Annotated in this window: 89 protein-coding genes, 1 tRNA gene and 2 pseudogenes (2 of these 92 only partly in view); 41 read left to right on the top strand and 51 right to left on the bottom strand. The window is 69.2% G+C overall.

Annotation, left to right across the window (positions count from 1 at the left end):
• Window positions 1-1666, top strand: partial view of a CRTAC1 family protein gene (locus VT85_RS20035; protein WP_068419406.1) — the 3' portion only. It extends 386 nt beyond the left edge of the window; 1666 of the gene's 2052 nt are visible here — the last part of the coding sequence; its start codon lies beyond the left edge, outside the window; it ends in the stop codon at window positions 1664-1666.
• A 91-nt stretch (window positions 1667-1757) separates the two neighbouring features.
• Here the strand turns inward: VT85_RS20035 and argJ are convergent, their stop codons facing one another.
• Window positions 1758-2948, bottom strand: a complete 1191-nt coding sequence (gene argJ, locus VT85_RS20030) for a bifunctional glutamate N-acetyltransferase/amino-acid acetyltransferase ArgJ (RefSeq protein ID WP_068419404.1) — start codon at window positions 2946-2948, stop codon at window positions 1758-1760.
• A gap of 408 nt (window positions 2949-3356) precedes the next feature.
• Between argJ and VT85_RS20025 the strand changes: the two genes are divergently transcribed.
• Window positions 3357-5645, top strand: a complete 2289-nt coding sequence (locus tag VT85_RS20025) for a hypothetical protein (RefSeq protein ID WP_197490896.1) — start codon at window positions 3357-3359, stop codon at window positions 5643-5645.
• 236 nt (window positions 5646-5881) lie between these two features.
• On the opposite strand, the gene VT85_RS20020 is transcribed toward VT85_RS20025, so the two are convergent.
• The 6 genes from VT85_RS20020 to argB form a co-directional block, all read right to left on the bottom strand.
• Window positions 5882-6550 carry a non-canonical purine NTP pyrophosphatase gene (locus tag VT85_RS20020; RefSeq protein ID WP_068419402.1) on the bottom strand — a complete coding sequence of 223 codons (669 nt, stop codon included), beginning with the start codon at window positions 6548-6550 and terminating at the stop codon, window positions 5882-5884.
• Between the two features lie 156 nt (window positions 6551-6706).
• Window positions 6707-7783, bottom strand: a complete 1077-nt coding sequence (locus VT85_RS20015) for a hypothetical protein (protein WP_082858755.1) — start codon at window positions 7781-7783, stop codon at window positions 6707-6709.
• A 217-nt stretch (window positions 7784-8000) separates the two neighbouring features.
• Window positions 8001-8705 (bottom strand): ribonuclease PH, encoded by a 705-nt coding sequence (rph, locus tag VT85_RS20010; protein ID WP_068419398.1) that lies wholly within the window; start codon window positions 8703-8705, stop codon window positions 8001-8003.
• Window positions 8706-8719: 14 nt separating this feature from the next.
• Complete coding sequence (gene argF, locus VT85_RS20005) at window positions 8720-9709, bottom strand: ornithine carbamoyltransferase (protein WP_068419396.1); 990 nt, start codon at window positions 9707-9709, stop codon at window positions 8720-8722.
• Between the two features lie 47 nt (window positions 9710-9756).
• Window positions 9757-10971, bottom strand: coding sequence for an aspartate aminotransferase family protein (locus VT85_RS20000; RefSeq protein ID WP_231871418.1), 1215 nt, complete (start codon window positions 10969-10971; stop codon window positions 9757-9759).
• A 121-nt stretch (window positions 10972-11092) separates the two neighbouring features.
• Entirely contained in the window at window positions 11093-12085 is a 993-nt protein-coding gene (argB, locus tag VT85_RS19995; RefSeq protein WP_068419390.1) for an acetylglutamate kinase, read from the bottom strand.
• A gap of 243 nt (window positions 12086-12328) precedes the next feature.
• Between argB and VT85_RS19990 the strand changes: the two genes are divergently transcribed.
• The gene (locus VT85_RS19990) at window positions 12329-13618 is read left to right on the top strand and encodes a citrate synthase (protein ID WP_068419388.1); all 1290 of its coding nucleotides are present in this window, start codon (window positions 12329-12331) and stop codon (window positions 13616-13618) included.
• Between the two features lie 290 nt (window positions 13619-13908).
• Window positions 13909-14361 carry a large conductance mechanosensitive channel protein MscL gene (gene mscL, locus VT85_RS19985; RefSeq protein ID WP_068419386.1) on the top strand — a complete coding sequence of 151 codons (453 nt, stop codon included), beginning with the start codon at window positions 13909-13911 and terminating at the stop codon, window positions 14359-14361.
• Here the strand turns inward: mscL and VT85_RS19980 are convergent.
• The gene (locus VT85_RS19980; RefSeq protein WP_197490895.1) at window positions 14321-15250 is read right to left on the bottom strand and encodes an FAD:protein FMN transferase; all 930 of its coding nucleotides are present in this window, start codon (window positions 15248-15250) and stop codon (window positions 14321-14323) included. The two genes, mscL and VT85_RS19980, sit on opposite strands and share 41 nt — an antisense overlap.
• A 188-nt stretch (window positions 15251-15438) precedes the next feature.
• On the opposite strand from VT85_RS19980, the gene VT85_RS19975 reads away from it, so the two are divergent.
• The 5 genes from VT85_RS19975 to VT85_RS19955 all read left to right on the top strand — a co-directional run bounded on the left by VT85_RS19975 (window position 15439) and on the right by VT85_RS19955 (window position 21809).
• Window positions 15439-16491 (top strand): formylglycine-generating enzyme family protein, encoded by a 1053-nt coding sequence (locus VT85_RS19975; RefSeq protein WP_068419382.1) that lies wholly within the window; start codon window positions 15439-15441, stop codon window positions 16489-16491.
• Window positions 16492-16638: 147 nt separating this feature from the next.
• Window positions 16639-17904 (top strand): Gfo/Idh/MocA family protein, encoded by a 1266-nt coding sequence (locus tag VT85_RS19970; protein ID WP_068419380.1) that lies wholly within the window; start codon window positions 16639-16641, stop codon window positions 17902-17904.
• 172 nt (window positions 17905-18076) lie between these two features.
• Window positions 18077-18967 (top strand): ThuA domain-containing protein, encoded by an 891-nt coding sequence (locus tag VT85_RS19965; protein ID WP_068419378.1) that lies wholly within the window; start codon window positions 18077-18079, stop codon window positions 18965-18967.
• A 168-nt stretch (window positions 18968-19135) separates the two neighbouring features.
• A complete protein-coding gene (locus tag VT85_RS19960; RefSeq protein ID WP_231871416.1) occupies window positions 19136-21184 on the top strand; it encodes a M13 family metallopeptidase in 2049 nt (682 codons plus the stop codon).
• A gap of 85 nt (window positions 21185-21269) precedes the next feature.
• Window positions 21270-21809 (top strand): hypothetical protein, encoded by a 540-nt coding sequence (locus VT85_RS19955; protein WP_068419376.1) that lies wholly within the window; start codon window positions 21270-21272, stop codon window positions 21807-21809.
• Between the two features lie 13 nt (window positions 21810-21822).
• Here VT85_RS19955 and VT85_RS19950 read toward each other — a convergent pair whose 3' ends face one another.
• From VT85_RS19950 to VT85_RS19935, 4 genes are all read right to left on the bottom strand, one after another.
• Window positions 21823-22761, bottom strand: coding sequence for an HlyD family secretion protein (locus VT85_RS19950; RefSeq protein WP_068419373.1), 939 nt, complete (start codon window positions 22759-22761; stop codon window positions 21823-21825).
• A 215-nt stretch (window positions 22762-22976) separates the two neighbouring features.
• Window positions 22977-23735 (bottom strand): ABC transporter ATP-binding protein, encoded by a 759-nt coding sequence (locus tag VT85_RS19945; RefSeq protein ID WP_068419371.1) that lies wholly within the window; start codon window positions 23733-23735, stop codon window positions 22977-22979.
• A gap of 4 nt (window positions 23736-23739) precedes the next feature.
• Window positions 23740-25173: an ABC transporter permease gene (locus VT85_RS28670; protein ID WP_068419369.1), complete on the bottom strand. Its 1434-nt coding sequence runs from the start codon at window positions 25171-25173 to the stop codon at window positions 23740-23742.
• A gap of 10 nt (window positions 25174-25183) precedes the next feature.
• Window positions 25184-25831, bottom strand: coding sequence for a CerR family C-terminal domain-containing protein (locus VT85_RS19935; protein WP_068419367.1), 648 nt, complete (start codon window positions 25829-25831; stop codon window positions 25184-25186).
• A gap of 178 nt (window positions 25832-26009) precedes the next feature.
• Here VT85_RS19935 and holA point away from each other — a divergent pair, with 178 nt between their 5' ends.
• Window positions 26010-27014: a DNA polymerase III subunit delta gene (holA, locus tag VT85_RS19930; RefSeq protein WP_068419366.1), complete on the top strand. Its 1005-nt coding sequence runs from the start codon at window positions 26010-26012 to the stop codon at window positions 27012-27014.
• 257 nt (window positions 27015-27271) lie between these two features.
• Window positions 27272-27520: a BON domain-containing protein gene (locus VT85_RS19925; protein WP_068419364.1), complete on the top strand. Its 249-nt coding sequence runs from the start codon at window positions 27272-27274 to the stop codon at window positions 27518-27520.
• 324 nt (window positions 27521-27844) lie between these two features.
• Here the strand turns inward: VT85_RS19925 and VT85_RS19920 are convergent, their stop codons facing one another.
• Window positions 27845-28741, bottom strand: coding sequence for a hypothetical protein (locus VT85_RS19920; RefSeq protein ID WP_068419362.1), 897 nt, complete (start codon window positions 28739-28741; stop codon window positions 27845-27847).
• A gap of 390 nt (window positions 28742-29131) precedes the next feature.
• Here VT85_RS19920 and VT85_RS19915 point away from each other — a divergent pair, with 390 nt between their 5' ends.
• The 5 genes from VT85_RS19915 to VT85_RS19895 all read left to right on the top strand — a co-directional run bounded on the left by VT85_RS19915 (window position 29132) and on the right by VT85_RS19895 (window position 35685).
• On the top strand, window positions 29132-30646 hold the full coding sequence (locus VT85_RS19915) for a hypothetical protein (protein ID WP_156512965.1): 1515 nt from the start codon (window positions 29132-29134) through the stop codon (window positions 30644-30646).
• A gap of 138 nt (window positions 30647-30784) precedes the next feature.
• Complete coding sequence (locus VT85_RS19910) at window positions 30785-31045, top strand: hypothetical protein (RefSeq protein ID WP_068419357.1); 261 nt, start codon at window positions 30785-30787, stop codon at window positions 31043-31045.
• A 503-nt stretch (window positions 31046-31548) separates the two neighbouring features.
• Window positions 31549-32109, top strand: coding sequence for a helix-turn-helix domain-containing protein (locus tag VT85_RS19905; RefSeq protein ID WP_068419355.1), 561 nt, complete (start codon window positions 31549-31551; stop codon window positions 32107-32109).
• Window positions 32110-32241: 132 nt separating this feature from the next.
• Window positions 32242-32718, top strand: coding sequence for a hypothetical protein (locus VT85_RS19900; RefSeq protein ID WP_068419353.1), 477 nt, complete (start codon window positions 32242-32244; stop codon window positions 32716-32718).
• Between the two features lie 117 nt (window positions 32719-32835).
• Entirely contained in the window at window positions 32836-35685 is a 2850-nt protein-coding gene (locus tag VT85_RS19895; protein WP_068419351.1) for a tetratricopeptide repeat protein, read from the top strand.
• Window positions 35686-35782: 97 nt separating this feature from the next.
• Here the strand turns inward: VT85_RS19895 and VT85_RS19890 are convergent, their stop codons facing one another.
• The 9 genes and pseudogenes from VT85_RS19890 to VT85_RS19850 all read right to left on the bottom strand — a co-directional run bounded on the left by VT85_RS19890 (window position 35783) and on the right by VT85_RS19850 (window position 46087).
• A complete protein-coding gene (locus VT85_RS19890; protein WP_156512964.1) occupies window positions 35783-36145 on the bottom strand; it encodes a hypothetical protein in 363 nt (120 codons plus the stop codon).
• Window positions 36146-36385: 240 nt separating this feature from the next.
• Window positions 36386-37504, bottom strand: a complete 1119-nt coding sequence (locus tag VT85_RS19885) for a Gfo/Idh/MocA family protein (RefSeq protein WP_068419349.1) — start codon at window positions 37502-37504, stop codon at window positions 36386-36388.
• 49 nt (window positions 37505-37553) lie between these two features.
• Complete coding sequence (gene lpxA, locus VT85_RS19880; RefSeq protein ID WP_068419347.1) at window positions 37554-38369, bottom strand: acyl-ACP--UDP-N-acetylglucosamine O-acyltransferase; 816 nt, start codon at window positions 38367-38369, stop codon at window positions 37554-37556.
• A 75-nt stretch (window positions 38370-38444) separates the two neighbouring features.
• On the bottom strand, window positions 38445-39794 hold the full coding sequence (gene fabZ / locus VT85_RS19875; protein ID WP_068419345.1) for a 3-hydroxyacyl-ACP dehydratase FabZ: 1350 nt from the start codon (window positions 39792-39794) through the stop codon (window positions 38445-38447).
• Window positions 39795-40002: 208 nt separating this feature from the next.
• Entirely contained in the window at window positions 40003-40743 is a 741-nt protein-coding gene (locus tag VT85_RS19870) for an OmpH family outer membrane protein (protein WP_082858754.1), read from the bottom strand.
• 334 nt (window positions 40744-41077) lie between these two features.
• Window positions 41078-41521: an ArsR/SmtB family transcription factor gene (locus VT85_RS29880; RefSeq protein WP_082858753.1), complete on the bottom strand. Its 444-nt coding sequence runs from the start codon at window positions 41519-41521 to the stop codon at window positions 41078-41080.
• Between the two features lie 361 nt (window positions 41522-41882).
• Window positions 41883-42776: a 4-hydroxy-tetrahydrodipicolinate synthase gene (gene dapA, locus VT85_RS19860; protein ID WP_197490894.1), complete on the bottom strand. Its 894-nt coding sequence runs from the start codon at window positions 42774-42776 to the stop codon at window positions 41883-41885.
• Window positions 42777-42995: 219 nt separating this feature from the next.
• Window positions 42996-43750, bottom strand: a pseudogene (locus VT85_RS19855) (pyridoxine 5'-phosphate synthase).
• Window positions 43751-43816: 66 nt separating this feature from the next.
• Window positions 43817-46087 carry an ATP-dependent helicase gene (locus VT85_RS19850; protein ID WP_197490893.1) on the bottom strand — a complete coding sequence of 757 codons (2271 nt, stop codon included), beginning with the start codon at window positions 46085-46087 and terminating at the stop codon, window positions 43817-43819.
• A gap of 205 nt (window positions 46088-46292) precedes the next feature.
• On the opposite strand from VT85_RS19850, the gene acpS reads away from it, so the two are divergent.
• Window positions 46293-46712, top strand: a complete 420-nt coding sequence (gene acpS, locus VT85_RS19845) for a holo-ACP synthase (protein WP_068419341.1) — start codon at window positions 46293-46295, stop codon at window positions 46710-46712.
• Window positions 46713-46737: 25 nt separating this feature from the next.
• Here the strand turns inward: acpS and topA are convergent, their stop codons facing one another.
• On the bottom strand, window positions 46738-49509 hold the full coding sequence (gene topA, locus VT85_RS19840; protein ID WP_156512963.1) for a type I DNA topoisomerase: 2772 nt from the start codon (window positions 49507-49509) through the stop codon (window positions 46738-46740).
• Window positions 49510-49756: 247 nt separating this feature from the next.
• Here topA and VT85_RS19835 point away from each other — a divergent pair, with 247 nt between their 5' ends.
• The 3 genes from VT85_RS19835 (at window position 49757) to VT85_RS19825 (ending at window position 55420) form a co-directional block, all read left to right on the top strand.
• Complete coding sequence (locus VT85_RS19835) at window positions 49757-51634, top strand: hypothetical protein (protein ID WP_068419339.1); 1878 nt, start codon at window positions 49757-49759, stop codon at window positions 51632-51634.
• A gap of 852 nt (window positions 51635-52486) precedes the next feature.
• The gene (locus tag VT85_RS19830; protein WP_068419337.1) at window positions 52487-53998 is read left to right on the top strand and encodes a DUF4912 domain-containing protein; all 1512 of its coding nucleotides are present in this window, start codon (window positions 52487-52489) and stop codon (window positions 53996-53998) included.
• Between the two features lie 57 nt (window positions 53999-54055).
• Window positions 54056-55420, top strand: a complete 1365-nt coding sequence (locus VT85_RS19825) for a 1,4-alpha-glucan branching protein domain-containing protein (RefSeq protein ID WP_068419335.1) — start codon at window positions 54056-54058, stop codon at window positions 55418-55420.
• Window positions 55421-55427: 7 nt separating this feature from the next.
• Here VT85_RS19825 and VT85_RS19820 read toward each other — a convergent pair whose 3' ends face one another.
• Window positions 55428-55952 carry a hypothetical protein gene (locus tag VT85_RS19820; RefSeq protein ID WP_068419333.1) on the bottom strand — a complete coding sequence of 175 codons (525 nt, stop codon included), beginning with the start codon at window positions 55950-55952 and terminating at the stop codon, window positions 55428-55430.
• A 257-nt stretch (window positions 55953-56209) separates the two neighbouring features.
• On the opposite strand from VT85_RS19820, the gene der reads away from it, so the two are divergent.
• The 3 genes from der to VT85_RS19805 all read left to right on the top strand — a co-directional run bounded on the left by der (window position 56210) and on the right by VT85_RS19805 (window position 60601).
• Window positions 56210-57733 carry a ribosome biogenesis GTPase Der gene (gene der, locus VT85_RS19815; protein WP_068419331.1) on the top strand — a complete coding sequence of 508 codons (1524 nt, stop codon included), beginning with the start codon at window positions 56210-56212 and terminating at the stop codon, window positions 57731-57733.
• A gap of 151 nt (window positions 57734-57884) precedes the next feature.
• The gene (locus tag VT85_RS19810; RefSeq protein ID WP_068419329.1) at window positions 57885-58787 is read left to right on the top strand and encodes a sugar phosphate isomerase/epimerase family protein; all 903 of its coding nucleotides are present in this window, start codon (window positions 57885-57887) and stop codon (window positions 58785-58787) included.
• 44 nt (window positions 58788-58831) lie between these two features.
• The gene (locus tag VT85_RS19805) at window positions 58832-60601 is read left to right on the top strand and encodes a DUF4091 domain-containing protein (RefSeq protein ID WP_068419326.1); all 1770 of its coding nucleotides are present in this window, start codon (window positions 58832-58834) and stop codon (window positions 60599-60601) included.
• A gap of 26 nt (window positions 60602-60627) precedes the next feature.
• Here VT85_RS19805 and VT85_RS19800 read toward each other — a convergent pair whose 3' ends face one another.
• Window positions 60628-61767, bottom strand: a complete 1140-nt coding sequence (locus VT85_RS19800; RefSeq protein WP_082858752.1) for a sialidase family protein — start codon at window positions 61765-61767, stop codon at window positions 60628-60630.
• 133 nt (window positions 61768-61900) lie between these two features.
• Between VT85_RS19800 and VT85_RS19795 the strand changes: the two genes are divergently transcribed.
• The gene (locus tag VT85_RS19795; protein WP_082858751.1) at window positions 61901-63124 is read left to right on the top strand and encodes an MFS transporter; all 1224 of its coding nucleotides are present in this window, start codon (window positions 61901-61903) and stop codon (window positions 63122-63124) included.
• On the opposite strand, the gene VT85_RS19790 is transcribed toward VT85_RS19795, so the two are convergent.
• From VT85_RS19790 to VT85_RS19775, 4 genes are read right to left on the bottom strand one after another with little or no spacing between them, the layout of a single operon-like run.
• Entirely contained in the window at window positions 63096-64136 is a 1041-nt protein-coding gene (locus tag VT85_RS19790; protein ID WP_068419319.1) for an ABC transporter permease, read from the bottom strand. The genes VT85_RS19795 and VT85_RS19790 overlap by 29 nt on opposite strands.
• A 1-nt stretch (window position 64137) precedes the next feature.
• Complete coding sequence (locus VT85_RS19785; RefSeq protein ID WP_068419316.1) at window positions 64138-65658, bottom strand: sugar ABC transporter ATP-binding protein; 1521 nt, start codon at window positions 65656-65658, stop codon at window positions 64138-64140.
• A gap of 11 nt (window positions 65659-65669) precedes the next feature.
• Window positions 65670-66659 carry a sugar ABC transporter substrate-binding protein gene (locus VT85_RS19780; RefSeq protein WP_082858750.1) on the bottom strand — a complete coding sequence of 330 codons (990 nt, stop codon included), beginning with the start codon at window positions 66657-66659 and terminating at the stop codon, window positions 65670-65672.
• Window positions 66656-67690 carry a nucleoside hydrolase gene (locus VT85_RS19775; protein WP_068419313.1) on the bottom strand — a complete coding sequence of 345 codons (1035 nt, stop codon included), beginning with the start codon at window positions 67688-67690 and terminating at the stop codon, window positions 66656-66658. Before VT85_RS19775 ends, VT85_RS19780 begins: the two co-directional genes overlap by 4 nt.
• A 268-nt stretch (window positions 67691-67958) precedes the next feature.
• Here VT85_RS19775 and VT85_RS19770 point away from each other — a divergent pair, with 268 nt between their 5' ends.
• Both VT85_RS19770 and VT85_RS19765 read left to right on the top strand, forming a co-directional pair.
• Window positions 67959-68891, top strand: a complete 933-nt coding sequence (locus VT85_RS19770) for a hydroxypyruvate isomerase family protein (RefSeq protein WP_068419310.1) — start codon at window positions 67959-67961, stop codon at window positions 68889-68891.
• Window positions 68892-69040: 149 nt separating this feature from the next.
• The gene (locus VT85_RS19765; protein ID WP_068419307.1) at window positions 69041-70759 is read left to right on the top strand and encodes a DEAD/DEAH box helicase; all 1719 of its coding nucleotides are present in this window, start codon (window positions 69041-69043) and stop codon (window positions 70757-70759) included.
• 25 nt (window positions 70760-70784) lie between these two features.
• Here VT85_RS19765 and VT85_RS19760 read toward each other — a convergent pair whose 3' ends face one another.
• Genes VT85_RS19760 through VT85_RS19750 form a run of 3 tightly spaced genes read right to left on the bottom strand, consistent with a single transcriptional unit; the run spans window position 70785 to window position 73470 of the window.
• Window positions 70785-72251, bottom strand: a complete 1467-nt coding sequence (locus tag VT85_RS19760; protein WP_068419304.1) for a sensor histidine kinase — start codon at window positions 72249-72251, stop codon at window positions 70785-70787.
• The gene (locus tag VT85_RS19755) at window positions 72248-72946 is read right to left on the bottom strand and encodes a response regulator transcription factor (RefSeq protein ID WP_068419301.1); all 699 of its coding nucleotides are present in this window, start codon (window positions 72944-72946) and stop codon (window positions 72248-72250) included. The genes VT85_RS19760 and VT85_RS19755 overlap by 4 nt, the downstream gene beginning before the upstream one ends.
• 29 nt (window positions 72947-72975) lie before the next feature.
• Entirely contained in the window at window positions 72976-73470 is a 495-nt protein-coding gene (locus VT85_RS19750; RefSeq protein ID WP_082858749.1) for a PepSY-like domain-containing protein, read from the bottom strand.
• 303 nt (window positions 73471-73773) lie between these two features.
• Here VT85_RS19750 and VT85_RS19745 point away from each other — a divergent pair, with 303 nt between their 5' ends.
• Window positions 73774-74808 carry a bile acid:sodium symporter family protein gene (locus VT85_RS19745; protein ID WP_068419295.1) on the top strand — a complete coding sequence of 345 codons (1035 nt, stop codon included), beginning with the start codon at window positions 73774-73776 and terminating at the stop codon, window positions 74806-74808.
• A gap of 10 nt (window positions 74809-74818) precedes the next feature.
• On the opposite strand, the gene VT85_RS19740 is transcribed toward VT85_RS19745, so the two are convergent.
• The 4 genes from VT85_RS19740 to VT85_RS19725 all read right to left on the bottom strand — a co-directional run bounded on the left by VT85_RS19740 (window position 74819) and on the right by VT85_RS19725 (window position 79832).
• The gene (locus VT85_RS19740; RefSeq protein WP_068419292.1) at window positions 74819-75580 is read right to left on the bottom strand and encodes a carbohydrate-binding family 9-like protein; all 762 of its coding nucleotides are present in this window, start codon (window positions 75578-75580) and stop codon (window positions 74819-74821) included.
• 44 nt (window positions 75581-75624) lie between these two features.
• Window positions 75625-77115, bottom strand: coding sequence for a DUF1501 domain-containing protein (locus tag VT85_RS19735; RefSeq protein WP_068419289.1), 1491 nt, complete (start codon window positions 77113-77115; stop codon window positions 75625-75627).
• A gap of 13 nt (window positions 77116-77128) precedes the next feature.
• A complete protein-coding gene (locus VT85_RS19730) occupies window positions 77129-79342 on the bottom strand; it encodes a PSD1 and planctomycete cytochrome C domain-containing protein (protein ID WP_068419285.1) in 2214 nt (737 codons plus the stop codon).
• Window positions 79343-79427: 85 nt separating this feature from the next.
• A complete protein-coding gene (locus tag VT85_RS19725; RefSeq protein WP_068419282.1) occupies window positions 79428-79832 on the bottom strand; it encodes a GatB/YqeY domain-containing protein in 405 nt (134 codons plus the stop codon).
• A gap of 165 nt (window positions 79833-79997) precedes the next feature.
• Here VT85_RS19725 and VT85_RS19720 point away from each other — a divergent pair, with 165 nt between their 5' ends.
• From VT85_RS19720 to VT85_RS19695, 6 genes are all read left to right on the top strand, one after another.
• Window positions 79998-80291, top strand: a complete 294-nt coding sequence (locus tag VT85_RS19720) for a hypothetical protein (protein WP_068419278.1) — start codon at window positions 79998-80000, stop codon at window positions 80289-80291.
• 394 nt (window positions 80292-80685) lie between these two features.
• Window positions 80686-83877 carry a hypothetical protein gene (locus VT85_RS19715; protein ID WP_156512962.1) on the top strand — a complete coding sequence of 1064 codons (3192 nt, stop codon included), beginning with the start codon at window positions 80686-80688 and terminating at the stop codon, window positions 83875-83877.
• Between the two features lie 58 nt (window positions 83878-83935).
• On the top strand, window positions 83936-88708 hold the full coding sequence (locus VT85_RS27815; protein WP_068419271.1) for a GMC oxidoreductase: 4773 nt from the start codon (window positions 83936-83938) through the stop codon (window positions 88706-88708).
• Between the two features lie 49 nt (window positions 88709-88757).
• Window positions 88758-90194: a hypothetical protein gene (locus VT85_RS19705; RefSeq protein WP_068419267.1), complete on the top strand. Its 1437-nt coding sequence runs from the start codon at window positions 88758-88760 to the stop codon at window positions 90192-90194.
• A gap of 37 nt (window positions 90195-90231) precedes the next feature.
• Window positions 90232-91305 (top strand): hypothetical protein, encoded by a 1074-nt coding sequence (locus VT85_RS19700; protein ID WP_068419259.1) that lies wholly within the window; start codon window positions 90232-90234, stop codon window positions 91303-91305.
• A 212-nt stretch (window positions 91306-91517) separates the two neighbouring features.
• Complete coding sequence (locus VT85_RS19695; RefSeq protein WP_231871415.1) at window positions 91518-92459, top strand: SMP-30/gluconolactonase/LRE family protein; 942 nt, start codon at window positions 91518-91520, stop codon at window positions 92457-92459.
• A gap of 23 nt (window positions 92460-92482) precedes the next feature.
• On the opposite strand, the gene VT85_RS19690 is transcribed toward VT85_RS19695, so the two are convergent.
• Both VT85_RS19690 and fae read right to left on the bottom strand, forming a co-directional pair.
• Window positions 92483-93358 (bottom strand): NAD(P)-dependent methylenetetrahydromethanopterin dehydrogenase, encoded by an 876-nt coding sequence (locus tag VT85_RS19690; protein WP_068422352.1) that lies wholly within the window; start codon window positions 93356-93358, stop codon window positions 92483-92485.
• A 98-nt stretch (window positions 93359-93456) separates the two neighbouring features.
• Window positions 93457-93951, bottom strand: coding sequence for a formaldehyde-activating enzyme (fae, locus tag VT85_RS19685; RefSeq protein ID WP_409999954.1), 495 nt, complete (start codon window positions 93949-93951; stop codon window positions 93457-93459).
• 307 nt (window positions 93952-94258) lie between these two features.
• Between fae and VT85_RS19680 the strand changes: the two genes are divergently transcribed.
• Window positions 94259-94609 (top strand): DUF6370 family protein, encoded by a 351-nt coding sequence (locus VT85_RS19680; RefSeq protein ID WP_197490892.1) that lies wholly within the window; start codon window positions 94259-94261, stop codon window positions 94607-94609.
• A 68-nt stretch (window positions 94610-94677) separates the two neighbouring features.
• Window positions 94678-95805, top strand: coding sequence for an ATP-grasp domain-containing protein (locus VT85_RS19675; RefSeq protein WP_068419253.1), 1128 nt, complete (start codon window positions 94678-94680; stop codon window positions 95803-95805).
• A 24-nt stretch (window positions 95806-95829) separates the two neighbouring features.
• Here the strand turns inward: VT85_RS19675 and eutC are convergent, their stop codons facing one another.
• The 9 genes from eutC to VT85_RS19630 all read right to left on the bottom strand — a co-directional run bounded on the left by eutC (window position 95830) and on the right by VT85_RS19630 (window position 105890).
• Window positions 95830-96633, bottom strand: coding sequence for an ethanolamine ammonia-lyase subunit EutC (gene eutC / locus VT85_RS19670; protein WP_068419251.1), 804 nt, complete (start codon window positions 96631-96633; stop codon window positions 95830-95832).
• Window positions 96630-98144: an amino acid permease gene (locus VT85_RS19665; RefSeq protein ID WP_068419248.1), complete on the bottom strand. Its 1515-nt coding sequence runs from the start codon at window positions 98142-98144 to the stop codon at window positions 96630-96632. The genes eutC and VT85_RS19665 overlap by 4 nt, the downstream gene beginning before the upstream one ends.
• Window positions 98141-99562, bottom strand: coding sequence for an ethanolamine ammonia-lyase subunit EutB (locus VT85_RS19660; RefSeq protein WP_082858747.1), 1422 nt, complete (start codon window positions 99560-99562; stop codon window positions 98141-98143). Before VT85_RS19660 ends, VT85_RS19665 begins: the two co-directional genes overlap by 4 nt.
• A gap of 104 nt (window positions 99563-99666) precedes the next feature.
• Entirely contained in the window at window positions 99667-101496 is a 1830-nt protein-coding gene (locus VT85_RS19655; RefSeq protein WP_068419244.1) for a beta-propeller fold lactonase family protein, read from the bottom strand.
• 37 nt (window positions 101497-101533) lie between these two features.
• Window positions 101534-103252: an arginine--tRNA ligase gene (gene argS / locus VT85_RS19650; RefSeq protein WP_068419241.1), complete on the bottom strand. Its 1719-nt coding sequence runs from the start codon at window positions 103250-103252 to the stop codon at window positions 101534-101536.
• Between the two features lie 56 nt (window positions 103253-103308).
• A complete protein-coding gene (gene rsfS, locus VT85_RS26955) occupies window positions 103309-103914 on the bottom strand; it encodes a ribosome silencing factor (protein ID WP_082858746.1) in 606 nt (201 codons plus the stop codon).
• A 187-nt stretch (window positions 103915-104101) separates the two neighbouring features.
• Window positions 104102-104428 (bottom strand): hypothetical protein, encoded by a 327-nt coding sequence (locus tag VT85_RS19640; RefSeq protein ID WP_068419236.1) that lies wholly within the window; start codon window positions 104426-104428, stop codon window positions 104102-104104.
• The gene (locus VT85_RS19635) at window positions 104422-105642 is read right to left on the bottom strand and encodes a hypothetical protein (RefSeq protein WP_068419233.1); all 1221 of its coding nucleotides are present in this window, start codon (window positions 105640-105642) and stop codon (window positions 104422-104424) included. The genes VT85_RS19640 and VT85_RS19635 overlap by 7 nt, the downstream gene beginning before the upstream one ends.
• A 175-nt stretch (window positions 105643-105817) precedes the next feature.
• A tRNA-Glu gene (locus VT85_RS19630) sits at window positions 105818-105890 on the bottom strand.
• Between the two features lie 206 nt (window positions 105891-106096).
• Between VT85_RS19630 and VT85_RS19625 the strand changes: the two genes are divergently transcribed.
• Window positions 106097-106903, top strand: coding sequence for an alpha/beta fold hydrolase (locus tag VT85_RS19625; protein ID WP_068419230.1), 807 nt, complete (start codon window positions 106097-106099; stop codon window positions 106901-106903).
• A gap of 64 nt (window positions 106904-106967) precedes the next feature.
• Window positions 106968-108590 carry a 4-alpha-glucanotransferase gene (gene malQ, locus VT85_RS19620; RefSeq protein WP_082858745.1) on the top strand — a complete coding sequence of 541 codons (1623 nt, stop codon included), beginning with the start codon at window positions 106968-106970 and terminating at the stop codon, window positions 108588-108590.
• An 8-nt stretch (window positions 108591-108598) separates the two neighbouring features.
• Here the strand turns inward: malQ and VT85_RS19615 are convergent, their stop codons facing one another.
• Window positions 108599-109033 (bottom strand): CBS domain-containing protein, encoded by a 435-nt coding sequence (locus VT85_RS19615; protein WP_068419228.1) that lies wholly within the window; start codon window positions 109031-109033, stop codon window positions 108599-108601.
• Between the two features lie 119 nt (window positions 109034-109152).
• On the opposite strand from VT85_RS19615, the pseudogene VT85_RS30080 reads away from it, so the two are divergent.
• The 4 genes and pseudogenes from VT85_RS30080 to VT85_RS19600 all read left to right on the top strand — a co-directional run.
• A pseudogene (locus VT85_RS30080) lies at window positions 109153-109698 on the top strand (hypothetical protein); the annotation flags it as partial.
• 20 nt (window positions 109699-109718) lie between these two features.
• Window positions 109719-110753, top strand: coding sequence for a hypothetical protein (locus tag VT85_RS29315; protein WP_231871414.1), 1035 nt, complete (start codon window positions 109719-109721; stop codon window positions 110751-110753).
• Window positions 110743-111549, top strand: a complete 807-nt coding sequence (gene panB, locus VT85_RS19605; RefSeq protein ID WP_068419225.1) for a 3-methyl-2-oxobutanoate hydroxymethyltransferase — start codon at window positions 110743-110745, stop codon at window positions 111547-111549. Before VT85_RS29315 ends, panB begins: the two co-directional genes overlap by 11 nt.
• Before the next feature lie 75 nt (window positions 111550-111624).
• Window positions 111625-111990 carry a 4a-hydroxytetrahydrobiopterin dehydratase gene (locus VT85_RS19600; protein ID WP_068419222.1) on the top strand — a complete coding sequence of 122 codons (366 nt, stop codon included), beginning with the start codon at window positions 111625-111627 and terminating at the stop codon, window positions 111988-111990.
• A gap of 11 nt (window positions 111991-112001) precedes the next feature.
• Here VT85_RS19600 and VT85_RS19595 read toward each other — a convergent pair whose 3' ends face one another.
• The 3 genes in view from VT85_RS19595 to VT85_RS19585 are tightly spaced (at most 23 nt apart) and all read right to left on the bottom strand, a layout consistent with a single transcriptional unit that may run on beyond the window.
• Window positions 112002-112979, bottom strand: coding sequence for a hypothetical protein (locus VT85_RS19595; protein ID WP_068419215.1), 978 nt, complete (start codon window positions 112977-112979; stop codon window positions 112002-112004).
• A gap of 23 nt (window positions 112980-113002) precedes the next feature.
• Complete coding sequence (locus VT85_RS19590) at window positions 113003-114778, bottom strand: lipopolysaccharide kinase InaA family protein (protein ID WP_068422347.1); 1776 nt, start codon at window positions 114776-114778, stop codon at window positions 113003-113005.
• Between the two features lie 4 nt (window positions 114779-114782).
• On the bottom strand, window positions 114783-115343 hold the 3' end of the coding sequence (locus tag VT85_RS19585; RefSeq protein ID WP_082858744.1) for a glycosyltransferase family 4 protein. Its footprint extends 591 nt past the window's final position; only the last 561 of its 1152 coding nucleotides appear in the window; its start codon lies off the right edge, out of view; its stop codon occupies window positions 114783-114785.

The following is a 115343-nucleotide window of genomic DNA, read 5'->3' as shown; positions in this document are numbered from 1 at the left end:
CGACGGCCTGCTCGACCTCTACTTCGCCACCCAGACCTTGCTGCCGCTGGGGACCGCCGAGAAGGGGCCGAACCGCCTGTACAAGAACCTGGGCGGGGGCCGGTACGAAGACGTGACCGAGCGATCGGGCCTCGGCTACCGGGGCTTCTGCCACGGGATCATCGTCGGCGACGTGGACAACGACGGCGACGCCGACGTCTTCCTCTGCAACTACGGCCCCAACAAGCTCTACCTCAACAAGGGCGACGGGACGTTCCAGGACGTGAGCGCGGCCGCCGGCGTCGATCGACCCTCGTGGTCTTCCGGCGGGGCGATGCTCGACTTCGACAACGACGGCGACCTGGACATCTACGTCGCCAATTACGGCCGCTGGAACTATCCCGAGGACCACCAGCGCGTCGGCGATCCCGAGAAGAAGATCTGGCTCTACGCCTCGCCCCGCACCATCGTCGGCGTGAAGCACATGCTCTACCGCAACAACGGCGACCTGACCTTCACCGACGTCTACGACCAGGCCATCACGGTCGAGTCGGACGTGGTCGTCGGCCAGAAAGAGGAGGTCGACCCCGAGACCGGCGCCAAGAAGATGGTCGACGTGATCGAGAAGAAGCGGACGCCCAACCCCAGGTCCGACGGCCACGGCTTCGGCGTCGTCGCCGCCGACCTCAACGACGACGGCCTCATCGACCTCTACGTCGCCAACGACATGACCCCCAACTTCCTCTTCTTCAACCGGGGCGACGGCACCTTCGAGGACGCCACCGAACTCTCGGGCGCCGCCTTCGACTACAACGGCTCCGCCCAGTCGGGAATGGGCGTGGACGCCGAGGACGTCGACGGCGACGGCCTCCCCGAACTGCTCGTCACCAACTTCGCGCAGGAATACGCCACGCTCTACCAGAACTTCGGGAACCGCGGCTTCTTCGACAACACCGCCTTCTTCGGCCTGGCGTCCGACACCATGCCCTTCGTCAAGTGGGGGACCGCCCTGGCCGACTTCGACAAGGACGGCTGGCCCGACCTCTTCATCAGCAACGGCCACGTCGACAACAACCGCCGCGAGCTGAATCAGCCGATCGACTACGAGGAGCCCCCGCTCCTCTTCCGCAACATGGCCGGGAAGCGCTTCCGCCTCTCCACCCGCGACGTCGGCCCGTACTTCGAAAAGAAGCACGTCGGCCGGGGCGCGGCGTTCGGCGACCTGGACGACGACGGCGACGTCGACATCGTCGTCAACGAGAAGGACGGCCCCGCCGCGATCCTCCGCAACGACACCCCGACGACGAACCACTGGGTCCGCCTCGCCCTGCAAGGGACCAAAAGCAACCGCGACGCCATCGGCTCGCTGGCCATCGTCGAGACCCCCCGGCGCACCATCTACCGCCAGCTCAAGGGGGGCGTGAGCATGGAGTCCGCCAACGACCCCCGCCTGCTCATCGGCGTCGGCGCAGAGCCCATCGACAAGCTCACGATCGTCTGGCCCTCGGGGATCGTCAGCGTGCTGGAGAAGCCCGAACTCGACCGGGAGCACAAGCTCGTCGAGCCCGCCGACCAGCCGCCGACCATGCCCTACGGCCAGGCCCGCGTGAAGCGCAAGGCCGCGAAGGAACCGGCCGCCGCCCCCCCCGCCGAGGCCGAGTCCGGGCCGAAGCCCGTCGTGAAATGAGCCGTGGAGCGATCCCGGGCGCCTCAAGCGCCCGGGATCGCCGCCCCTCGTCCCGCCTTCGTCTCCACGCGGCCGAATGGGGACGGCCGGCTCAGGTCGTGTAGTCGGCGTTGAGGTGGACGTACTCGGCGGTCAGGTCGCAGGTCCAGAAGCGGATGGAAGCCGGGCCTCGCGCGAAAAGCAGGCGGAGGTGGACGGCGCGGTTGGCGCGCAGGTCCGCCGAAAGGGCGGCCGCGTCGAAGGCCGTCGGCGTGCCTCGCTCGTAGACGGAAACGCCGTTGATCCAGAGCGAGAGTTCGGTCTCCTCGAACGGGACCCCGGCGTAGCCCGCCGCCGAGACGATCCGGCCCCAGTTCGGGTCGGCGCCGTGGATGGCCGTCTTCACGAGCGGGCTGTCGGCCACCGCGCGGGCCAGGGTCCGAGCCTCCTCGCGGTCGGAGCAGCCCTCGACGTCGATCGTGATGAAGTGGGTCGAGCCCTCGCCGTCGGCCGCCATCTCCTGCGCCAGCGTCTGGCAGGCGTCGTGAAGCTCGCCCGCGAACGACTTGAGGGCCTCCCCGCGCAGGGGGTCGGAGGAGGCCAGCCCGGAGGCCAGCAGCAGCACCGTGTCGTTCGTGCTGGTGTGGCCCTCGACCGAGAGGCAGTTGAAGCTCTCCTCGACGGCTTCGGACAGCACCGCCTGGAGGTCGGCCGGCGCGATCCGGGCGTCGGTCGTCAGGAAGGCGAGCATCGTCGCCATCCGGGGGCCGATCATCGCCGCTCCCTTCGCCATGCCGAACAGGGACGCCCCGCCGACCGATCGCGAGACGATCTTGGTGCGCGTGTCCGTGGTGAGGATCGCCTGCGCGGCCGTCCGGAAGCTCTCCGGATCGGTCGACAGCCCGGGGGCCGCCGCGCGAAGGCCGGCCTCGATCTTCTCCATCGGCAGCTGGTGGCCGATGACCCCCGTGGACGCGATCAGGACCTGACGGGCGTCGCAGCCGACGAGCCCGGCGGCGACCTCCGCCGTGCGCCTGACGTTCGCCTCGCCCTGCGCCCCGGTGGCCGCGTTGGCGTTCCCGGCGTTCACCACCACCGCCCGGATCGTCTCCGACGGCACGAGTTCCCGACACCAGCGCACCGGCGCCGCGCAGACGCGATTGGTCGTGAACGTCCCGGCGGCCGTACAGGGGACGTCGGCCGCCAGCAAGGCCAGGTCCAGCCCCCCGGACGGTTTGACGCCCGCCTTGACGGCCGACGCGCGGAAGCCTTGGGGGACGACGATCGGCGACGCTTCGCTCATGGGCCTGGACCTCGAAACCGGCGGTGAACCTCGGGACGACCCCGCCCCGCGTCCCTCGAAAATACCGACGACCGGCCGGGATGACCAGGCGTCGGCGAGGGCTCCGTTCGGACGCCGTCCCCTCGCGGCGGGTTCGCAGGAGCGGGGAATCGGAGGTCGCGGGTCCCGGGGGATGGGCTGATTCTCGCGGAAGTGCGGCCGGCTGGGTTGGTGAGGTAACGAATGTAAGGGAAGTGCATCCTGGGCAGAGAGGGCTATTGGGAGATTTAGATAAAGTTGCTGAAGGGGGGGGCCAGGGGGAGACGAACAATAAGGTTGGTTGGCGGCCCAGGGTCTCTGAGGCGGAGCCTCGGATCCGACGGTCGTATGAGCGCCGAAGTCAGTCGGGAGTGTACCGTGGAGCGTCCGATGTTGAGAAAACTACCGTGGCTCGCCCTGACGGTCCTAGGATTGGGACTCGGGGCCGCCACTCACCCGGCCCAGGCCAGTTATGCGGGCGGTGCCTCGTTGCGGCACTGCCCCGTGCCCCAGGAATGCGGCGGGCACGTCGAATATCAGATGCAGCGTCAGACGGTCCTGCGCAACGTGCAGGAGACCGTCTATGAGACGCAGCAGATCCCTTGCGTCCGGACGGTGACCGAGACGGTGATGCAGCCGCGGACGGTCCAGACGGTCCGCAACGTCGTCGAGAACCACGTCCGGAATGAGCAGTACACGGTCAACCGGCCGGTCTACCGCACGGTGAACCAGACGGTGAATTACACCGTCCAGAAGCCGGTCACCCGGACAGTCTGGAAGGACGTCGCGTACACGGTCAGCCGGCCGGTCCGCGAGACCCACTACGAGACCCGGGCCTACACGGTCCAGCGTCCCGTCCGGGAGACGACCCTCAAGACCACCTACTACAACGTCAGCCGCCAGGTGCGCGAGACGTCCTTCAAGGACGTGACGTACACCGTCTGCCGGCCGGTCCAGGAGACGATCTTCAAGACCGTCAACGAGGTGATCTGCACCCCGGTCCAGGAGACCGCCTACAAGACCGTCTGCTACACGGTCCAGCGGCCGGTCCAGAAGACCTGCTACCGCACCGTCCCCTACACCGTCCAGGTGCCGGTGCAGTCGACGGTCATGCAGTCCCAGCAGTACACCGAGATGGTGCCCGTCAAGCAGACCGCCTACAAGCAGGTGGCCTACACGGTCTCCCGCCCGGTCCGCGAGACGGTCATGAAGGAGTGCCGGTACACGGTCCAGGTCCCCGTCAAGCGGACGGCCTACAAGACCTGCACCTACACCGTCAGCCGTCCCGTCCGCGAGACGGTCATGAAGGAGTGCCGCTACACGGTCTGCCGCCCGGTCCAGACCACCAGCATGAAGACGGTCTGCAAGACGGTCAACCAGACCGTCACCGAGACTGTCATGAAGGACGTCTGCGAGACGGTCTCCGTCCCCAGGACGGTGGTCAAGCAGGTCTCCAAGACGGTCTGCGTGCCGGTCGTCCAGTCGTACTACGTCCCCGGCAAGACGGTCTGCATCAACGGCTGCCTCGTCGAGACGCCCGGCGCCTGGTGCCAGCGGACGGTGATGTGCCCCCAGACGGTCGTCGAGAACGTCGAGTGCACGGTCTATGAGACCCAGACGGTCCGCAAGCAGGTGCCGGTGACGGTCTGCAAGACGGTCCCCACCGTGGTGACCGAGCAGGTCCCGGTCACCACCTGCCAGATGGTCTCGGAAGAGGTCGTCAAGCAGGTCCCCGTGACCGTCTGCCGCACCGTCCAGGAAGTCCAGACCAAGCAGGTCCCGTACACGGTCTGCGAGTACGTCTCCCAGGAGGTCGTCAAGCAGGTGCCGGTGACGGTCTGCAAGACGGTCCAGGAGACCTGCACGAAGACCGTCCCCTACACGGTCTGCTCGATGGTCCCCCAGACCCGGACCCGTTGCGTGCCGGTCAGCGTGACCAAGATGTGCGCCAAGACGGAGTACCGTCAGGACCCCTATCAGGTCACGACGTACGTCGCCGAGCGGCAGACCAAGCAGGTGCCGTACACCTTCACCCGCATGGTCCGCGAGACCCGCGCCAAGCAGGTGCCGTGCACGATCACCCGGATGGTCCCGCAGACCTGCGTGAAGCGCGTCCCGATCACCACCTGCCGCGTCGTCACCGAGACCCGCAGCAAGCAGGTCCCCGTGACCACCTGCCGGATGGTCGCCGAGACCCGCACCTGCCAGGTCCCCGTGACCACCTGCCGGACCGTGGTCGAGCAGCGCGTCAAGCAGGTCCCGCAGACCATCTGCGAGACCGTCGTCGAACAGCGGACCAAGCAGGTGCCCGTGACCGTCTGCGAGATGCAGCAGGTCGTCTGCACCCGCCAGGTCCCCTACACGACCTGCAAGCAGGTCGTCGACACCAAGGTCGTCAACTGCCCGGTGACCGTCCAGCGCCAGGTGGCCGAGACCAAGACCATCTGCGTCCCCCGGACCGTCTGCAAGCAGGTCCCGGTCGAGGTCTGCGTCCGCGTCCCCGTGCAGGTCGCCTGCGAGCCGGCGGTCCTCCCCTCGGCCCAGATCGTCCCCTCGGCCCAGAGCGTGCTCGCCTCGCCCCAGGCCACCAGCCTGCCGATGACCACGCTCCCGGCCTGCGACGCCTGCGACGTCAAGCACCCGTTCTTCGCCAAGAAGGGACTCCACCTCTTCCGTTGAGCCGGACGGGCGAATCGCCCGCCAGAAGCCAGCCCTCCGATTCAGGTCAGCCTTTCGGCGCTCCCTGATCGGCGAACGCCCCCCGACGGGAGACCGTCGGGGGGCGTTTTCGTATTCCGGGGACCGATCATGCCAGATCGCCTCGATCACCGACCTTTGGGCGCCACGGGTCCGTCCCCGAACCCGTGCCCATCCGAGGCCGCTCGGATAAGGCGAGTCGTCGAAGCCATTACGTATCAGTTCCCGGCGGCGACTTCCCTTGTAAGCTTCTCCAGGCCGACGCGGAGGTGGGCGAAGGCCCGCGAGCGATGGCTCAGCTGGTGCTTCACCAGGGGGGACAGCTCGCCGAAAGACCTGTGATACTCCGGGATCAGGAACATCGGGTCGTACCCGAACCCGCCCGGCCCGCGAAGCTCGCGGAGGATCCGACCCCGGACCGACCCTTCGGATTCGAGCCGGATGCGGCCCTCGGGGTCGGAGATGGCCAGGGCGCATCGGAACGCCGCCCCGCGACGGTCGTCGGGGACGTCGGCCAGCGCCTCCAGGAGCTTGCGGCAGTTGGCGTCGTCGTCGCAGGGCTCGCCCGCGTACCGGGCCGAGAAGACGCCCGGCGCGCCGTCGAGCGCGTCGACCGCCAGGCCCGAGTCGTCGGCGAGGACCCAGAGGCCGAGAGCCAGGGCCGTCTCCGACGCCTTCTTGCGCGCGTTGCCGGCGAACGTGTCGGCGTCCTCGACCACCTCGGGGGCGTCGGGATGCGCCGCGATCGACTCGACGCGGATCAGTTCCATCCACGGCCGACGCTCCCACGGCGGAGCGATCAGCTCGGCCATCTCCCGGCATTTCTTGACGTTCCGGGAGCCGAGGACGAGGTGGATCGGGAGGCGGGAGGCCGTCGAGTCGCTCATGATCACTCTTCGTTCCGGGGGCGGCGGCCCGGGCCGGGGGCCGCGAAGGGGTCGGAAAACGCGAAGTCGCCGCCCCCCCGTCGGATGCGGAAGGGCGGCGACTTATTGTCTCGGACGGCGAGATGGCCGAGAAGGGGCGACGACGCCCCCCCAGGCTCATTTCCGGAAGTTCTGCTTGATCGGCTCCAGGTCGGTCAGCATCGAGGCCGGGGCGATCATCGTGTCCAGGGTCTTCGCCCGCTTGCCCGGCTGCATGAGCGGCACCGCGAGCTTGACCAGGGCGTCCCGCATGGCCCCGGCGCGGGGGTCGTCGGGGGCTTCGAACGAGCCGACGAAGACCTTGCTGGAGGTCCGGTCGTGGTAGACGTAGACGGGCTGGCCGAGCTGCGCCACGTCCTTGTCCTTGCGGAGCGTGTTGGCCATCTTCTCGGCGTCGCTGGCGGCGGTGCGGAGGGGGCTCTTGAGGAGGTTCCAGTTGCCCTGGAAGGTGGGATCCTTCTCGTTGAGCGTGGACCGGCCGGCGAACTCGGCGACCTGGAGGGTGTAGCGGCCCGGGCAGTAGGCGATGCTCTCCTCGCCGGAGTTCATCTGGACGATCAGGCGATCCTTCTTGGCCGGGTACAGGTCCTGGGCCGCGACGTAGGGGTTGGTGGTGCGGATGGCGTTGCTCAGGCCCTTCCGCCAGTGGAAGATCGTCGAGACGTTCTGCAGGCACCGGGGGTCGATCTTCTTGACCTTGTGGAGCAGCGCGGATGCCGCTTTCTCGGTCTTCTCGTCGCCGACCAGGACGGCCGCCTGGTCGTAGGTCCGGACCTTCTCCGGGACGTTCGTGTTGGCCTGGACGACGTGCGGATCGGCCTGGGGCGGGACGCCTCGGATATTGCTCCCCCCCGGCCTATCCTTGTTGCGGAGGATGTAGGCCGGCAGGTTGTATTCGTTGCGCAGCTCCTTGACGAGCGCCAGGGCCAGCTTCTGGGAGTCGGGCCCCTGGAAGGTCTTGGCGAGGACCATGAACGGCCCGTTGTTCTTCGTCAGGAGGTAGGGCTCGACGGGGTCGTCGGGCAGGTCCATCGTCGGGGCCTTGAGCTGGTCGACGGGCGTCGGCTCGAAGCCGGCGGCCGGCGACGCGTCCTCGGCCGAGTCGGCGGGGCCGCCGCTCGGGAGGGCCTGCCCCCAGGCGGGCCCGCCCGCCAGGGCTCCCAGGAGTGCCATCATGGCAAGAGGCTTTTTCATGGACGATCCCCTTCCTTGTCGGATCATCGACGGCCGGGACGCGTCGAGGCCCGAGAAGGGCCGGCGTCCGGCGTTCCGAACAGAATTCCGAAGGTCGCCGCGCGGGGCGGGGAGGATCGGTTCGATCGAACCCCACCGGCGGAACACGCGCGGGACTTTAGCAAAACGTCCGGGAACCGCCCAGATCGAATGGGAAGGAAAATCGAAAGGCCGGCGGTCAGCCCCCCTGGAGGGCCTCTCGCTGCACCTGCCCGAGACGGTCGATGCCGGCTTCGGCCAGGTCGAGGAGCTGGTCCAGCTGACGCCGCGAGTAGACGCCCCCCTCGCCGGTCCCCTGGACCTCGACGAGGCCGCCGGAGCCGAGCCGGACGACGTTGGCGTCGACCTCGGCCTTGGAGTCCTCGGAGTAGTCCAGGTCGAGCATGGGCCTGCCGCCCACGATCCCGACGCTGACGGCCGCGATCGATTCCTTGAGCACCTCCGCGGCGCGTTCCGGGCCGAATCGGTTCCGCAGCCCGAGCGCCACGGCGACGTACGCGCCGGTGATGGCGGCGGTCCGGGTGCCGCCGTCGGCGTTGACCACGTCGCAATCGACGTGGATCGTCCAGGGGCCGAGGGCCTGGCGGTCGACGATCGCGCGGAGGCTCCGGCCGATCAGCCGCTGGATCTCGGTCGCCCGGCCGTCGGTCCGCCGGGAGATCCGGCTCGGCGTGCTGCCGGGGAGCATGGCGTACTCGGCCGTGAGCCAGCCCACCCCCTTGCCTTCGAGGAACGGGGGGACCGATTCGGAGTGCTGGGCGGTGACCAGGACGGTCGTCCCCCCGCACGAGTAGAGCACGCTCCCGGCGCTGTTGGTCGCGAAGCCGGGGACGATCCGCACCGGCCGGATCTCGTCGTCGTTGCGTCCATCCCTGCGACTCATGGCGTCTCGCTCCTTCAAACCCGAAGCCGGTCGGCGGCCGATCGGTCGCGCACCAGCCATTCGAGCAGGGCCATCTGGAAATACATGCGGTTGGCGGCCTGCTGGAAGACCCGGCTTCGGGGGCCGTCGAGGACGTTCGAGGCCACCTCCTCGCCGCGGTGGGCGGGGAGGCAGTGGAGGAAGACGGCGTCGGGCTTGGCGGCCGCCATCAGCTCCTCGTCGACCTGGAACGGCGAGAAGATCTCGCGGCGCTGGTCGGCCTCGTGCTCCTGGCCCATGCTGGCCCAGACGTCGGTGTAGAGCGCGTCGGCCCCGTCGGCGGCGTCGCGGGGGTCGTTCGAGACCCGCAGCGGCGCGTCCGGGAATCGCGCGGCGTACGCGGCCGTGAACGCCTCGGGGTACTCGTAGCCTTCGGGGCAGGCCAGCACGAAGTCCACGCCCAGCAGGGCGGCGGCCTCGGCCAGCGACATCGCGACGTTGTTGCCGTCGCCCACGAAGCCGAGCTTGATCCCCGGCAGGGACCCTTTCAACTCCAGGAGCGTGAGCATGTCGGCCATGGCCTGGCAGGGGTGGGCGTCGTCCGACAGGGCGTTGACCACGGGGACCGTGGCGTATTCCGCCAGTTCCTCGAGCGTGGCGTGGGCGAAGGTCCGCACCGCCAGGGCGTCGACGTACTGGCTGATCACGCGGGCGAAGTCGGCCACGCTCTCGCGGACCCCCATCCCCACGTCCTTGCCCCGGAGGAAGATCGAGCTCCCCCCGAGCCGGGCGAAGGCCGTCTCGAAGCTGACGCGGGTGCGCAGCGACGGCTTCTCGAACACCAGGCCGAGGCTCCTCCCCAGCAGCGGCGGCGTCCAGCCGGGTTCGAGCCGCCCTTCCTTGAGCGCGACGGCGCGGTCGAGCAGGGCGCGGGCGCGGTCGCCGTCGATCCCTTTCAGGTCGAGGAAGTGGCGAGGCCCGGCGTGGTCCTCGCCGGCCGCTCGGGGAGACGGCGCGGCGGCCACGCCGTCGGGGACGGCCGCGAGCTTCGGGCCGCGGTTCTTGGAGTTTTTCAGATGACTGCCTCCCGCAAGACGTCGGCCAGGATGGCGCAGCCCTGGTCGATCTGTTCGTCGCTGATGGTCAGGGCCGGCAGGAGCCGGACGACGTGGCCGTGGGTCGCGTTGATCAGGAGCCGGCGTTCGAGGCAGCGGGCCACGACGTCCGAGGCGTCGAAGGAGAGGTCCAGGCCGATCATCACCCCCCGGATGCGGATCTCCCGGATCTTCTCGGGGATCTCGAGCTGGAGGGCTTCGAACTGGCCGCGGAACCGCTCGCCGATGGCGAGGCCCCGCTCCAGGAGGTTTTCTTCTTCGATCGTCTCGACGGTCGCGATCCCGGCGCGGCAGGCGATCGGGTTGCCGCCGAAGGTCGAGGCGTGCATCCCGGGCTTGAACACCGCCGCCACCTCGGGCCTGGCGATCATGACCCCCGCGGCGATCCCGCCGGCCAGGGCCTTGGCGCAGGTGAGGACGTCGGGGACGACCCCCAGATTCTGGTAGGCGAACCACGACCCGGTCCGGCCCATGCCGGTCTGGACCTCGTCGAGGATCAGCAAGGCCCCGCGCTGGTCGCACAGCTTGCGGAGGCCCGGCAGGTAGCCGGCGGACGGGATCCGGACGCCCCCCTCGCCCTGGATCGGCTCCAGCATCACGGCGGCGGTCTCGTCGTCGATCGCGGCGGCGGCGGCTTCCAGGTCGTCGTACTTGGTGTAGACGAAGCCGGGGACCATGGGCTCGAAGCCTTCATGGTATTTGGGCTGGGCGGTGGCGGTCAGGGCGGCGAACGTCCGGCCGTGGAAGCCCCCCTCCATCGTGACGATCTTGAACTTCCCGCGGGCGTGGCCGTAGGCCCGCGCCAGCTTGATGGCGGCCTCGTTGGCCTCCGCCCCGCTGTTGCAGAAGAAGCACTGGCCGCCGAAGCTGCGCTCGGAGAGGGCTCTGGCGAATTCACCCTGGGCTTCCATGTACCACGTGTTCGGGACGTGGATGAGCCGGCCGACCTGGTCGCGCACGGCCTCGACCACGCGCGGCGGGCAATGGCCGATCAGGTTGCAGCCCCAGCCGGGGAAGAAGTCCAGGTAGCGTCTCCCCTCGGCGTCCCAGATCCAGGAATTCTCGCCGCGGACCAGGGAGACGGGATAGCGCCGGTAGTTCGGCACGACGTAGCGGTCGAACTCGGCGATGGTCTCCTGCGAGGTCGGATGCGTGTGCTCTGCGTGTGCCAAGGGAAGGACTCCGGGAGGGGGGCGACGGATCGACGATCGTCGCATCCCGCCAGCCTTTGCGGCGCCAGGACGAGGGGGGTCGGGGAAGGGGGGATCGGGGCCGCGATCGGCCTCGAATCGATCAGCGGACGAGGACGGGTCGTCGGCCCTGGGGCGAGGCTCGGTCGGTGTGTTCGTCCTGGGCGATCTCGGTGCCGACGCCGCTCTCGGTGAAGATTTCCAGCAGGAGCGAGTGGCGGAGCCGGCCGTCGATGATGTGCGTCTTGCGGACGCCCGCTTCGAGGCTGGTCAGGCAGGCCTCGACCTTGGGGATCATCCCCTTGTCGATCACGCCGTCGCGGATCAGCTCGCGGCACTCGTCCGGGTTCAGCCCGGTGATCAGGCTGGAGGGGTCGTTTCGGTCGCGCAGGATGCCGGGGGTGTCGGTCAGGAAGACGAGCTTGTCGGCGCGGAGCGCCTGGGCGACGGCGGCGGCGGCCGTGTCGGCGTTGACGTTCAGGAGCTTCTCCTCCTCGTCGTCGTCCTCGGCGAGCGAGGGGAGGACGGGGACGACGCCGGCCAGGCAGAGGTTCTCGATCGGCGTCACGTCGACCTCGACGACCTCGCCCACCCGGCCCAGGTCGACCGGCTCGCCGTCGTCGCCGGGCATGGACAGGCGACGCCCGTAGAGGCACTGGTGGGTCTTGTGGTGCAGGCCCGAGGCCCGGCCGCCGAACTTGTTGATGTGCCGCTCGATGTCGGAGTTGATCTCCTCGGCGAGCACGCGGGCGACGATCTCGAGCGTGGCGTCGTCGGTGTAGCGCCGCCCCTTGACCCACCGCGGGGTCAGCCCGGCCTTCTCCATCGCCACCGTGATCGCCTTGCCGCCGCCGTGGACCACCACCGGCCGCATGCCCACCGTCTGCATGAACACGACGTCGACCAAAAGCGCGCGCAGAGATTCGGGATCTTCCATCACCGAACCGCCCACCTTGATCACGGTGAATCGGCCGTGGAACTTCCGCATGTAGCCCAGGGCTGCGATCAAGACGTCGGCTTTTTGGATCGCCTCTTCATACACGGCTCGGCACCTCGACCCCGTTGAATTCCGCGTGCGCCGCGAGCAAACCGCCATTTTGCCCGACCGCCCCGCAAATGTAAAGGGCGATCGACGTCCGCATTGAGAGGCTTTAAGATCCGTCCCGCTCGCCCTTTGCGATCCCTTCGAAGCCTTCGGACCGGGAAGTTCTTCCACCGGCGGCGGATCATTCCCAAGTCGAAAACCGCGTGTAGAATGAAATATCTTGTGAGCGGGTTCGAACCAGATCTTCTTGTCGGCGGGAAGCCCTGCAGGCTTGACTGCGTGGAGTGTGAGGCGATGGCGCGGACTGCGACCTTGACGTTCAATGACCGGTCGATCCAGTTGCCGGTCGTGGAAGGTTCCGAGGGCGAGCTGGGGCTCGATATCTCGAAGCTCCGGTCCGAGACCGGCCTGATCACCCTCGATCCGGGGTACGGCAACACCGGCGCCTGCACCAGCGCGATCACCTTCATCGACGGAGAGAAGGGGGTGCTCCGCTATCGCGGCATCCCGATCGAGGAGCTCGCCAGGGAGTCGACGTTCGTCGAGGTCGCCTGGCTGCTGATCTTCGGCCGCCTGCCCCAGCAGGCCGAGCTCGACGACTTCCGCGAGCGGCTGGTCCGCAACGCCGCCCTCCACGAGGCCTTCAGGCACCACTTCGAGGGCTTCCTCGTCGACGCCCCGCCGATGGCGATCCTGTCGGCGATGGTCAACACCATCGCCTGCTTCCCCCGCCGGGGCACCGAGGACGAGTCCCCCGAGGAGCGGTTCCTCGAGGACGCCTCGCAGCTCATCAGCAAGGTCCGCACCATCGCGGCCTGCTCTTACCGCCGAGCGATGGGCCTCCCCTTCGTCTACCCCGACTCCAAGCTGCCGTACGTCGCGAACTTCCTGCACATGATGTTCTCGGCCCCGTACGCGGAGCACGTCGCCTCGCCCGAGGTGGTCGACGCCCTGAACCTCATCCTGCTGCTGCACGCCGACCACGAGCAGAACTGCAGCACCTCGACCGTCCGGATCGTCGGCTCCAGCCAGGCGAACATCTACGCCTCGTGCGCCGCGGCCGTCGGCGCGCTCTGGGGGCCGCTCCACGGCGGCGCCAACATGGCCGTCCTCGAGATGCTCGAGAAGATCCACAAGGGGGGCATCAGCGCCGCCGACGCCATCAAGATGGCCAAGGACTCCTCCAGCGGCTTCCGCCTGATGGGCTTCGGCCACCGGGTCTACAAGAACTTCGACCCCCGCGCCAAGATCCTCAAGCAGGCCGCCGACAAGGTCCTCGGCCAACTCGGCGTCAAGGACCCGCTGCTCGACGTCGCACGCCAGCTCGAAGAGATGGCGCTCAAGGACTCGTACTTCGTCGACCGCCGCCTGTACCCCAACGTCGACTTCTACAGCGGCATCATCATGCGGGCGATCGGCATCCCGACCAACATGTTCACGGTCATCTTCGCCATCGGCCGGATGCCCGGCTGGATCGCCCAGTGGAAGGAACAGGCCGACGATCCCAAGGCCCGCATCGCCCGGCCCCGCCAGATCTACACCGGCCCCACCGAGAAGCGCTACGTCCCCATCGACCAGCGCTGATGACGCCCGACGCGGGCACGCCGACCAGGGCGGGGCGTCGACAGGCTCGTCGACGCCGCCCTGGTAGTCCTCCAGGTCGGAACGCCGGGTTCAATCCGCGAGTTCGACCCGGAGCGTGACGATCGAGCGAGCGAGCGGGCCGGGACCGGGATCGGGACGCCGCGACGAGCCGGATGGATCCGCCCTGGGCCTCTGGCGCTATTCGCAGGCGTCGCCCGGAGCGGCTTCGGCACGACATATGCGGCTTCTGTGGGGCGGATCCGTGATTCCGACCATCGGAGGGATCTCCCATGAACGTCGCGCGAATTGATCCCAGGAAGCACGCCCTGTCCCTGGCCGAGGAGTTCAAGGCGTTCGCCTTCAAGGGGAACGTCATCGACCTGGCGGTCGGCGTGATCATCGGGGCCGCGTTCGGCAAGATCGTGGACTCGCTGGTCAAGAGCATCGTCATGCCCCTGCTGAGCGTCGTGCTCCCCTCGAATCAAGGCTACCAGAATTGGGCTTGGACGATCCGGGGCCAGCAGGTCCCTTACGGCCAGTTCCTGGCCGAGGTCGTCAACTTCCTGATCGTGGCCGCGGCCCTCTTCTTCTTCATCGTGAAGTTCCTGGGCTGGGTGATGCGGACCCGGAAGGAGGAGGCGGCCGCCGCGGCCCCGCCGCTGACGAAGGACCAGGCGCTGCTGGAGGAAATCCGCGACCTCCTCAAGGCGCAGGCCGCGGCTGCGCCCGGGGCACGTCCTTGAACCGGGCCGACTCGTAACGTCGGATTCCCTCGGGGGTCTCGCGGGTGAAGACGGCCGCCGCGCCGGGGATGGAATCGATGAATTCCAGGCCCTTTTCCGGCCCGAGCATGTAGGCCGTGGTCTCCAGGACGTCGGCGGTGGTGCCGTCCGGCGCGACCACGGTCACGCTCGCCCGATCCTCGATCGGCCGGCCGGTCCTGGGGTTGATGATATGTGAGTATCGGCGTCCGTCGATGATCACGAACCGCTCGGCGTCGCCGGAGGTGGAGACGGCCGCGTCCTTGATCGACAGATAGATCTCGGGCGCCGTCTTCGAGGGCTCCAGGGTGGCGACCCCGATCGTCCAGCCCTCGGCGTCCGGGGGCGGCCCCGAGACGACGATATCCCCCGCGCCCGCCACCAGGGCCCGGTCGACCCCCTGCTCCCGCAGGACGTCGATCGCGGCCTGCGCGGCGTATCCCTTGGCGACGCCGCCGACGTCCAGCTTCATGCCGGGCCTCGTCAGCCGGACGGTCCGGGCCTTCGGGTCGAGGACCAGCTTCTCCATGCCGACCAGCGCGAGGGCGGCGTCGAGCTTCGCGTCGTCCGGGAGCTTGCGCTCGCGGCGGGCGCGGCGCCAGAGCCGACCGACCGGGGCGATGGTCGGGTCGAGCCAGCCCCCGGTCTCGTCGTACCAGTACCGGGATTTCTCCAGGACGTCGAAGAGGTCCGGGCCGACCGCGACGGGGGGACCCCCCGCGGAGGTCGCCAGCCGGGAAAGCTCGCTGTCCGGGTCGTAGTCGCTGAGGACCGCGTCGAGCGCGGCGATTCGATCGAAGGCGGCCCGGGAGGCGCGTCTGGCGGCGGTTTCCTGGGTGGAGTATAAGAGAATCTTGAACGAGCTTCCCATGTGCGTCTCGAGGTATTCGAAACGCGCGAGCTCGCCCGCCGACCCCGAACCGACGAGTGTCAAGACCAGGACGACAACGCTCAGGCGAACGCTCATGGGTGATGGCGCCACGGTACCTCCCCTGACGATCCTCATTCGCCGTCCGAGCGCGTCTCGGTCGGAACTCCATCAGCTGGAGCATATCAAAAGTGAGCCGCTCGACGCATGCCCGTTCGATCGCCTTCCCCCTGACCCTGGCCCTCGCCCTGGGATGGGTGGCCGGCCCGGCCGCGGCCCAGGCGCCCGCCCCCAAGACCGAAGCGGAGATGAAGCCTTACACGCAGCTCATCCCCGGGACCGAGGTCAAGTTCGACCTGGTCCCGATCAAGGGCGGCGAGTTCCTGATGGGGAGCCCCGAGGACGAGGAGAATCGGGGGGACGACGAGAGCCCGCAGCACCCCGTCGCCATCGCCCCGTTCTGGATGGGGACCCACGAGGTCACCTGGGACGAGTACGACCTTTTCTGCTTCTCGCTCGACCTCAAGAAGAAGACGCGTGACGGCGTCGACCTCAAGAATCAGGTCGAGACCGAGATGAAGGCCGACGCCGTGACCCGGCCCACCCCCCCGTACGCCGACATGACCTTCGGCTACGGCCACCGCAACCAGCCGGCCATCTGCATCACCCACCACTCCGCGATGGAATACTGCCGCTGGCTCTCCGAGAAGACCGGCGTGCTCTATCGCCTGCCGACCGAGGCCGAGTGGGAGTACGCCTGCCGCGCCGGCTCCAAGACCCCCTACTTCTTCGGCGACGACCCGGAGCAGCTCGAGGAGTACGCCTGGTACGTGGAGAACGCCGAGAAGCCCATGCAGGTCGGCAAGAAGAAGGCCAGCCCCTGGGGCCTCTTCGACATCCACGGCAACGTCGCCGAGTGGTGCCTGGACCACTACGAGCCCGACTTCTACAAGCAGTTCGCCGGCGACAAGGCGACGCTCGAGCCGTTCAACGCCCCGACGGCCGAGGAATACTCCTACGTCGTCCGCGGCGGCTCGTGGGACGACGACGCCGAACGGCTCCGCAGCGCGGCCCGTCGCGGATCCGACAAGGAGTGGAGCGTCCAGGACCCCCAGCGGCCCCAGAGCATCTGGTGGCACACCGACGCCACATTCATCGGCTTCCGGATCGTCCGCCCGCTCGCCGAGCAGGAGTCCCTCAAGGGGATGAAGTCCCTGGTCGTCAAGGGCAAGGGCACCCGCTGAGACCCGCTTCAAGGATCCGATCGGAGCATCGCTTCAGCCAGACCGCCTCGCACCGAGAACGTCCCCTGTCCGGGGCGACGACGTCCCGCCCGGCCGCGTGAGGCCGGCGGCGTCCCGCCCCTTCCTTTCCCCGGGAGTCGCCGAGTCATGACCGATCCCAGTCGTCGCACGTTCCTGAAGGCTTCGTCCGCGGCCGCCGCCGGCCTCGGGTTCTTGAGCAACGCCTACGCCCGCGGCAACGACGTCATCAAGGTCGGCGTCGTCGGCTGCGGCGGTCGCGGCACCGGCGCGGCCGACAACATCTGCGAGGCGGCCGGCACCACCTTCAACATCAAGATCCACGCCCTCGGCGACGTCTTCGAGGACCACCTCAAGAACTGTCGCGAGAGCGTCAAGAACAGCCCGGCCTCCAAGGAGAAGTACGACGTCGCCGACGATCGCTGCTTCGTCGGGCTCGACGCCTATCAGAAGGTCATCGACTGCTGCGACCTGGTCATCCTCGCCACCCCGCCGGGGTTCCGCCCCCAGCACATCGAGGCCGTGGTCAAGGCCGGCAAGCACCTGTTCGCCGAGAAGCCGGTCGCCGTCGACGGCACCGGCATCCGCAAGGTCATGGCCGCCGCCGAGGAGGCCAAGAAGAAGAAGCTGGCCGTCGTCGTCGGCACCCAGCGCCGCCACCAGCCCGGCTACCTGGAGAGCCTCAAGCGGATCCACGACGGTGCCATCGGCGAGATCATCGGCGGCCAGGTCTACTGGAACCAGGGCGCCATCTGGGCCCGCAAGCGCCAGCCCGAGTGGACCGACGTCGAGTACCAGCTCCGCAACTGGTACCACTACCTGTGGCTCTGCGGCGACCACATCGTCGAGCAGCACGTCCACAACCTGGACGTCGCCAACTGGGCCATCGGCTCCCACCCCGTCCGCGCCGTGGGCATGGGCGGCCGTCAGATGCTCGCCGGTCCCGAACTGGGCCAGAGCTACGACCACTTCGCGATCGACTACGAGTACCCCAACGAGGTGCACGTCATGTCGATGTGCCGCCAGATCCCCGACTGCGAGAACAACGTCTCCGAGACGATCGTCGGCACCAAGGGCCGGTTCCAGAGCAACGGCTACCGGTTCACCGGCGAGAAGAAGGACCGCGTCCGCGTCACCGACGGCAACCCCTACGTCCACGAGCACGTCCACCTGCTGGAGAGCATCGTCGCCGGCCAGCCGCTGAACGAGCTGCACCAGGTCGCCGAGAGCACCCTGACGGCGATCATGGGCCGGATGTCGGCCTACACCGGCAAGGCCGTCACCTGGGAGCAGGCGCTCGAGTCCAAGCTCGACACCTTCCCCCAGGGGCTCGACCTGAAGGGGAGCCTGGCGGAGCCCGAGTTCCCCAGGCCCGGCGTCACCGAGCTGATCTGACCCGCGTCGGGCGGCTTCGGCCGCCCCGGCCCGCCTGACGACCCGACCGCCGATGGGGCGGGACGTCGCGAGGACATCCTCCCGGCGCCCCGCCCCTTCTCGATCGCCCCCCTCGCCCTCGCCCTCTCCCCGGACGCCCACCCCTCGACAGACCCCCAGCAGAGGACGCCCCATGACGCGGTATCGATTCGTCGGCCTCGCGGCCCTCTTCCTCGCGGCGACGTTCGCCGCCACCGTCTCCGCCTCGGCCGCGGACCCGACCAAGATCGTCCTGATCGCCGGCCGGCCCAGCCACGGCCCCGGCGATCACGAGTTCAACGCCGGCTGCAAGCTGCTCGCCAAATGCCTCGCCCAGGTCCCGGGCGTCGAGCCCGTGGTCGTCGCCGGCGGCTGGCCCGCCGACGAGTCCGTCTTCGACGGCGCCAAGGCCCTGATCTTCTTCATGGACGGCGGCGCGGGCCATCCCGCCATCCAGGGGGACCACCTCGCCAAGCTCCAGAAGCTCGCGGACAAGGGGGTCGGCCTGGGCTTCATGCACTACGCCGTCGAGGTCCCCAAGGGAGAGCCCGGCGACAAGTTCCGCGACTGGATCGGCGGCTACTACGAGACGTACTTCTCGACCAACCCCCACTGGAAGGCCGAGATCGAGAGCCTGCCCGAGCACCCGGTCACCCGCGGCGTCGAGCCGTTCGCGGTCGTCGACGAGTGGTACTACAACATCCGGTTCCGGCCCGAGATGAAGGGGATCACCCCGATCCTCGTCGCCAAGCCGGACGACCAGACCCGCGACACCTCGCACACCTCGCCCGCCGGCCCGCTCAAGCACGTCCAGGAGGCCAAGGGCCGCCCCGAGGTGCTCGCCTGGGTCGTCGAGCGTCCCGACGGCGGTCGTGGTTACGGCTTCACCGGGGGCCACGCCCACAAGAACTGGGGCGACCCGAATTTCCGGAAGCTCAACCTCAACGCCATCCTCTGGACCGCCGGGCTCGACGTCCCCGCCGCCGGCGTAGCCTCCGAGGTCTCTCCCGAAGACCTGAAGCAGAACCTCGACCCCAAGAAGTGAGCCCCCGCGAGCGGGCGAGGAGATGAGGCGGCGGCACCTCCTGGCGAGCCGCCTTGATTTCCCCCCCGCGATCCCCGAATCTGGAAGCTCCGGCGTCGCGCCCGCGACCGGCCCCGCCGGGCGCGGGCGTTCGACTTTTCGAAACTCCATCAGGGAAGGACCCTTCGCGTGATCCATCCGTCAGGACTCCGTTGCGCCCTCATCCTGGCCGCCGCGGCCGCCGCCGCGCCCCCCACGGCGCGAGCCGACGACCCGGCCCCGGCCTCGGCCCGATCGGGCGTCGACCCGTCGGGCTTCGACAAGGAGGTCCGGCCCCAGGACGACTTCTTCCGCCACGTCAACGGCGGCTGGATCCAGAAGACCGAGATCCCCCCCGACAAGTCGCGCTGGGGGACCTTCGATCAGCTCATCGACGAGAGCGACGCCGCCATCCGCGCCATCATCGAGGAGGCGGCGAAGGCCGACGCGCCGGCCGGCTCCGAGGCCCGCAAGATCGGCGACCTTTACACGAGCTTCATGGACGAGGCCCGCGCCGACGAACTGGGCGTGAAGCCCCTCGCCGACGACCTCGCCCGGGTCGACGCCCTGGCCGACAAGAAAGCCCTCGTCGCCCTCCTGGGCTCGCTCCAGCGGCAGGGGGTCGGCGGCCTCTTCGGCGCGGGGGTCGGCGTCGACGCCAAGAAGTCCGACCAGTACGTCACCTACATGGGGCAGGGGGGGATCAGCCTCCCCGACGAGTCGTACTACCGCGAGGCGAAGTACCAGGAGATCCGCGACCAGTTCGTCGCCCACGTCGAGAAGATGCTGACCCTCGCCGGAATCCCCGACCCCAAGGCGAAGGCGGCCCGCGTCCTGGAGCTGGAGACCGCGATCGCCAAGCACCATTGGGACCGCGTCAAGCGGCGGGACCGGACGCTCAGCTACAACAAGAAGACGCTCGCCGAGGTCGAGGCGCTCGCCCCGGCGATCGACTGGAAGACCTGGCTCGAAAACCTCGGCGCGCCCAGGCTCGACGAGGTGGTCGTCGCCCAGCCCGACTTCTTCGCCGCGATCTCCAAACTGGTCGAGGAGACCCCGCTCGACGACTGGAAGACCTGGGTCCGCTGGCGTCTGATCCACGACGCCTCGGCGTACCTGAGCCGGCCGTTCGTGGACGAGGACTTCGCGTTCTTCGGCCGGACCCTCTCCGGGACGCCGGAGCTTCGCCCCCGCTGGAAGCGCGGCGTCGGCCTGGTCTCCGGCGCGATGGGCGAGGCCGTGGGCAAGCTGTACGTCGAGAAGCACTTCCCGCCGGCCGCCAAGTCCCGCATGAAGGAGCTGGTGGACAACCTGACCGCCGCCTATCGAGCGAACATCTCCGAGCTGGACTGGATGAGCCCCGAGACCCGGGCCAAGGCCCTGGACAAGCTCGCCAAGTTCACCCCCAAGATCGGCTACCCGGACAAGTGGCGAGACTACTCCAAGCTGGAGATCAAGGCCGACGACCTGCTGGGTAACGTCCGCCGCGCCGACGCCTTCGAGAACGACCGCGAGTTCGCCAAGCTGGGCGGGCCGATCGACCGGGACGAGTGGGGGATGACCCCGCACACGGTCAACGCCTATTACAACTCCACGCTCAACGAGATCGTCTTCCCGGCCGCCATCCTCCAGCCCCCGTTCTTCGACCTGGAGGCCGACGACGCCGTGAACTACGGGGCCATCGGCGCGGTCATCGGCCATGAGATCGGCCACGGCTTCGACGACCAGGGGTCCAAGTCCGACGGCGACGGCAACCTCGTGAACTGGTGGACCGACGCCGACCGCAAGGAGTTCGACGCCCGCGCCAAGAAGCTGATCGAGCAATACGACGGCTTCGAGCCCCGCCAACTCCCCGGCCAGAAGGTGAACGGCGCGCTCACCATCGGCGAGAACATCGGCGACCTGGGGGGCCTCACGATCGCCTACAAGGCCTACAAGCGATCGCTCGGCGGTCAGGACGCCCCGGTGATCGACGGCCTCACCGGCGATCAGCGGTTCTTCCTGGGCTGGGCCCAAGCGTGGCGCGGCAAGATCCGCGACGCCGAGCTCTCGCGACGGCTCGCCGTCGACCCTCACTCGCCGTCCGAGTTCCGCTGCAACGGCGTGCTCCGCAATCTCCCCGAGTTCTACGAGGCGTTCGGCGTGAAGGAAGGGGACGGGCTCTGGCTCCCCCCCGAAAAACGCGTCCGGATCTGGTGACCCGCAAGGGGCGGGCGGGCGGCGCGCAGGCCGTCCCGTCCGCCCGCCGTCGCGACGCGATCCTCCGCACACCGGGAGCCTCCCCATGACGTCGATGCTCGTCCGACGGATCGCCCAGGGATTCTGCCTCGGCCTGATGGTCGCGACCGCCTCGGCGCAGGCCCAGGAGCCGTCGAAGGACGGGGCCGCCGAGCCGCCCCTGAGCATCGAGAAGCCGGTCGTCTGTCGGTCGATCAAGGGCTTCGAGGATTACGAGGAACTCCCCGGCGCCGAGCAGACGAGCGACGAGAAGCTCCTGGTCTACCTGCGGCCGAAGGGCTACAAGATCGTCCCCAAGGGAGACCGTTTCGCCGCTCGCTTCACCCAGGACGGGCAGGTCCGCGCCCGTGGGAAGAAGAAGGTCCTCCTGCGAAAGGCGAAGCTGCTGGACTACGAGGCCGTCGCGGCGAGGCCCCCGCGCGAGGTCTACTTCAGCAACACGTTCTCCCTGAAGGGGCTCCCTCCCGGCGACTACGAGTACGACATGATCCTGCGGGACGAGAACGCCGGGGGAGCGGCGGCGACGACCACGGCGAGCGTCCCCTTCCGGATCGTCCCGGCGCGGCTCCCCGCGCCGGAACCGTGAGGGCGAACGGTCCTCAACGGCCTTCCCCGAGGTCGAGGAAGACGTCCATCTGCTGGCCGACGTAGACCCGGGCCGGAGGGACGTCGGGGAGCGCGTAGAGCACCTGGAGGACCCGGGTGTCCACTCGTTCGGCGTTGTCCCCGGTGAGGCTGCGCTTGGGGATGACGTAGGGCTCGATGCGGAAGAACGTCAGGGGGAATTCGGGCGTCGTCCGGCCCTTGAGGGTGGCGACGCCGGGGACCCCCTCGCGAAACCGCGGGAGGTCGTTCTCGTCGATGTCGACCCGGACGTGGAGCCGGTCGGTCTCGCCGATCACCAGCATGGGCTCCTTCCACGCCTGGGTCGCGATCTGCCCCGGCCGGACGTTGACCTGGAGGACGACGCCGTCGACCGGCGCGCGGACGACCAGCCGGTCGAGCAGGATCCGCGCGCCGTCGACCTGGCTTCGGGCCTGGAGGACCGCCGCGCGCTGGACCGCGACGTCCTCTTTCCAGGCCCCCGCCTGGAGCTTCTCCAGGTCGGCCCTGGCGCGGTCGACGGCGCCCTTGGCGGCGAGCCTGGCGTAGCGGTCGTGGTCGTAGTCGCTGGCGGCGATCATGCTCCGCTGCTGGAGCTGGGAGCTTCGCGCAAAGGCCGCCTCGGCGTCGAGCAATCGGGCCTCGGCCTCCTCGACGGCGGCCATGGCCGGGGGGAGGTCCTCGGCGCGCGGCATCCGTTCCAGCCGGTGGAGCTGGGCCTCGGCGGCGGCCAGCGCGGCCTCGCGAGTCGTCAGCTCGGCCTCCAGCTCGCGGCCGTCGATGCGGAACAGGGGCTCGCCCTTCTCGACCCGGTCGCCGACCCGCTTATGGGGCGGATCGTACCCCGGGCGGCCGTCGACGAAGACTTCCAGGACGACGCCCGGGACCGGCGTCCCGATCGGGATGTTCTCGCGCTGGGCTTCCACCAGGCCCATCCCGTGCAGGCTCTCCCGGAACCGCGACGGCCGTTCCGGCGGCGGAGCGACCGGCTCCGAGGCCGGGGGGCCTTGCGTCTCAGCACCGGCCGGCCCGCCTCCATGCCGAGGTCGTACGGCACGACGCCGCGGACGGCGAGGATGATTCCCAGCAGGGCGACGATCGGCAGCAGGATGCGCAGGAACATGATTGGGGTCCACAAGGAGATGGGCCGTCAGGCGGCGGACCTGTCCGGGGCGCGGTCCTCGACTCGGACGACGCGGCCGTCGTCCATGTGGGCGATCCGGTCGCCGAAGTGGAAGACGCGGTTGTCGTGCGTGACGACGACCACGGCGCGGTCGCTGCGGACGGCCGACGCGCGCAGCAGCTCCATGACGGTGAGCCCGGTCTCGTGGTCGAGCGCGGCGGTCGGCTCGTCGCAGACCAGAAGCTGGGGGTCGTGGACCAGGGCCCTGGCGATCGCGACCCGCTGCATCTGGCCTCCGGAGAGCTGAGAGGGGAGACTCCCCACTTTTTTGCCCATGCCGATCGAGTCGAGGACCTCGGCCGCCCTGGCGACGGCCGGGCGCTTTCGCCAGCCGGCGATGACCAGGGGGATCGACGCGTTCTCGGCGGCCGTCAGGGCGGGGAGGAGGTTGTATTGCTGGAAGATGAAGCCGATCCGACGGGCGCGGAACCGGGTCTTGGCCCGGTCGCCCATCCGGGCGACGTCTTCACCGAAGACGGTCACCTCGCCCGCGTCGGCGTCGAGGATGCCGGCGATCACGGAGAGGAGCGTGGTCTTGCCGCAGCCCGACGGCCCGACGATCAGCGACATCTGCCCGGCGAGGACGTCCAGGTCCACCCCGTCGAGCGCCGCGACCCGCTGGTCGCCTCGGCCGAAGTGCTTGGACAGGCCGCGTACCCGCACGGCCAGGCTCGGGCTTCCGGGCGTCGCGTCGACGTCGATCGTTCGGGAAGTCTCGGCGGTCATGGGATCAGCTCCGGAAGACGACGGCCGGCTCCAGGCAGACGACCCGCTGGACGCTCAGCAGGCTCGCGAGCATGCAGATGAAGAGGATCGCCGCCGCCGTGATCGGCAAGAGCTGCCAGGGGGTGAAGTACGCCAGTTCGGTGGGGTTGCCCCAGCGATCCAGCGTCTTGAACCCGAAGAGCGTGGAGAGCCCCACGCCGATCCCATAACCGATCGCCCCGACGATGGCCGCCTGGAGCAGGATCATGGCGACGATCCGGCCGTTCGACGCCCCCATCGCCTTGAGCGAGCCGAACTGCTTGATGTTCTCGATCGTGAAGTTGTAGAAGGTCTGGCCGGCGATCGCCGTCCCCACGAGGAAGCCCAGGAAGACCGTGATCCCGAAGTTGATCGGGATGCCCGTGTAGATCAAGTAATACTTGATCGTGCGGTACATGAAGCTCTCGCTGGTCCAGGCCCCCAGCCCGGTCGCGCGGCGGATCCGGTCGGCGACGATCGCGGGGGCGAGCTTGGCCCCGGACGGGTCGTCGGCCGTCCTGGCCAGGATGAACGTGAGCATCTTCCGCTCCATCGGCATGAACCGCTTGGCCCGGCTGTAGAGCGTGTAGACCACCGGGCTGGACTGGAACGTCCGGGTCGCCTCGCAGACCCCCACGACCACCGCTCGCCGGTCGTTCATTTCGAGTTCCGGGGCCGACCGGACGAAGGCCCGCAGCCTGGCGACGTATTCCGCATCGGACTCGGGAGGGTCGGCCAGCGGTTCCTCCAGGTGGCAGCCGGGGAAGAGCTTGCGGAGCCCCACACGGTCGATCACGATCGACTCCGGTCGCCGCAGGTCTTCCAAATCGCCGACCCACATGCGTCCCCTGGGGCCGGGGCCGACCATCGCGCCCCCCGGCGGGGCGCCCACCATCGACGCGTCGTCGACCCCGATCAGGACCACCGATTCCACCACGTTGACCTGGCCGGGGTCGTACCATCGCGGCGGGGGCGTCGAGAAGTCGCCGGAGCCCGGCGCGAACAGGTCCAGGGCCCTGGTGAAGACGTTCGCCGGCGGCGTCGGCGGGGCCCGTCGCTCGCGCCGGCGGGCGTCGGGAGGTTCCGTCTTCGCCCGCAGCGTCGCCGGGTCGAAGGTCAGCCTCGCCCGGGCGTTCCCCTTGTAGAGCGGCACCGCCCATTTCACGCCGTCCACCCCGCGCACCCGGTCGAGGTGGCTCTCCAGCATCGGCTTGACGTCGTCGGCGAACCGGACGCCCGGGTCCATCACCCACAGGTCCGCGCCGGTGACGTCCGAGATCTGGGAGCAGGTGCGGAGCATGAGCCCGCAGAAGATCGAGCCCTGCTGCGTGATGAGGGCCGCGGCGAACGTCAGGCCGATGACGATCCCCAGGAACTTGGCCCGGTCGCCCATCAGCATCTTGATCGCGATCCAGGACATGGCCCGCTCCTCAGACGTCAGGAGTTTCGCCCGCGTCCCGCCCGAACGGGGGGCCCAGGCCCAGGGCCGCGAGCGTGAACGTGGCGACGTGATCGGCGAGATAGTCGTCGTCCAGGAGGCCGTCGCCCTCCGGGCCGATCAGCCGGCCCGTCACCGTGCGGGCCAGCCGGTACATGAGGCACTGGCCGACGACGCTGAAGCACAGGGCGTTCAAACGGCGGTCGTCGGCCTCGGGGCGGATCTCCCGCATGATCGACTTGAGCATCTCGAACCGGGGACGGACCCAATCTCGGATCACCTCGTCCAGGGCCGACGTCGGATCGGAAACCTCGCGGGCCATCATCCGCGTCTGCCAGGAATCCTCCTCCTTGAGCGCGACGACCTGGTTGAAGAAAAAGCGGATGAACGCGCGAAGCTTCTCCGCGGCCGTCGCGTCCCCGAGTGACGGCAGCACGACCGAGCTACGACGCCGGTACGCTTCCAGCAACACCTCGCGGTAGAGCCGCTCCTTGTCGCCGAAGTGGTAGTTCACCGCCGCCAGATTCGCCCCGGCGCGCTCGCAGATCGTGCGAATCCGGGCCTGGTCGAATCCCTTCTCCGCAAATTCCCGACCCGCCGCCTCGATCAATCGGTCCTTCGTCGTCTCCTGATTCTCCATGAGACTCGCCAAGCCTCAAACAAAAGATTCAATCGAATGATTCAAACGGGTGTTTCAATTCATTCTACGGCGGACCATACGGCGGTCAAGGGGAGGAGCGATCCGGCTCGTCAGTGGGTGAGGAATGTGTCACGATGCACGTGGGACGAACGATCGGAATGCGGGCGGGAGGGCGGCGATGCGCGGCCTGGACTGGTTGAAGGATGGGTCGGGGAAGGGGGCCTCGCCCCTGTACGTGGTCTTCGGCGACGATCCGTACCTCCGTCGCGAGGCCATCAAGCGGGCGATCGGCGTCGAGCTTTCGGACGACGACGACGAGATGGGGGTCGCCCGGTTCGAGGGGGCGTCCGCCAAGCTGGCGGACGTGGTCGACGAGTTGCGTACGCTGCCGTTCTTCTCGAAGCGTCGGGTCGTTCTGGTCGAGGAGGCCGACCCGTTCGTCTCCGCCTATCGCAAGGAGCTGGAGGCGTACGTCGAGGCCCCCAGCTCGTCCGGGAGCCTGATCCTGGCGGTCCGTTCCTGGCCGGGCAATACGAGGCTGGCCAAGTCGGCGGCCAAGGCGGGGATGGCGATCGACTGCTCCAGCCCGCCCGAGGCCGACCTGCTCCGATGGCTACCCGGATGCGCATCGAAGGCCCAGTCCAAACTCGGGCCCGACGCGGCCAAGCTGCTGCTGGAACTCGTCGGCCCGGAGCTGGGGATCCTGACCGCCGAGGTCGACAAGCTGGCGATCGCGACGGCCCACGTCGGCGAGATCCGCCGCGAAGACGTGGCGAAGTTCGTGGAGGCCGGACGGATCGAGGAGGTCTGGGACGTCGTCAACGCCGCCACCGAGGGGAGGGGCGACGTCGCGGCCCGGCTCCTGGACGACCTGATCGCCAAGGGGGAACACCCGGTCAAGCTCCTGGCCCAGATGACCTCCTCGCTGATGCGGCTCCACCACGCCGGGAGGCTGCGCGCGGCCCGGCTGAGCGTCGCCGAGGCCTGCGAGATCGCCGGCATCCGCCCCTTCGCCGTCCAGCAGACCACCCGGCAGCACTCCCACCTCGGCCCCGGCCGCGTCGATCAACTCCCCGCCTGGCTCCTCCAGGCCGACCTCGACGTCAAGGGGGGGAGCCAGCTCAATCCCCGGGTCGTCCTGGAGCGGCTCCTCGTCCGCCTCTCGCAGCCGCGACGAGATTGATGTGCTTCCTCCCCTGCAATGCCAGATCTCGCACGAATTGATTCCCGTTCTCACCGCCCCGGGAATTGAGGAGAGGGTTCGCAATTCGTGGCCTAAGCTTATTGCGAAAATGACCGCCCGGAGGAATCCTCCCGGTTTTCCCTTGTTTTCCCCACGCCCGGCGTGTCAAGCTGGACGAACATCTCCACACTAACGCCCGTCACTTGCGCAATCCATTGATGTCCGCAAGGGTGCTTACTTAGGAGGAGTCAAGTTCCATGGATTCCCGCATCGCCGTGGAAGTGGCGTCTCTCGCGGATCAGGTGGCCGATCAAATTCGTCGATCGACCTACGGCCGCATCCGGAATCTCCGAGTCGAGGAGGACGAGGGCCGTGTGGTGGTCACCGGCGAGGTCCGAACCTGGCACGCCAAGCAGCAGGCCCTGCAAGGGGCGCTCGAATTACTCTCCGGGGATCGCTTCCGGGAGCGGATCACCGTGGTGGGTCCGGTCCTCTCGGGACGCTGAGGCTCGCTCCCCCAGCGTTCGCAGGTCGGAGCCTTAGGCCAGGCGTCCTACTCCTTTGGGGGTCGGACGCCTTGTTGCATTCTAGAGGTAGGCGAAAGGCCGATTGGCGTGGAAGGCGTGCGGGGTCGCGTAGGCCTGGTAGATTCGGGCGTCTCGGCAAGGAGAAGGAGCCATAGCAACGGCAAGGTACGGACACGGCTGGGAAGTGGGAAAGAAAAGGAGCCTGATCGGAGGAGGGGCCGATGACAAAAGCGGCGACCGTTGGATCGGCCGCCGCTTCGCGCAGGGATGCGTTCTATGCCTTCGTATGAAACTCGTCACACTTCAGGCGTCGACCTTCCGACGGGACCGCGTCCGCCAGGCGAGGCCACCGACGACCAGCGTCCAGGCCAGGACGGTGGCGGGCTCGGGGATGCCCTGTTCGCCGAGCGGGGCGATGTGCCGCCAGCCCATATAGGTCTCGCCCGCGACGCCGTCGAGGCCGGAGCCGGCGTACGCCATCACCCAGAAGCCCTTCGAGGGGTCGATGAGCCCCTTGAAGTTGGCGATGGTGAACTCGAGCTGGGGGTGCGACGGCGAGGGGTCGAAGGCCAGGTTGCCGAGGTGCTTGTTGTTGTCCAGCGGGGTGCCGAACATGTAGGCGAGCCCGCCGGACGAGCGGCTCAGGTCTACGTTGGCGACCGTGAAGCCGTTGGTCCCCTGGCCGTTGAGCGACTTGTCGGCCGGGACGCCGGCGATGGCGACGACCTCGCCCGGGGTGCCCGGATTGTTGGGGTCTTCCCTGGCGATCAGCAGGGCGAACGACTTGTCGCTGGTGGGGGTGCCGGCGCCGAGGTGGGCCGGGTCGTAGGCCGTGGCCGTCCCCGAGGGATCGCCGTTGGCCTGGCCGAACGGGGCGTACTGGCCGGAGCCGTTGGCCCAGGTGTTGAAGCCCACGGCCAGCGAGTCGCCCGCGGTGCTGTAGCTGAACCGGATGTCCTTGACGTTCCAGCCCGAGACCCAGCCGTTCTGGGAGATCCAGTTCGACTGGCCGATCGTCGTGGGGGACGAGGTCACCTGTTCGACGTGGACCTTGCCGGTTTTGGCGTTGCCGTTGCTCTCGGCGAAGTCCTTCTCCACGTAACCGGTGAGATTGAGCGGGGCAGCCTGAGTGGCGGAAGAGCCGGACCCTATCAGCACGCCGAGTGCGAGGCTCCACAGGCCAAAGCGACGGTAAACCATGACGAGACTCCTTCTACGTATGGTCGTTTCGTCCCGCGGAAGCCGGGGGAGGCGTGACGCGTTCCTGCGTCAGCCGGGACGATCTAGGCCAGGCGTTGTTGAGACCACGGCCTGGCGAGCAAACCACGACTCTGCCAGATGGTCGGATTGACGGATCGATTCGCTGTTACCAGCCGACGGGAATGATCAGGGCTCGTGCCCGGCTCGCTCGCGATCGGCTCACCACCGTCTCCCTCGTCGGGAGATTCGGATCTCGCTAGAAAGGACGATGGCGCGATGTCGCTATTCGCAAGACTGCTGCAAGCTGTTCGCTCGTGGCGCCGCCGTCGTGGCGGTCTGAGGACGGTCCGCACCGCCGGCATCGCCATGGAACAGCTTGATCATCGGCAAATGCTCAGCGTCACCTTCACGGGAAACGTTGCAGCCGATTTTCCCGCTACACAAACTCCAGGCGTTGTAATCCTACCCGACAACGCCAACGTCCAGCATCCGGTCATCGGAGACGCCCAGCTCGCCGAGCTCGTCGGCGTATCGGGCTTCGACATCTCCAGCCTGCGCGTCAGCTACTCGCCCGAGAACAACGGGACGCTGTCCATCGGCATCGAGCAGCCGGCCAGCCCGAACGATCCGCTCGGGCGGCCCGTGATCGCAAGCGATGCAGACAATAACGGAAATTCGGGAACCGTCAACCCCGCTATTACCGCTCTAATCCCCCCGCTCGGAGTTCAGGATCCGCCGGACTTCGGCGGCACCGAATTCATGGGCATCTATCTCGACTTCCTGGGCACGGGGACCGGCCAGATCGTCGCCGGATTCTCGCAGGCCGTCCCCTCGGGCCAGGACGCCAAGGTCTTCCAGGTGGCGACCGCCAACCAGGCCGGTCCCAACGTCGCGCCCACGTTCGGGGCCCCGCTGCCGCAGTATCGCGGCAACATCTACACCCAGAACGACCCCAACCATCCCAACATGGAGCTGTCGGTCGTCAACTTCGACCAGCTCTACCAGTCGATCACGGGCTCGGCCCTCCTGCCGACGGCCGTCTTCAACGTGGGGGCGTTCGCCGGCTCCGCCCAGGACGGCCCGATCAGCGAGGCCTTCTTCCCGGCCCAGCCGGTCCTCCTGAGCGCCGCGACCGAGCCCGAGCCCGAGCCCCCGGTCTGCCCGCCGATCTCGCCGCCGATCTTCATCAACCCGCATGAACACCGGATCATCGACAACGCCCACGGCGACCTCGTGCGGGTGTACGTCCAGGGGACCTCGGGCTTCGATCCCGCAACGATCGACCCCGACACGGTCGAGCTGAACGGTGCCCGGCCGGTGGCCACCAAGGTCTACCAGTTCCCGAGGAACCCCTATCCGGCCCAGATGTTCGCCTTCCGCGCGAGCGACATCCAGGCGGAGCCCGGCATCCAGACGCTGACCCTGACCGGCAAGACGAAGGACGGCCAAGACGTCATCTCGTCGAACGTGGTCGTGAACATCCCGAACTCGGCGCAGGCCTCGGGCCGGCTGAAGTTCCTGATGAACCGGACCGGGCAGTCGCAGTACACGTCGCTGCGCCGGCTGGCCGCGAGCAACCCCGACGCCATCCTCGACCCGAGCGTCCTGGGCGGGTCGTCCGTCGGCCTCTCGTCCGGAGGCCTCGCGGCGAGCTACGCCCCGACTCGCGTGAACCTCGGCGCGGCCTCGGCGAGCGTCGCCTCCGCGGTCAACGTGGACTACTCCTCCCCGGCTCGCGGCCTCGCCGCGCCGGTCGACATGCCCCGCCAGGTGGTCTCCGTCCCGACCGCCCAGAACGCGTCCAAGCTCCCGGGCCGCCTCCAGCGCAGCATGACGGACTATCTCGATCAGGTCGACGTCCCGGCCGATCAGGACTCGGAACTCGTGATGAGCGGGGCCCACTGACCCATCGAGCCTTCCCGTCAAGCCGGGCCGAGGGGGATGGGCTTCACCCCCTCGGCCAGGCTGGCTCCCCGAGCCCCCGGTACGATAGGATGATCGCGCGGACTCTCCGGGACCCTCTCCTCACGAGACTCGACGCCCATGGCCGACTTTTCGCCCCATCAAAAGAAGATCATCAACCGCTACTACAAGAATTTCGACGCCATCACCTATCAGCGCCTCTCCGAGCTGGCCACGGACCTCTACCTCTCCGAAGGCAAGCAGAAGGAAAGGCTCTGGAAACGCGTCGAGGACGCCCTCCGGAAGGTCGAATTCCCGGAAACGCGGATCGCCCACCTGATGGACAAACGCGACCCGCAATTGCTCGTCGCCATCCTGAAGGAACTGGATGCCGGAAGCTGACGCCGCAGGCCCGGAGCGCATCGCCGCGGAAATTCGAAGTCATTAGGATTTCGGCGGTTCTCCTCGACCTACCCGAAGTCATACAATAACGGTGAGGATCTGGACGATCGCACCTTTTTCATCCCTGGGTCGTAATGTCTCCAGGCTTTATGGTGCGACGACGAATCCCGGCCGATCCCCGCTTGCGAGGCGGAGATCCCGCATGGATTCGTTTGAATGAGCCAGATCCTCGATCCTTGGCGCACTTGCACCGATTGAGAGAGCCGACGATGATCCAGCCTTGGGAGATCGAGGCGCTGTTCGGATCGCCCTGATTTGGCGATTCGTCGGCTCTTGATTGACAGTCAATGCTAGGTTTCGTAAAAGTTCGTCTCGGGTTGGGCGTGAAGGTTGAGAGGCTTGCGAGGATCCGGCGTCGCCACGATGGGGTGGTCCGCACTTTCGATCCGCTTCCCATCCGATTTGAGCGGCTCGATCCTGGAATTCAAGCGGTGAGGACTCCCATGATGACACTGGCTCAACGCGTCCGGGATTTTCGATACGCCAAAGGCTGGGGACCCGACGAACTGGCCAATCGGGCGGAGATATCGCGCACCGCGCTTTATCAGATCGAAAGCGGCAAGACGGGGCTGCCGCGTGCCGGGACGCTCCGCAGGATCGCCGTGGCCCTCGAAGTCTCGATGGACGCCCTGCTGGGAGAGGACGAGGAGACCACCTCGCCCACGCCTCGCGGGGCGGGCGATCGTTCCCAGCCCCTTTCGAGGCCGCAGGCCGTCGGCCGCTGGTATCCCGCCGAGGGGGGGCCGCTCGCCTTACCCGCCGGTTCGAGTCCCGGAGTCCGGGGGATTTCCGAGGACTATCGCGAGGCCGCGCGGGCGAATCCCGAGCCCGGCCCGAGGATGGCCCTCTCGACGCATGAAAGCGTCCTGCTCCGCGAAGGGGAGCTGATGTCCAAGCTCCACGACCTCTTGCACTCCGGGATCGGGGCCAGCGTGGCGCGGATCCTCGACGAGTTGCACGGGCTCGTCCCCAAGCCTCGCAATCCTCACGCGAAGAACCCTTGAGGTCTGCGGAACCGGCAGAAATCCGATCTCGGGGCGATTCGTAGGGTAGATTTCCTCAAGTCGCCCCTTCGAGCCGTCGAGGGGGCCGCCTCCCCGAACGCCGTCGCGGCGAATCCACCCCGAGGTTTCCCCATGAGTCTGCCCACTCGCCCCGCTGGTCCGTACTTCGGAATCCTCCGCATCGCGGCGGCGATCGCCGCCCTGGTCGCCCCGACGATCGTCGGGGCGACGGCCCGAGCCCAGGGGCCGGGGATGGTCTGCGAGCCTCCCGGTTCGCTCGGGACTTTCGAGCCCACTCCGTACATCATGGTGGGCGGGGCCGCCCCGATCGCCGGGGGCTACTCCCCGCTCGGCAATTTCGGCGACACGTCGATGTCGCTGTACGGCCCGTTCTCGGCGATGCGGTCGGTCTCGGCCCCCGTCGTGACGTACAACCGCGGCTACGACGGCGTCGTCCGCGCCGCGCCCGCGACCTCGACTTCGACGCCGAATCAGCCGATCCTCTCTCCTTTTGTGTACCCCACCCGGCGGAGCAACTACTACGCACCCCGGACCAGCCGGACGCCCCCGTGGTGGACGAGCGGCATCAACTGGATCGACCAGAACTGAGCCGAACCCGACAAGGGTGGAAGCCTCGACCCTGCCCGCGACTCGATGGTAGACTCAGGGACCGGATCGCGGTCGCGCCCGGGGGTCGTCGAGGTCGTTCGGGTGGGGAGTCGGTCGATGTCCGAGGGTCGTCTTTCGCCGCCCAAACCACGATCCTCGGCCCTGGCGGAGCATGCTCGGGAGGCCGCCGCGACCGCCTGGGGCCTCCGACTCTTCGACGCCGTGCTGATCGGATTCTTCCTGGCGCTGGGGTTCCTGCTCGGCGTCTTCCGGCTCAAGGACACGGACTTCTACTGGCACCTGCGGACGGGCGACCTGATCCGCAAGTGGGGCGAGATCCCCCGGGTCGACTTCTACACGTTCACCCGCGCCGGTTCGCCCTGGATCGACCTGCACTGGATCTTCCAGGTCTGCATCAGCTGGGTCCATGAGCAGGGTGGCGTCCCCGCGCTGACGCTGGCGAAGTGCCTGGTCACCTGCGCGGCGCTGCTGCTGCTCATCACCGCGAGGCGGCGGACCTGGCCTGTCTGGGCGATGGTCCTGGCCTGGCTCCCGGCGCTCCTGGTCCTCTCGGGTCGCATGTACATCCGGCCCGAGACCCTGACGCTCCTCTACCTCTCCATCTTCCTCGCGGTCCTGTGCCGATGGGACCGCCGCCCGTGGCTGGCCTGGGTCCTGCCTTTCGCGCAGGTCGCCTGGGTAAACTCTCACGGGTTGTTCATCCTGGGGCCGATCATCCTTGGGTTCGCCCTGATCGACGCCGCCCTCCGGCGCGGGTCGCTCGCGGTGGAGCGTCGGCGGTGGTGGTCGACGGTCGTGCCGGCGTCGGCCGCGACGGGGCTGGCGTGCCTGCTGAATCCATACGGTCTTCATGGGGCCCTTTACCCCCTGGAACTGGCCGGGACGATGCGGGGCGCGGATTTCTCCCGGACCATCGCCGAGCTGAAGCCGATCCCCCAGTTCATCCAGGAGTCCGGATTCGGCAACGTCCCCTTGCAGATCCACATGGCGACGATCGTGCTCGGGGCTCTGAGCTTCCTCCTGCCGATCCTCGACGCCGGTGCCTCGCGGCTCCAGGGCCTTCGCGCGGGGAGCGGTCCCGCGGCCGAGCCCGCGCCGGACGGTCGCAAGCGGAAGCGGGCCAAGGGGGCGGACGCGGCCTCCAGAAAAGGGGGGGAGACGCGGCGCAAGAAGGCTTCGGAGGCCGCGATCGAAGCGGCCGAACCGGGGTGGCGGATCAGCCTCCTCCGCCTGCTCCTCTTCGCCTCCTTCTCGATCCTGAGCTTCCAGGCCACCCGGAACAGCCACCAGTTCGCGGCCGTGGTGGGGACCGTGACCGCCTGGAACTTCGCCGAGTGGGCCGCCGCACGGCACGCCCGTCGCGAGGCCGCCGGGGTCGACGACGGCCGCTCGGACGGCATCCGCCCGAGACTCGTCGCCCTGGTGGCTCTGATCTTCCTGACCTTCGCGGTGGGGAGCGGGTTGTTCTACACCTGGGCCGGGGAAGGCCGGGTGATCGGCTGGGGAGAGGAGCCGCTCTGGTTCCCTCACGAGTCCGCCAAGTTCGCGGGCGAGCCCGACATGCCCGATCGGTTCCTCAGCTTCCACAACGGCCACGCCTCGCTGTTCATTTACTACCACAGCCCGGAGAAACCGGGAGGTCCGGGGAAGACCGTCTTCACGGACCCTCGCCTGGAGGTCACCGGGCCGCAGCTCTACCGTCGCTATCTCGACCTGAAGGAATGGATCGCGAAGGACAACCCGCGCTGGCAGCGCGAGCTTGACGCCGAAGGCAGGCCCTCGATCCTGGTCGACCACGAATACAACACCGAGACCGGGGCCGCACTCCTGAAAAGCGGCCGTTGGCGGTGCGTCCGGTTCGATACGGTCTCGGCGGTCTTCGTGCATGAATCCTACGAGGAGGCCGTGGCGGCCCACGAGGTCGACTTCGCGGCCCGGCACTTCCACCCCTCGACCGACGTCGAGCCCCAGGGGGAAGCGGCGCTGATCGCCGCATCCAAGGGGATGCGGAACTACGCGAACTTCCTCGGTGCCGGGGGGCGCGGCGACCTCGCCCGGCCCATGCTCTGGCTCGCCCTCGACTACGCCTGGCGCGTCGTGAAGGCCGAGCCCGACTCGCTGGAAGGCTGGAAGTCGATCGGCTACGTCGAGATGATTCGCGACCCCACGGCCGCCGCGCCCCGATGTCGCATGCCGTTCGACCCGATCTTCGACCTCTCCACGTCCCGCGCGACCTACGCGTTACGGAGGGCCTCCGCCATCGCCCCCCGCGACTTCCTGACGCTGGCCGTGCTCCAGAGGTCGTACGAGAACCGGGGAATGCTGGAGCCCTTGCTGGCGACGCTCGACCGGATCCGGGAGCTTCGGCCGATCAACCCGCAGCAGACGGAAGTGCAGGCCGCCGCCGAGCTCGCGCGGGGGCCGATCGCCCAGCGCCTGTCCGAGCCCGTCCCGACGCGCTGGGGGAACCTGGACGAGCTGGACCGGCTGGTGAACCATGAACTGGAGCTGGGGCGGGTGGAGACGGCGGCCCGGCTGCTGGAGAACGCCTATCCGGTGGGGAAGGGGGGCTGGGACGCCGTTGAACGGCTCTCCACGCTGCTCCTGCATCTGGGGGAGCCGGGACGAGCCCGCGAATACCTCCAGAGCGCCGGGGACGTTCCAAGGCCCGCCGTGCGTGATGCACGCCTCGCCGTGTGCGATGTCGTGGAAGGTCGCTTCGACCGGGCTCGCGAACATTACCTGCGGGCGATCGCGGCCGACCCCAAGCTGTTCGAGGCCCGCTACGGCCTGGCCGTTCTCGAACAGGACGACGCCCGAGCCGACGAGGCGTATGAGCAGGCGATGGCCGCCGTGGGATGCGCGCCGAACGATACGGCCCGGAGCGTGGCTCAGGCCGTGGCCTCGTCGGTTCGTCGCTATGCAGTTCGCGACCGGGCCGAGTGACCGTCGCGAGCCGAGAAGGAAGGGGGGAGGCGTCCAGGGCGAGGCGGGATGTCCCGCTCGCCCTGGAAGATCCGAAGAGTCCCCGAAGGGACTCGGGTCAGACGGCCGCGGTCTTCTTGACGGGCTTCTGACGGGTGGCCCGCCAGTCCTCGTACAGCGACTTGAGTTCCTCGACGGTCACGCCGCCGTGATCCTCGCCGCTGTTCCAGCGGGCGAAGAGGGCGGTGTGGCGGTCGCGCAGCGGGCCGCGGGGCAGGAACCGGCCGTGGAACTTCTTGACGTACTTGAGGCGGGGGTCGGCGGGAGGCCGGGGAGCCTCGGGCTTCTTCTCCTCGATCACCGGGGCTTCGGCTGGGGCGGCTTCCTTCTTGGGCTTCTTGGGCTTAACCGAGTCCTGAGGAGGCCCCTGCTTGGGCTTCTTGACCTTCACATTTTCCTTGCCGGCGTCTTTCTTGGCCATCGATCGAATCCTGCAACGTCTTCGCGCGGAAAGAGATAAGGAAACAGACCGCCGGCGGCGGTCGCAACACATCCCGCGCGGGTCGGCCGGACGAAACGGCCGGACTCCGGGCGCAGGCCTCGACCCGAGTAGTCTAATCCAAACCAGCCCCTCCTGGCAAGCGCACCGGGAACGGGTCGGGGGCGGGTCGGGGTGATCCTCCGCATTCGGCGGTCGCCGGTCGGGCGGATCCGGGGCGGCTCAGCTCGTGGTCCGAGAAAGCCGCTCCAGCCGGCTGCGGCTCCAGGCGTGGGGCCCGCGGAGAGCAGAGCCGGCCTCGGCGGCGTGGGCCGGCGGCGGGGGGGCCTGCGCGTCCCCTTCCCAGCGATGGGCGTCGATGGCGCGGACGATCTGGTCCGCCAGCCTCACGGCGGCCAGCGCGTCCTCGCCGGTCACGCGGGGGCGGGTCCCGTTCCGCACCGAGTCGACGAAGTCCTGGAGTTCCAGGGTGAGCTGATCGCAGCCCGGCGGCTCGATCCGGTCGACCCGGAGCACCTTCCCGAAGAGGTGTTCCTTGATGGCGGCCGGTTGTGCGAGGTCGACCCCTTCCAGGTCGACTCCGCCGGCGAGGAACTCGTCCGACGGCCGGACGACGGTCGCCTGCTTGGCGGCGAAGTCGAGCGAGGCGTAGCCCTCGGCCCCCCAGATCCGCATCTTGCGCGAGGTCGCGTAGCTGGCGCGGCTGGCGGAGAGGTTGGCGACGGTCCCGTTGGCGAACTCGATCCGGGCGTCGGCCACGTCCTCGTGATCGCCGAACAGGCCGACCCCCACGGCCGAGACCGACCGCACGGGCGAATCGACCAGGCTCAGCACCAGGTCGATGTCATGGATCATCAGATCGAAGACGACCCCCACGTCGGTCGATCGGAAGGTGTACATCGCCAGCCGCTCGGCGCTGAGGAACCGGGGCCGGATCGGCGAGCCCTGGAGGGTCGAGAACGCCGGGTTGAAGCGTTCGATGTGTCCGACCTGGAGCGCCGCGCCGGTCGATCGGGCGATCGCCACCAGCTCCTCGGCCTCGGCGATCGTGCCGGCGAGGGGCTTCTCCACCATCGCCGGAACGCCGTTCTCCAGGAACGCGCCGGCGACCTCGCGGTGGAGGACCGTCGGCACGGCCACGGACACGGCGTCGACCCGGCCGATCAGCTCGCGGTAGTCGAGCACGGCGCGGGTGCCGAGGCTTTCGGCGACGGCCTGGGCCTGTTCAGGCCGCGAGTCCGCGACGGCGACCAGTTCGACCCCGGGGAGAGAGCCCAGGATCCGGGCGTGATGTCGGCCCAGGTGGCCGACGCCGACGACGGCGACTCGCAGCGGTTTCATCGGACGGACACTCCGTGTCTCAAGGCGTGGCATTCCATTGCCCGGGCGTTCAGGCCGAGGCGGAGAGCCGGGCGCGATCGCGGCCCCGGCCGTGTCGGCCCTGCTGCTGGGCCTCGATGAAGTCGAGGAGGCCGCGGACCTCGGCGCAGACCTGGCCGTGGGCTTCGAGGACCTCATGGGCCTGCTTGGCGATCATCCGGGCGCGGTAGATCAGGCGATGGGCCTCGTGCAGGGCCGTGACGGCCTCGGGGGAGATCCCGTGCCGCTTCAGGCCGACGATGTTGATGCAGCGGACCTTCGACGGGTTCCCCTCGACGAGCATGTAGGGGGGCACGTCGTGGTAGGCCCGGGTCAGGGCGCCGATGTAGCTGTACTGGCCGACCGTGACGAACTGGTGCAGCCCGCAGCCGGCGGAGACCGTGGCGTGCGACTGCATGTGGATGTGGCCGGCGAGCATCGTGTTGTTGGCGATCAGGATCCGGTCGCCGAGGATGCAGTCGTGGCCGACGTGGACGTTGGCCATGAAGTAGTTGTGCGAGCCGATCCGGGTGACGCCCTCTTCCTTGCAGCTCCCGCGGTGGATGGTGACCCCTTCGCGGAAGGTGTTGTGGTCGCCGATCTCCAGCCGGGTGGGCTCGCCCTTGTAGGTGAAGTCCTGGGGGTCGCCGCCGAGCACGGTGTTGGGGTGGACGACGTTGTGGTCGCCGACCGTCGTGTGCCCCAGGATGCAGACGTGCGCGATCAGCCGGGTGCCTTCACCGATCCGGGCGTCGGGGCCGATCACGCAGTACGGGCCGATCTCCACCCCGTCCGCGATCTCGGCGCGGGGGTCGATGCACGCGGTGTCAGCGATCATGGTGGCCATGAGTGTGGGTTCCTACAGCCGGTCAGCGGGATTGGAAGATACTTGGCTGTTCCGAAAGGAGGCCGCCCCGCCGGCTCAGGCGGTCGGGGGGGCGTCGATCAACACGAAACGGATCCTCGCCTCGGCGGCCACGGCGTCGCCGACCCGGGCGACGCTTCGGACGCTGGCGTAGGCCGACTTGATCTTCACCGCTTCCACCTCCAGACGGAGCTGATCGCCGGGGATCACCTGGCGTCGCAGCTTCACGCCGTCGACCGAGGCGATCACCGCGGCCCTCCCCAGTCGGCACACGGTCGAGGCGATCAAGACGCCGGCGGCCTGGGCCATCGCTTCGAGGATGAGCACACCCGGCATGATCGGCCGGCCGGGCCAGTGACCTTGAAAGAAGGGCTCGTTGGCGCAGACATTCTTGATCCCCACCACCCGGCGGCCGGGCTCCAGCTCGACGACGCGGTCCAGCAGGAGCATCGGGTAACGGTGCGGGAGGATCTCCAGGATGCCCTGGATGTCGATCGTGCCGTCGTCGCGGATGGGGAGGGGACTGGTCCGGGGCCGGGCGTCCTTCTCGCGATCCTTCTCGATCGACTGGATCAGCTTGCGGACGAGCAGGGCGTTGGTGTGGTGCCCGGAGCGGTGGGCGACGACGAAGGCGTGCAGGTCCATACCCAGGAGGGCGAGGTCGCCCACCATGTCGAGGACCTTGTGCCGCGCGCACTCGTCGGGGAACCGCAGGGCGTTCCCGACGACCCCGTCGGGGCCGAACAGCAGGACGTCGGCCTCACTGGCTCGGAGCCCGATTCCGGCCGCTCGAAGCGCCTTGGCCTCCTGCTCCAGGAGGAAGGTGCGGCAGGGGGAGATTTCCCGGCGGAAGATGTCGGGGGCCACCGCCAGCAGGACGCTCTGGTTGCCGATCGGGGACGCCTGGCCGTAGTCGAGGTGATACGAGAGCGTCAAGCCCTCGGCCGAGTTGGGATGCGCCGCGAGGACGGCGTCCCCCTCGCGGACGACGACCGACCGCTCCAGCGACAGGGCCTGCCGGGGGCGGGCCTGCTCGACGACGCCGGCCTCGTCGATCATCTCGACGTAGCCTCGGCTCGATCCGTCGAGGCCCGGGAGTTCGGGGGCGTCGATCTCGATCGTGCAGTTGTCGACCTGCATGCCCGCGAAGGCGGCCATGACGTGCTCGATCATCTCGACCTTGGCGGCGCCGTCCTGGACGGCGGTGCGCCGCTGGGTCGGGACGACCTGGTCGATCCGGGCGGCCACCCCCGGGCGGCCGGGGAGATCGGTGCGGACGAACCGGATCCCGGAGTCGGGTTCGGCCGGCAGGAACCGCAGGTTCACGTCGGCCCCGTGAAAGAAGCCGACGCCGCTCAGGACGGCCTCGCGGGCGAGGGTCCGTTGGGGACGCTTGGCGATGAGCATACCTTCCCTGGTCCTTTCGCCCGGCGCGGCGACGATCTTGCGGCCGGGGGGGCGTCCAATGCGCGGCTCGACGTGTCGACGGCCGGGCTGCTTCGCGCCGTCCCGATCGGTCCATGATCGGGACGGCCCCCGGCGTCGGGAGCCGGGGGAGGTCGGCGGCGGAGGCGGGGCGGGCCGCCGATCGAGCGGGCTCGCCCCGGGGCTCCAATCAGCGAGCGATCGCCTTGGGGGCGGCGGCGGCGGCCGGGGGCGTCGTCGCGGCGGCGCCCGGGGCGTCGGCGGCGGGCGGGGCGGCCTTGGCGGTCGGGCCGCCGGCGGCCTTGTACACCGCGTTCAGGTTGTAGACCACGTCCTGGGTGATGTCGTTGGCCGAGTCGAAGTAGATCATCGGGTTGGACATGGCGGCCATCACCGAGTTCGGGTTCGCCCCGCTCGGCTGCTGGTTCGTCACCTTCATGACGTAGGTCATCTTGCGGGCCTTGGCGATCTTCTTGGCGACCTCGGTCACCTCGTTGTAGAGGCTGGCCATCGCCTCGGCTTCCTTCGACTGGAACTCGCGCTCGGCCTGCTCACGGCCGGCCTCGATCTTCGCCTTCAGCTCGGTGAGCTTGTTCTCTTGCTTCTTGAACTCTTCCTGGCCGGGGGCGTACCGGTTCAGGACCTCGGCCTCCTGCGCCATCTCCTGCTGGAGCTTCATCAGCTCGTTCCGCTTGGCGAGCAAGGACGCCTGGAACTCCTCGTTGGCGTACTTGACCTTCTCGTAATTCTTGAAGACGCCGTCCAGGTCGATCGTGCCGATGACCGGCGGGGTCCCTTCCTTGAACTGCGACGCGCCGCCGTTGGTCTTGCGGACCGCGCCGTCCTGCTGGCCCTGGATCGGCGCGACCAGGAGGCCCGCGCCCACGACGCCCAGGCCCGCCGCCACGATCAAACGAGAAGAGAGACCCATCGGCAAAACTCCTTTTTTGCACCGCTGGTGGCGCGGAACGACGACTTGTTCGCGCCCGATCGGGGCCGCCTCGGGCGGCGGATCGAGCCTCGCCGATCCCGGCGAGATTCGAAGGCTCCGCCCCCGCAGGCGCTGGACGATCCGGAGACGCCTCCGGGACGTCGATCGCGGGTCCGCCGGGCCGATGCGGGCATTTTGCCGAGAAGCCGAATCAGGGTCAAGGCGAACCGTCGCGGCGCCGACGCGAATCGACGACGGGCCGGCGCCGGGGATCGGTCGCGTCCCCCGCCGCCCCCGACGCGCCCCCGAGCCGGGGGCGTGGGGGGAGCCGGCGTCAGGCGCCGGTGTAGTTCAGGACGAAGTCGTGGAAGCGGTACTTCTTGTTCTTCGGCGTCTCGCCGGCGGCCGCGAACAGGCTCAGCAGCAGGTCGCCGAAATGCTCGGTCCGCACGCTGTAGAAGTTGTGCTTCCCCTCGCGACGCGACTCGATCAGGCTCGACACCCGGAGCAGCGCCAGGTGATGGCTCACCGCCGGCTGGCTCTGGCCCAGGCGGTTGCAAAGCTCGGTCACGTGCAGCTCGCCGTCCTCGGACAGCGCCAGGTAGAAGAGGATCCGCAGCCGGGTCTCGTCGCTCAGGAGCTTGAAGACCTGGGCGAGTTCGCGGATCGACTGATCGGAGACCTCCGGCGCCAGGTCCTCCGCCTTCGCGGCGGAGGCGCCGTTGGCATTGCCTGTGTTGCCGTTGCCGTTGCCGTTCGAGGACGCTTTGCGAGCCATGGCGGGATCCCTTTGTCAAAGTCTGTGCGAGGGAGTCCGATTCCCAGGGGAGGCGTCGAAAATCGGAAGATCGACGAAAGAATTCGGAGTGAGGAACGTAATCGTAACGGCCGCGATCCGCCCACGCCGTTCATGGGGCGGGCCGTCGAGGCGGGGGCGTCGGGTTGTAGTGGTTTTTAGTCGAAGCGGGCCATCGAGAAGATTTCGAGGCCCGTGGGAGCGAGGGATGAGTCGGGACGACAGAACGCCGGACCGAATTCGAACGAGGCCAGGTCGGATCAGGAGGAACTGAAGTTAATATATTCCATTTCGAGGACGAGTGCAGGGCGATCGCGGGCGAAAACGAAGATCGGCGGCGGTCTCAGGCTTCGAGCAGGCCGTATCGGGCGAGGGCGCGCGTGAGCTTGGCGGTCTCGGACTCGTCGAGCGGACAGAGCGGCAGCCGGATCTCGCCGTTGCCGCGCCCCAGGAGGGCCAGCGCGGCCTTCAGGGGGACGGGGTTGGGGGCGAGGCCCAGCAGGTCGCGGCAGAGCGGGAAGAGCCGGGCGTGGCGTTCCCGGGCGGCCGGGGCGTCCCCGGCGTTGAAATCGTCGATAAGCCCGCGGACGTCGCGGGGGACGATGTTCGCGGCCACGGAGACCACCCCTTCGGCCCCGACGGCCAGCATCGGCAGCGTCAGGCTGTCGTCGCCCGAGAGGACCGTCAGGTTCGTGCGAGCGATGATGTCGCTCACCTGGTCCAGGGAGCCCGCGGCTTCCTTGATCGCGACGATCGTCTCGATCGCGGCCAGGCGTTCGACGGTCTCCGGCTCGACGTTCCGCCCGGTCCGGGCCGGGATGTTGTAAAGCATGATCGGGAGGTCCACGGCCTCGGCGACGGACGCGAAGTGCCGGTACAACCCCTCCTGGCTCGGCCGGTTGTAATAGGGGGCGACCATCAGCGCCCCGTCGGCCCCGGCGCGGGCGGCGAACTTGGTCAGGCGGATCGCCTCGGTCGTCGAGTTCGAACCGGTGCCGGGCACGACTTTCGCCCGGCCCGCGGCCGTCTCCACCACCACGGCGATCACCCGTTCGTGCTCGCCGTGAGACAGCGTCGGGGCCTCGCCCGTGGTGCCGACCGGGCTGAGGATCGGCGTCCCCTGCTCGATCTGCCACTCCACCCAGGATCGCAGGGCCGGTTCGTCGACCTCGCCGTCCCGAAACGGGGTCGCCAGGGCCACCGTACAGCCGGCGAAGATTCGTCCCTTGGTCGCCATAAGAAGATGCATCCAACCTCGGACGCCGTCGATCGACATGCGAACACATGAAGAGGGTCGACGACTTCTTGCGAAATCATAACACAACGATTAAGTATGCAACGCCGCATACCAGCGTCAGATATCTTAGGGTCCCACCCGGCTTTAGGGAAGGGGGGGATTCCGTTCGGTCGACGAATTGGGGCGCGCGACCCTGCGATCCGGGGGGCCGTCGCCCGCTCAGAAAGCGGCCTCGATGCGGCCTCTCATCTCCCGCACGGCCTGTTCCAGCCCCACGAAGACGGCCCGACAGACGATCGCGTGGCCGATGTTCAGCTCGGCCATCTCGGGGATCGCCGCCACCTCGCGGACGTTCCGATAATTCAGCCCGTGGCCCGCGTGGAGCCCGATCCCCGCCGAGACGATCCGGGCCGAGGCGGACCGGAGCGCCTCCAGCTCGCGGTCGCGGTCCCTCCCTTCGGGGGCCTCGGCGAAGCGGCCGGTATGCAGCTCGACGGCGTCGACCCCGATCGCGACGGAGGCGTCGATCTCCGACGCCTCCGGGTCCAGGAAGGTCGCGACCCGGATCCCGGCGTCCCGGAGACGGGCGACCGCCTCGGCCACGCGGTCCCGGCGGGAGGCCACGGCCAGCCCCCCTCGGTGGTGATCTCTTCGCGGCGCTCGGGGACGAGCGTCACCTGGTCGGGGCGGATCTCCAGGGCGATCGCCAGCATCGCCGGCTCGACGGCGAGTTCCAGGTTGAGGCCGACCTGCACCGTCTCGCGAAGGATGCGGACGTCGCGGTCCTGGATGTGCCGCCGATCCTCGCGCAGGTGGACGGTAATCCCGTCGGCGCCCCCCAGCTCGGCGGCGGCGGCGGCCCAGACCGGGTCGGGCTCGACCCCCCGGCGCGCCTGGCGCAGGGTGGCGACGTGGTCGATGTTCACCCCCAATCGGGGGGGGCGGCGGTCGAATCGGGAGGCGGCGGCGGTCATGGCGTGCGGTTCCGGTTCTGCGTGAAGCGGGTCATCGGGGCCCGGCCCCGGTCTTGCCGACGACCTTCAACGGCGACTTGGCCAGCACGAACGTTCTCTCCCCCCCCAGCGTGAAGGCGATCCGCCCCTTGCGGTTGGGGCCCGCCCCGTCGATAGCCACGACCCGTCCCAGCCCGTACTGGGGGTGCAGGACCGACGCCCCGGGGCGGAAGGCGTCGAGGTCGCCGGGCGGGGTGATCGGCGCGGCCCCGCCGCCGAGCTGGGCGGCGGTGGTGAGTCGGAACGCGGGCGGGGTCGAGCCCGAACCCGAACTCGGGGCTGGGGTGGGGGTCCGGGGGGCGTCTGGGGGCGGCGCGGGGCGTAGCTGGAACGGGAGTCGTAGGACGACCGGCTCCATCGCGAGTCGCCGGTCGAGACCCCGGAGCGGTCGTCGTAGGTCAGGTAGTCTTCCGGCAGCTCCGTCAGGAATTGGGACTGCGCGGTGGCCTGCTGCTGGCCCCGGAAGGTCCGGATGCGGCATCGGCTGATGTACAGCTCCTTCCGCGCCCGGGTGATCCCGACGAAGAACAGCCGGCGCTCCTCTTCCAGCTCGTGGGGGTTGTCGAAGGCCCGGCTGTGAGGCAGGATGCCTTCCTCCAGGCCGATGATGAAGACGACCGGGAATTCCAGGCCCTTGGCCGCATGCAGGGTCATCAGGGTCACCGCGCCGGTCTGCTGGTCCCAGCGGTCGACCGGCGAGGCCAGGGTGATCTCGGCCAGGAAGTCCTGGATCGTGGCCCCCGCGTGCTCCAGGTCGAACTCCCGGGCGGCGGAGATCAGTTCCTCCAGGTTCGCCAGCCGGTCTTCCCCCTCGCCCCGGGATTCGTCCTTGAGATGCTGGCGATAGCCGGTCTTCTCCATCGTCTGGAGGATCACCACCTCGGCCGGGTGGTCGCGGAGGCCGGCCAGCTCGTCGAAGAGGGTGACGAAGTCGGTGAACGACCGGATCGCCTTCTCCTTCAGGCCGGGGACCTCCCGGGCGCGTCGGGCGGCGTCCAGCAGGGTGAGGCCGTGCTGGCGGGCGAAGCCGATCAGGTGCTCGAACGACGTCTTGCCGAGGCCTCGGGGCGGCACGTTGACGACGCGGCTGAGGGCGATGTCGTCCTTGGGATTGTTGATCAGGTTGAGGTACGAGACGACGTCCTTGACTTCCTGCCGCTCGTAGAACGAGACCCCGCCGACGATCTGGTAGGGGATCCGGGCGGATCGGAAGGCCTGCTCGAACGTCCGGGTCAGGGCGGTGATCCGGCAGAAGACGGCGACGTCGGAGAAGTTGTAGGCCCCTTCGCGGACGAGGCCGGCGATCCGGCCCGCGACCCCTTCGGCCTCCTCGGTCTCGCGGGCGTAGACGGTGAGCTGGACGGGCTCGCCGCTCGGGTTCTCGGTGATCAGGGCCTTCGGCTTGCGGTTGACGTTGTACTGGATCAGGTGGTCGGCGACCGCGAGGATGGTCTTGGTGCTGCGGTAGTTGTGTTCGAGCTTGACCACCTGGACGGAGTCGTAGTCCTTCTCGAATTCGAGGATGTTCGAGAGGTTGGCCCCGCGCCAGCCGTAGATCGACTGGTCGGGGTCGCCGGTGACGCAGAGGTTGGGGTGGTCGACCGAGAGGGCCCGGACGATGGCGTACTGGGCCATGTTGGTGTCCTGGTACTCGTCGACCAGGACGTAGCGGTAGCGGGCGTCGAGCTCGGCGCGGACGTCCTTGTGCTCCTTGAGGATCTTGACGACGTGGACGAGGAGGTCGTCGAAGTCGACGGCCGAGGCCGCCCGGAGCTTCTCCTCGTAGCCGGCGTAGACCTTGGCGACGAGGCGGTCGCGGTCGTCTCGCGCCCGGTAGGCGAGCGACTTGGGGGTGGCCAGGTCGTTCTTGGCCCGGCTGATGGCCGACTCGATCTTCTCGGGGGTGATCGGCGGCTCCTCGACGCCCATCGCGTCGAGGACGTCGCGGACGGCCCGGAGGCGGTCGGCCTGGTCGTAGATGGTGAACGACGAGTCCAGGCCCACGAGCGAGCCGTAGCTGCGGAGGAGCCGGGCGCAGAAGCCGTGGAAGGTGCCGACCCAGACCTTCGCGTCGGGGACGATGGCCTCGATCCGCTCCCGCATCTCGCCGGCGGCCTTGTTGGTGAAGGTCAGGGCCAGGATGTTCCGCGCCGGGATCCCCTCGCGGAGCAGGTGGGCGACGCGTCGGGTGATGACTCGGGTCTTCCCGGAGCCCGCGCCCGCCAGGACGAGGAGGGGGCCGTTGACGTGGGTCACGGCTTCGCGCTGGGGCGGCGTGAGGTCGGCGAGCAGATCCATCGCGGTCCTTGCTTCGGCGTGTACGTCCGGGTCCAGGGGACGATCTCCCTGGAAGGCAGTATAGCGACGGCGGCCCCTCCCGGCGATTCGATTTCGACCCTCGGCGGGGCCCGCGGCCGTCGCAACCGGCGGCATCCTACCGGCCCGAGGGCGGCTCCGGTAAGCTGGAGGGGTCGATTCGGAGGGGTGGGGAAGAGAGGTGCGGATGGAGATCATCGGGATCGGGACGGACATCGTCGAATGCCCCCGGATCGGCGGCATGATCGAGCGGCACGGCGAGCTTTTCCTGCGGCGGATCTACACCGACCGGGAGATCCGCGCCTGCCAGGCGCGACGGCGGCCGATCGAGCATTTCGCGGCCCGGTGGGCGGCCAAGGAGGCCGTCTTCAAGGCCCTGGGGACGGGGCCGTCGGAGGGGGTCGCCTGGACGGACGTGGAGATCCGCGGCGAGGCCCGGGGCTCCTGCCGGGTCCTGGTCGCCGGCGCGGCGAAGGACGTCGCTCGGCGGCGGGGGGTGGGGGACGTCCTGGTCTCGATGGCCCACTGCCGGACTTACGCCACCGCCTACGCGACGGCGGTCGCCCGGCCGGACCCCACGCCCCCGGCGGAAGGCCCGGGGGCGTAGGTCTTTCGATCCCGGCGTCAGGCGGTCATTCGGCGACCTCGGCCGCTTCGGCTGACGCGGCGGCCTCGGCCGAGGCGAGCGCGGTGTTGATCTTCTCCAGGGTCTCGGCGCTGGGCTCCTTGGTCCCCTTGCACTTGGGATACTTGGCGCAGCCGAGGAAGTAGCCCCGGCGGCCCTTGCGGGGGATCATCGGCCCGCCGCAGTCGTCGCAGGTCTCCTCGATCGGGATCGACTTGAGGTCGGGCCCGGTGGCGGCCGGCGGGGGCGGGGCCATCTTGGCGACCTCGTCCTTGAGCTCGTCCGGGACGGGGACGGCGTTGCGGCACTTGGGGTAGCCGGTGCAGCCCAGGAACGCCCCGCGCTTGCCCTGGCGGACGGCCAGGGGCTTTCCGCACTTCTCGCACTTGAGGTCGATCTTGAGGGTCGGCAGGGGGTTCCCCTCGGCGTCGACGGCCACGATGTTGCGGCACTTGGGGTAGCCGGTGCAGCCCAGGAACGGGCCGCGGCGGCCGTTCCGCAGGGCCATCGGCTTGCCGCACTTCTCGCACTTGTGCTCGGTCTCCACGAGCTTGGGGACGGGGTTCCCGTCGGCCCCGATGTCGAACGACTCCTTGCACTCGGGGTAGGCCGAGCAGGAGAGGAACTTCTCCCCCTTCTTGTTCTCGCGGATCAAGAGCGGCTTGCCGCACTTGGGGCAGTCGTGGCCGCTCTCGACGGCCTCGGCGCGGGGCTGGCCGCCGATCGGCCGGGTCGCCTTGCAGTCGGGGTATTTCGAGCAGCCCAGGAACTCGCCGGTCCGGCCGAACTTCATGACCATCGGCGCGCCGCAGACGTGGCAGACCTCGTCGGTGGCGATCTGCACCCGTTCCATCTGGGTCTCGGCCGCCTTGAGGGCCTCCTGGAACGGGTGGTAGAACTCGTCGAGGACCTTGATCATGTCCTCCTTGGCGGTGGCGACCTCGTCGAGCTCGTCCTCCATCCGGGCCGTGAACTTCAGGTCCAGGATCTTGGGGAAGTGCTTGACCAGGACGTCCGTGACGACCATGCCCAGCTCGGTCGCGAAGAACCGCCGGTCCTTGTGCTCGACGTACTTGCGGTCCTGGATGGTCTGGATGATCGGCGCGTAGGTGGACGGCCGGCCGATGTTCTCCTTTTCGAGCGCCTTGATCAGCGTGGCTTCGCTGTACCTCGGCGGCGGCTGGGTGAAGTGCTGGGTGGCTTCCAGGGCCTGGAGGTCCAGGCTCTGGCCGACGTTGATCGGCGGCAGGAGGGCGTCTTCCTGCTTGCCGGACGAGGCCCAGAGCCTGCGATGGCCGTCGAACCGGAGGATCTTCCCCTGGGCCTTGAACAGCCCCGGCCCGGCCTCGATGACGACGTCGGTCACGGTGAAGACGGCCGGCGTCATCTGGCTGGCGACGAACCGGTTGTAGATCATCTGGTAGAGCCGGTGCTGGTCGTGGCCCAGGCGGTCGCGGACCCGCTCCGGGGTGAGCGCCAGGTCGGTCGGGCGGACGGCCTCGTGGGCCTCCTGGGCGTTCTTGCCGGCGGCGTAGCGGTTGGCCTTGGCGGGGAGGTAGCGGTCCCCGTAGCGGTCCTTGATCAGGTCGCGGACGCTGGCGACGGCCTCCTCCGACACCCGCAGGCTGTCGGTACGCATGTAGGTGATGAGCCCCGTCGGCCCCGACCCGTCGACGTCGATGCCCTCGTACAGCTCCTGGGCCAGCTTCATCGTCTTCTTGCCCGAGAAGCGGAGCCGGATCGCGGCCTGCTGCTGGAGCGTGCTCGTCTTGAACGGGGCGTCGGGCCGGTCGAGCTTCTCGGCCTCGTCGACCTTGGAGACGACGTAGGGCGCCGACGCCAGGACGTCGCGGACCCGCTGGGCGTCGGCCTCGGTCTTGGCCTCGAACTTCTTCCCCTCGTACTCGGCGAGCTGGGCGTCGAACCGCTCGTCTTCCTTGGTCGAGCCGGCGGGGGAGACGTTGGCGGTGATCCGCCAGAACTCCTCCTGGACGAACGCCCGGATCTCCCGCTCGCGGTCGACGATCAGCCGGGTGGCGACCGACTGGACCCGCCCGGCGCTCAGGTTGCGGGCCACCTTCTTCCAGAGCAGCGGGCTGAGCTGGTAGCCCACGAACCGGTCGAGGAACCGCCGGGCCTGCTGGGCGTTGACCATGTCCATGTTGATCGGGCCGACCTTGGTGAAGGCGTCCCGCACGGCCCGCTCGGTGATCTCATGGAAGGTGACGCGGCGGACCCGATCGTCGGGCAGCTCCAGCGCGTGCTGGAGGTGCCAGGCGATGGCCTCCCCCTCGCGGTCGGGGTCGGTCGCCAGATAGATGATCTCGGCCCGCGCGGCGTCCCGCCGCAGCTCGCCGATCGTGTCTTTCTTGGTCGGGACCACCTCGTAGGACGGGGCGTAGCCGTTGGCCACGTCCAGCCCCAGCTTGCGCTTGGGGAGGTCGCGGACGTGGCCCATGCTCGCCTTCACGATGTAGCGGGAGCCCAGGAACTTGTTTATCGACTTGGCCTTCTTCGGGCTCTCGACGATCACCAGCGACGGGCCGCTGCCGGGGACGCCCAGGCTCGCGGTCGACGACTTCGCCCGCGTCCCCTTGGCGGCGGCCGCCTTGGGGGCCTTCGGCGTCTTGGCCGCCTTGGGAGCCTTCGGCGCTTTGGGTGTCGCGGGCTTGGCGTCCTTGGCCGACGACGCCTTGGGGGCCTTCGGCGTCTTGGCCGCCTTGGGCTTGGGGGAGTCGCCGTCTTCGGGCGTCGAGTTGGGGGAGGACTTTGGCGGCACGTTGTTGTCCTATGGTCTTTGCTTGGAACGAGATCCGTCTATCCGACCGAAGCCGCCGGATTCCCGCCCGGGAGGCCTTTGAGGTTGCTCCGGGCGGCGGACTTGCTACGATGTGAGATTCCTGGGCCGTCGATCACGACTCCGCATCCTTCACACTTAGCGGCATAGCTAGGGTAACGGGGTCTGTCAAGGGGGGGGATGCCGAGGAGGCCCCTCCGAAGCCTCTCAGCAAGCACCGAGGATCCCCATGCCTTTCGAGGTCTTTCGCCGCCACCAGCGCAAAATGCTGGCCGTCCTCGCCATCCTGGCCATGTTCTCCTTCGTCCTCGCGGACAGCCTCCCCCGCCTGTTCGGCGTCGACTACTCCGGCCCCGACGTCGAGGTCGCCAAGTTGTTCGGCCGGACCGTCCGTCGCAGCGACCTGAACGAGATGGCCCGCCAGCGCAACCGCGCCAACCTCTTCATGGCCGCCCTCAACCCCTACAGCCGCGACGGCTTCTTCGGCGGCCTCAAGGAACGGGACCTGATCGACGCGCTGATCCTCGAGAAAGAGGCCGTCCGCCTGGGCATGCCGGCCGACCCGATCACCGGCCGCGACTGGCTCAAGGCCCGCACCGGCGGCCAGCTGAATCGCGAGATGTTCGAGATGCTCTACAGCCGCTTCAGCAGCGAGATCAGCCAGGAAGACCTCCTGGCCGACCTGGCCAACCAGGTCCGCATCGCCAAGGTCCGCTCGCTGCTGGGCCGCCCCCCGATCACCCCCTACGACGTCTACCAGTCCTATCGCGGCCAGACCGAGCGGGTGGCCGACAAGCTCGTCGAGATCCCGGTCGAGAATTTCGTCGGCCAGGTCGGCGAGCCCTCCCAGGCCGACCTCCAGGAACTGTACGAGAAGTACAAGGACGTCCTCCCCGACCCGGCCTCGGAGACCCCCGGCTTCAAGGTCCCCCGCCAGGTCCAGGTCGAGTTCGTCTCCCTCGACGGCGGCGCCCGGGCCCGGGAACTCCGCGACAAGATGACCGACTCCGAGCTGCAAGCCTACTACGAAAATCATAAGAGCGAGTTCAAGGTCCCCTCGGAACTCCCCGACGACCTCTTCGCCGACGCCCCGGACCTGACCCCCGCCGTGATCCAGCCGCTCGGCGAGATCCGCAGCCTGCTCGCCAGCCGGCTCGCCGACGAGAAGGCCCAGGAGGGGATCAACGAGGTCTTCGGCCAGATCCGCGACGAGGTGCTGATCCCGTACGCCGACCAGTACCTGACGATGCTCGACGAGAAGGCCGCCGCCCCCAACGCCCCGGTCGAGGCCCCCAAGGAGGTCGATCTCAAGGCCCTGGCCCAGGAGAAGGGACTCGCCTACGAGATCACGCCGCTCCTCACCCGGGAGCAGGCCGGCCGCTACGGCCTGATCGCCAACGCCCAGGTCGGCTCCACCCGCCTCAGCGGCGGCCGACGGTTCGCCGACGAGTTCCTCGACTCCAAGGTCGGCCTCTACGAGCCGGTCGAGCTGACCGACATCCAGGGGACCCGCTACCTCGCCCGCAAGGTCAAGGACGAAGCCCCCCGAATCCCGACGCTCGAGGAGGTCAAGGCCGACGTCGCCCGCGCCTGGAAGCTCGCCAAGGCCCGCCCCCTGGCCGAGAAGGCCGCCCAGGACCTCGCCGCCAAGATCAAGACCGAGAAGAACGCCAAGCTCGACGAGGACCAGATCGAAGGCTACAACGTCGTCTCGATCCCGGCCATCACCCGGATGCAGATCGGCGGCCTCGGCGCAGGCCCGTTCGATTACGTCCCCCAGACCGAGACCCCCATCCCCGACGTCGACTACGCCGGCGACGACTTCCGCGACGCCTACTTCGGCGTCAAGGAGGGGGAGACGGCCGTCGCCTCCAACCTGCCCAAGACGACCTACTACGTCGTCGTCCCGGATCGTCGCGAGCCGGTCGCCTTCGCCCAGCTCTACGCCCCCAACGGCGAGGAGATGCGATTCAACATGCTCGCCGGCGATGAAGCCGCGATCCGCCAGGACGAGACCTGGATGAACCGCCTCCGCCGCCAGGCCGGACTCCCCGCCGACTGGGCCCCCCCCGACGAGAAGGCCAAGGACGACGACTTCCGGAGCTGACCCGGACCGCCCCTCGAAAAACCCCGGCCCGGAGTTCGACCCCACGGTTCGACCTCCGGGCCGGCTCCGTTTCGGTCGAGCCCGGAAATTGGCTTCGATCGCCCCGACCCGAAAGCGAACCCATCGGCCGCAACGCTCGCCCAGAATTGAACTTGCCAACAAGAATCGGCCCCCGAAATTGGCTTCGTTCGGCGGTTTTCATGTCGGCCGTCGTTTCTCACCCTCAACTCCGCCACCTTCCCGGAAATTGGCTTCGATCGATCCGACCCGGAATCGAAGCCATCGGACGCAAAGTGTTGTTGGATTTTGTATTGTGATTGTGGGTGGGTGCCGAAAATTGGCTTCGTTCGGCGCATTTGGCGTCGTACCGAAGGTCTTCCCCCCTCGCGGGGGAAGTCAGACCCCGAAGGCCTCAGATGAGGGGGTGACGAGCCGGGAAGCCGTCGGAATCCGCAGTCCGGCCACTCGTGCCACCATCGGTTTCCGTGCTCGTCTTCCCCCTCATCCGGCCCTGCGGGCCACCTTCCCCCGCGAGGGGGGAAGGGATGTCCGGTGCTGGCGCGGGTGATCGGACTTGAGGGCCGCGCACGACTTCAATCGCATTGAGAAAGAGCCGAGGCGCAAGGCGCCCCATCCTGACCGTGCATCCGAAATCCGGGATGGGGAGAGATTCGAAACGCTGTCGCGATCGTCACGATTCGGATAGTCGGCCTCAACGTCGCGGTTTGCCCGATGAGGGGATCCTCGCCAGCTTCGCGGTCGTGTTATAGTTCGCAGGTGAGCGAGCCGGCCCGATTCGCGAGGTCGCGGGGACGGGCGTAGGCGTCTCGGTTCGAGGGGGGATGGTCGCCGATGAGGATCGCCCTGCTGGGGTGGGATCTGGAGCGCGAGGCGATCGACGCCGTCGCCCGCCTCGGCGTCGACGTCGTCGCGTTCACGCGGTGGTTCCCCGGTGAGCCGGAACGCGAGGCTCACCCGGGGTGGCTGGAAACCCGTTGCCCCCACGATATCGGCGGCGGCCCGCGCGACGAGGCTTCGGCGTTCGGGGTCGCGGCGGTCCGCGCGGCGAGCAACTCGGGCCTGGGCTTCGGGTTCGACGTCGTCCACGCGATGGACTGGAAGACCCGACCGGCGGCCGGCGAACTGGCGGCGAGGGGGGAGGGCCAGGGGGTCGTCCTGGCCTCGGAGCGGGCCTCGGAAGAGGACGTCGAGGAGTCTCCGGGCTTCGGTCCGCTCGCGGTGCCCGACGGCTGGATCTGCGACCATCCGTGGGGGGCCGAACGGCTCCGCGCGAGGCTCGCGGTCGACGACGAATCGCCCGTGTTCACGATCACGACGCCGGCCGGCCTGTCGTTCTGGAGCGATCGCGACGGCCCGCGCGAGGGCTCGACCGAAGGCCCTTGCGCGGTGCTGACCTTCCACGCCGGCGACCGATTCTCGGTCCAGGCGATCGTCGAGGGGGTCGCGCTGGCTCGGGAGAAGGCGCCGGGGCTGGTCGCGGCGGTCTTCGGGACCGATCCCCGCTGCGAACGGCTGCGACGGCGATTGAAGACGCGGCGGCTGCTCTCGACCCGATGGGGCGACACCTGCACGCCGAGGAGCGGGCGCTGGAACGGGGCGGTGGCCCAGGCCGCGATCGTGGGGACGGCGGCCGACGACCTGGTGGACGACCCCTTCGCCCGCGCGGCCTGGCTGGTCGGTGCGCCGGTGGTCCCCGTGCGAGGGAAGGATCCCGAGGCGATGGCCCGCACCTTGCTGGACGCCGTGTTCGATCGCGAGCGCCGCGAGGCCGACGTGCGGATCGGCTCGGCGCTGGAGTCTCGCCGCCTGGAGTTCGACGGCGTCGCCGCGCGGTGGCTGGAGGTCTACCGGCGGCTCGTCGATCGCAAGCGGAACGCGGCGGCCTTCGATCCGCCCGAGGTCGGGCGCGCTTCGCCGGACGGCCCGACGGCTCCGTTCCCGGAGCTTCGGTCTCGGCTGTCGCTGATCCCGGTCTCCTGTCGAGAGGCCCTGGCGTCCTGGACGCTCCGTCCCGACGACTGGCGAGGGGCTCTGGAATGGCTGGGGCCGGAGTCCGTGCGGGCGGTGCTGACGATCCGCCTGTTCGACGTGACCGACGTGGCGTTCGACGGCCTGAACGCCCACAGCACCTCCGACGTGGACCTCGGCCCCGGCGAGACCCATCGGACGCTCGCGCTGCCGTTCGACGGCCGCTCCCTGGCCGCCTGCCTGGGCGTGCGGTCGCGCTGGGGGTACTTCCACCCGATCGCCCATTCCCGGATATGCCACCTTCCGCGCGATGCGTCCCCCCCGACGACGACGCCGAGGCGGCTCCGCGTGCTCCCGCGTCGACCGGGCGCCTGACCATCGGAAACCGCCTCGCCAACCGAACCGCATCGCACCGAGGAACGGAACGTCGCCATGCCGTGTCTGGCCCTGGTCCTGGAACTCCACCATCCGCTCCCCGGCCCCGACGAGGTCGCGGGGCCGGACTGGGCGACCGCGGGCGTCGCCGTCGATTGGCCGTTGCTTCGCGCCCTGGACGGGTTCGTCGAGCGGGCCGGCGACGCCTCGATCACCCTGGCGGTCAGCCCGAGCTGGACGGCCCTGGCCGCCGACCCACAGGGCCGGGCGGTCCAGCGCCGTGAGCTGGAACGTCGGGTGCACGCCGGGGAGGCCGATCGGGGCCTGCTGCGATTCTTCGCCACGGCGGGGGACGGCGACGCCCTCCGGCTGCTCCGCCGCTGGAACGCCTCGGGCGCGATCGACCTCGTGCCGACGACCGCCACCCACACCTGGCTCCCCAGCGTCGCGTGCGACCCGATCGTCGCCAGGGCGCAGGTGGGGCTCGCCGCGGTCGACCACGCGCGACGGTTCGAGTCGCCGCCGAGCGGCGTCTGGCTGCCGTTCCTGGGCTACCCGCCGGGCCTGGAGACGACGATGGCCGGGCGGGGCCTGCGGTTTTTCGGGGTGGCCGCCGACGTCTTCCTGCGCGGGACGGTCCTCCCCCCCGGACGGGCGATGGGCCCGATGGTCACGCCGCCTGGGGTCGCCGCGTTCGCGGTCTCGCCCTCCCCGGTCGCCGAGGCGCTCGACCCTCGCGTCGGCTACGGCCAGGATTCGCGATACGCCGACCCGAAGCAGGCCGCGCGGGCGGCGGCCGATCATGCGAAGCATTTTCTCGGCCGCTGGTCCCAGCAGGCGGCGGACGTCCCGCCCGGGGCCGAGGCTCCGGCCGAACGCCTGGGGGTCGCGGCCCTCTCGGCGCACGACCTGGCCCGCGCCTGGCCGTTCGGCGGCGCCGACGCCTGGCTCGCCCGGCTCCTGGAAGGGCTGGCGGGGGGCGAGTTCGGCCGGGCCTCGTCGCTCGACCGCTACCTGTCGCGCAACCCGATCGGTCCCCTCGGCCGCCCCGGCGTGAGCGTCGGCGGCGCCCTCGCGGCGCGTCCCGCCGGCTCGGACCTGTTCGACCGCTGTCGCGCCGCGTCCGACCTGCTGACGTTCGCCGTCGAACGACGGCGCGACCTGACCGCGATCGAGCGCGAGGCCGTCGCCGAGATGGCCCGCCGCCTCGTCCGCGCCCAGCAGGTCGACTGGTCCTACCCGATCGCGGGCGGGCTCGATCCCGAAGCCGGCCTGCGACGGTCCTCGGAGCACCTCGCCCGATTCTACGAGCTGGCCGGCGCCCTCATGGCCGGACGCCTGGACCGCGCCCGGCTCGCCAGGCTGCGCCGCGGCCCCGGCTTCCTGCCCGACCTGGACCTGGACGTCCTCGCCGCCGGTTGACCCCCGTTCAGCCCAGCACGACGAACGCCAGGCCGCACTGGATCGGCCAGGCGATCGCCAGGACGAGCCCGATCCGATTCGGCCAGGCCCCAGCGCCGACCCGGCTCGCCTCCTCGGGGGACGCCGCGACCCAGGTCTGCCAGGTCGTCAGGAAGGCGATCAGCGAGGCCGCCGCCACGCTCCCCGCCATCACCAACGGGTAAACGCCCTCCGCGCCGCCCTGCGTCCCCGCCGATCGGAACACGGCGCCGAGGAGCCAGGGGGTCCCCAGCAGCGCCCAGAGCCGCTCGCCGATCCCCGAAGGCCCGGTCGTCGGTCGGACGAACCGGCGGACCAGATAGACGAACGGCCCGGTCGCGGTCGCGGCCAGCCAGGCGAAGACCAGGCTCGCCCCGATCAGCCCGGCCGTGGACGAGCCCTCCCGCGCCAGCGGCCGGAGCTGGACCGAGGCGACCGCCGAGCCCATCACCAGGGCGGCGCCGTCGAGCAGCGTGAATCGAGTCTCGCTTGGGGGCGTGGTCTCGGCGGCCATCTCCGAGCTTTCGCATTCGTGCGAGGAGGACGGCGTCCGCCGCTGCGACGATCGCGGGGATTTGCGGTGGAGACGCCTCGCATCGTATAATAGCAAGTTGCACAGATAGGTTCGTGTCGCGGCAGAATCGGGTGAATCAGACGGCGCGCGCATCCGGGGTCGACTTCAACAATCAGTCTCCGGTCCTTCTTCGTCAGCCTCCCCGCAACCACGCACGTCGGGCCGCATTCGCTTCGTCTTCGCGGGGAGATCGTCCTATGGCTTTGCCCAAAGTCGTCATCGTGGGCCGGCCCAACGTCGGCAAATCATCGCTCTTCAACTGGCTGGCCGGTCGCCGCATCGCGATCGTCGACGACATCGCGGGGGTGACCCGCGACCGGGTCGGCACGCTCGTCCAGCTCGGGGAGGACGACGACCCCCGCTTCTTCGAGCTGGTCGACACCGGCGGCGTCGGCATCGTCGACCGCGACGACCTGAGCCAGGACGTCGAGCGGCAGATCGACACGGCCATGAACGAGGCCGACCTGATCCTGTTCGTGGTCGACATCCGCGAGGAGCTGATGCCGCTGGACGAGGAGGTCGGCCAGCGTCTGCGCTACCTCAAGACGCCGGTCATCCTGGTGATGAACAAGGCCGACGACCCGATCTTCGACGACCGCGGGGGCGAGTTCTACAAGCTCGGCCGGGGCAAGCCGATCGCCGTATCGACGCACCAGAACCGCAACAAGAAGCAGCTCCTGCGGCTGATCGAGAAACTCCTGCCCTGGGAGGAGACCCAGAGGCCGGCCGACGCCGCGATGAAGATCGCCGTGGTGGGCCGCCCCAACACCGGCAAGTCGACGTTCATCAACACGCTGGCGCAGGCCGAGCGGATGATCGTCTCGGAGCGGCCCGGTACCACGCGGGACTCGGTCGACGTCCACTTCGAGCTGGACGGCCTGCCGTTCATGGCGATCGACACGGCGGGCGTGAAGCGCAAGGCCAAGATCCGCGACGACCTGGACTTCTACTCGGTCCACCGCGCCGAACGCTCGATCCGCCGGGCCGACGTGGTCTACCTGTTCCTCGACCCCACGCAGGGGATCAGCCGGCTGGACAAGCAGCTGGCCGACTACATCGCCAAGGAATACAAGCCCTGCATCTTCGTGATCAACAAGTGGGACTTGATGCTCGCCGACGAGGAGGCCCAGGCCGAGGGCCGCGCGGGCATGACCCGGTTCGCGCACGTCGTCCAGCACGCCTTCCGCAACATGAGCTACATGCCGATGGCGTTCATCACGGCCAAGACCGGGAAGAACGTCAAGTCGCTGCTGAACCTCTCGCAGTCGCTGTTCAAGCAGGCGAACCGCCGCATCAGCACCGGGACGCTCAACCGGGTGCTCCGCGAGGCCGTCGCCGCGCACCCGCCGTCGATGCGCGAGAACCGCGCCCCGCGGATCTACTACGCGACCCAGGTGGGCGAGGCCCCGCCGACCGTCGTCCTGTTCGTGAACAGCCCCCGGCTGTTCGACGCCACCTACCTCCGCTATCTGCTGAACATCTTCCGCGAGAAGCTGCCGTTCCGCGACGTGCCGATCAAGCTCTACATGCGCGCCCGTAAGCAGACCGAGGCCGGCGAGCGCAGGCCCCGCCGCGAGGCGGAGGCGGGCGTGGGCGAGGACTGGGTGGACGTGGACTACCACGCGCTTCCCGGCGAGAAGGCCGGCAACGCGGTCGAGCACGAGGAGGTCCGGTTCATCAACCGCGAGGTGAACGAACTGCTCTCCGACCTCGACGACTGACGCGGGCGTCTGGGGGTTCCGGGAATTCCGGTGGGGCGTGGCGAGGCGCCCCCCGTCCCGTTACATTCGGTGACATGAGGCCGGCGGGCGCGGGGATTCCGCTCCCGCCCCGTCCCACCCCCTCGGTCGCCCCGCCTGGAGGCCCCTCGCCATGAACGATCATCGTCGCGGATTCCTGCGCCGGTCCCTGCTCGCCGCGGCCGTCGCGCCGGCCGTGCTGCGGCCCGCCGCCGCCCTGGCCATCCCCCCGCTCACCCGCAAGCGCCCCAGCCATCTGAAGCTGAGCATCGCCGCGTACTCGTACCGCCAGCTGCTGACGGCCAAGCCGCCGCAGATGGACATGTTCGGATTCGTCGACCTGGCCGCGGACCTCGGCTTCGACGCCGTCGAGGCCACCTCGTACTACTTCCCGGCCACGGCCGACGACGCCTATTTCGCCCGGTTCAAGCGGCACGCGTTCCTCGAAGGCCTGGACGTCTCCGGGACGGCCATCGGCAACAACTTCTGCGTCCCGGCGGGCGAGAAGCGGGCCGAGCAGGTCGCGAATACGAAGCAGTGGATCGACCGCGCCGCGCTGTTCGGCGCCCCGGTGATCCGCGTCTTCGCCGGCAACGTCCCCAAGGACTCGACCGAGGACGCCGCCTTCGGCTGGGTCGTCGAGTGCATGAACGAGGTCCTGCCCTACGCCGAGTCCAAGGGGATCGTGCTGGCGCTCGAGAACCACGGCGGCATCACCGCGAGGCCCGAGCAGCTCCTGAAGTTCGTCCAGGCGATCGACCACCCGAACTTCGGCGTGAACCTGGACACCGCCAACTTCCGGGGCGAGGACCCGTACGCCGACATCGCGCAGCTCGCCCCGTACGCGGTCAACGTCCAGGTCAAGACGGAGATCCATCGCGCGGGGGGGAAGACCGAGGAGGCCGACTTCGGCAAGATCGTCGACATCCTCATCGGGGCCCTCTATTCCGGCTACGTCGTGATCGAGTACGAGGCCAAGGAAGATCCGATGACCGCCATCCCGCGCTACGCCGCGAAGATGCGCAACCTGATCTGATCATCCTTCGATACGTCGGCGGGCCTCGTCCCGGAAGGTGGAACATGACACGCGTCGCCCTCGTCCTCGGCCTCTCGCTTGCGATCATGCTCGTCCCGCCGGGCGCCCCGAAGGCGTTCGGCGGCGACGAGGGGGCCGACGCCGTTTCGGGGCCGATCCACAAGCGGGTCGGCGAGGCCGGCGCGCCGGTCGCCTACTGGCTGGAGTCCTCGCTCAAGCGGGTCTATCCCGCGTCGAAGCCGGGGGCCGCGTCTCATCGCCTGGCGATCCCTCGCAACGGCAAGGCGTCGTTCCAGGTCTGCGTCCGCAATGAGAGTTCGGCGTACATCGGGTTCGACTGCTCGGTGGTCGACGCCGACGATCTCGCGCCCCAGGTCCGGCTTGTCGGCCTCGTCCCCATGCCGCACTTCACGCCCGCGACCGACTCGGCGGAGCTGGAGGGGGTGGAGCACGGCCCCGGCCTCGTCCCCGATCCGCTGCTTCCCGAGACGAGGGTCGCGCTCGGCCCGTTCGAGACGCGCTCGTTCTGGGTCTCGCTGAGGGCGCCCGCCGACGCCCGCCCGGGGCGTCGCACGCTCACCGCGCGGATCGTCCCCTGGGGCGGCAAGGATGCGGACGTCGCCGCGATGCCCGTCGAACTGGACGTGTCGGAGCTGGTCGTCGCCCCCCGGCGCGACTTCCCCGTCATCCACTGGTGGCGCGGCGAGGCGACCTGGGACTACTACAAGACCGGCCGGTTCGACGAACGCTGGTGGGAGCTGACCCGCGACCAGCTCCGCAACATGTTCGACCACGGCTCGGACGTGGTCTCCGTGCCGCTGCTGGTGGCCCGCCGCGAGCCGTTCGAGCGGCCCTGCCAACTCCTGGAGGTTGACGAGCCCGAGCCCGGCAAGTATCGGTTCGACTGGGAGCGGACCCGGCGGTTCGTCGCCATGTGCCGCGAGATCGGCTTCAAGAAATTCGAATGGTCTCACCTGTGGATCTACTGGGGCGCCGAGAACCCCGTCCGGGTCTACACGCGGAAGGACGACCGATTCGTCATGCTCTGGCCGCCCGAGATCAGCGGCTACTCGGACGTCTTCCTCAACTTCCTCGACCAGTTCCTGCCCGAGTTCCACGCCTTCCTCACGGCCGAGGACCTGCTCGACGGCTCGTACTTCCACCTCTCCGACGAGCCGGGCGAGGGGCAGCACATCGCCAACTACAAGCGAGCCCGCCAGATCCTCCGCGAGAAGGCGCCGTGGATGAAGGGGAAGGTCATGGACGCTCTGAGCTCGATCGAGTACGGACGCGAAGGATTGACCGACATCCCGATCCCGCTCGTCAGCGCGGCCCAGGCGTACATCGACGCCGGCATCCCCCACTGGGTCTACTACTGCTGCGCCCCGACGGGGCCGTGGCTGAACCGCTTCCTCGACACGCCGCTCTCCAAGATCCGCATGTCCGGCCCGCTGTTCTACCGGCTGGGCGCGAAGGGGTTCCTGCACTGGGGCTTCAATTACTGGCACCTGATGGAGCGCGAGGCGATCGGCGACCCCTTCCACGACGCCTCCAACGGCGCGTGGCCGAACATCCCCTACGGCGACCCCTTCATGATCTATCCGGGGAAGGACGGCCCGCTCGACTCGATCCGATGGGAGGTCTTCGCCGAGTCGCTCCAGGACTACGCCGTCCTCCAGACCGCCGGCGTCCGCCCGGACGACCCGCGTCTGGCGGACCTGAAGTCCTACGCCGACTTCCCCAAGGACGACTCCTGGATCCATCGGACGATCGACGCCCTCCTCAAGGCCGCGCCCGATTCGGCGCGGCCCTGAGGCGGCGGGGCCGCCCGGGGCCTCCGTCAGGGGTTGGACTTCGCCATCGCGTCCAGCTCGTCGAGCTTGAGGCGGACGGAGACGATGTAGGGCTTCTCGCCTTCGGTCCAGTGGCCGTAGGTAGTGGCGACGAACGTGCCGTCCGGCAGCACTTCCACGCCGGGGTAGGCGCAGTCCCACTGGTGATGGTTGTCCATCAGGCGGACCTTGTACTGGCCGTCGCGACCGGAGACGACGTCGTCGTAAGTGCCGACCCAGGCGACCCAGTCGCCCTGCGTGGGGCTCCCCTTGGCGGTGTCTCGGAACGAGAGGAGGAGGCGGCCGTCGGGGGCGTACTTGCCGGCGTGGCGGTCGCCGGTGAGTGAGAGGGGAAGCTCGCGGGGCTTCGACCAGGTCTCGCCCTCGTCGTCCGAGGTGATCAGGTGGGAGTTCTTCTTGCGGGAGTTCTCGCGGAGCAAGACGGCGAGCTGCTTGCCGTCGGGCGATCGGATCAGGCCGGGCTCGCAAAGGTCGAGCGCGTCGTCCTCGGCGATCACGACCGGCTCTCCCCAGGTCAGTCCGCCGTCCTTCGAGAGCGTCTTGAAGACGCGGAATTTCCCGGCCTTTCCGCCGTCGTGCAGGAATCGGCCGTCGTCGTGGAAGAGGGCCATGTAGGAGCCGTCCTTGAGACGCTCGGCGCTCGCCATGGCGACGATGCCGCCGAAGTCGCCGATCTTCGCGAGCGGGGTCCAGGTCGCGCCGTCGTCCTCGCTGACCGCGAGCCGGATCGGGTAGAGGCCCGAGAAGAGGATGAGCCGCTTCTTGCCCTGGGCGTCGACCGTGCGGTGGATCGTGGGGGTCTCCAGCGAGGTCGTCCAGTTCTCGGGGGTGGGAAGCCGGTCGGACCAGGTCAGGCCGCCGTCGCCGCTCCGCTTCAGGATGATCGGGCCCTTGCCGTGGCCCTTGGGGTAGACGATCACGATCGTCTTTCCGTCTTCGAGCAGGACCGTCGTCGGATGTCCGAGGTACTGGCCCGGCTCGCGGTCCACGATCACCTGACGCCGAGACTGGCCGGCCAGGTCGAGGAATCGGACTCCGTCCGTCGACGTCGGCTGCGCCGGGGCGGCCGTGGCGGCGAGGCAGGCCAGCAAGCCGAGGAGGGGGGCGAGCGGTTTCCTGGATGGCATGGAGGCGACTCCCTGGGGCCTTGAGTTGACGAGGTTCCTAGAATCGGGGATAGGCCTCGCGGGCCGGGCGGGCGGGGTCGATCCCGGCGTCGCCGGCCCGCATCTCCCTGGCGGCGGGTTTGATCCCGGAAACATGATCGCACGTCGGACCGTCTGGATCATGGCGATCGGCAGCGGGTTGTCGGTCGCCAACCTCTACTATAGCCAACCGCTGCTGGAACGCATCGCCGACGACTTCTCGGTCTCGGCGTCGCGGATGGGGATCGTCTCGACCGTGACGCAGGTCGGCTACGGCCTGGGGATGCTGGCGCTCGCCCCGTTGGGGGACCTGCTGGAGCGCCGGAAGCTGATCGTGGCGTTGCTCGGGGCGACCGCCCTGACGCTCGCCGCGGTGGCCGCGTCGCCGAGCTTCGCCTGGCTGGCGGCGGCGAGTTTCGCGATGGGGGCGGCCACGGTCACCCCCCAGATCATCATCCCGTTCGCGGCGGCGATCGCCGAGCCGCACGAGCGCGGGAAGGTCGTCGGCACGGTGATGAGCGGGCTCCTGATCGGGATCCTGCTGGCGAGGACGGCCAGCGGCTTCCTCGGCTCGCACCTGGGCTGGCGGGCGGTCTTCTGGTTGGCGGCGGCACTCATGGTGGGCCTGATGGGCGTGATGGCGAAGGCGATGCCGAGATCGACGCCCACGCTCGCGGGGGGGTCGTACGGGTCGCTGATGCGGTCGCTCGGGGGGCTGGTGCGCGACCTGCCGGCGCTTCGGAGTTCGGCGCTGTTCGGCGGGCTGGCGTTCGCGTCGTTCAGCGTCTTCTGGACGGTCCTGGCGTTCCACCTGGCGGGGCCGCCGTTCGGGTACGGCAGCGACGTGGTGGGGCTGTTCGGGCTGGTCGGCGCCGCCGGGGCGCTGGCCGCGCCGCTGGTCGGCTCGTTCGCCGACCGTCGCGGCTCGAGGTGGTCGATCGGTTCGGGGCTGTTGTTGATGCTCTCGGCTTACGTCATCCTGGGCGTGTTCGGGGGGAGCCTGACGGGGCTGGTGGTCGGCGTCTTGCTGCTGGACGTCGGCACGCAGTGCAACCACATCTCCAACCAGACGCGGATCTACGGCCTCATGCCGGAGGCGCGGAGCCGGCTGAACACGGTCTACATGGTCGCGTTCTTCTTCGGCGGGGCGCTCGGCTCGGCGGCGGGGGCCGCGGCCTGGCCCCGCTACGGCTGGCCCGGCGCGTGCGCCGTGGGGGCGGTGTTCGTCGTCGCGGCGCTCGGCGTCTTCCTCGCGACCAGGTGGGATCGGCCGACGTTCGTCGGCGGCGTCGGCGACGGGTCGGGGGTCGTCACACCGGGAGCCGCGGCTTCCGGCTGAAGCGGCCCGCCGTCCGCCGGATCGTGTCTCCCCAGCTCCGGCGGTGGACGTCGGCCACGACGGCCAGCACGATCACCGCGCCGGAGATCAGCCGCTTGGAGGGCTCGGTCGCGCCGACGTGGTCCAGGCCCGTCTGCAGGACGGCGATGATCAGGACGCCGAGGAAGCTCCGCAGCACCGACCCCCGCCCGCCCATCAGGCTCGTCCCGCCGATGACCACCGCGGCGATCGCCCCCAGCTCCATCCCCACGCCGCCGTTGGGGTCGGCCGAGGAGACCCGCGAGACCTGGAACACGGCCGCGATCGCCGCGCACAGGCCCGAAAGGACGAACGTCAGGAGCTTCGTCGGCCTCGGGTCGACGCCCGAGAGCCGCACGGCCTCCTCGTTGGTGCCGATCGCGACCATGTAGCGCCCCAGCACCGTCCGCGTCAGCAGGACGTGCCCCGCGGCCACCAGCCCGAGCGCGATCAGGAAGCTCGTCGAGGCCCCCAGCCCCGGCAGCGGCCTTGCCAGCCACTCGATCCGGGGGCCGACGTACTTCGTCTCCGACTTCGTCAGCAGGTAGGTCGCCCCTCGGGCCGATTCGAGCATGCCGAGCGTGACGATGAACGACGGGATCGACCAGTGCACGGAAATGAATCCGTTGACCAGTCCGCAGGCCGCCCCCATGGCCAGGCAGGCCGCCAGCGCCACCGGGAACGGGACGTTCCAGTCGACGATCGCGATGCCGAGCACGGCCCCGCAGAGGGCCATCACCGAGCCCACCGAGAGGTCGATCCCGCCGATCACCAGCACCAGGGTCATGCCGACGGCCATCACGGTCAGGTCGGCGAACTGGTTGACGATCGTCTTGACCGTCTGGGCCGACCAGAAGTGGTTGCTGAGCGTCCCGAACAGGCCCGCCAGCGCCGCCAGGACGACGATCATGCCGACGACGTCGCCCACGCCCCGCCAGCTCGCCAGTCGCGGGCTCTCGGCCCATTTCTCGGTTCCGGTCGTCGCGTCGCTCATGTCAGCCGTCCGCCCCCGCTCGATTCGTGTAGCCCTGGAACGCCGCGGCGAGCAGCTTCTCCTCCGACCATTCGCCGCGCGCGAAGGTCGCGACCAATCGCCCGGCCGAGATCACCGCGATCCGGTCGCAGATCAAAAGCAGCTCCTCGACCTCGCTCGACACGACGACCACCCCCGCGCCCCGCGCCGCGGCCTCGTCGATCAGGTGGTAGACCGCGAACTTGGCGGCGACGTCGATCCCCCGCGTCGGCTCGTCGAACAGCATCACGCGGGGCTCGCGCAGGAGCCAGCGGCCGACGACCACCTTCTGCTGATTGCCACCGCTGAGCTGCTCCACCGGCTGCTCCAGCGAATGGCAGGCGAGCTGCACGCGCCTCCCCGTCGCGACCGCGTCGGCGCGTTCGCGACGGGCCCGCAGGAATCCCAGAGGGCCGCGATAAGGCTTCGTCCGGCCGAGCGTCAGGTTCATCCGGATCGAGCGGGGGAGCAGGAGCCCTTCGGCCTTGCGGTCCTCGGGGACCAGGCCCAGGCCCGCCGCGACGGCCTGCCGGGGCTCGCGGAAGCGGGCCGGCGCCGCGCCCGCGACGGAGACGTCGCCCGAGTCGGCCGGATCGGCGCCGAAGATCGCGCGAAGCAGCTCGGTCCGGCCCGAGCCGACGAGCCCGGAGACGCCCAGCACCTCGCCGGCGTGCAGGTCGAAGCTCACGTCGCGGACCCGGTCGCCGCGCGAGAGGTTGCGGACCCGGAGGACGACCTCGCCGGGCGTCCGGGCGTGGCGGAACTCGTCGCGCGAGGGGTTCGAGCCGACCATCAGGCGGACGGCCTCGTCCAGGTCCAGCTCGGACGCGGGCCGGGTCGCCACGAGGTCGCCGTCGCGCAGGACGCTGATGCGGTCGGCGATCCGTCGGACCTCGTCGAGGCGATGGCTGATATAAACGATCGCGGCTCCCTGCCGCTTGAGCCGGGCGATGTTCTCGAACAGGCGGTCGACCTGCGGGGCGGTGAGCGCGGCCGTCGGCTCGTCGAGGATCAGGACCCGACAGGGGCGTTCGAGGCTGCGTGCGATCTCGACGAGCTGCTGCTCGCCCACGCCCAGCCGCGAGGTCGGCGTCTCGGGGTCGACGGAATCCAGGCCGACCCGCGCCAGCGCCCTGGCGGCGTCGCGGCGGAGGGCGCGGAAGCGGACGAGGCCGAACCGGGTCGGCAGGCGGTCGAGGAACAGGTTCTCGGCCACGGTCAGGGTGGGGAGGAGCGTCAGCTCTTGCTGGACGATCTGCACGCCCAGGGCCTCGGCGCGATGCTTGGCGCCCGGCCGGTAGGGGACGCCGTCCAGCTCCATCGCGCCGGAGTCGGGCTCGCCGAGGCCCGCGACGATCCGCGCGAGGGTGCTCTTGCCGGCCCCGTTCGCCCCCATCAGGGCGTGGACCTCGCCCGGATGCAGGTCGAGGTCCACGGCCCGGAGCACCGGCGCGGCGTAGCTCTTGCTCAGCCCTCGGATCGACAGCAAGGGGGGGCCGCTCATCTCAGCTCGGCTCACTTCTTGACCACGAGGTCGACGGGCGTCGTGCGGTCGGCGGGCGTCTCCTTCTTGTCGATCACGTCGAGCGCGCACTCGAGGCCGAATACGGCGAGCTGATCGGCGTGCTGGTCGATCGTGGCGAGGATCGCCCCTTCGTCGATCGCCGTCCGCACGGCGGCGATGCCGTCGTAGCCGATGATCTGGACCTGGCCGGATCGCCCGGCGGCCTTGACCGCCGCGAGCGCGCCCAGGGCCATGCTGTCGTTGCAGCACATCAGGGCCTTGATCTCGGGGTGCTCGCTGAGCATGGCCGAGGCCACGCGATTCGCCTGGGCGATCTCCCACTGGGCGCTCTGGGAGTCGACGATCTTGAGGTCGGCGGCCTTCGCGGCGTCCTGGAAGCCGAGGAGCCGCTGCTGGCCGTTGAACGCCGTCTTGAGCCCCTCGACGATCGCCACGGGGTCGCCCGGCTTGAGCTTTGAAGCCAGGAGGTCGCCCGCCAGCCTGGCCCCCGCGCGGTTGTCGGGGCCGACGAACGGGATCTTGACGCCTTGCTCGACGAGCACCGCCTCGTCCAGCTTGTTGTCGATGTTGACGACGACGATCCCGGCCTCCTGGGCCCGCCGGCAGGCCGAGACGAGGGCCTTGGAGTCGGCCGGGGCGATGACGATCGCGGCGACCTTCTGGCCGATCATCTCGTCGACGAGCGAGACCTGGCGGGCGATGTCGCGCTCGTCCTTGATGCCGTTGACGATCAGGTCGAAGCGGTCGGCGTGCTCCTTCTGGTACGTCTTGGCGCCCTCGGCCATGACGGCGAAGAACTCGTTCGCCAGCGACTTCATGATGAGCGCGATCCGAGGCTTGCCGGGCGTCGCCGGGGCGGGCGAGGCCGAGCCCGAGCCCGAAGGCGTGGTCGGGGCCTCGGCGGGTTCGCCGCCGCAGCCGACGAGGGCGGCCAGGGCGAGGGATGCGGCGAGGGTCGAGAGCGTTCGGAGGGTCCTCACTGCCGGGCTCCTTCGCGATGGTCCGGGGGCTGGCTGGAGAGCTGGACGAGCGCCTCCAGGACGCGGGCCTTCTGGGCCTCGTCGCGGAGGATCAGGTAGCGGCTGCGGCCGTTCGCGTCGTCGACGTGCTTCGAGAAGCCGTCCTTCTCGATCGTCACGGTGACCGGCCTGGAGACGTCGAAGTAGCCCCGGTCGGGATGGACCGCGTAGAGGACGCTGGTCAGGTCCCAGGTCGGCCGGTTGTGCGGCGGCGGATTGTAGAGGATGTAGGACTCGGCCAGCGGATGGTGCTTCACGTAGCCGTAATCGCGCTCGATGCTGGTCGCGGGGTAGGGGAGGGCGATGCCGATCTCGAAGCCGCTGAAGACCATCTCGGTCGGCCACTTCTCCACGAGGCTGGCGCAGCTCGGGACGTCCTTGATCACGTTGTATTCGATGTAGTGGGCGTTGCCGTCGATGGGCTGGAACGAGCCGGCCATGAGCGACAGGAACTTGACCTTGGCCCGCACCAGCTCGGCGCCGGTGAGGGGCGAATATTCGTCGCCGGGGGTCTCCAGGAGCCGGGCCAGGTTGGTCGAAAAGCCGACCTGGGCGACGACGACCGACTTGTCGGGCCGGGCCGCCAGGGCCTTGCGGAGGACGGCCGTCGCCGGCGGGGCCGTGGTCAGGTCGTGGGGGTATCGAGGCTTGCCGTCGTCGAGCTGGTCGACCATCGGCAGGTACTTGCCGTCTTCCTTCGCCCCGCCTTCGCCGACGACGCCGACCGGGACCTGGCCGCGACCGTAGAAGGTGTTGACCAGGTCGACGAACGGGGCGGCCTTCGGGTTGTCGACGCTGACCGTGACCGCGAGCAGCTTGCACTCGCCCCGCGATTCGAGGGCGTGGATCATCCCCAGCGCCAGGACGTCGTCGACGTCGCCGCAGATGTCCGTGTCGAAGATCAAGCCGACGGGCTCGTCGGCCCTCGACGTGGGGATCGCGGCGGCGAGCAGCGAGGCTCCCGCGATCAAGGTGGTCCAGACGCGTCGCATCGCAATCGTCCTCATGAAGAAGGCCCGACCCAGGCCGTTCGGGAAGGTGGAGGGACGGGGATACTCTATGTCAGCCCCGGCGGACGGGCAAGGCCCCGGGGGGTCGCCGCGACTCGCGACGGTTGCGCCGCTTCGGGGGGATCGATCCGTCGTTTGCGCCGGGGTCGCGTCTCGCAAACCGGCGGAGACTGCCGTATCCTGGCGGAGATCGACCGCCGGCGCCGTATTCGCCGGCGCGAGCCGACGTTCCGGAAGGAACCCCGCCGCCATGAACACCCCGCAAAGCCCCCGCGACGCTCGATCGGACGGGGCCAGTCGCCGCGACCTCCTGAAGGTCGCCGGCGCGGTCGCCGTCGGACTCGGGGGCGCGACCCGAACCGCGAAGGCCAGGACCATGCCTCTCATCAAGAACGGCCGGATCAAGCAGTCGCTCGTCCACTGGTGTTACGAGCCCTACTGGAAGGACGCCGACGCCTTCATCAAGGTCGCCCAGGACCTCGGCTGCACGAGCGTCGAGCTGGCGCCGCCGGAGATGTACCCGAAGCTCAAGGCGGCCGGGCTCGACAACGCCATCGCCCAGATCGACATGAGCCCGGACCCGCCGTTCCTCCGGGGGTTCAACGACCCCAAGAACTGGGACAAGGTCATCGCCGCGACCCGGACCGCCATCGACGCCTGCGCCGAGTACGGCTTCAAGCGGGTCATCTGCTTCACCGGCTACTCCGAGGGCCTCTCGCTCGAGGAAGGGGCGGCCAACTGCGTCGAGGGCTTCAAGAAGATCGTCGGCTACGCCGAGCAGAAGGGCGTGACGCTCTGCCTGGAGATGCTCAACACCCGGGCCGCCGACCACCCGATGAAGGGGCACCCGGGATACCAGGGCGACCACGTCGACTACTGCGTGGACATCATCAAGCGGGTGGGCTCGCCCAACCTCAAGCTCCTGTTCGACTTCTATCACGTCCAGATCATGGACGGCGACCTGATCCGCCGGCTCCACGAACTGAAGGATCTGGTCGGCCATATCCACACCGCCGGCAACCCCGGCCGGGGCGAGCTGGACGAGAAGCAGGAGATCTACTTCCCGCCTCTCATGCACGCCCTTCTGGAAATCGGGTACGATGGTTACGTGGGACATGAATTCATCCCGACCCGCGACCCGCTCGAAGGCCTCAAGCAGGCCGTGACGCTCTGCGACGTCTGACGCCGTCCCTTTTCGTGAACAAGCCCGGCGCCCGCACCCGCGGCCGCCGGGCTTCCGCTCCTTCGCGATGGACGCTGGGATGAGAATTCGTTATTTTCTTGGTTTGGTTCGAAGGCGTGGGGCGGGCGAGCGAAGGGAAGGTTCCGCGGATGGCAGAGAAGGGTACGAAGCAGGCGGCCGAGCCGGGTTTTTCATCGTTGGGGCTGGATCCCCGGCTGGTCGAGGCCCTGACGGGGCTCGGCTATGAGGAGCCGTCTCCGATCCAGCGCGAGGCGATCCCGGTCCTGCTGACGGGGAAGGACCTGGTCGGTCAGGCGGCGACCGGGACGGGCAAGACGGCCGCCTTCGCCCTGCCGATGCTCCACCGGCTCACGGAGCTCGACAAGAAGAGCCCCCGACCGTTCGCCCTGGTCCTGGTCCCGACCCGCGAGCTGGCCATGCAGGTGGCCGAGGCCGTGCACCGTTACGGTCGACCGATGGGGGCCTCGGTCCTCCCGGTCTACGGCGGGCAGGCTTACGGGCCCCAGATCCGCGCCCTGGAGCGCGGGACCGACGTCGTCATCGCCACGCCGGGCCGCGCGCTCGACCTGATCAAGCGCAAGACGCTCCGGCTGGACGGGATCCGCATCGTCGTGCTCGACGAGGCGGACGAGATGCTCGACATGGGGTTCGCCGAGGATATCGAGTCGATCCTCTCGGACACGCCCAAGGAGCGCCAGACGGTCCTCTTCTCGGCGACCCTGCCGCCCCGGATCGCGGCCATCTCCCGGAAGCATCTGACCGACCCGCAGAAAATCCAGATCCATCGCGAGCCCTCCGCCCCCGGGACGGTCCCGCTGGTCAAGCAGACGGCGTACATCGTCCCCCGGGGCCACAAGCTGGCGACTCTGGGCCGGGTGCTCGACATCGAGAACCCGACCTCGGCGATCGTCTTCTGCCGCCGCCGCAACGAGGTCGACGAGCTGGTCGAGACGCTGAGCGCCCGCGGCTGCCGCGTCGAGGGGCTGCACGGCGGCATGACGCAGGAGCAGCGCAACCGCGTCATGAAGAAGTTCCGGAGCGAGACGGCGGAACTCCTGATCGCCACCGACGTCGCCGCCCGCGGGCTCGACATCCAGCAGCTCTCGCACGTCATCAACTTCGACGTCCCGGTCGAGGCCGAGTCGTACGTCCACCGGATCGGCCGCGTCGGTCGCGCCGGCCGTGAAGGGATCGCGATCACCCTGGCCGAACCCCGCGAGCATCGCCAGCTCCGGATCATCGAGCAGGCCACCGGCCAGAAGATCGCCATCGAGAAGATTCCCACGGTGGCCGACCTCCGGGCCCGCCGGCTGGAGCTGACCCGCGCGTCGATCCGCGAGGCGGTCGTCGGGGCGGAGCTGGAACGCTACCGGGTGATCGTCGAGTCGCTGGCGAGCGAGTTCGACCTCATGGACGTGGCGATGGCCGCGGCCAAGCTGCTCCACCAGTCGATCGGGGCCGACTCCCAGCAAGAGGAGGAGGACATCCCCGACGTCGAGATGCAGCGCGACCGGCCGTTCCGCGACGCCCGGGGCGCGGGGCCGCGCGCCCCGTCGCGCAACCCCCGCGACCGCAAGCGGCCGGGCGACAGCCGGGGCGTGAACATGACCCGCCTGTTCGTCGGCGCCGGTCGCGCCGCGGGCGTCCGCCCGCAAGACCTCGTCGGCGCCATCACGGGCGAGGCCGGGCTGACCGGCCGGCAGGTGGGCGACATCGACATCGCCGACCGATTCTCGCTCGTCGAAGTCCCTTCCGAACTGGCGGACTCCGTCATCGACGCCCTTCGAGGCAGCCGCATCAAGGGCCGCAGCGTCACCGTCCGACGCGAACGCAGCGACAACGAGTGACGATTCCCGCCTGGCGACGGCCGCCTCAGGCGGTCGTCGCGGGCGAGGACTCGGCATTCGTCGCGGCCTCATTCGCGGCTTCGGGGAACCTCACCAGGAACCTCGCGCCGCGTCCCGGCTCGCTCGCGACGGCGACCGTCGCGCCGAAGACCTCGGCGAGCCGCTTCACGATCGAGAGGCCGAGCCCGACGCCCCCCGCCCCTCGGCTTCGAGCCCCCTCCGTCTGGTAGAACGGCTCGAACAGGTGAGGAAGGTCGGCCGCGGAGACGCCCGGACCCCGGTCCTCCACCGTCAATTCGATCCGGCCTCCCCGGCGCGCCAGGCCGACCGCGACCGGCGTCCCGGACCGGCCGTGCCGGGTCGCGTTGTCGACGAGGTTGTCGACCATCTCGGCCAGGAGCGCGACGTGGGCCGCGACCGCCATCGGCGGCTCGCCGGACGTCTCCAGGCGGATCTCCGCGGCTCGCGGCGGCTCGCGCCAGGCGTGTAGGTGCTCGGGGAGCCACTCCGCAAGATCCACGACCTGGAGCGCGGGCTCGGACGATTCGCGGTCCGCCCGCGCCAGGAAGAGCAGGGCCTCGACGATCCGCCGCAGGTGCTGCGTCTTGCGCCGGACCAGTTCCAGCGTCCGGCGGTACTCCTCCGGTTCGCGATCGCGACGGAGGGCGAGGTCGACCTGCCCCTGGATGGCGGTCAGCGGGGTGCGAAGCTGGTGGGAGGCGTCGCCGGTGAACCGCCGCTGGCGTTCGAAGGACTCCTGGAGCCGTCCCAGGAGCGCGTTGAACGAGCCGCCGAGCTCTTCCAACTCGTCCCCGGTCGCGGGGGTCGGGAGCCGCATCGCGAGGTCGTCGCCTCGGATCTCATGGGCCGCCAGGGCCATCTCCGTCAGCGGGAGCAAGGCGCGGCGGACCAACCGGCGGCCGGCGAGAAACGCCGGAACCCAGACCCCGATCGACGCCCCGGCCAGGAACAGGCTGAGGTTTCGCAGCGCGACTTCCACGTCCGCGGTCGCGACGGCGGCCCGGAGGATCAGGGCGGGGTGGATGTCTGGCGCGAGTCCCGGCGCGGCGGGGAAGCCGGCCGTCTCGGGGGCCAGCACCCGGACGCCGACGGCCCAGCCGAGCCCACGCTCGTCCTTCATCCGGAACGCGCGGCGGCCGTCGAGGGAACGGTCCGGGTCGTCGCGAGCCAGGATCGTCCGGGGCGTCGAGCCGTCGATCGCCGCGCCTCGCTCGTCGGACACGGTCCACTGGAATCCCCCCTCGGGAGCCCTGCGGCCGAACGAGAGGCTCCGCTCCTCGGGTTCCCATTCGACCCCCCCGGGCGTGATCTCGGCCGCGGCGGCGAGCGTGTTGAGGATCGACTCGACCCGGTCCTCGGTCCGGCGATGGAGATAGCGAGCGGAGACGGCGTAGAGGAGGGTCGAGAACCCGAACAGGACGATCGCGAGCGTCGCCAGGAAGAACCGGGAGATCCGGGCGTGGAGGGTCATCGCGCCTCCCCCTCGGCGTCCCGCGCGCCGAAGACGTAGCCACGTCCCCGGGCGGTGTGGATGAGCCGGGGGCCGTGCGCTTCCAGCCGGCGTCGGAGCTCCATGACGTGGAACTCCAGGGTGTTCGAGGAGCCGTCGTAGCGCTCGTCCCAGACGTGCTCGTAAATCCGGGTGCGCGTGAGGACCTCGTCGGGGCGGTTGAGGAAGAAGACGAGCAGGGCCTGCTGCTTGGCGGTGAGTTCCACGACGCGGCCCGCCCGCTCGACCCGCTGGGTGCGGAGGTCGACGCGGACGTCGGCGTAGGAGAGGACCGCCGAGGCGGAGGCGGCCCGCCGCCGCGCCAGGACGCGGACGCGAGCCAGGAATTCCTCGTAGTCGAACGGCTTGCAGAGATAGTCGTCCGCGCCGCCGTCGAGGCCGCTGACCTTGTCGGAGAGGGCGTCGCGCGCGGTGAGGAGGAGGACGGGGGCGTCGTGCCCGGCCTGTCGGAAGCGTTTCAAGAGCGTGAGCCCGTCGACCCCGGGGAGCCACCAGTCGAGTACGACGAGGTCGCAGGCGCCCCGCGAGAGGGCGAGCCAGCCGTCGGGGCCGGTCGCGGCCGAATCGACCGTGAAGCCCTCCTCACGGAGCCCCCGCACCAGGAAATCGGCGATCTCCTCGTCATCCTCGATCACCAGCACCTTCAGGCCGAGCATGTCGCGTCCTCCTCCTCCGAGTCGGAGGTTCAATCCTCGTCTTTCTCCTCGTGCTCGTCGTCGCCATCGGCGTCGACGAGCTTGCCGGCCGGGGTGGCCTCGATCTCGATCTTCTTGCCATCGGCTTCCACCACGACCTCGTAGGTCACGACCTCGGCGCCCTTCTCGAACTTGACGACCTTCTCGGCCTTCTTGACCGGCTTGCCGGGGTGCTTCGCGGCGACGAGGTCGGCGACCGGCCTGGGGAGGTCGGCCGGCTTGACCTCGGTCTCGATCTGGAGGATCCGGCCGTCCTCACGCACCTCGACCTCGACTCGATCGGCGCCGTTCTGAAGCCTCAACTCATAGACGACCTCCCCGTCCTCCTCCTCCTTGTCGACGTGCTTGATTTCGGCCTTGGGGAACTTCGCCTTGACGGCGTCCACCACCGCCTTGGGAGCGTCGTCCGCCGAGGCGACCGAGATCGAGCTGGCCGCGGCAGCCAGGATCATCACACCGAGAGACTTCAGAAGCAGCATCCTCATGGTTTCCACCTTTCCGGTACAGGTCGAGCCGGCGGCCTGGGGAACTCCCCCCGGCCTTTGTGAATTCTACGGGGTGATCCTGAGGAGACCGTGATGCGACGATAAGATCGGCCTTATCGACGGGAAAAAACAGAAAGGGCATAAGCTCAGCTTATCGATCGTAGCTTCGCGGGTCATCTATAAGGCCGATCTTATTCAGGGCTCGTCGCCGTCTCAGGAGGCGGGTCTAGGATCCCTCCGACGTCCGGGAGTTCGACACTCGACCCGGATCACGGCGTAACCCGAGACGGAGGGATCCCTGGGATGATCGAGCGATTGAGCCACTGGATTCATCGGCATTTGCTGTTCTGCATCGCGGCGGCCTACGTCGCGGCCCGGACGAGCCCGACGGCCGGGCTCTGGCTTCGGAACGTCCGCGCATTCGAGTTCGAGGCTGGTGGTGGGCGGATCGAGGCGTCGGGGCCGGCTCTGCTGCTGGCGCTTCTGCTGTTCAACGCGGGGTTGCGGGCTCGTCCCGACCGGATGCGGGAGATCGCTCGGCGGCCCTCGGTGGTGCTGGCGGGCCTGCTCGCCAACATGATGATCCCGCTGCTGTACCTGGCGGCGCTGGCACCGGCGCTCGTCGCCTGGCACGACCCGGTCGAGGCGTCGAGCCTGGTCGTCGGCCTGGCCCTGGTGGCGGCGATGCCGATCGCGGGATCCTCGACCGGGTGGGCGCAGAGCGTCGGCGCGGACATGTCCCTCAGCCTGGGGCTCGTGGTCGGCTCGACGCTGCTCAGCCCGATCGCCACGCCGGCCCTGCTCCGGTTCGCGGGCCTGGCGTTTCCGGGGGAGGCCGCGAACGACCTGCTCGCCCTGGCCGGGCGTGGGACGGGAGCCTTCCTGGCCGCCTGGGTGCTGGTCCCGTCGCTGCTCGGGATGGCGGCCCGCCGGCTCGCGTCGACGACGCTGGTCGAACGGCTGGAACGCGCGCTCAAGTCGGCGGCGACGCTTGCGCTCCTGGCTCTCTGCTATTCGAACGCGGCGGCCTGTCTGCCGCAGGCGCTCGCCGACCCGGACTGGGACTTCCTGGGCGCGGCCCTGGCTTTATCAACGGGGCTTTGCATACTCACCTTTTTTGGCGGTTATGCGATTGGTCGTCTTTTGCGGGCCGGACGGCCACAGCGCACGGCGCTGATGTTCGGGATGGGGATGAACAACAACGGCACGGGACTGGTTCTGGCGTCGACGATCCTGGCGTCGGAGCCCCTGGTGCTCCTGCCGATCATCGTCTACAACCTCGTGCAGCACGTCGTCGCCGGCTGCGTCGGCCGCCTGTGCGCGGCCGACGCGGCGTGACCGTCCCGGTTCAGGGCCTGGCGGCGTCCGGGCCTTCGAATTGGAGGACGCCGTAGTCCTCGTAGCGGTGGAAGTTGGGGACCGTCAGGGGGGCCGAGCTCATGAGGGCGGGCTTGGTCCCCTCCGGTCCGTAGTCGTACCGGCAGAGGGCGAACCGCCAGGCGTCGCCGACTTTGGGGCGGCCGCCGGTGGGGGCGAACGCCGACCAGGGGATGCGGCCTTCGACGGTCCAGCCCTCGTCGACGTCGCCCGGACGGTCGAGCGTGCCCCGGAGGACGACGGCCGCCTCGTGGCCGAGCGGGGGCTCGTCGCGGAAGGCGTGGTCGAGCGCGCCGCGCTTCGGGAACGCGACCTCGAAGACCGTGGCCAGCGGGTTGACCTGGAACTCGTAGTAGCCGGGCTGGTCCTCGCGGGGCTTGAAGAACATCTCGAAGACGTCCCCTTCCCAGAGGTGGTCGTTGCGATTGCGGCCGAACGCCCGAAGCTCGGCGTCGTCCATCTCGGCCGCGTAATACAGGGCTTCGTCGTCCCAGGCGAGCCGGGCGCGGGTGCCGGGCCGGGACTCGCCGAGCCAGAGGGCGGCGAAGTCGGTGACGGGCTTGGCGGCGCGCCAGCAGGCGTCGTCGAGCTTGCCGTCGAGCGTCGGGGCCTCGCTCGCCCAGGCGCAGGAGGCCTTGCGCGTGACCGGGGGTTCGGCGACCGCCCGATCGGCGAGCCCGGCGAATCCGGAGGCGAGGAGGATCAGGACGGCCGGCGAGGTTCTCGGTCGCATGGCGGGCTGGCTCCGGGGGGGGTCGGATCGAACCGCGATCGGAACTAGATCAGTTGATGGATCGGCTCGGCGCCCTCGACGCCGACGAGCTTCTGGTCGAGGCCGCCGTAGAAGTAGGCGAGGGCGTTGGGGTCGAAGCCGAGCCGGTCGAGGATCGTGGCGTGGAGGTTCTTGACGTGGAACCGGTCGTCGACCGCGGCGCTCCCCAGCTCGTCGGTCGAGCCGACGCTCACGCCCCCCTGGATCCCGCCGCCGGCGAGCCAGACGGTGAAGCCGTAGGAGTTATGGTCGCGGCCGGTCCCCTCGGCGAATTCGGCGGTCGGCTGGCGGCCGAACTCGCCCCCCCAGACGATCAGGGTCTCGTCGAGCAGGCCCCGGCGCTTGAGGTCCTTGATGAGCCCGGCGATGGGCCTGTCGGTCCGGCCCGCGTGCTTGGTATGGTTGGAGACGATGTCTCCGTGGGCGTCCCAGTTGTCGTCGTTGTGGGCCCCGCCGGAGTAGACCTGGATGAACCGGACCCCGCGCTCGACGAGTCGGCGGGCGAGCAGGCACTTCCGGCCGAAGTCGGCGGTCTCGGGTCGGTCGACGCCGTAGAGGGCCAGCGTCTCCGCGCTCTCCTGGGAGTAGTCGACGGCCTCCGGGGCGTGCTGCTGCATCTGGAAGGCCAGCTCATAGCTGGCGATCCGCGCGGCCAGCTCGGAGTTGTCGGCGCGGGGGACGCGGTGCTCCTCGTTCTTCTCCCGGAGGCGGTCCAGGAGCCGACGCTGGAGGGCGCGGTCGGTCCCCTCGGGGGGGGAGAGGTCGTGGATCGGCACGCCGTCGGCGCGGAGGACGGTCCCCTGGTAGACGGCCGGCATGTAGCCGCTCGACCAGTTCTTGGGCCCGCTGATCGGTCCGCCGGTCTTGTCGAGCATGACGACGAAGCCGGGGAGGTTCTGGTTCTCGCTGCCCAGCCCGTACGTCACCCAGGAGCCGAGGCAGGGGTTGCCGCTGAGGATCCGGCCCGAGTTCATCATCAGCATGGCCGAGCCGTGGATCGGCGATTCGGCGTACATCGAGTGGACGAACGCCATGTCGTCGGCGCACGTCCCCAGGTTCGGGAACAGGTCCGAGATCATCTTGCCCGACTCGCCGTAGGGGCGGAACGCCCACTTGGGGCCGACGACCCGGCCCTCGTTGCGCTTGCCCCCTCGGCCGAAGGTCTTCACCTCGATCGTCTTGCCGTCGAGCGGGTAGAGCCTCGGCTTGTGGTCGAAGGTGTCGACGTGGCTCGGGCCGCCGTACATGAACAGGAAGATGACGCTCTTGGCCTTGCCCGTTTTCGGGGGGGACTTGGGGGCGAGCGGGTTGACGAACGGCGGCGCGGCGTCGGCGGCGCGGGCTCGTCGACCCAGGAAGCCGTCCTGCGACAGCAGCCCGGCGAGGGCCGTCGCGGTGAAGCCGCCGCCGGTCTCCCACAGGAACTCCCGGCGGGTACGGCCGCAGAACTGGCCGTGCGGGGCGCGCGAGGGGGGAGGGGCACCGTCGTTTCGCATGGGGTCCTCTCCCTCAGTCGAGATACAAAAAGGCGTTGGCGTTGAGCGCGAGGAGCGCGTACTGGACGAGCGCCTCGGCCTCGGACAGCCCCGCCTCGTCGCGCAGCGAGTGGAGGAACGCGAGGTCGCGGGCGGCCTCGTCGGCGGTCGGCTCGCGGCCGGTGGTCAGGAGGACGGCCTCGCGGACCTGGGCTTCGAGGTCCCCCTCGCGGCCCTTCGCGAGCCGCCCGGCGAGCTTCGCGGCGTGCTCGTTGGCGAAGGCCCCGTTGAGTAGGCCGAGCGCCTGGGTGGGGACGGTCGTCGTGTAGCGGACGGGGCAGCTGGAATCGGTGTCGGCCGCGTCGTGGGTCGCCAGGATGGGGACGGCCAGCGACCGCTTGATGTGGACGTAGAGGCTCCGCCGCGCCGACTCCTCGGGGGAGGAGACCTTCCAGCCCTGGCCCGGGACCGACTGGCCGGCGAGGACCTCGTCCGGGATCGGCGGGCAGACCCAGGGACCCTTCGCGCCGGGGTTGAGGACGCCGCCGACCGCGAGGATCGCGTCGCGGACCTCCTCGGCCGTCAGCCGACGCATCGGGAACCGCTGGAACTTCAGGTTCGCCGGGTCGCGGGCGAGCGCGGCGTCGGACGGCCGCGAGGACATCCGGTAGGCGCTCGAAAGCATGATGATCCGATGCATCCGCTTGACCGTCCAGCCGCCGCCCATCAGCTCGGCGGCCAGCCAGTCGAGCAGCTCGGGGTGGGTCGAAGGGTCGCCGAGGCTGCCGAAGTCGTTGGGGGAGGGGACCAGCCCGCGGCCGAAATGGTACTGCCAGAGCCGGTTGGCGAAGACCCGGGCGGTCATCGGGTTGCGGCGATCGGCCAGCCATTCGGCGAGCGCCCGACGCTTGCCGGCGCCGGGGCCGAACGTCGCCCGATCCGGGTCCAGGACGACGGGGACGCCCGGCTCGACGCGGGGGCCGAGAAGGTTCGGGTTGCCTCGCAGCAGGACGTGCGGCTCGGTGCGGCCCTTCTCGACGGCGGCCATGACGGCGACGCCCTCGGGGCCCACCTTGCGGGTCTCCAGGCCGGTCTGTTCGCCCATGTCGATGAAGAAGGCCAGCAGCCGGTAGTAATCGGACTGGGGGATCGGGTCCTTCTTGTGGTCGTGGCAGCGGGCGCAGTTGATCGTCATGCCCAGGAAGACCTGGCCGACGGTGGAGACCACGCCGTCGAGCATGTCGAAGCGGGCGAGGGGACGGTCGGCCGGCTCGTCGTCCCAGACGCCCAGGCGGTAGAAGCCGGTGGCGACCTGCGCCTCGACCGAGTCGGGAGCGACCTCGTCGCCGGCGAGCTGTTCGAGCAGGAAGCGGTCGTACGGCTTGTCGTGGTTGAAGGCGTCGACGACGTAGTCGCGATACCGCCAGATGAAGGGCTTGGCGGCGTCCCGTTCGTAGCCGTTGGTCTCGGCGTAGCGGACGAGGTCCAGCCAGTGTCGGCCCCAGGCTTCCCCGTACTGGGGCGAGGCGAGCAGTCGGTCCACGAGCCGTTCGAAGGCGTCGGTCGCGGGATCGGCCTCGAAAGCTTCGATCTCGGCGGGGGTCGGCGGCAGGCCGGTGAGGTCGAAGGTCGCGCGGCGGATCAAGGTCCGACGATCGGCCTCGGGGGCCGGCGCGAGGCCGTCGGCCTCCAGCCCGGCGAGGAGGAAGGCGTCGACGGGGTTCCGCGCCCAGCTCCGATCCCGGACGGTCGGGATCTCGGGGCGGACGACCTCGCGATAGGGCCACGAATCGGCCGTCGGCGCGTCCGGCTCCTCGGAAGTCGTCGGCCTCGCCCCGGCGGTGTCGCCGCCGGACCAGGGGGCGCCGGCTGCGAGCCATTCGGCGAGCACCTTCACGTCATCGTCGGGGAGCCGCCCCGAGGGGGGCATCTCCAGGCCGTCCTCATAGCGGATCGCCTTGAGCAGCAGGCTCTCGTCGGGCGCGTCGAGGTCGACGGCCGGGCCGAGGTCTCCGCCCTTGAGCATCGCCTCGCGGCCGTCGAGCCGGAGCCCCCCGCGAGTCTTCTCGCCGCCGTGGCATTTCAGGCAGCGAGAGGTCAGGATGGGCTCGACCTTCGAAGTGAAGTGCTCGGCCTTCGCGGCGTCCGCCGTCGCGGCGGGGGACGGTTCCTCGGCCCTCGTCGCCGCGGCGAGCGAGGCGACCGCGAGCATGAGGGCCGGGAGCCGGACGAGGAAGCGAACAATCATGCGTTTCCGCCCCTGGAGGTCGACCCGCCGTTCGGGCGAGGTCGTCGGACTCTGGAGGCATGTTAAACAATCCGTTTATGGATGGTCAAGGCTGCCCCCGGAGGGAGGCGACGGCCGCCTTCACGTCTTCGGTCTCCACGGTCCGCCCCGCCAGCGCCTTCATGGCGATTCCCAGGGCCATGCCGTCCTTGGGGGCGGCGCGGATGGGGTCGGCGACCGGCGCGAGCAGTTCCACGATCTGATCGGGCGCGAGGCTGGCGGGGACCCATTCGCGGAGTCGCTCCACCTCATCGGCGGTGAACGTGGTGACGCCGGACTTCGCTTCCTTGAGGACGCTCCGCATCTTCTTGATCGCGTCGGCGTCGGCCATCTCGTCGCCGGTCGCCAGGGTGAGCTGGGCGATCCAGTATCGCAGGAAAGCCGTCTTCGCCGCGTCTCGGGCCTTCATGGCCGGGCCGAGTTGGCTCCGCATCTTCTGGACGATCGTCATGACCGGACTGCTCCTGAAATTCGTCCCGACCGCGCCGGGTTCCCTCGTCGAAACGACGACCCTCGATCATCGTCGGAGGCCGGTCGATGTTTCAAGGCGGCCGGGCTGGGGGCCGATGGGATAAAGGAAGACTGGTATTCGAATTCCACGGAGGGAGGACGAACCATGAGCTCGGACGACGAGACCCTGAGCATCGAGATGATCCGCTGGACCTTCGCCGTCGATCCGGCCCACCGCGGCGAGATCGAGACCTTTCTCCTGGACCAGGGACTCGAAGTCCTGGTTCGGGGCGAGGAGACGATGGTCGCCACCTGGGACGAGCCCGAAGGCTCAATTGAGGAGGTGATCGAGGGGATGTGGGCCATCACAGGCTCCCCCTTCGAGGTGACGCACGAGGAGTTCCACCGGGCGAACCTCCTGCTTTACGACGCCGACGAGGAGACGAAGGCCGTCGCCTGACGCGGGCCCCGCCTCAACCGAAACGACACGCCGATTCCCCCTTCGCCCGGCCGACGCTCGCTCGTCGGCCGGGCGAAGTCGCGCGCGGCACCTGCGGGACGGCGAAAGTTTCTCGCTTTAATGAAAATTAGTGATAGAGACTTTGAGGACGTCCCGTATACTAAGGTCGGAAATCGGCACACTTCGACCTGTTCGAGCGGGAATAGTACGCTTTGTCGGATTCCCGGACCGACTTCCTCCGTCGCTTCACGTTCGCGTTCGACGATCGCCCGGCTGACTCGGGCCGCCCAGGATTCGCGGGATAACGGCTCTGGGCCGGAGCGGTCGTGGTGCGCGCGTCGTCGGGCTGGTCCGTCGCGCATCCACTAGATGGTCATCTCCGGGGGCTCACGCCATGGTGCTTGCACGAGAGACGCCGGACATCCCCAGATCAGCCGAGGCGAGGATCGTGGTCGGGGTGGGGACGGCTCGGCGTCGGCGCGTGGGCATCCCGGTTTCCGGGATGCTCGTGCTCGCGGCCGCCCTGGCGACGGCGACCGGGGGCGGGTGCTACAAATCCGGCGGCGTCCCCCCGGACGACGAGGCGATGGCCAGGGCCCGTCTCGCGGGACGGACGCCCGAGGAGGCCGCAGGCGACTTCGCGGCCCCCAAATATGATTATTTCCCTCGAATGGACTACGTCGGCCGGGAAGCCGGGGGGGCGGCTTCCTGGCCGGATCAACTCGTCGATCGGGAGCCCGAGAAGGCGAAGGACGAGGCGAAGCCCGACGAACCGAAGCCGGAGGAACCGAAGCCGGCCGAGGCGAAGCCCGACGGCGAAAAGCGACCCGGCATCCCCTGGCGTCCCGGGCGGGACGTGGGGCATCTCAAGCTGACGACTTCCGAGGCGATCGGCCGGAACACCTGGATGGCCTGGTGCGCAGGGAATGAGGGCTTCTGGGACTGGCTGGCGAACAACAGCTTCGGCGGCAGCGACCTCTTGAAGATCCTGGACAGCCGCAATCGCGCGACCCTCTTTCATGAGGCCGGCCTCATCAACGAGCCCGAGATGACCGATCCGGGGACGCCGGAGCCGACCGATTTCGGGATCCGGCTCAGCGTCCCCTCGGACCCCGGCCGTCGTTCGGCGAGGGGGGCCTATCTCTCGCGCGCCTTCGCTCGTCGTGAAGGCGACGAGGAGCCCCGGAACCCCTCCTACGACTACGACCACGATCACGCCGACGCAGGCCACGATCACGCCGGCCCGGCCGAGGCGAAGGCCAACACCGACGCATACGGCGGCGAGGGATACGACAAGGGGAAGGGCGTCGCCAGGGACCTTCCGCCGGACATCTACGGCCTCTCCAGCGGCGTCATCGGCCTGCGACTCTTCCCGAATCCCAATTTCGACGCGAAGGCGCGGGCGAAGTGGGACGCCGATCGCTATTACAACGACCCGGACTATTACGCCGACCCCGAGCTGGTGCGTCCCTTCCGCGTGGGGATGAGCTGCGCGTTCTGCCACACGTCCTTCAGCCCCCTGAACCCGCCGCGGAACATCACCGATCCCGCGTGGGAGAACCTGTCGGGGAACATCGGGGCCCAGTACCTCCGGATCCGAGGAGTCTTCGCAAATCTCCTCGACAAGAACAGCTTCGTCTACCACCTGCTGGACAGCCAGCCTCCGGGGACGATCGACACCTCGCTGCTCCCCTCGGACAACATCAACAACACGAACACGATGAACTCCATCTTCGGGCTCCGCCAGCGTGTGGCGCTCTCGCTGAGGAACCCGAAGGAGAAGCTCTCGACGGTCTCCGCCTCGCTGCCCTCCCTCTGGGCGGACTCCGAGTTCGGGAAGTCCGAATCGTACAACGAGTTCGTCGCCTACCTCCGCAAGCTCGATGCGGTGTATCCCGACCGGGGGGACGAGGTCGCCAAGCTGGAGAAGTCCAACGAGAACCCCCGGCTCGTGCCGCGCGTCCTGCTGGACGGCTCGGACTCGATCGGCGGCTATGCGTCGCTGGCGCGGGTCTACCTGAACATCGGGTCATATTGGGAGCAGTGGATCCGGATCAACCGGCTGATCGTCGGATTCCAGCCCCAGGAGCCGTTTCGAATCGACGATCTCGACGCCCATTCGGTCTACTGGCTCGCCACCCAGGCGCGGGTCGGGCCGATGCGCGACTACTTCCTGCGGATCACCCCGCCGATGCGGCTGCTCGACGTGGTCGGGGACGTGGATCGGACCGCCCGGATCGACGAAGCCGCGTTGAAGGCGAAGGCCGAGCGGGAGAATCGCGATCTCCGGACGCTGCTGGCCCAGGAGCGCGCGAAGCACGTCGATACGTCGAAGCTGGCGCATGGTCGGAAGGTCTTCGCGCGGAACTGCATCGTCTGCCATTCGAGCATCCAGCCGAACGAGCGGCACGAGGAGATGGCCGAGTTCGCCGAGCGCGGCGAGTTCTGGGACCACGATCCCGGCCGCTGGCTCTCCGACCCGAAGTATCGGAAGTGGGCCGAGGAGATCGTCGAGACGCCCACCTTCTGGCTGGAGAACTTCCTTTCCACCGACTATCGCATCCCCGTCGATTACGTCGGGACCAACTCGGCCCGCGCGATGGCGACCAACGCGATGACCGGCCGCATGTGGCAGGACTTCGCCTCGGTCGACTATCAGAACCTCCCCTCGGTCGGCTCGATCCCGTTCTTCAACCCTTACAAGGGGGAGTCCGGCGGGCCGGACAGCTACACCCCGCGCCACAAGGCGCCGCCGGGCGTTCCCGAGGGCGGGGGCGGGCCGGGCTTCTACCGGGTGCCGACCCTGATCTCGATCTGGGCCGGCGCGCCGCTGCTGCACAACAACAGCCTGGGGCTGTTCAACAACGATCCCTCAGTCGACGGCCGCCTTCTGGCGTTCGACGACGCGATCCGCAAACTGCTCTGGCCCCGGAAGCGGCTCGAAAGCTCCAGCTACAACGGGGCGACGGCGGAGCGGCTCGCGAAGGACCAGGGGCTCATCTGGCGGACGCCGGTCGAGAGCTACCTCACGATCCCGGCGCGTCACGTCCCGTACCTCGCAGCGACGAACATCGACGTGTTGATGCGGACGCTCGACGACCATCCGTGGCTGAGGTCCCCCCGCCTGATCCTCTTGCCGATCGGGGCGGCGATTCTGGGACTGGTGGCGTTGCTGAACGTGAAGACGTTGCGGCGGCGCATCTGGTTGGGCTATCTCCCGCTGCTGTCGGGCCTCGTCCTGGCCTTCGTCATGTCCTTCCTGCTCGGCCGGGTGGGCGAGCTGCGGATCGGGCCGATCCCGGCGGGCACGCCGGTCAACTTGCTGGCGAACGTCAACCCGGAGGCCGAACCCGAGAAGCTGGCGAAGGCGGCGGCCGAGGTCGCGAAGGCCCTCGGGGAGCTGGATACGCAGGGACTGAAGGGGGAGGAGGCCCAGGAATTCCTCCGCCAGAAAGTCGCGCCTGCGCTGCTCGAAGTGAGCAAATGCCCCGACTTCGTGATGGACAAGGGGCACGACTTCCCCTGGTTCAAGTCCATGACCGACGACGACAAGGACGCCCTGATCGAGCTCTTGAAGACGTTCTGAACGGCCGCCGGGATCGCGCGGCGACCCGGTTCGAGAGGCGCGAACATCGAGGCGAAACATGACCACGGCCAAGACGAACGTCCCGCATCACGAGGGCTATGATTACATCGTCGTCGGCTCGGGGGCCGGCGGCGGTCCGCTGGCGGCCCGGCTGGCGCTGAAGGGCTATAGAGTGCTCGTGATCGAGGCCGGCTCGCACGGCGACCCCGGGCGGTCGCCCGAGGTCAGCCTCGTCCCCGGCCTCCACGCCGCGTCCACCGAGGACCCCGCGCTGAGCTGGCGGTTCTTCGTGAAGCACTACGACGACCCCCCCGCCGGCGTCGACCCGAAGTGGCACCTCCCCGATCGGGCAAAGGGCGAGAACGAGACCCATGAAGGGATCTTCTATCCCCGAGCCGCCGCGCTGGGGGGCTGCACCGTCCACAACGCGCTGATCACCATCGCCGGGCCCGACGCCGATTGGGACGAACTGTCCGTATATCTGGAAGACGATTCGTGGCGGTCGACCGCCATGCGGCCCTACTTCCAGAAGCTGGAGCGCAACCAGTACCTCCCCAGGCCGAGGCCGGTCCCGTCGCGATTCCTCGGCCGGTTTCGGGACGGCCTGTGGTGGCTTCTGGGCAAGAACGTCGACCATACCGGGGGAAAGCACGGCTACGACGGCTGGCTGCACACCAGCGTCCTGGACCTGCAACTCGGCCTGGGCGATCGCCAGCTGATCGGCATGCTCAAGGCGGCGCTCTGGCAGGCGAAGTCCGCGGGCCTGGATCGAGCGTGGACGTGGGTGCGGACGATCCTCCGGGGCCGGGCGTCGGAGGGGCTCGACCCGAATCACGCGACCACCCAGGCCGAGAGCCCCGAGGGGGTGGTCCTGATCCCGCTGGCCGCCTGCGGCGAGGGGACCTCGATCCACGAGCAAAGGACCACGCCCAACGTCCGCCGGGGCCGCCGTTCCAGCCCCCGCGAGTTTCTCCTGGAGGTCCGCGAAGCCCATCCCGATCGGCTTCACATCTGGACCGACTGCCTGGCGACCCGCGTCCTCTTCAGCCGCGAGGATCTGCCCCGCGCCGTGGGGGTGGAACTGCGGAGGGGGGCCAGGCTCTACCGCGCCCACGTGGTCCCCAGCCCGGACGAGGGGAAACTGGAGCGGGCGTTCGTCAAGCCGACGGGCGAGGTCGTCCTCTGCGGGGGGTCGTTCAACACGCCGCAACTCCTGATGCTCTCGGGGATCGGCGATTCGGAGCAGCTCGCGAAAGCGGCCGCGGAGGCCGGCGATCCCAAGCTTTGCGCCCTCTGCGACGGGGACGGGCACGTGATCCTCGACCAGAACGAGCAACCGTCCCGCATCCACCTGACCGGCGTCGGCCGCAACCTCCAGGATCGCTACGAGGTCTCACTCGTCAGCGAGATGAAGGCGCCCTTCTCGCTGCTCGAGGGGGCGACGCTCAAGGACGACGACGCCGACCCGTCTCGAGACCCGCACTTGCAGGAGTGGCGCAAGGAGGGGACGGGGCTCTACTCCACCAATGGGGCCGTGCTGGGCCTGTTCAAGCGATCGTCCCCGAACCTGGTCCAGCCCGACCTCTTCATCTTCGGCGCCCCCCTTCCGTTCAAGGGGTACGCGGTCGGCTATTCGGACGTGGGTCATATCCACGACATGTTTTCCTGGGTGATCCTCAAGGCGAAGACCAGGAACAACGGCGGGACCGTCCGCCTTCGCTCCACGGACCCGCGAGACACGCCCGAGATCAACTTCCATTACTTCAACGAGGCCGACCGACGAGGGAAGTCCCTGGAAGACCCCGACCTCGACGCCCTCGTCCAAGGGGTGAAGTTCGTGCGGGGGATCTCCCGGAACGCGGGGCTTTACGTCAAGCGGGAGAGCCATCCCGGCGTGGCCGAAGTGCCGACCGACGACGAGGCGAAGATCAAGGCGTGGATCCTCCGCGAAGCCTGGGGGCACCACGCCTGCGGGACCTGTCGCATGGGCCCTGAAGGCGACCCCTCGGCCGTCCTCGACTCGCGGTTCGGCGTCCGCGGGGTCGACGGCCTGCGCGTCGTCGACGCCTCCATCTTCCCGCAGATCCCGGGCTATTTCCTGGTCACGAACATCTACATGGCGAGCGAGAAGGCCGCCGACGTCCTGATCGAGGACGCACGACAGCATCTGAGGGACGCGCCGGAGTATCCCGAGGCGCTGCGGCGGAAGGAGTCGATCGCGATCGGGAAGCGACGCGATCGGGTCAACGACGACGCCGCGAAGGCCGACTTGCCGCTCGATTCGATCGACGGGGAGACCCCCGACTGGCCCGACGACGTGACGGGCCTGGCCCTCTCCGGGGGGGGCGTCCGGAGCGCGACGTTCAACCTGGGAGTGCTCCAGGCGCTGGCGCGGGCGAAGCGGCTGCGGAAGGTGGACTTCCTGTCGACGGTCTCCGGCGGCGGCTACGTCGGCTCGTTCCTGGGCCGCTGCTTCGACCGCCTTCGCCAGGCCCCGGTGCAAGGGCTCGACGGCCGCTCCTATCCGCCCGGCCCGTCGCACGTCGAGGGCGAGCTGGTCGACCCGGGGTCTCCCGAGATCGCCTGGCTGCGGAGGCAGAGCAACTATCTCGCCCCCTCGGGGGCCGGCGATGAGCGGGTCAACGCGGCCAACTATTTCCGCAACCTCGTGAGCGTCCACCTGGTGGTGGGGATCCTGTTCTTCACCCTCTTCGGGCTCATGCAAGCCATCCGGTACGGCGTCTTCTCGCCGTCGTTGGCCCTGTTCAAGCAGGTCTCGGTGGGCTCGGGGGGGATGCCTTTCGGCGACCTGATTCGGGGATTTCTCGGGCCCTTCTACAGCCCCTGGTTCCTGCTCGCGGAGGTACTCTTCCTCACGCTGGTCCTGCCGCTCGGGGTCGGATACTGGCTGGTCTGCCAGCATCGGCAAGAGCGATTCCACGGCCTGATGCTGTCGATCCTGGTCTTCGTGGCGTCGGGCCTGGTCGTCCTCGGGCTCTACTACGGCCTGCGGCTGGAGCCGCTCCTGCTCGCCTTGTCGCTGCTGCTGGCGTTCTGGCACGTCGAGCTGGCCTGGTATCGGGGACGGATCCGGGAGGCGGCCGTGGGCGTCGGCGATTCCCGGACGCAACGGCTCCGGACGAGGAACCTGCTCACCCACGACCTGGGCTTCGCTCTGGTGCTGACCGCGGGGGCGCTCTTGCTGGCCGTCGTGGACTCGATCGGCTTCGCGCTCCAGCAATACGCGGCCCGGAAGGAGATGTACGTCGGCGCTTTCGCGACCCTTCTCGCCACGATCGCCGGCCTGGTGCCGCTGGGCCGGGCGCTGGCCGGCCTGTTCGTGCAGAAACGCGGGACCGGCGTCCAGTCGTCGTCGTCGCGCGACTTCCACGCGCAGGTCGTGGCGGGGCTCCTGGCCGCCGTCCTGTTCACCGTCCCCCTGGTGCTCTATTCGTTCGCGGCCCATGCGGCATTCGGAGGGGGCGACAACCCGGGGCGGGGGATCATCGCCACGTTGTGCGCGCTGGCCTATTCGCTGATCCTGGCCCACCCGGCGGCGCTGACGTTCGTCAACCGCTCGTCGTTCTCGGAGATGTACGCGGCTCGGCTGGCGCGGGCCTACCTGGGGGCGTCGAACCCGGAGCGGCGGCGGCCCGGCTCGGCGGACGTGACCGAGGTCATCCCGGGAGACGACGTGGGCTCGTTGAAGGACTATCGCCCTTACGAGATGGGGGGGCCGCTCCACCTCATCAACCTGACGGTGAATCAAACGATCGACTTCTCCTCATTCCGCGGCAACCGCGACCGCAAGGGGGAGAGCCTCGCCGTGAGCCCGATCGGGATGACCGTCGGCAAGCGTTGGCACGCCGCCTGGGGTGCCGACGCCGGCTCGATGGGGGACCCAGGGGCGAGGAACCTGCTGGACCCCCTTGGTGTCCGTCCCGGCTCGGATCATCCGGCCCTGGACGTCGTCGGCGATCCGAGCGGCCGGGTGGAGATGCTCTCGCTCCGGGAATGGGTCGCGCTCTCCGGGGCCGCCATCGGCCCGGGTCGGGGGCAGTCGACGCGGCTCGGCACGGCCTTGCTGTTCGGCCTGGCGAACCTCCGCACCGGCTACTGGTGGGACAGCGGGATCACGCTGGCGGGGCGTCGGGGCTTCCCCGACCTCAGCGTCCTGAGGCGCATGGCCTACGCCGTCTCGCGGACCTTCCTGACCCACACGCTCCTGGTCTCGGAATGGCTGGCCCTCTACCCGGGCCCCTGGGCGCGTTACTGGCACGTCTCCGACGGCGGATTCTTCGAGAACCTGGGGGGTTACGAGCTGATCCGCCGCCAGGTCCCCCGGATCATCGTCTGCGACGCCAGCGCCGACCCCGCCTTCACCATGGAAGGGCTGGGCGAGCTGATCCGCAAGGTTCGGATCGACTTCGACGCCCACGTCGAGCCGTTCACGGACGCCGACCTGGACGACCTCGCGGCCCGGAACGTGATCCCGCCCGAGGTTCGCGCCCTGCTGGGGACGATCGACGAACTGCGCCCCGCGGCCGGCGGCGGGCCCTCCCGGAAGCACGCGGCGTTGTTCCGCGTCCGCTACGACGCGGGGTCGCACGCGAGCTCGCTGCTCCTCTATCTGAAAGCCTCGGTCACGGGCGATGAGAGCGTCGACGTGCTGCAATACCGGACGCTCCACGGCGACTTCCCGCACGAGAGCACGAGCGACCAGTTCTTCGACGAGGCGCAATGGGAAAGCTATCGCAAGCTCGGCGAGCACGCCGCCTCCGGGCTGCTGACCGACCCCGACTGGTTCTGGAGGGTGAAGGTGAAGCCTTGATGCCCCGACCCCAGCATCCTCAACGGCCCCACGACGATTCGAGGAACCCATGAATCGAGCCGCCATCCGTCACCCCGTCCCCCCCACCAGGAGCCGGACGATTCCGGTTGGACCCGCCTTCGCATTCGCCCTGGTGCTGGCGGTCGCGGCGGTCGTCGTCGCGCCCCCGCCGCGCGCTTTCGCATCGGATCACGCCGATCCGATCGACCCGTTCAATCGGGAGCGTCTGGAAGGGGGGATCACCGACCTGTTCGTCTTCCCCGTGCTCGCCGACGGCTCCCCGGCGTTCCCCTTCGAGCGGACCGACGACGTCTCGCTGGCGAAGCCCGACCTCAAGCCTCGCCGGGCCCTGAGCGACGAGGAGCGATCGCAGATCAAGAACCTGATCGTCATCCTCTGCGTCCGCCGCGCCCTGACCGAGACCGGAAAACTCCGGCTGGAGCCCTACACGTATCGAGTCCATATAGACAAACATACGTCCATCGACTTCGACGACACGCCGGGGGACGCCCCGACGCCCACCGCCGCGGGCGAGGGCTACATGTTCTCCGAATCGGCCTCGAAGCCCAAGGTGTCCCGGCCGACGGGCGCCGAGGCGCGCCTCCGCTACGGGGGCCGGATCCCGGTTTCGAACACCATCGAGGACGACGTCCTCGTCGAGTTCAAGCTCAAGAACGACGCCTCCCTGCGCGAGTTTCGCGTCGTGAAGGGGCTGTTGAACGCGAGCGACAAGGACGTTCGACTCGTCGAGGACCTCGAGGATCTCAAGGTCGACCCGGACCGGATCACCGCCTGGGCGGGCGTCCGCGACGACCCCTTCATCTTCCCCGCGTTCTTCCAGACCAACGTCATCGCCATGGTGATGAGCATCCCCATGTCCGCCTTCAAGGAGGGGACGAAGGACTGGATCGTCTGGGGGACCTCGCACAGCGGCTCGCGGCAGATCGACCACGTCGGCCGCTCGCTCCGCACCCAGAACCCCCGTTTCGAGCTCCTGAACACCCTTCCGCCGCGCGAGCACGTCGAGGCGATCATCGAAGAGCATGAGCACCCCAGCCTCGCCAGGGACATCGCCCTCAGATTCAATTTCCAGTCGATGTTCGCCTATCGGCGCTGGGATTTCGTCCCCGACGTGATGGTCTTCACCACTCGGTTCCCCGTCGGCTTCCCGAACGGTCGGCTGCTCACCGACGACGTCGCGCCGCTCCTGGCGCAGCACGGCGACACGTTGCTGCTGGAACTCTCGCACCATGTGGGGGGCTGGCCCCGCGCCACGACGAACGACAAGGACTTCCTCAAGACGTTCCCCTATCTCGCGGCGCCCTGGCCGGACCGGGCCCCGACTCCGCCTCCGACCCTGAACCCGTGGAACAAGGCGAAGCTCGTCGGCATCGTCGTGGGGCTGGTCGCCTTGCTCGCCCTGGAGAACTGGGCCGTCGCGTACTTCTATCACCGCCGCAAGCTGCGTCGACGCTACGTCCTCTGACGCCTCGACCCCGCGGCCTCCTTTGCGAGCCGACCCCATGAACTTCGATCGGGACCATGACGGCCCGCAAGGCGCGACCTCGGCCGACGAGGCCGGCGGACTCTCTCGCTTCGCGGAGGTGCGGGAAGCGATCTTCGCCAACACGTACTACCGGACGTGGGGGGAAGGGACGCCGTTGCCCGTCTATGAGGTCACGCTTGCGCGTACGCTGCGGGGGATCTTGCCGTTCGGCCCGCGCTGGAAGCTCCTCCAGGCTGCGCGGCGGACCGTCGGCACCCGCGCCGACATGCGGTGGGGGGCCGACGGCCGGGGGTTTCGGCGGCTCCTCCACCCCAACGGCGTCTGCCTTTTCGGGAGTTGGGAGATCGACGAGGCGTACGAGGGCTCGCCCTACACCGGCTACTTCCGGCCGGGAGCCCGAGGGCTGATCGTCGGCCGCTACTCGACCTGCTGCACGGAGACGCGGCGCGGGCGGTATCGCTCGCTCTCCCTCGTCGGCAAGATCTACCCCACGATCGACCCGGACCATCTCGAGCCGACGCGGACCGCGAATTTCTTCACGCAGCAAGACCTGGGGGGCGAGAAGACCAAGTTCGTCAAGGACGCGATCCTCCGAAATGCGCCCGACACGACCCCCTGGCGGCGGGGGGCCGCCCTCCCGGTCCTGCTCCTGTCGGGCGTGGCCTTCGGGCGCGCCAATCCCATGCCCACCATGCGCCAGCTCTACGAGATCGCCGAGTTGGGGAAGCCCGAAGGCGAGCCGACGCGATCGCCGTCGTTCCTGCGGCTTCGGGTCGTCGGCGACGCGCGGGCGACGCCGGGGAAGGATCTCGACTTCCGGGACGAGATCCTGGACCAGATCTACGATCCGGGGGACCCGCGACCTCGCCGGACCCTGACGTTCGAGGTGGCAGTCTCGGACGACGGCTATTCGAGGGGCCTGCTCGTGCAACGTGTGAAGGTCCGCGACTGGAGGCCGATCGGCCGGATCGTCTTCCACGAGGCGGCGGCCTCCTACAACGGCGACTTCGTCGTCCACTTCCCCCACCCCCCCTGGAGGACCGATCGCGACGACCCGAGGAGCGTCGACCGGTCGCGAGAACGCCGTTGAGCGCGGGGGGCCGCCGCGTTGCGGGGGCCGCGGCGATCGGATACCTTCGGGACGCGGGACGATCCGCGACAGCCGTGTCTCCAGGGAGTAGTCTGCATATGAAGAAAAATCGCCGTTTCACGGGGCGAGTAGGCGAGACGTGCGCCGGGCTCCTGGTCGGTTCGGCCGCCCTCCTCGCGCCGGTCGTCGCAAGCGCCCAGGAGCCGCCGACCTTGGGAACCATCGAACGCGTCGACCCGGCCTTCGACAAGCTGATCCCGCCCGGCGCCCGGGTCGAGCGGATCGCCGAGGGGTACGACTGGTCGGAAGGGACCGTCTGGGACGCCGCCGGCGCTCGGCTTCTCTTCTCGGACGTGCCGGAGAACGTCGTCCACCAGTGGACGAAGGAGAAAGGGGCGAGCCCCTTCCTCAAGCCGAGCGGATATACCGGGACCATCGCCCGAGGGGGCGAGCCCGGCTCGAACGGGCTGACCTTCGACCCCCAGGGCCGGCTCGTCCTGTGCCAGCACGGCGACCGTCGGATCGCCCGGCTTGAGGCCGACGGCACGTTCACGACCCTCGCCGACCGCTACGAGGGAAAGCGGCTCAACAGCCCCAACGACGGCGTTTTCAAATCCAACGGCGATTACTACTTCACCGACCCGCCCTACGGCCTGCTGGGCCCGAACCGCGACCAGGGGAAGGAGCTGAGCTTCAACGGCGTCTACCGCCTGAGCCCGGACGGCGCGCTGACGCTCCTGACGAGCGAGCTGACCTTTCCGAACGGCCTGGCGTTCTCGCCCGACGAGAAGACGCTGTACGTGGCCGTCTCGGACCCCGCGAAGGCGGTCTGGATGGCCTACCCCGTGGCCGACGACGGGACGCTGGGAGCGGGTCGGGTGTTCGCGGACGTCACGTCGCTGGTCCCCGCCCGCAAGGGTTTGCCGGACGGCCTGAAGGTCGACGCGGCCGGCAACGTCTTCGCGACCGGGCCGGGGGGCGTGCTGGTCTTCGCGCCCGACGGCAAGCACCTGGGGACCCTCGCGACCGGCGAGGCCTGCGGCAACTGCGCGTGGGGCGAGGACGGCAGCGTGCTCTACATCGCCTCGGATATGTACATCGGTCGCATCAAGACGGGAACGAAGGGCTCGATCCCGGGCGTCCTGAAGCCTTGACGACGTGGTGCGGGGCGCGGCCGTCAGGCGAGGTCGCGCCCCAGTTCCAGGACTTCCTCGGCGTCGAGGACCTTGTCGTTGGAGCCGAAGAGTTCCTGGACCGCCCGCTTGTGGATCTTCATCTTGAGGCCGCCGACGCCGAGCGCGCCCCAGGCGCGGACGCCGCCCTTGTCCACGTTCTTGTCGGTCGGCTCGACTCCCTCGACGCCCGACGGGGGGACGGCGTTGAGGTCGACGACGACGCGCAGCCTGCCCAGCCCTTGCCATTGCGGGGCCGACAGAAGTCGCGCCCCCTCGGGGCCGGCGGCGACGATCAGGGCGGCGGATTCAAGGGTGCGGGAGAGGTCGTCGGGGTCGGCGTTGCTGAAGGCGTCGTAGCGGGCGCCGGTCGTCGCGGCGAGGCGTTCGGCCAGCTTGCCCGATCGGTTCGCGTCGCGTGAGCCGACGGCGACCGTCGCACCCTGACGGCCCAGGAGCCGTGCGACGCGCTGGCCGACGGGGCCGGTCGCGGCGAGCACGACGGCGCGGGCTCCTTCGAGGGAGCCGCCGAGGCTCGACCGCGCGGCCAGGACGGCGGCGGCGGCCGTCGTGTTGGAGCCGTTGGCGTCGAACAGGACGGAGACGCGGAACGCGCCGAAGAACGTCTTCTTGATCGCTTCGAGCACGGCCTCGGCCTTCGCCACGTCGGACCCGCCGACGAACAGCGCGGTCCGGTGCAGGTCCGACGGGCCTCGCGTGAACAGGGCTCCGTAGACGAGGTCCTGGACGTTCTCGGGCGTCACGTCGCCGTGCCGGAACAGGTGGTCCACCCGGGCGTCCACGGCGACCACGGCGTCGAACACGCTCGGCTGAGGGTCGACGTCGAGCTGGATCAGGATCGAGGCTTTGTCGTCAGGCATGGCGGCCCCCGGCGCGTGGGCGCAGGCGTAGGCTTGGGCGGGCGGAAAGGGGGAGACGCCGGCGCGAAGGATCGCGGCCGGCGTCTCTGACCGGGAGGTCACTTGGCGAACGGGTGCTCGACCGAGTCCTTCTTGGCCGTGATCTGGGAGATCGACGGCTCGTTCTTCATCGCCGAGGCGATGGCGAGCTTGGTGGCCTCGTAGTTGAACTTGAGGATCTTGGCGTTGTCCTCGGCCTCGGGGTGGATGAACACGCCACAGACGATCACGAGGTCGTCGGCCGCGGAGGCGGGGATGACGCCTTCGGCGACGCTGTCGGCGACGGCCTTGGCGACGGCCGACTGCGCGGGGCCGAACATCTGCACGGCCTGCTTCATCCCCTTGATCGTCACCTTGGTGACCATGACGGTCGCGGGCTTGGCGATCAGGTTGGGCGTGAGGACGGCCAGCAGGTTGGTGTGGCCCGCCGACTGGTTCGCCAGGGCGTTCGCGAAGGCGAGGCCGACCGGGCCGTCCTTCTTGCCGATGAGGAGGTCGATATGGGCGATTTCGTTGCCTTCGCCCACAAGGGCCTCACCGATGTTCATGAGAATTTCGCCGGCCATCTCGTTCGCACTCCCTGGGGAAATTGCCGCGCGGGGATCGAGGGCGGGCCGCCGCGCGCGTTCGGACTTCGCGGGCCTCGACTGTGGGGCGCGCGAGTGAGACTCGCATGATAGACGGCCGCCCCCCGCCCGGCAACCCCCGCGAGTCCGGCCGGAATCGAAGGATCTCGATTGTTTCCTTTCGCGCAAGCTGGTTGAATACTTGTCGAGCAGGTGCGGTCGGTCGTTATCGTGAAAACGCTCCACGAGGCCCGCCCCGCTCCTGGTCTGGCCGAAACTTCAAACGACGGAGAGAATGATGCGCAAGCTCTTGACGCTCGCTGTCTGCGGCATTCTGACGATGAGCCTGGGCGCGGCCCTCGCCGACGACGGCAAGAAGGTCACGATCGAGGGCGACGGCCTTTGCGGCAAGTGCGCCCTGGGCGAGACCAAGGAGTGCCAGAACGTCGTCCTCGTCGAGAAGGACGGCAAGAAGACCTCCTACTACCTCGAGAAGAACGAATTCTTCAAGGACGCGCACCAGGGCCTCGGCATCTGCACCGCCAAGAAGGACAAGCCGGTCAAGGTGAAGGTCACCGGGACCTGCGTCGAGAAGGACGGCAAGCACGTCCTCACCCCGACCGAGAAGATCACCAAGGCCGACTGATGTTCCATCGGTCCTGACCGCGAAGCAACAGGAGCCTCGCCCCGGCACGATCGGGGCGGGGTTTTTTCATGTCCGAAATCGAGGAAATCCTGATCGTCGGCGCAAGCACCCGCGCCGCGGCCTTCTCGGCGATTCGAGCCGGATTCCGCCCTCGCTGCCTCGACCTCTTCGCCGACGCCGACCTGGCAGACCACGCGCCGGTCGTCCGATTCGATCCCGATCGCGACGCCGACGGGTTGGAGCGGCTGGCGGATTCGCTCGGCTGCGAGTCGTGGATGTTCACCGGCTCGATGGAGGCCCGGCCCGACCTCGTCGAGCGGCTCTCGCGAGTCGGCCGGCGGCTCGGGAACGGTCCCGAGGTTCTCCGACGGGTCCGTGATCCGTGGCAGGTGTCCGACGTGCTGCGCGGGGAGGGCCTGCCGTCGCCGGCTTTGCGCCGCGACCTCTCGGAGGCGTCGGCGTCGGGCCGATGGCTCAGGAAGTCTCGCGTCAGGGCCGGCGGGCTGGGCGTCGCCTGGGCGGAGCCGGGGAGGGACGCGCCCGACGACGCCCACGATTTCCAGGAATTCCTCGAAGGCCCGACCTTCTCGGGCCTTTTCATCGCGGCCTCGGGGCGAGCCCGTCTGATCGGCGCGGCCAGGCAGTTCCTGGGGGCGCCGGACGCGCCATTCCTCTATCGCGGCGGGATTGCGCCCTGGGGGTTGAGCGAGGCGACGGACGCGGAACTCGGCCGCATCGGCGAGGCTCTCGCCGGCGCCTTCGGGCTCGTCGGCCTGTTCGGCGTCGATTTCATCCTGAACGCCGGTCGACCGTGGGTCGTCGAGGTGAACCCTCGCTACACGGCGTCAGTCGAGTTGTTCGAGCTGTCGTCGGGCCGCGTCCTGCTTCGGGACCACGTCCGCGCGTGCGTGGAGGGCGAACTCGTCGAAGAGCTCGGACCGAGTCGTCGGGCGCCGGTCGTCGGCAAGCGGGTCGTCTACGCCCGGTGCCCGGTCAGGTTCCCGAAGGTGGAGGTTCCCCGCTGGTCGGTCGACGCTCCCTTCGCGACGCCCCCGATCGCCGACGTCCCCCAAGAAGGGACGAGGATCGAGCCCGGCGAGCCGATCCTCAGCGTGCTGGCGACCGCCGAGACCTCGGACGAGTGCCTCGCCCAGCTCGATGCGCAGGAACGCGGCTGGCTGGATCGGCTCGGTTAGACGTTCGGCTCGCGGACACGTGGGTCAGGACGGCTCGATCGAGCGCTTCGCGGGGCCTGAAAGGGACGGCGACCAGGTCTCCTTGATCGCGACGCCGCTGACGCGCCCGGCGATCATCCGACGGGCCAGATCGACGATCCGGGCGGCGGCCTGGTCGATGGGGATGCCGCGAGCGTGGATGTTGGAGATGAGGTTCCGGCGCGAGTCGTCGTGGCCCGATCGCGGGCGGAAGGCCAGGTAAGCCGAGAGGCTCTCGGCCGTGGCCAGCCCCGGGCGCTCGCCGATCAGGAGTATGACGACCGCCGGATCGAGCAGGTCGCCGACGTCGTTCATGACTCCGACCCGGCAGTGACGCACGAAGAACGGAAGGCCCAGGCCGAGCCTGGCCGTGCTCGACTCCTCGGCGAGACGGGGCAGGAGGCCCGGAGTCTGCGCGATCAGGGCCGCCGCGGAGAGGCCGTCGCCCAGGACGATCTGGAGATCGGCGCCGATGGCGCGGCGGGCCGCGACCTCGGCGCGGGCCTCGGGACGGAGTGAGCGGCCGAGGTCGGGCCGGAGGAGATACTCCGCCTTGGACCCGGCGGCGGTGGCGACCTCGAAAAGATCCCAGCGGTCGAGGAACGGGCGTCCGAAGTCGCGCTCCAGGTCCACGTCGGCGCGGACGGCGTCGCGAGCCGCCGCGTGGTCGCCCCGGAGTTCAAGCCAGGTGGCGGTTTTGTATGAGCCGCCGGCGCGTCCGGTCAAGACTCGCGCGGGAGTTCGAAGGCGGACGCGGGCGAGCAGGTCGTCGGAATCCGGTTCCGGGCGATCGGGGAGGAGGTCGCTCATCGCGGGGCCTCTTGAAGGTGGATCGCGTGCCGGTGGATCTCGCGGAGCACGGGGGGGCCGGGGAACCGCTTGCGCTCGCCGGCGAACCATACGACCGCCAGGGCGATCACCATGGTTCCGACCACCCACGCCGACTGCTCGTTCGGCGGCTGCATGCCGATCGCGATCAGGCCCGCGCAGCCGAGGGCGCTTAGCCAGGCCAGCGGGCGGAAGCCGCGTCCCAGGTTCCAGGGGCCCATGATCGTCCAGGTCTTGCCGTAGGCCCGCGCGCCCAGGATGCTCGGCAGGACGTAGGAGAGATAGAGGAGGATGGTGCAGACCGCCGTGATGGTGGAGTAGACGGGCGTGTAGACCGTGAACAGGACGGCGGCGGCGGACGTCGCCCAGATCGCGACGGCCGGCGAGCGCCGCCTGGGGCTGACGCGGCGCATCGCCGCCGAGAACGGCAGGCCGCCGTCGCGGGCGAAGGCGAAGGCCATCCGCGAGGTCGATGTGACCGTCGCCAGTCCGCAGAGGTACTGCGCGACCACGATGGCCGCCGCGAACGCCGACGCCAGCCACGTCGGAAACGCGCTGTGGAGGATCCAGGGGAACGCGCCCTCGCCTTTCGCGGCGGCCTCGGAGACGCTCGGCGCGGCCAGCACGACGGCCGACAGCAGGACCCAGCCCGCGATCCCCGAGATCAGGACCGATCGCACGATCCCCCTCGGCACCGACTCGCTCGCGTCCAGGGTTTCCTCCGACGCGTGGGCCGAGGCGTCGAATCCGGTGATCGTGTACGCGGGCAGGAGCGCCCCCAGCGCGAACAGCATCGCGAGGCTGCCGGTCTCGGGCCAGACCCCGCCTCCCGCCGCGCCTCCGAAATTCTCGAACGCGACCAAACGGCCGAAGTCCAACGTCGGCGCGAACCCGAGCAGGGCGCCGGCGAGGAGCGCGGAGACGGCCAGGATCCAGTAGCCGCTGAAGTCGGTGAGCCGGGCCGTGACGCTGATCCCCAGGTGGTTGATCGCCGCCTGGGACGCCGTGATCGCGACCACGACGAAGACCTGCGCCAGGTGCTCCCGCCACGTCTCCATCCCGCCGCCGTATCCCATCGCGGTCGCGGCCGTGCGATAGGTGCCGACGTTGATCGCGGCGAGGACCGTGACCAGTCCCGCGAGGTTGAACCAGGCGGTCGCCCACCCCCAGCCGCGACCGCCCAGGATCGCCGCCCAGTGGTAAAGGCCGCCGGCCGTGGGGAACGCGGAGGCGAGCTGGCCCATCGTCGCGGCGACCGCCAGGGAGAAGAGGGCGACCAGCGGCCAGCCCAGCCCGATCGACGCGCCGCCGACGCTGCAAAGGCCCAGGTGGAAGGAGCTGACGCCCCCGGCCAGGATGCAGATGATCGAGAACGAGATGGCGAAGTTCGAGAACCCGTTCAGGCGACGCGCCAGCTCTTGCTTATATCCGAGCCCGCGCAGGCGTCGGGCGTCGTCGTCCTCCGCCGTCAGGTCCGCTCCCGGCTCGTTCATGGATGGAAGCCCCTGGTCTCCGAGATCACCGTTTCGAGCCCTCGCATGGCGCGACTCCTCGCCTGCTCTTGGTCGATCGCCGACGTGCCTCGGCCGAGCCCGCGCCCGGCCAGCCAGGCGTCGAACTCGGGAGCGGGTCGGAGCCCGAACAGGTCTCGGACCGCCAGGGAGTCATGGTAGCTGGTAGATTGGTAGTTGAGCATCACGTCGTCGGAGCAGGGGACGCCCATGAAGAAGTTGCAGCCGGCTGCGGCCAGCAGGAGCATCAGGTTGTCGGCCGAGTTCTGGTCGGCCTCCGCGTGGTTCGTGTAGCAGACGTCGACCCCCATCGGCAATCCCAGCAGCTTGCCGACGAAATGGTCTTCCAGCCCGGCCCGGACGATCTGGCGTTCGTCGAAGAGATACTCGGGGCCGATGAAGCCGACGACGCTGTTGACCAGGAATGGGTCGAAGGCGCGGGCGACCCCTTGCGCGCGGGCCTCCAGCGTGAGCTGATCGACGCCGTGGTGCGCCCCGGCCGACAGCGCGCTTCCCTGTCCGGTCTCGAAGTACATGACCTGCGAGCCGGCCCAGCGGACGTCGCGGCGGGCGTGGCTCTCCAGGACTCGTTCTCGGCCCTCCCGCAAGAGGGCCAGGTCGATGCCGAAGCTCCGGTTGGCGGCCTCGGTGCCGGCGGCCGACTGGAAGAGGAGGTCGACGGGCGCGCCGCGGTCGAGGCAAGCGAGCTGCGTGGTGATGTGCGCCAGGCAGCAGGCCTGGGTGGGGATGGCGAAGGCGTCGATGAGCCGGTCGAGCCCGCGAAGGATCACTTCGACGACGTCGACCGACTCGGTCGCGGGGTTGACGCCGATCACGGCGTCGCCGCAACCGTAGGTCAGCCCGTCGACGGCGGAGAGGAGGATGCCCGCGAGGTCGTCGCTCGGGTGATTGGGCTGGACGCGGATTCCCAGCACGCCGCGCTCGCCCAGGGTGTTCCGGCATCGGGTGACGTTGCGGATCTTGGCGGCGGCGACGGCCAGGTCCTTGTTGCTCATCAGCCTGGCGACGCCCGCGGCGATCTCGGGCGTGATCGCTCCTCGGGCGTCCGCGAGCGTCGCGCCCGTCGTGGCGTCGTCGAGGACCCATTCGCGGAAGGCCCCCAGCGTCAGGCCGCGAAAGGGGGCGAACGCCTCGGCGTCGAGCTGGTCGAGGATCAGCCGGCTGACCTCGTCCTCGTCCGGGTCGATGACGGGGTTGTCGACGACCTCGCCGAGGGTGATCTCGGCGAGGACGATCTTGGCGGCGACGCGCTCGCGCTCGGTGCGCGCGGCCAGGCCGGCGAGCTGGTCGCCGGACTTCTCCTCGTTGGCCTTCGCGAGCACTTCGGCGAGGTCGCCGAACGCGAAGCGCTCGCCCCGGAGCGTCGTGGTCAGGTTCAAGGGGCCCACCCCGGGTTCTGCGGCCTGTCGGATCCGTCGTCCGCGTGAGAGGAGGGCTTATTCTGATGCGCCGCCGACCGGAAGGCAACGGCGCACCGACCGCGTCAGAGGCTCTTGACGAAGGCGATCAGGTCGGAGAGTTCCTGCTCGCTCAGGCTCTCGCCGCCGACCATCTCGGGACTGTGGGGGCCGGTGAGGGCGTCGTGAAGGGTCGGCGAGCGGGCGTCGTGCAGGTAGGGATACTTGTCGTAAGCCCCTCGCAGCGAGGGCGGGTTGTAGCCCTCGTAGGCGTCATCGGGCTCTTCAAGGCCGACGACGTGGATCTTGCCGTCGGTGAACTCGGGCCCCCGGTGGCAGGTGTTGCAGGCGGCCTTCGCGGACTTGAAGACGGCCTTCCCGCGCTCGGCCTCGGGGGTGAGAGAGCCGTCCGGGCGGGTGTAGGGGTTCCGAGGGAAGTCGAGGGTCTCGAGATAGGCGACGACCGCGCGGGCTTCCTCGTCGGTCGGCATCGTCCCCTGCATGCTCTTGGTGAACGATTCGGACGTGGCGTGTTCGAGGCTCGTCTGCCAGCCGTGCCAGGTCCAGGGGGCGGTGTGGGTCACGCGCCGGAGGGTCGGGGATTTCTTGCGGCTGCGTTCGTGGGTGTTGCGGAGATCCTGACGGCCGTCGTTGAGGGTGTCGAAGTGGAGGCCGTTGGTGTGGCCGTCGCTGTGGCAGGTGTTGCAGCTGTACCACTGGTTGAAGGAGCGGGTCGCGTCGTGAAAGAGGATCTCGCCGCGACGGGCCAGCGAGAGGGTCGAGGGGGACCCCAGGGGGATCGTCGCGACCAGGGTCGCGGTTTCGGCGTCGACGACCTGGACGGAGTCGTCCAGGTAGTTTGCGACGTAGAGGGTCCTCGCGTCGGGTGCGAACGCCAGCTCGGTCGGCCGTCCGCCGAGGGCGACGCGCCGAAAGCGGCCCCCCTCGTCGTTCTGCAATTCGGCCTGGATCAGGTCGCGGGAGCCGTCGATGCGCCAGGGGAGGCGTTTCGGCGCGGCCCGGAAGATCATGATTTCATGCGTCCCGCCGAGGCCGACGACCAGCAAGGCGCCGTCCGGGCTGATGGCGACGCCGTGCGCGTCGGCGGCGGCCTTGCCCCGCACGTCGAGCGAGATCGTCGCGTAGGGCTCGGGCTCTTTCAGGTCGATGCGGGTCAGTCGCTGGCCGACGACCCAGCCCTGGTCGATGTTGTTGCGAGTCGTGGCGAACTGGCGGTCTTTCATGTTGGCGAGGTAGGCGTACCGGCCGTCGGCCGCGATCGAGAGCTGTCTCAGGTTCTCCCCCTCGATGGCGACGGTCTTCGCCACCTGGAAGCCGTCGACGTCGATCACCGACACGTTCTGAGACCGCGCGTTGCCGACCACGAGGGTCTTGCCGTCGGGCGAGAGGGCCAGGCCGCGCGGCTCCCGACCGACGCCGACCCGGCCGGTGACCTGGAGGGCGTCCAGGTCGACGCGGGCGACCTCGTCGGCGACGCCGACGGCGACGTAGGCGGTCTTGCCGTCGGCGGCGATCGCCGTACCTCGGGGTTCGGGGCCCACCTCGATCCGGCTGGCGACGCGGAGCTTGTCGCCGTCGATCTCCAGCACGGCGAGGTCATAGCCGTACCAGTTGGCGACGATCGCCCGGCGGCCGTCGGGGGCGAAGGCCACCCCCGCCGGCTTGTCGCCGACGACCGTCTCGTCGAGCACCGTCCGCGAGGCCGTGTCGATCAGGCTGACGGTCCCCGCCGTCTGGTTCGCGGTCAGGAGCCGCGTCCCGTCCGCGGAGAGGGCGAGCGCGACCGGCGAGCGATGCGGGGCCGCCTCGCCGTCGTCGCCGTGGGCGGGGATGCCGAGGGTCGTCGTCATCAGGACGACGAGGGTTCCAAGCGTCGGTCGGCCGATCGGGCGCATGGGCGGGACTCCGTCTCGCGGGGGGGCAGGGCGGGGTTCACATCTGGTCGACGACGTCGATGCCGAGCAGGCCCAGGCCGAACCGGAGGGTCCGAGCCGTCAGGTCGCTGAGGGCCAGGCGGCTGTCTCGCCGCTCGGCCGACTCGGCCTTCAGCACGGGGCATTCCTCGAAGAACGTGCTGTAGGCGCTGGCCAGGACGAAAAGATAGTCGGTCAGGATGTTCGGCTTCAGCTCCAGGGCGGCCAGTTCCAGGGTCTCGGGGAGGCGGAGCAGAAGGATCCCCAGCGCCCGTTCGGCGGGGTGGCTGACCAGCAAGGGCGGCCGTCGCTCGCGGATCTGCTCGGGGCGGATCTCCCCGCGCCGGAAGATGCTCTGGATGCGGGCGTAGGCGTACTGGAGGTAGGTGGCGGTGTTGCCGTTCATGGCGAGCATCTTCGACCAGTCGAAGACGTAGTCGCTCAGCCGATTCTGCGAGAGGTCGGCGTACTTGATGGCTCCCAGGCCGACGATCTCGGCGATCCGGGCGCGTTCCTCGGGGTCGAGGTTCGGGCTGTTGGCGTCGACGATCTTGCGGGCCTCGGCGACGGCCTCGTCGAGGAGGGACTCCAGGCCCACCACGTCGCCGTCGCGGGTCTTGAAAGGCTTGCGGTCGGCCCCCAGGATCGTCCCGAACGCGACGTGCTCCAGGTCGACCTGGTCGTACCCCCAGCGGCGTGCGACGTCGAAAAGCTGTTTGAAGTGGTCGCCCTGGCGGTGGTCGACGACGTAGAGGATCTGCTCCGGATTCCAAGTCTGGGCGCGGTAGCGGATCGTCGCCAGGTCGGTCGTGCCGTAGTTGTACGCGCCGTCGCGCTTGCGGATGATGAACGGGGCCTTCATGCCCGCGACGAACGCCACGGTCGCCCCTTCGCTCTCCTCGGCGAGCCCCTTCCGCTCAAGGTCGGCGACGACCTCGGCGAGCATCGGGTCGTAGAAGCTCTCGCCCAGTTCGACGTCGAATCGGACGCCGAGCCGATCGTAGATCGTCTGGAGCGCCTTGAGGCAGTGGGGCATGAACCGCGTCCAGAGTTCGCGGTTCTCGGGGTCGCCGGCGTGGAGCCTGGCGGTCTCGGCGCGGGCGGCGTCCTCCACGTCCTTGTCCCCGGCCTTGATGCGGGACTGGGCCAGGCGATAGAGGCGGGCCAGTTCGGCCACCGGGTCGGCGGCGAAGGCCGAGTCGTCGCGGGCCGTCTTCCAGCCCCAGAGGATCATGCCGAACTGCGAGCCCCAGTCGCCCAGGTGGTTGTCGCGGACCACCTTGTGGCCCAGGGCCTCGAAGATCCGCGCCAGGGCGTCGCCGATCACCGTCGATCGGATGTGGCCGACGTGCATCGGCTTGGCGACGTTGGGCGAGGAGAAGTCGACCACGACGGTGCGAGGGGACTCGGGCGGCGTGAGGCCGATCGCCGGGTCGTTCGCCAGGTCGGCGAGCTGCACCGCGATCCATTCGTCGTGCAGGCGGATGTTGAGAAATCCGGGCCCGGCGATCTCGGGCTTGCCGGCGGTCGGCTCCAGGTCGACGGCCTCGCGAACGGCCGCGGCCAGCTCGCGGGGGTTCTTCTGGAGGGACTTCGCCAGCGCCATGCAGCCGTTGGCCTGGTAGTCGCCGAACTTGGGGTCGGCCGTCGCCCGGACGGCCCCCCGGAAGACCTGCGGGTCGCCCCCTTCGGGCGTGACGGCGCCGAAGGCGGCCCGCAGTCGGTTGAGAACATTCATTGAGCGTCGTCCGCGAGGAGGTCCAGTACGATTCGCGATCCGTGGGGGGCGGCCGGTCAGGCCGAGGGCTCGGTCGACTCGGGCTCCGGGTCGGACTCGGGTTCCAGCTCGGACTCGGATTGCTCGGGGGCCGGTATGGGCCGTTCGTTCGATCCGGCCGCGACGGGCGGGTCGCCTTCACGCAGCGGGATCTGGGGGGCGTCTCCCCAGATTTCCTCGAGCGCGTAGTAGGAGCGGCCGTCACCCGAGAAGACGTGGACGACGAAGTCGCCGTAGTCGATCAGGATCCAGACGCCTTCCTCGGAGCCCTCCATGCCGAGCTTGAGCTCGCCGAGCTTCTTCATCTCGGCGTCGATCTCGATGGCGATGGCGTTGGCCTGCCGTCGCGAGGTCGCCGTGGCGATCACGAAGTAGTCGAGCAGGGGGGTGACCTGGCGGAGGTCCAGGAGCTGGATGTCCTTCGCCCGGTTGTCCTCGGCGATCCGGGCCGCGAGCCTCGCGTGCTCCAGGGCGCGGGCGAGCCTGTCCGGGCTCCGCCGATCCACGGCCACGGGGACCATCGCGTCCTGGGCCTCGTTGATGGAGCGCGTCTTGATCGCACGGGTGCGCGGGGTCGGCGTCGAGGGCTCCGGGGATTCCGATGCGGTTTGATTCTCAGACATTCCGGCTTCCTGAAGGGTTGCGTTGCGGGCCGGGGGCCTCCCGGCGGGTGTCGATCGAACGCGCCGGTCGCAGGAGGGTCCGGCCGCACGTCTCGACGGCGAGGACTCGGTCTGCGCTCTCCAATTCCGCGCGGGGCCACCCATCCAGCATAAACGAAGGGGACCCCGCCTGACCACCGCGACCGGATCAAGTCGCGGGCGGCTGCTCGCCGTCTTGCAGTCGATCGCTGCACTGCTGGAGGATCTGGCGGGCGACTTGGTTCGGGTTGTAGCCGCCCGGGAGCCTCAGCAGGGGCTTGCCGTATTCGTCGCAGAAGGATTTCACCTCGCCGAAGGCGTGGCTGGACCAGCGGATGGCCAGGATCACCAGGGCGACGTCGGGCCTGGCGATCGAGGGCTCGAACCGCTCGATAGACTCGTGCTCGCGGGTCTCGATCCAGATCAGCTCGGCGAGTTTCAGGGCGGAGCGGAGCGAGGCGTGCGCCTCGGACCGACGGTCCCCGCCTATCAGCACGACGGCCTTGCCGGCGAGGAGCCGCGCCGCCTCGGCGACCTCGGGGCTGGGGGGCTCGGGGGGGCGGACTCCGGGGGCGGCCGCCGCGTGGCCAGATAGCGGTCGATCTCGCGGAGGACCAATCGAAGGCCCCGCGACGTTTCGTCCAGGTCCGGCATTCGCTCCAGGATCGGCAAGAGGGCTTCGCGGACCTCGACGCTGCTGGTCGGTTCCCCTTCGTCGACCAGCTCGTCGATCGTCGCGAGGATCTTGTTCCAGTCGTGGGCGTCGCCCTGGTCGGCGTCGATCCGGCGGGTATGGTAGCGGAGCCGGCTGAGGAGCGACTTTCGCTTCTTGCCCTGCCGCCGGAGGTCTTGCAAGCTGGCGTCGAGATCCTCGATCCGGGCCTGTACGCGGGCGTGGCCGCTCGGCGAGGCCGGGTCGTCGAGTTGCATGTAGCGGCGGATGTAGATCTTTTCTCGCGCCGCCGCGCCCCGGAGCCAGTCATAGGCCGCGAACTGGTCGGGGTCGTTGCGGCCGTCGATCCGTTCGGCGGCCACCCGGAGGGCGGATTGGGCCTCGGCGAGGAGGTCGAGGGCGGGCTCGAAGAATCTCCGGTTCGTTTCGACGTCCGGCAGCATGCCTCGGATCAGCGAGACGGCGTCCGCGACCGCGTCGAAGCAGCTCGCCACGTCTTCGAGAGCGGCAGGGTCCAGCGGGAGGCTGAAGTCGGGCGTGTTCATCCACAGAAAGCAGTCCGCGTCGCGGGCGCGGTCGAGGATCTCGCGGTCCCTCGGGGCGATCTCGACGGCGAAGTCCGCACCCTCCTTGATTTGACGTTCGCGGATCGCCGCCCATCTGAGGCCCTCCGCCTTCAGCCGACAGCGGACCTCGATCCCCGCGAGATCGTCGTCCGAGGTCCCCGGCGCGGCGTAGGCCGTCGGGATTTCGAGAGTGGCCGGGGAGGGCTGTCGTATCGTCCGTCCCAGCGTCAGCTCGGGGAGCGGTTCGGCGGTCCGGGATGGTGCGACGACCGGGGCCGCCGGCGCAGCCGGGGCCGTCGAGGCGAGGGCGACGGCTTCGAGGGCTTCCCCGACGAGCGCGGGCCTTTCGGTGGCCGCCAGGATCGCCGTCGCCAGGTTCCGGAGGTCGCCTCGAAACGCGTCGTCGCGCTCCGACTCGGCGAGCAGCCGCTCCGCCAGGCTAGCGATCGCTCGCAACAGGTTCTCACTCACGGCGGGCCTCCCGGACGATGGGGTCGGGGCGCTTCGGCCTGTCCATCATCCAAGATAAGGTCGGCCGCGCGAGGGGGGCGAGGGGACGGCGACGGAGGGGCGACTTTTTGATCGACGCCGCAAGATGAATGCGCATAAAAAAACGACGCCGCGTGGGCGTCGTTTTCGTTTCTAGTACCCCCACGGGGACTCGAACCCCGGTCCCTTGGCTGAGAACCAAGTATCCTAGGCCGCTAGACGATGGGGGCAGCTAAGACGTACGCAATATTACTCCAGGGGCCTGGGCGGGTCAAGGGTCCGGTGGTTTTCCCTGGGAAATCGGTATGAATCGCGGGGAACCGCGATCGGATGACTTTAATCGGCGGCCGATTCGATTTAGGCTGTCGACTTACGATATAGACGACGCGAGGGCGGGACGCTCGCGGATCGAACATGGGCGCCTGGCGGATCGGCGATGGCCACCATCTCGCTGAATGATCGCGAATTCTATTACGAGGAAGCCGGCGAGTCCGGCGAGCCGCTGGTCTTTCTGAGCGGCCTGGGGGGCGACCACCGCGCCTTCAGCCTGGCCCAGCGACATTTCGCCGGGGGCTTCCGGACGCTGGCGTTCGACTCCCGCGACGCCGGCCGAAGCTGGCGGGCGGACGCGCCCTACACGACGGCCGACATGGCCGACGACGTCGCCGCCTGGCTCGACGCCCTGGGGATCGATTCGGCGCACGTGGTCGGCCATTCGCTCGGCGGCCTGGTCGCCCAGGAGACGGCCATCCGGCGGCCCGACCTGGTGAAATCGCTGGTCCTGGCCTCCACCCACGCCGGGTCGAACCCCTGGCGTAAGGCCGTGATCGAGTCGTGGATCCGCCTGCGGGAGCTGACCGGTCCCGACGTCGTCCGGTTCTCGCAAGGGACGCTCCCATGGCTCGTGGCCCCTCCGTTCTTCGAGCATCCCGAGCTGATCCAGGGGCTCGTCCGGTTCGCCGAGCGCAACCAGTGGCCCCAGGACGCGGCGGCGTTCACCCGCCAGGCCCGCGCGGCGATCGAGCACGACGCCCGCGAGCGGATCGGCCGGATCACGGCGCCCTGCCTGGTGCTGGTCGGGGAGCGGGATCTCGTCAACCCCCCCGCCGTGGCCCGGAAACTGGCCGAGGGTATCCCAGGGGCTCGGCTGCAAGTCCTGCCAGGGGTGGGGCATATGCCCCACATTGAGAACAAGGCCGATTTTCGGGACGAGCTGGAACGGTTCCTGCAAGGGACTCGCTGAACCCGAGGGACGTCGGGACGAGCGGAGCCGGTTGGTCGAGTCGAGGATCCTCACGAGGTTGAGAATGCGATATCCCAGGTCAAGCGGCATCCTCATGCACCCGACATCGCTGCCGGGGCGGTTCGGCGTCGGCGACATCGGCCCCGAGGCTCACAAGTTCGTCGGCTTCCTCGCCGAAGCCGGCCAGCGCTGGTGGCAGATGCTCCCCCTCGGCCCGACGGGGGCGGGGAATTCGCCGTACCAGTCCCACTCCTCGTTCGCCGGCAATCCTCTTCTGATCAGTCCCGAGGGCCTTGTGGCCAGGGGATGGCTGGCTGAGTCCGACCTGCCCGAGCCGGTCGAGCCGTCGGAGGAGGTCGACTACCTGGAGGTGATCACGGTCAAGAACGCCCTGCTCGCCAAGGCGTTCGGCCGGTTCTCGGCGGCCGACCCGGAGTTCCATCGCTTCGTCGTCGCGGAGAAGCACTGGCTCCAGGATTACGCCCTGTTCATGGCGATCAAGGAGGTCCGTCAGGGGAGCGCCTGGTTCACCTGGGAGCCAGAGCTGGTCTCTCGACGGCCCGAGGCGATGGAGGCGTTCGCCCGCGAGGCCGCCGAAGCGGTCCGATTCCATGAGTTCGTCCAGTTCGTGTTCTACCAGCAGTGGAACGCGCTCCGAGAGACTTGCCGGAAGCACGACGTGAAGCTGGTCGGCGACATCCCCATCTTCGTCGCCCACGACAGCGCCGACGTCTGGGCGCGACCCGACCTGTTCTTCCTCGGGGTCGACGGCCTGCCGACGTACGTCGCGGGGGTGCCGCCGGACTACTTCAGCGAGACCGGACAGCTCTGGGGCAATCCTCTCTACGACTGGGAGGCGCACGCCGCCGAGGATTACGCCTGGTGGACCCGCCGCATCGGCGCGCTGTTGAAGCAGGTGGACCTGATCCGCATCGACCACTTCCGGGGTTTCGAGGCGTACTGGGAGGTTCGCGGCGGCGCCGAGACGGCCGAAAACGGCCGCTGGGTCCCAGGACCCGGCCCGGCGCTTTTTCATGCGCTGCGGAAGGAGTTCCCCGAGCTGCCGTTCATCGCCGAGGACCTCGGGGTCATCACCCCCCCGGTCGAGGCGCTCCGGGACGAGTTCGATCTGCCGGGGATGCGCGTCCTCCAGTTCGGATTCGCGATCGATCCCGAGGCCGAGAAGCACCTTCCCTATCGGCACGTCCCCAACTGCGTCGTCTACACCGGCACGCACGACAACGACACGAGCTACGGCTGGATCTCGAACCAGCACGTCGACACGACGCAGTCGCTCGCGGAGATCGAGGAGGAACGCCTCTTCGCGCTTAGGTTCGTCGGCGGCGATGGGAAGGAGTTCGGCTGGGACCTGATCCGCCTGGCGCTGAGTTCGGTCGCCGACGTCGCCGTCGCCCCCATGCAGGATGTGCTAGGCCTCGACAGCAAGGCGAGGATGAACATCCCCGGCCGCGGCGAGGGGAACTGGAAGTGGCGGATGCTGCCCGACAGGCCGACGGCTTCCGAGATCGACCGTCTCGCCGACCTGACGGCTCTCTACGGCCGATGGAACGGGAGGCTCCCCGAGTCTCACGACCTGCACCGCAAGGCGATCGTCAAGCTGCCGCCCGACTTGAGGCCCGAGTCCGCGTCGGGGGGCGACCACGACGCGGACCTCGGCCCGACGTGAGGTCCTCCTCAAAGGTCTCCGTGGATGTAGGACATCAGGTGGCGGTTCTCTGAAGAGACCTTGTCGTACATGAGCTTCACCACGTCGCCGACGGAGATGACGCCGACCAGCGAGCCGGCCTCGAGGACCGGGACCTTGGCGATCCGGCGCTCGCTCATCAGGCCCATGACCTCGTCGACGGAATCGTCGACGCGGCAGGTGCTGGGGTTGCAGGTCATGACGTCCGAGACCAGGAGCCGGCCGAATCCTTCGCCGCGGTGGTGGGCCAGCCGGAGGACGTCGCGTTCGGACAGGACGCCGACGAGCTTCCCCTCGGCGTCGACCACCGGCAGCGAGCCGACGTCGTTCTGGACCAGGCGGGCGGCGGCCTGTTCGACGGTCGCCTCGGGATCGATCGTCACCACTCGTCGGCCCTTCAGGTCGAGTACCTCGCTCACAAGCATGGCGACCTCCAGACGTAGCGTTCGTGGGGAGCCCGGCGCGGAGATGGGATGGGCCCGCGGCCTTGGCTGAGATCGAGATGGGATCACCGGTATCGTGACGCGCCGATTCGGCCGACGCAATGCAATTCGGACCTGGATCGGCGAATGAAGAGATTTTCACCAGCCTGAAAGGTGATCCGACGAGCGCCATGACGAATCCGATGATCCCGAAGGACCCGTCGGTCGGAGAGGGCCCGGGCGTGGGGAGGGGCCGAGCGGCCCGCCTGGCGCTGGTGCTCCTCGCAGGCGGATTGCTCCGGTCGCTGCACCCCGGCCAGCCGATCGTCGAGAACTACGTCGGTCGCCAGACGCCCACGGCGATGGTGGCCCGGAACCTCGAACGAGGCTCCGGCTTCCTGCGGCCCCAGCTGGACACGGCCCCGTTCCCGAACTATTTCGTGGTCGAGCCCCCGCTTTATCAAGGGCTGACGGTCGGCGTCCGGAGGTTGACCGGGCTTCCGCTGGACGTCTGCGGGCGGCTCACGTCGGCCGCCGCCGCGGCCCTGGCGGCCTGGGGCGTCTACGCCTTGATGCTTCGTCGATTCGGCGAGAACCCGGCGCTGGCGGCGGCGGCCGTCTTCTCGATGTTGCCGGTCACCATCCGATACGGGCGGGCGTTCCAGCCCGACGCGCTGATGATCGGCGCGTGCACCGCCGGCCTGGCCCTGTGGGATCAGGCGGTCGCGCGGGGGGGGGCCGCCGCCGCCTCGCGCTCGGCTGGCTGCTCATGGCCGCGGGCCTTGCGGCGAAGGCGACCGCGGCCTACCTGCCGATCGTGGCCTTCCTCGCCGTCTTCCCGAAGCGCACCTGGAAGACCTTCGTCCTATGCGTTTCCACGCTCCTGCCGGTGCTCGCGTGGTACGTCTGGGCGGACCGGCTCGCGGCCACGGCCGGGGGCTCGCGGGCGGCGACGGACAATCGGGCCATCTGGCTGGGACTGATCGGCCTGGGGGCGCTGGCCTCGGGCGAGACGTGGCGTTACATCGTCCGCTTCCTGGTCGTCCGCGCGTTCACGCCGGTGGGATTGATCGGGGCGATCTGGGGGCTCGGCTCGTGTGGGAGGCGGGATCGGGGGGCCTACCTCTGGTGGACCTGGGCCGGTTTCGCGACGATCGCGATGGCCCTGCTCGCGCGGAAGCTGCACCACGAGTATTACTGGCTTTGCCTCGCTCCGGCGGTGGCGGCGGGCCTGGGCCTGGCCTGGCATCGGCTCGACGCCTGGAGGCCGGGCGCCGCCTTCGCCGCGGCGGTGTCGTTCGCCGGGCTGTCCTTGATCCTCTCAAATTCGACCTGGCGCGTCCCCGACGAGTGGGAGACCCTCGACGCGGCCGGTCGCGCGGTGGCGGAGGCGACCACGCGCGACGGCCTGGTCGTCGCCCCCGAGGCGCTCCTGTATCGCGCCGATCGTCGCGGCTGCCGTCTCGAATACACGTTCGCGGCGGCGACTCGCGCGGCCTCGGAGTGGGAGCCGGGCTCGTCCGGCCTGACCCCCGCCGATTTGATCGAGTTCTATCGGGCCCACGGCGCGCGTTGGGTCGCCGACGTCGGCGCGGAGGCCGGCGACCTCGCGCGACTGGACTTGCACGACGCGATCCGGCGGCGTTACAAAGTCCTGATCGACCGGCCCGAAGTCCTACTGGCCGAACTCGCCCCCGGAGAGCCTGCCGGCCATGCCGACTGACGATCGCGAACGCCCCGTCACGATCCTCGACTTCGACGCCTGGAAGAAGCAAGGACGGAAGATCTCGGTCCTCACGGCTTACGACCACGCCACGGCCCGCTGGCTCGACGACGCCGGGGTCGACTGCCTGCTCGTGGGCGACTCCCTCGGCACGGCCGTCCAGGGCTGTGAGACGACCCTGGGGGTGACGCTCGACCAGATGGTCTACCACGCCGAGATGGTCGGCCGGGCCTGCCGTCGCGCCTTCGTCGTGGCCGACCTTCCCTTCCTTGCCTATCAGGCGTCCCGCCCGCAGGCCATCCGATCCGCCGGCCGCATCCTCAAGGAGACGCGCTGCCAGGCCGTGAAGATGGAGGGGGGGCGGCGGATCGCCGCGACCATCCGCGCGGTCGTCGACGCCGAGATCCCGGTCATGGGCCACGTCGGCCTGACCCCGCAATCCGTGCGGAGGTTCGGCGGCTACAAGGTCCAGCGCGAGGCCGACGCGATCCGGGCCGACGCCCAGGCGGTCGTCGAGGCCGGCGCGTTCGCCCTGGTCCTGGAATGCGTCCCCGCGGCGCTCGCCGAGACGATCACGGCCGAGGTCCCGATCCCGACCATCGGCATCGGCGCGGGGGCGGGATGCGACGGCCAGGTGCTCGTCGTCCATGACATGCTCGGCCTCATCCAGGGCTTCCGGCCCCGATTCGCCCGCCGGTACGCCGAGATCGGCGACGCCGTCCAGCAGGCCGCCGCGCGGTTCATCGCCGACGTCCAATCGGGCGACTTTCCCGGCGATTCCGAGAGTTTCCACTGAGACGACGCAGCGTCGGCGCCGACTTCGCATGCTTCGAATCCGGGGCGTGTTCGTTCGTCTTCCAGGAGCGTGGCCATGAGCATCCCGACGCTGACCGAGCTGACCTCCAAGAAGTGCGTCCCCTGCGAAGGGGGAGTCCCACCGCTTGAGCCGGACGTCGTGGACGCCCTGATCCGGACCGTCCCCGGCTGGACGCTCGACGAGGACGGCAAGCGGATCCACCGAGGCTGGACGGCCCGGAACTTCGTCGCCGGCCTGCATTTCCTGGATAAGGTGGGCGAACTGGCCGAGGAAGAGGGCCACCATCCCGACCTGCACCTGGAAGGTTATCGCAACGTCGCGATCGAGATCACGACGCACGCGATCGGCGGACTGAGCGAGAACGATTTCATCCTCGCGGCCAAGATCAACGCCATCCCGATCGAGGTCAAGCGAAGCTGATCGCGACCCGATCAGAGGCCCAGGAACGTGCCGAGGCGGCGGAGCAGGCCTGGCCGTCGGGGGTCGGCGGCGGGCCGCGGAGACGGCTCCGCGGAGCGGTCCTGGAGCCTCACGACGCGGTCGTGCGACTTGTCGGCAGCTGTCGGCTTCCGGGCGACGAGCCGCGCGGGCTCGACGCCGAGGTGCGCCAGCAGCGCCGAGTCGTCGGTTCCGCGCGCAGCCAGGGTCTCGGCCAACGTCGCGGCCCCTGCGACGCCTCGTGACCTGAGATGGCTCAGCAGCAACGGCGCGCCGGTTTTGGCGTCGCTGAGCAGCATGTCGACCCACGCCCAGGATTCGCGATAATCGCGTGGTTCCATCTGGTGAACCTCGTCGAGCGTCTCCAGTCGCCGGAGGTCGGGACGCCATCCTTCCTTGACGTCGGCCGTGAGTCGATCGAGGCGCCGCTCGCGGTCGCCGGGGTCGTCCGGGCCGACCTCGAAGTATTCGGCGAGCCCCTCGTCGAGCCAGAGCGGGATGTCGCCGAATCGTCCGCGAAGGAGTGCGTGGGCGGCCTCGTGACGCAGGTCCTCCTCCAGCATCGGCCCCTGGTAGGTATAGACGATCCGCTGGTCGTCCTGGGCCAGGAAGAAGGCGCGGCGGGGGGGGAGTTCGGGGAAGTAGAACCGGAGGAGGTGGAGGAACGCGTTCCGGTCGTCGAGGACGTAGACCTCGATCGGCCCCTGGTCCTCGTCCTCGGAGCCGTTCAGGCGGGTCGCCAGGTCGCTTCGGAGGTGGTCGAGCGCCTGGACGGCGGGGGCCTCGCGCTCCATGGGCGCGTTCGAGTAGAGGACGAACGGGCCGGTCTTCAGTTGCTGGGAGGTGGGCAGGAGGGTCGGCCCGCGCTTGGCGACGGTCGAGCATCCGGACGCGAGGAGCGCGGCCGCCAAAGCGAGCCGGGCGGCGAGGCGGAGCCTGGGCGGTCGGGTCGAGTTGCGGGGCCTGTTCACGTCCGGTCCCTCCAGGGAGTCGATCAGGAAAGCGGGCGCCCCCGGCGCTGGTTCCGGGCCTGCTTGGTGCGAGACGCGGCCTCGATCGCCCGCCAGAACATCTTCCATTCCCCAGAATGCATGAGACGCGGGGGGAGGTAGGCGCGGAGGAAGCGGAGCGAGGTCGTCCGCGTCCGTCCGGGGGCGTCGGCGAGGCTGACGCTGAGCCTCGCCAGGTTCTGGACGCGGCGGTGCATGGGCAACGGGTTCTTGAGCCGGACGCCGACCAGGTCGATCAGGGAGAACAGGTCCTCGTTCGGCCCGGCGTCGCGACTGATGAGGATGTTCGACGCCTTCAAGTCCCGATGCGAAAGCGACCGCTCGTGAAGTTGCCGGACGAGCCCCGCGAGGGCCGACGTCAGCCGTCGGACTTCCGGCTGGAGGGCCGTCTCGTCGAGATTCGGCAGTTCCTGGAAGACGTGCTCCGAGAGGGTCGCGGCATTGGGTTGCTTGACGGTGATCAGGTAGGTCTCGTAGGGGAGGACGCCCTGGAACGGCGAGAACCAGGGCTTGCGCCGGCGGGCCACGAACGCCAGGTTCTGGGGGGTGGGGACGCCCCGGCTGGCCAGGTGCTGGCCCGCTTGCCAGGACCGCCAGGCGCGGGAGGGGCGGAAGATCGCCAGGACCGGATCGATCCACTTCTTGCGATTGAACCGCTTGTAGACCACGGAGGTCGGCCGGCCGTCGACGAGCATGGTCGTCTCGACGAGCCGGGTCGTCCGCGAATCCTTCATGAGCCGCGCCCCGGGGGCGGCGAACGGAGCGTCCGGGTCGATCAGCAGCGGCGCGACCTCCGAGGGGTCGAGGTCGCGCGAGGCGATGCACAGGGCGTTGTTCGACTTGTAAACCTGAAAGTACTTGTTGGTCGATCGACAGCGCTTGCCCCAGCGCCGCCAGAGGCGCTCGGCCCAGAGCCGGGTGGATTCCTCGACGCCCAGGGCGAACTCCCGGGCCGAATCGGGGGAGCCGTCCCGGGCTTCCAGGTACGCTTTGAGGAACCGGCCGCGGTCGACGCGGCTGCTCCGGGTCCAGAAGTAGTGGTCGAGCAGGGCGAGGTTGCGTCGGGCCTTGCCCCAGTCGAGGCTCTTCTCCGTGCGGAGGGCGTCCAGGTCGATCATCGCCAGCCGGGGCGCGTCGTCCTCGTCGAGCCGGACCAGGATGTTGCCGGGATGAAAGTCGATGTGCTGCATCTTGGCGTTGTGCAACCGCGCCGTCAGCACCCCCAGCGCCAGGGCCAGGCTCTGGCGCAGCCGGGACCGCCGCGGTTCGGGGATCTCGGGCAGGTCGCGCTCGACGAACGCGTCGAGAGGGACCGCGTCGGGGATCTCGCCGGTGATCAAGAAGTTGTCGAACAGGAACCCGCGCTTCCGGCGCTCGCCCAGGGCGATGGGGGTGATGGTCGGGACGCCGATCGAGGCCAGGTTCAACGAGCGTTTGCCCTCGTTCCGGCCCTTGCCGCGGCGGAACCACTGGCGGTACTTGGCCCGTCGGTCGGGCACCAGGTAGTGCTTGATGAAGATCGCCGAGTCCGGGAGCTGAACCCGGTAGACGACGCGGTGGGGGCCCGACTTGATCGTCTCGACCCGGCCCTCGGCCTTCCATTCGTCGAGCCGGAGCCCGTTCGGGCCGAGGAGGGCCTCGCGCCAGCGGCCCTGGAGCCACCAGCCGACGTCGCCGGCCTGCTCGAAGCTCCACTCCGGGGGCTTGAACATGCGGCCGGCCGTCGTCTGCGGCCGGGTGCTGGGGAGTAATACAGTCATGAGCCTATTCCGATCCATGTCGGCCCCGCCGCGGCGCGCGGGGCGGGGCGGCCGTCGCATGCGGGCTCCCGACGGCCCGGGTCCTCTCCCTGGTGAAGCATGGCGCGGGGGCGAAGTCGGCGACCTCCCCCGGACCCGGTTCGCGACGATCACGGTGCGGCCGGTCGGTCCCCGTCGCGGAGGCGGCGAACGTGGCCCCCCAGGCGGCGATCGAATAGTGCGCCTCCACCCGCCGACGCGCCTCGCGTCCCATCCGGGCGCGGGCGGCGGCGTCGACCGAGGCCCGGACGGCGGCCAGCCATTCGTCGTCCGTCGTCGCCAGGAATCCAGTCTCGCCGGGCTCGATCATTTCGACGTGCGAGCCGACCGGGTTGGCGATCACGGGGAGGCCCGCCGCCTGGTACTGGAGGATCTTCAGGCCGCACTTGCCCCGACTCCAATCGTCGTCGGGGATCAGGCCCACGCCCACGTCCCCCCGCGCCAGGTCGTCGGCCTCCGTCGCTTCGCTCCAGGGGATGGGGACGATTTCGAGATGCTCGAATTCGGGGAACCGATCGCAGATGAT

It is taken from the genome of Planctomyces sp. SH-PL62, from assembly GCF_001610895.1.
Lineage (GTDB): Bacteria > Planctomycetota > Planctomycetia > Isosphaerales > Isosphaeraceae > Paludisphaera.
This window is presented reverse-complemented; position numbering and strand designations above follow the sequence as displayed.

Coding starts and splice junctions, on each gene's coding strand:
- VT85_RS19665 (WP_068419248.1), bottom strand. CDS start 98,144: ATGAACGAGCCGGGAGCGGACCTGACGGCGGAGGACGACGACGCCCGA.
- VT85_RS19870 (WP_082858754.1), bottom strand. CDS start 40,743: ATGGGTCTCTCTTCTCGTTTGATCGTGGCGGCGGGCCTGGGCGTCGTG.
- VT85_RS19740 (WP_068419292.1), bottom strand. CDS start 75,580: ATGCGACCGAGAACCTCGCCGGCCGTCCTGATCCTCCTCGCCTCCGGA.
- VT85_RS19980 (WP_197490895.1), bottom strand. CDS start 15,250: ATGGGAAGCTCGTTCAAGATTCTCTTATACTCCACCCAGGAAACCGCC.
- VT85_RS19805 (WP_068419326.1), top strand. CDS start 58,832: ATGACACGCGTCGCCCTCGTCCTCGGCCTCTCGCTTGCGATCATGCTC.
- VT85_RS19895 (WP_068419351.1), top strand. CDS start 32,836: ATGTCCGAGGGTCGTCTTTCGCCGCCCAAACCACGATCCTCGGCCCTG.
- VT85_RS19760 (WP_068419304.1), bottom strand. CDS start 72,251: ATGACCCTCCACGCCCGGATCTCCCGGTTCTTCCTGGCGACGCTCGCG.
- VT85_RS19850 (WP_197490893.1), bottom strand. CDS start 46,087: ATGGATCTGCTCGCCGACCTCACGCCGCCCCAGCGCGAAGCCGTGACC.
- rsfS (WP_082858746.1), bottom strand. CDS start 103,914: ATGTCTGAGAATCAAACCGCATCGGAATCCCCGGAGCCCTCGACGCCG.
- VT85_RS19745 (WP_068419295.1), top strand. CDS start 73,774: ATGATCGAGCGATTGAGCCACTGGATTCATCGGCATTTGCTGTTCTGC.
- VT85_RS19755 (WP_068419301.1), bottom strand. CDS start 72,946: ATGCTCGGCCTGAAGGTGCTGGTGATCGAGGATGACGAGGAGATCGCC.
- VT85_RS19775 (WP_068419313.1), bottom strand. CDS start 67,690: ATGCGACGCGTCTGGACCACCTTGATCGCGGGAGCCTCGCTGCTCGCC.
- VT85_RS19720 (WP_068419278.1), top strand. CDS start 79,998: ATGAGCTCGGACGACGAGACCCTGAGCATCGAGATGATCCGCTGGACC.
- VT85_RS19715 (WP_156512962.1), top strand. CDS start 80,686: ATGGTGCTTGCACGAGAGACGCCGGACATCCCCAGATCAGCCGAGGCG.
- VT85_RS19965 (WP_068419378.1), top strand. CDS start 18,077: ATGACGCGGTATCGATTCGTCGGCCTCGCGGCCCTCTTCCTCGCGGCG.
- VT85_RS20020 (WP_068419402.1), bottom strand. CDS start 6,550: ATGAGCGACTCGACGGCCTCCCGCCTCCCGATCCACCTCGTCCTCGGC.
- VT85_RS19955 (WP_068419376.1), top strand. CDS start 21,270: ATGACGTCGATGCTCGTCCGACGGATCGCCCAGGGATTCTGCCTCGGC.
- VT85_RS19730 (WP_068419285.1), bottom strand. CDS start 79,342: ATGATTGTTCGCTTCCTCGTCCGGCTCCCGGCCCTCATGCTCGCGGTC.
- VT85_RS19725 (WP_068419282.1), bottom strand. CDS start 79,832: ATGACGATCGTCCAGAAGATGCGGAGCCAACTCGGCCCGGCCATGAAG.
- VT85_RS19590 (WP_068422347.1), bottom strand. CDS start 114,778: ATGACTGTATTACTCCCCAGCACCCGGCCGCAGACGACGGCCGGCCGC.
- VT85_RS19735 (WP_068419289.1), bottom strand. CDS start 77,115: ATGCGAAACGACGGTGCCCCTCCCCCCTCGCGCGCCCCGCACGGCCAG.
- VT85_RS19950 (WP_068419373.1), bottom strand. CDS start 22,761: ATGGGCCTGGTGGAAGCCCAGCGCGAGAACATCCCGATCGGGACGCCG.
- VT85_RS19885 (WP_068419349.1), bottom strand. CDS start 37,504: ATGAAACCGCTGCGAGTCGCCGTCGTCGGCGTCGGCCACCTGGGCCGA.
- VT85_RS19705 (WP_068419267.1), top strand. CDS start 88,758: ATGAATCGAGCCGCCATCCGTCACCCCGTCCCCCCCACCAGGAGCCGG.
- argJ (WP_068419404.1), bottom strand. CDS start 2,948: ATGAGCGAAGCGTCGCCGATCGTCGTCCCCCAAGGCTTCCGCGCGTCG.
- argB (WP_068419390.1), bottom strand. CDS start 12,085: ATGGCGGTTTGCTCGCGGCGCACGCGGAATTCAACGGGGTCGAGGTGC.
- VT85_RS19790 (WP_068419319.1), bottom strand. CDS start 64,136: ATGAGCGACGCGACGACCGGAACCGAGAAATGGGCCGAGAGCCCGCGA.
- VT85_RS19680 (WP_197490892.1), top strand. CDS start 94,259: ATGATGCGCAAGCTCTTGACGCTCGCTGTCTGCGGCATTCTGACGATG.
- dapA (WP_197490894.1), bottom strand. CDS start 42,776: ATGGCGACCAAGGGACGAATCTTCGCCGGCTGTACGGTGGCCCTGGCG.
- VT85_RS19615 (WP_068419228.1), bottom strand. CDS start 109,033: ATGCTTGTGAGCGAGGTACTCGACCTGAAGGGCCGACGAGTGGTGACG.
- VT85_RS19900 (WP_068419353.1), top strand. CDS start 32,242: ATGAGTCTGCCCACTCGCCCCGCTGGTCCGTACTTCGGAATCCTCCGC.
- VT85_RS19970 (WP_068419380.1), top strand. CDS start 16,639: ATGACCGATCCCAGTCGTCGCACGTTCCTGAAGGCTTCGTCCGCGGCC.
- VT85_RS27815 (WP_068419271.1), top strand. CDS start 83,936: ATGACCACGGCCAAGACGAACGTCCCGCATCACGAGGGCTATGATTAC.
- VT85_RS19830 (WP_068419337.1), top strand. CDS start 52,487: ATGAGGATCGCCCTGCTGGGGTGGGATCTGGAGCGCGAGGCGATCGAC.
- VT85_RS19810 (WP_068419329.1), top strand. CDS start 57,885: ATGAACGATCATCGTCGCGGATTCCTGCGCCGGTCCCTGCTCGCCGCG.
- VT85_RS19820 (WP_068419333.1), bottom strand. CDS start 55,952: ATGGCCGCCGAGACCACGCCCCCAAGCGAGACTCGATTCACGCTGCTC.
- der (WP_068419331.1), top strand. CDS start 56,210: ATGGCTTTGCCCAAAGTCGTCATCGTGGGCCGGCCCAACGTCGGCAAA.
- VT85_RS19915 (WP_156512965.1), top strand. CDS start 29,132: ATGCTCAGCGTCACCTTCACGGGAAACGTTGCAGCCGATTTTCCCGCT.
- VT85_RS19700 (WP_068419259.1), top strand. CDS start 90,232: ATGAACTTCGATCGGGACCATGACGGCCCGCAAGGCGCGACCTCGGCC.
- VT85_RS19785 (WP_068419316.1), bottom strand. CDS start 65,658: ATGAGCGGCCCCCCCTTGCTGTCGATCCGAGGGCTGAGCAAGAGCTAC.
- VT85_RS19905 (WP_068419355.1), top strand. CDS start 31,549: ATGATGACACTGGCTCAACGCGTCCGGGATTTTCGATACGCCAAAGGC.
- argS (WP_068419241.1), bottom strand. CDS start 103,252: ATGAATGTTCTCAACCGACTGCGGGCCGCCTTCGGCGCCGTCACGCCC.
- VT85_RS19690 (WP_068422352.1), bottom strand. CDS start 93,358: ATGCCTGACGACAAAGCCTCGATCCTGATCCAGCTCGACGTCGACCCT.
- VT85_RS19655 (WP_068419244.1), bottom strand. CDS start 101,496: ATGCGCCCGATCGGCCGACCGACGCTTGGAACCCTCGTCGTCCTGATG.
- VT85_RS19925 (WP_068419364.1), top strand. CDS start 27,272: ATGGATTCCCGCATCGCCGTGGAAGTGGCGTCTCTCGCGGATCAGGTG.
- VT85_RS19835 (WP_068419339.1), top strand. CDS start 49,757: ATGCCTTTCGAGGTCTTTCGCCGCCACCAGCGCAAAATGCTGGCCGTC.
- VT85_RS19600 (WP_068419222.1), top strand. CDS start 111,625: ATGAGCATCCCGACGCTGACCGAGCTGACCTCCAAGAAGTGCGTCCCC.
- VT85_RS20015 (WP_082858755.1), bottom strand. CDS start 7,783: ATGAAAAAGCCTCTTGCCATGATGGCACTCCTGGGAGCCCTGGCGGGC.
- VT85_RS19800 (WP_082858752.1), bottom strand. CDS start 61,767: ATGCCATCCAGGAAACCGCTCGCCCCCCTCCTCGGCTTGCTGGCCTGC.
- acpS (WP_068419341.1), top strand. CDS start 46,293: ATGGAGATCATCGGGATCGGGACGGACATCGTCGAATGCCCCCGGATC.
- VT85_RS19990 (WP_068419388.1), top strand. CDS start 12,329: ATGGCGCGGACTGCGACCTTGACGTTCAATGACCGGTCGATCCAGTTG.
- VT85_RS19825 (WP_068419335.1), top strand. CDS start 54,056: ATGCCGTGTCTGGCCCTGGTCCTGGAACTCCACCATCCGCTCCCCGGC.
- VT85_RS19765 (WP_068419307.1), top strand. CDS start 69,041: ATGGCAGAGAAGGGTACGAAGCAGGCGGCCGAGCCGGGTTTTTCATCG.
- VT85_RS19625 (WP_068419230.1), top strand. CDS start 106,097: ATGGCCACCATCTCGCTGAATGATCGCGAATTCTATTACGAGGAAGCC.
- VT85_RS19675 (WP_068419253.1), top strand. CDS start 94,678: ATGTCCGAAATCGAGGAAATCCTGATCGTCGGCGCAAGCACCCGCGCC.
- eutC (WP_068419251.1), bottom strand. CDS start 96,633: ATGAGCGACCTCCTCCCCGATCGCCCGGAACCGGATTCCGACGACCTG.
- VT85_RS29880 (WP_082858753.1), bottom strand. CDS start 41,521: ATGGCTCGCAAAGCGTCCTCGAACGGCAACGGCAACGGCAACACAGGC.
- lpxA (WP_068419347.1), bottom strand. CDS start 38,369: ATGGCCACCATGATCGCTGACACCGCGTGCATCGACCCCCGCGCCGAG.
- VT85_RS19750 (WP_082858749.1), bottom strand. CDS start 73,470: ATGAGGATGCTGCTTCTGAAGTCTCTCGGTGTGATGATCCTGGCTGCC.
- VT85_RS19890 (WP_156512964.1), bottom strand. CDS start 36,145: ATGGCCAAGAAAGACGCCGGCAAGGAAAATGTGAAGGTCAAGAAGCCC.
- VT85_RS19945 (WP_068419371.1), bottom strand. CDS start 23,735: ATGACCGCCGAGACTTCCCGAACGATCGACGTCGACGCGACGCCCGGA.
- fabZ (WP_068419345.1), bottom strand. CDS start 39,794: ATGCTCATCGCCAAGCGTCCCCAACGGACCCTCGCCCGCGAGGCCGTC.
- panB (WP_068419225.1), top strand. CDS start 110,743: ATGCCGACTGACGATCGCGAACGCCCCGTCACGATCCTCGACTTCGAC.
- VT85_RS19920 (WP_068419362.1), bottom strand. CDS start 28,741: ATGGTTTACCGTCGCTTTGGCCTGTGGAGCCTCGCACTCGGCGTGCTG.
- rph (WP_068419398.1), bottom strand. CDS start 8,705: ATGAGTCGCAGGGATGGACGCAACGACGACGAGATCCGGCCGGTGCGG.
- holA (WP_068419366.1), top strand. CDS start 26,010: ATGCGCGGCCTGGACTGGTTGAAGGATGGGTCGGGGAAGGGGGCCTCG.
- VT85_RS20025 (WP_197490896.1), top strand. CDS start 3,357: ATGTTGAGAAAACTACCGTGGCTCGCCCTGACGGTCCTAGGATTGGGA.
- VT85_RS19770 (WP_068419310.1), top strand. CDS start 67,959: ATGAACACCCCGCAAAGCCCCCGCGACGCTCGATCGGACGGGGCCAGT.
- VT85_RS19935 (WP_068419367.1), bottom strand. CDS start 25,831: ATGGAGAATCAGGAGACGACGAAGGACCGATTGATCGAGGCGGCGGGT.
- VT85_RS19910 (WP_068419357.1), top strand. CDS start 30,785: ATGGCCGACTTTTCGCCCCATCAAAAGAAGATCATCAACCGCTACTAC.
- VT85_RS19795 (WP_082858751.1), top strand. CDS start 61,901: ATGATCGCACGTCGGACCGTCTGGATCATGGCGATCGGCAGCGGGTTG.
- malQ (WP_082858745.1), top strand. CDS start 106,968: ATGCGATATCCCAGGTCAAGCGGCATCCTCATGCACCCGACATCGCTG.
- mscL (WP_068419386.1), top strand. CDS start 13,909: ATGAACGTCGCGCGAATTGATCCCAGGAAGCACGCCCTGTCCCTGGCC.
- VT85_RS28670 (WP_068419369.1), bottom strand. CDS start 25,173: ATGTCCTGGATCGCGATCAAGATGCTGATGGGCGACCGGGCCAAGTTC.